Source organism: Paenibacillus sp. FSL H7-0331 (assembly GCF_001956045.1).
Window position 1 is genome coordinate 1 of the sequence record NZ_MRTH01000013.1, and the last position, 115,343, is coordinate 115,343.

The 115,343-nt window shown below is 46.2% G+C and carries 110 protein-coding genes, 2 pseudogenes and 1 riboswitch; of the genes and pseudogenes, 87 read left to right on the top strand and 25 right to left on the bottom strand.

The features are described 5' to 3' along the window. Positions 1 to 59: 59 nt before the first annotated feature. The 3 genes from BK127_RS19740 to BK127_RS19750 form a co-directional block, all read right to left on the bottom strand. On the bottom strand, positions 60 to 404 hold the full coding sequence (locus BK127_RS19740) for a hypothetical protein (RefSeq protein ID WP_076233238.1): 345 nt from the start codon (positions 402 to 404) through the stop codon (positions 60 to 62). A gap of 30 nt (positions 405 to 434) precedes the next feature. Beyond that, positions 435 to 653: a hypothetical protein gene (locus BK127_RS19745; RefSeq protein ID WP_179097541.1), complete on the bottom strand. Its 219-nt coding sequence runs from the start codon at positions 651 to 653 to the stop codon at positions 435 to 437. Positions 654 to 935: 282 nt separating this feature from the next. After that, the gene (locus tag BK127_RS19750) at positions 936 to 1,151 is read right to left on the bottom strand and encodes a hypothetical protein (RefSeq protein ID WP_076233240.1); all 216 of its coding nucleotides are present in this window, start codon (positions 1,149 to 1,151) and stop codon (positions 936 to 938) included. Positions 1,152 to 1,188: 37 nt separating this feature from the next. Here BK127_RS19750 and BK127_RS19760 point away from each other — a divergent pair. Beyond that, positions 1,189 to 2,330 (top strand): IS3 family transposase gene (locus BK127_RS19760; RefSeq protein WP_256711379.1). Its coding sequence is split into 2 segments (ribosomal slippage): positions 1,189 to 1,453 and positions 1,453 to 2,330, totalling 1,143 coding nucleotides; the frame shifts between segments, so codons are not numbered across the junction. A 131-nt stretch (positions 2,331 to 2,461) separates the two neighbouring features. Beyond that, positions 2,462 to 3,220: an N-acetylmuramoyl-L-alanine amidase gene (locus tag BK127_RS19765; RefSeq protein WP_179097542.1), complete on the top strand. Its 759-nt coding sequence runs from the start codon at positions 2,462 to 2,464 to the stop codon at positions 3,218 to 3,220. Positions 3,221 to 3,251: 31 nt separating this feature from the next. Here BK127_RS19765 and BK127_RS46080 read toward each other — a convergent pair. Both BK127_RS46080 and BK127_RS44850 read right to left on the bottom strand, forming a co-directional pair. After that, positions 3,252 to 3,404 (bottom strand): annotated as a pseudogene (locus BK127_RS46080) (transposase); the annotation flags it as partial. A 296-nt stretch (positions 3,405 to 3,700) separates the two neighbouring features. Next, complete coding sequence (locus tag BK127_RS44850; RefSeq protein ID WP_256711380.1) at positions 3,701 to 4,108, bottom strand: AAA family ATPase; 408 nt, start codon at positions 4,106 to 4,108, stop codon at positions 3,701 to 3,703. 101 nt (positions 4,109 to 4,209) lie between these two features. On the opposite strand from BK127_RS44850, the gene BK127_RS43785 reads away from it, so the two are divergent. From BK127_RS43785 to BK127_RS19895, 27 genes are all read left to right on the top strand, one after another. Next, positions 4,210 to 4,347: a hypothetical protein gene (locus tag BK127_RS43785; protein ID WP_179097539.1), complete on the top strand. Its 138-nt coding sequence runs from the start codon at positions 4,210 to 4,212 to the stop codon at positions 4,345 to 4,347. Between the two features lie 348 nt (positions 4,348 to 4,695). After that, positions 4,696 to 5,181: a phage neck terminator protein gene (locus tag BK127_RS19775; protein ID WP_076233243.1), complete on the top strand. Its 486-nt coding sequence runs from the start codon at positions 4,696 to 4,698 to the stop codon at positions 5,179 to 5,181. 12 nt (positions 5,182 to 5,193) lie between these two features. Further along, positions 5,194 to 6,213 (top strand): DUF3383 family protein, encoded by a 1,020-nt coding sequence (locus BK127_RS19780; protein WP_076233244.1) that lies wholly within the window; start codon positions 5,194 to 5,196, stop codon positions 6,211 to 6,213. A 30-nt stretch (positions 6,214 to 6,243) separates the two neighbouring features. Further along, positions 6,244 to 6,639, top strand: coding sequence for a phage structural protein (locus BK127_RS19785; protein ID WP_076233245.1), 396 nt, complete (start codon positions 6,244 to 6,246; stop codon positions 6,637 to 6,639). 49 nt (positions 6,640 to 6,688) lie between these two features. After that, positions 6,689 to 6,982, top strand: coding sequence for a hypothetical protein (locus BK127_RS19790; RefSeq protein ID WP_076233246.1), 294 nt, complete (start codon positions 6,689 to 6,691; stop codon positions 6,980 to 6,982). A gap of 31 nt (positions 6,983 to 7,013) precedes the next feature. Beyond that, positions 7,014 to 7,163 (top strand): hypothetical protein, encoded by a 150-nt coding sequence (locus BK127_RS19795; RefSeq protein WP_179097540.1) that lies wholly within the window; start codon positions 7,014 to 7,016, stop codon positions 7,161 to 7,163. Positions 7,164 to 7,208: 45 nt separating this feature from the next. Further along, a complete protein-coding gene (locus tag BK127_RS19800; RefSeq protein ID WP_076233248.1) occupies positions 7,209 to 9,593 on the top strand; it encodes a phage tail tape measure protein in 2,385 nt (794 codons plus the stop codon). After that, complete coding sequence (locus BK127_RS19805; RefSeq protein ID WP_076233249.1) at positions 9,581 to 10,024, top strand: phage baseplate protein; 444 nt, start codon at positions 9,581 to 9,583, stop codon at positions 10,022 to 10,024. The genes BK127_RS19800 and BK127_RS19805 overlap by 13 nt, the downstream gene beginning before the upstream one ends. Before the next feature lie 18 nt (positions 10,025 to 10,042). Continuing rightward, positions 10,043 to 10,369 (top strand): phage baseplate plug family protein, encoded by a 327-nt coding sequence (locus BK127_RS19810; RefSeq protein WP_083689421.1) that lies wholly within the window; start codon positions 10,043 to 10,045, stop codon positions 10,367 to 10,369. Further along, positions 10,362 to 11,156: a phage protein gene (locus BK127_RS19815; protein WP_076233250.1), complete on the top strand. Its 795-nt coding sequence runs from the start codon at positions 10,362 to 10,364 to the stop codon at positions 11,154 to 11,156. Before BK127_RS19810 ends, BK127_RS19815 begins: the two co-directional genes overlap by 8 nt. Continuing rightward, positions 11,153 to 11,602, top strand: a complete 450-nt coding sequence (locus BK127_RS43010) for a Gp138 family membrane-puncturing spike protein (protein WP_144026507.1) — start codon at positions 11,153 to 11,155, stop codon at positions 11,600 to 11,602. The genes BK127_RS19815 and BK127_RS43010 overlap by 4 nt, the downstream gene beginning before the upstream one ends. Then, positions 11,584 to 11,943, top strand: coding sequence for a contractile injection system sheath initiator (locus tag BK127_RS19820; RefSeq protein ID WP_076233251.1), 360 nt, complete (start codon positions 11,584 to 11,586; stop codon positions 11,941 to 11,943). Before BK127_RS43010 ends, BK127_RS19820 begins: the two co-directional genes overlap by 19 nt. Beyond that, positions 11,933 to 13,108 (top strand): baseplate J/gp47 family protein, encoded by a 1,176-nt coding sequence (locus BK127_RS19825; protein ID WP_076233252.1) that lies wholly within the window; start codon positions 11,933 to 11,935, stop codon positions 13,106 to 13,108. Before BK127_RS19820 ends, BK127_RS19825 begins: the two co-directional genes overlap by 11 nt. Continuing rightward, a complete protein-coding gene (locus BK127_RS19830) occupies positions 13,101 to 13,742 on the top strand; it encodes a hypothetical protein (protein WP_076233253.1) in 642 nt (213 codons plus the stop codon). Before BK127_RS19825 ends, BK127_RS19830 begins: the two co-directional genes overlap by 8 nt. A gap of 18 nt (positions 13,743 to 13,760) precedes the next feature. Continuing rightward, positions 13,761 to 16,796, top strand: coding sequence for a hypothetical protein (locus BK127_RS19835; RefSeq protein ID WP_076233254.1), 3,036 nt, complete (start codon positions 13,761 to 13,763; stop codon positions 16,794 to 16,796). Positions 16,797 to 16,808: 12 nt separating this feature from the next. After that, on the top strand, positions 16,809 to 17,423 hold the full coding sequence (locus BK127_RS19840) for a DUF4376 domain-containing protein (protein ID WP_076233255.1): 615 nt from the start codon (positions 16,809 to 16,811) through the stop codon (positions 17,421 to 17,423). A gap of 87 nt (positions 17,424 to 17,510) precedes the next feature. Then, the gene (locus BK127_RS19845; protein ID WP_076233256.1) at positions 17,511 to 17,786 is read left to right on the top strand and encodes a hemolysin XhlA family protein; all 276 of its coding nucleotides are present in this window, start codon (positions 17,511 to 17,513) and stop codon (positions 17,784 to 17,786) included. A gap of 40 nt (positions 17,787 to 17,826) precedes the next feature. Continuing rightward, positions 17,827 to 18,150 (top strand): hypothetical protein, encoded by a 324-nt coding sequence (locus BK127_RS19850; protein WP_076233257.1) that lies wholly within the window; start codon positions 17,827 to 17,829, stop codon positions 18,148 to 18,150. Next, on the top strand, positions 18,147 to 18,761 hold the full coding sequence (locus tag BK127_RS19855) for a glycoside hydrolase family 73 protein (protein WP_076233258.1): 615 nt from the start codon (positions 18,147 to 18,149) through the stop codon (positions 18,759 to 18,761). The genes BK127_RS19850 and BK127_RS19855 overlap by 4 nt, the downstream gene beginning before the upstream one ends. Before the next feature lie 208 nt (positions 18,762 to 18,969). After that, positions 18,970 to 19,878, top strand: coding sequence for a dihydrodipicolinate synthase family protein (locus tag BK127_RS19860; protein ID WP_218639017.1), 909 nt, complete (start codon positions 18,970 to 18,972; stop codon positions 19,876 to 19,878). A 177-nt stretch (positions 19,879 to 20,055) separates the two neighbouring features. Next, on the top strand, positions 20,056 to 22,377 hold the full coding sequence (locus BK127_RS19865; protein WP_076233259.1) for a helix-turn-helix domain-containing protein: 2,322 nt from the start codon (positions 20,056 to 20,058) through the stop codon (positions 22,375 to 22,377). Between the two features lie 212 nt (positions 22,378 to 22,589). Next, complete coding sequence (locus tag BK127_RS19870; RefSeq protein ID WP_076233260.1) at positions 22,590 to 24,221, top strand: extracellular solute-binding protein; 1,632 nt, start codon at positions 22,590 to 22,592, stop codon at positions 24,219 to 24,221. 88 nt (positions 24,222 to 24,309) lie between these two features. Next, positions 24,310 to 25,266 carry an ABC transporter permease gene (locus tag BK127_RS19875; RefSeq protein WP_076233261.1) on the top strand — a complete coding sequence of 319 codons (957 nt, stop codon included), beginning with the start codon at positions 24,310 to 24,312 and terminating at the stop codon, positions 25,264 to 25,266. 44 nt (positions 25,267 to 25,310) lie between these two features. Next, positions 25,311 to 26,183, top strand: a complete 873-nt coding sequence (locus tag BK127_RS19880) for a carbohydrate ABC transporter permease (RefSeq protein WP_076233262.1) — start codon at positions 25,311 to 25,313, stop codon at positions 26,181 to 26,183. A 262-nt stretch (positions 26,184 to 26,445) separates the two neighbouring features. After that, the gene (locus BK127_RS19885; protein WP_076233263.1) at positions 26,446 to 26,880 is read left to right on the top strand and encodes an NfeD family protein; all 435 of its coding nucleotides are present in this window, start codon (positions 26,446 to 26,448) and stop codon (positions 26,878 to 26,880) included. Beyond that, a complete protein-coding gene (locus tag BK127_RS19890; RefSeq protein ID WP_076233264.1) occupies positions 26,881 to 27,807 on the top strand; it encodes an SPFH domain-containing protein in 927 nt (308 codons plus the stop codon). 202 nt (positions 27,808 to 28,009) lie between these two features. Next, the gene (locus BK127_RS19895; protein ID WP_076233265.1) at positions 28,010 to 29,056 is read left to right on the top strand and encodes a hypothetical protein; all 1,047 of its coding nucleotides are present in this window, start codon (positions 28,010 to 28,012) and stop codon (positions 29,054 to 29,056) included. A gap of 10 nt (positions 29,057 to 29,066) precedes the next feature. On the opposite strand, the gene BK127_RS19900 is transcribed toward BK127_RS19895, so the two are convergent. From BK127_RS19900 to BK127_RS19915, 4 genes are read right to left on the bottom strand one after another with little or no spacing between them, the layout of a single operon-like run. Beyond that, a complete protein-coding gene (locus tag BK127_RS19900) occupies positions 29,067 to 29,570 on the bottom strand; it encodes a GNAT family N-acetyltransferase (protein WP_076233266.1) in 504 nt (167 codons plus the stop codon). A 60-nt stretch (positions 29,571 to 29,630) separates the two neighbouring features. Further along, positions 29,631 to 30,113, bottom strand: coding sequence for a GAF domain-containing protein (locus BK127_RS19905; RefSeq protein ID WP_076233267.1), 483 nt, complete (start codon positions 30,111 to 30,113; stop codon positions 29,631 to 29,633). A gap of 39 nt (positions 30,114 to 30,152) precedes the next feature. Continuing rightward, positions 30,153 to 30,659 carry a hypothetical protein gene (locus BK127_RS19910; RefSeq protein WP_076233268.1) on the bottom strand — a complete coding sequence of 169 codons (507 nt, stop codon included), beginning with the start codon at positions 30,657 to 30,659 and terminating at the stop codon, positions 30,153 to 30,155. Positions 30,660 to 30,709: 50 nt separating this feature from the next. Beyond that, complete coding sequence (locus BK127_RS19915; RefSeq protein ID WP_076233269.1) at positions 30,710 to 32,485, bottom strand: hypothetical protein; 1,776 nt, start codon at positions 32,483 to 32,485, stop codon at positions 30,710 to 30,712. Between the two features lie 167 nt (positions 32,486 to 32,652). Here BK127_RS19915 and BK127_RS19920 point away from each other — a divergent pair, with 167 nt between their 5' ends. Beyond that, positions 32,653 to 33,054 carry a hypothetical protein gene (locus tag BK127_RS19920; protein ID WP_076233270.1) on the top strand — a complete coding sequence of 134 codons (402 nt, stop codon included), beginning with the start codon at positions 32,653 to 32,655 and terminating at the stop codon, positions 33,052 to 33,054. Between the two features lie 34 nt (positions 33,055 to 33,088). Here BK127_RS19920 and yhfH read toward each other — a convergent pair whose 3' ends face one another. Further along, a complete protein-coding gene (gene yhfH / locus BK127_RS19925; protein WP_076233271.1) occupies positions 33,089 to 33,283 on the bottom strand; it encodes a protein YhfH in 195 nt (64 codons plus the stop codon). Between the two features lie 187 nt (positions 33,284 to 33,470). Between yhfH and BK127_RS19930 the strand changes: the two genes are divergently transcribed. The 4 genes and pseudogenes from BK127_RS19930 (at position 33,471) to BK127_RS19940 (ending at position 35,928) form a co-directional block, all read left to right on the top strand. Further along, on the top strand, positions 33,471 to 33,653 hold the full coding sequence (locus BK127_RS19930; protein WP_076233272.1) for a hypothetical protein: 183 nt from the start codon (positions 33,471 to 33,473) through the stop codon (positions 33,651 to 33,653). A 116-nt stretch (positions 33,654 to 33,769) separates the two neighbouring features. Then, positions 33,770 to 33,838, top strand: a pseudogene (locus BK127_RS45695) (zinc-ribbon domain-containing protein); the annotation flags it as partial. 3 nt (positions 33,839 to 33,841) lie between these two features. Beyond that, the gene (locus tag BK127_RS19935; RefSeq protein WP_144026508.1) at positions 33,842 to 34,978 is read left to right on the top strand and encodes a DUF5780 domain-containing protein; all 1,137 of its coding nucleotides are present in this window, start codon (positions 33,842 to 33,844) and stop codon (positions 34,976 to 34,978) included. A 176-nt stretch (positions 34,979 to 35,154) separates the two neighbouring features. Further along, entirely contained in the window at positions 35,155 to 35,928 is a 774-nt protein-coding gene (locus tag BK127_RS19940) for an NUDIX domain-containing protein (protein WP_076233274.1), read from the top strand. Positions 35,929 to 36,043: 115 nt separating this feature from the next. Here the strand turns inward: BK127_RS19940 and BK127_RS19945 are convergent, their stop codons facing one another. Both BK127_RS19945 and BK127_RS19950 read right to left on the bottom strand, forming a co-directional pair. Further along, complete coding sequence (locus BK127_RS19945) at positions 36,044 to 37,243, bottom strand: MFS transporter (RefSeq protein WP_076233275.1); 1,200 nt, start codon at positions 37,241 to 37,243, stop codon at positions 36,044 to 36,046. Between the two features lie 259 nt (positions 37,244 to 37,502). Continuing rightward, the gene (locus BK127_RS19950; RefSeq protein WP_076233276.1) at positions 37,503 to 38,444 is read right to left on the bottom strand and encodes an AraC family transcriptional regulator; all 942 of its coding nucleotides are present in this window, start codon (positions 38,442 to 38,444) and stop codon (positions 37,503 to 37,505) included. 309 nt (positions 38,445 to 38,753) lie between these two features. Between BK127_RS19950 and BK127_RS19955 the strand changes: the two genes are divergently transcribed. From BK127_RS19955 to BK127_RS19995, 9 genes are all read left to right on the top strand, one after another. Further along, entirely contained in the window at positions 38,754 to 42,317 is a 3,564-nt protein-coding gene (locus BK127_RS19955) for an S-layer homology domain-containing protein (protein ID WP_076233277.1), read from the top strand. 229 nt (positions 42,318 to 42,546) lie between these two features. Further along, a complete protein-coding gene (locus BK127_RS19960) occupies positions 42,547 to 43,557 on the top strand; it encodes a TRM11 family SAM-dependent methyltransferase (protein WP_076233278.1) in 1,011 nt (336 codons plus the stop codon). Positions 43,558 to 43,598: 41 nt separating this feature from the next. Further along, on the top strand, positions 43,599 to 44,732 hold the full coding sequence (gene solA / locus BK127_RS19965) for an N-methyl-L-tryptophan oxidase (protein ID WP_076233279.1): 1,134 nt from the start codon (positions 43,599 to 43,601) through the stop codon (positions 44,730 to 44,732). A 150-nt stretch (positions 44,733 to 44,882) separates the two neighbouring features. Beyond that, positions 44,883 to 45,413, top strand: coding sequence for an OsmC family protein (locus BK127_RS19970; protein ID WP_076233280.1), 531 nt, complete (start codon positions 44,883 to 44,885; stop codon positions 45,411 to 45,413). A gap of 118 nt (positions 45,414 to 45,531) precedes the next feature. Next, the gene (locus BK127_RS19975) at positions 45,532 to 45,858 is read left to right on the top strand and encodes a DUF1806 family protein (protein WP_076233281.1); all 327 of its coding nucleotides are present in this window, start codon (positions 45,532 to 45,534) and stop codon (positions 45,856 to 45,858) included. Continuing rightward, positions 45,859 to 46,593, top strand: a complete 735-nt coding sequence (locus BK127_RS19980) for a PIG-L family deacetylase (RefSeq protein WP_076233282.1) — start codon at positions 45,859 to 45,861, stop codon at positions 46,591 to 46,593. Continuing rightward, entirely contained in the window at positions 46,590 to 47,978 is a 1,389-nt protein-coding gene (locus tag BK127_RS19985; protein WP_076233283.1) for a sugar ABC transporter substrate-binding protein, read from the top strand. Before BK127_RS19980 ends, BK127_RS19985 begins: the two co-directional genes overlap by 4 nt. Before the next feature lie 41 nt (positions 47,979 to 48,019). After that, positions 48,020 to 48,967 carry a carbohydrate ABC transporter permease gene (locus tag BK127_RS19990; RefSeq protein ID WP_076233284.1) on the top strand — a complete coding sequence of 316 codons (948 nt, stop codon included), beginning with the start codon at positions 48,020 to 48,022 and terminating at the stop codon, positions 48,965 to 48,967. 27 nt (positions 48,968 to 48,994) lie between these two features. After that, positions 48,995 to 49,819, top strand: coding sequence for a carbohydrate ABC transporter permease (locus tag BK127_RS19995; protein WP_076233285.1), 825 nt, complete (start codon positions 48,995 to 48,997; stop codon positions 49,817 to 49,819). Between the two features lie 196 nt (positions 49,820 to 50,015). Here BK127_RS19995 and BK127_RS20000 read toward each other — a convergent pair whose 3' ends face one another. After that, positions 50,016 to 50,351 (bottom strand): carboxymuconolactone decarboxylase family protein, encoded by a 336-nt coding sequence (locus tag BK127_RS20000; RefSeq protein ID WP_076233286.1) that lies wholly within the window; start codon positions 50,349 to 50,351, stop codon positions 50,016 to 50,018. A 141-nt stretch (positions 50,352 to 50,492) separates the two neighbouring features. Here BK127_RS20000 and BK127_RS43015 point away from each other — a divergent pair, with 141 nt between their 5' ends. Then, positions 50,493 to 50,819, top strand: a complete 327-nt coding sequence (locus tag BK127_RS43015) for a hypothetical protein (RefSeq protein ID WP_144026509.1) — start codon at positions 50,493 to 50,495, stop codon at positions 50,817 to 50,819. Positions 50,820 to 51,213: 394 nt separating this feature from the next. On the opposite strand, the gene BK127_RS20005 is transcribed toward BK127_RS43015, so the two are convergent. Continuing rightward, positions 51,214 to 51,555, bottom strand: coding sequence for a MerR family transcriptional regulator (locus tag BK127_RS20005; RefSeq protein ID WP_076233287.1), 342 nt, complete (start codon positions 51,553 to 51,555; stop codon positions 51,214 to 51,216). Positions 51,556 to 51,876: 321 nt separating this feature from the next. Here BK127_RS20005 and BK127_RS20010 point away from each other — a divergent pair, with 321 nt between their 5' ends. From BK127_RS20010 to BK127_RS20025, 4 genes are all read left to right on the top strand, one after another. Further along, on the top strand, positions 51,877 to 56,598 hold the full coding sequence (locus BK127_RS20010) for a DUF2252 family protein (protein ID WP_076233288.1): 4,722 nt from the start codon (positions 51,877 to 51,879) through the stop codon (positions 56,596 to 56,598). A gap of 265 nt (positions 56,599 to 56,863) precedes the next feature. Further along, entirely contained in the window at positions 56,864 to 57,448 is a 585-nt protein-coding gene (locus BK127_RS20015) for a tryptophan-rich sensory protein (protein ID WP_256711381.1), read from the top strand. Positions 57,449 to 57,552: 104 nt separating this feature from the next. Continuing rightward, a complete protein-coding gene (locus BK127_RS20020) occupies positions 57,553 to 58,335 on the top strand; it encodes a hypothetical protein (protein WP_076233289.1) in 783 nt (260 codons plus the stop codon). 182 nt (positions 58,336 to 58,517) lie between these two features. After that, positions 58,518 to 60,476, top strand: a complete 1,959-nt coding sequence (locus BK127_RS20025; protein ID WP_076233290.1) for a dihydroorotate dehydrogenase — start codon at positions 58,518 to 58,520, stop codon at positions 60,474 to 60,476. 147 nt (positions 60,477 to 60,623) lie between these two features. Here BK127_RS20025 and BK127_RS20030 read toward each other — a convergent pair whose 3' ends face one another. Then, positions 60,624 to 61,940 carry an FtsW/RodA/SpoVE family cell cycle protein gene (locus tag BK127_RS20030; protein ID WP_076233291.1) on the bottom strand — a complete coding sequence of 439 codons (1,317 nt, stop codon included), beginning with the start codon at positions 61,938 to 61,940 and terminating at the stop codon, positions 60,624 to 60,626. Continuing rightward, positions 61,937 to 62,266: a PadR family transcriptional regulator gene (locus BK127_RS20035; RefSeq protein ID WP_076233292.1), complete on the bottom strand. Its 330-nt coding sequence runs from the start codon at positions 62,264 to 62,266 to the stop codon at positions 61,937 to 61,939. The genes BK127_RS20030 and BK127_RS20035 overlap by 4 nt, the downstream gene beginning before the upstream one ends. Before the next feature lie 599 nt (positions 62,267 to 62,865). Between BK127_RS20035 and BK127_RS20040 the strand changes: the two genes are divergently transcribed. Together BK127_RS20040 and BK127_RS20045 are read left to right on the top strand one after the other, a co-directional pair. Then, positions 62,866 to 63,177 carry a DUF2325 domain-containing protein gene (locus BK127_RS20040; RefSeq protein ID WP_076233293.1) on the top strand — a complete coding sequence of 104 codons (312 nt, stop codon included), beginning with the start codon at positions 62,866 to 62,868 and terminating at the stop codon, positions 63,175 to 63,177. Positions 63,178 to 63,414: 237 nt separating this feature from the next. Further along, positions 63,415 to 64,077, top strand: coding sequence for a class I SAM-dependent methyltransferase (locus BK127_RS20045; RefSeq protein ID WP_076233421.1), 663 nt, complete (start codon positions 63,415 to 63,417; stop codon positions 64,075 to 64,077). An 86-nt stretch (positions 64,078 to 64,163) separates the two neighbouring features. On the opposite strand, the gene BK127_RS20050 is transcribed toward BK127_RS20045, so the two are convergent. The 3 genes from BK127_RS20050 to BK127_RS20060 all read right to left on the bottom strand — a co-directional run bounded on the left by BK127_RS20050 (position 64,164) and on the right by BK127_RS20060 (position 67,999). Next, entirely contained in the window at positions 64,164 to 65,456 is a 1,293-nt protein-coding gene (locus tag BK127_RS20050) for a homocysteine synthase (protein WP_076233294.1), read from the bottom strand. Between the two features lie 168 nt (positions 65,457 to 65,624). Then, entirely contained in the window at positions 65,625 to 66,257 is a 633-nt protein-coding gene (locus BK127_RS20055; RefSeq protein ID WP_076233295.1) for a DUF2306 domain-containing protein, read from the bottom strand. Between the two features lie 170 nt (positions 66,258 to 66,427). After that, positions 66,428 to 67,999, bottom strand: coding sequence for a glycoside hydrolase family 26 protein (locus tag BK127_RS20060; protein ID WP_076233296.1), 1,572 nt, complete (start codon positions 67,997 to 67,999; stop codon positions 66,428 to 66,430). Between the two features lie 573 nt (positions 68,000 to 68,572). Here BK127_RS20060 and BK127_RS20070 point away from each other — a divergent pair. Continuing rightward, positions 68,573 to 68,992 (top strand): hypothetical protein, encoded by a 420-nt coding sequence (locus tag BK127_RS20070; RefSeq protein WP_076233298.1) that lies wholly within the window; start codon positions 68,573 to 68,575, stop codon positions 68,990 to 68,992. Between the two features lie 156 nt (positions 68,993 to 69,148). Continuing rightward, complete coding sequence (locus tag BK127_RS43790; protein WP_076233299.1) at positions 69,149 to 69,340, top strand: hypothetical protein; 192 nt, start codon at positions 69,149 to 69,151, stop codon at positions 69,338 to 69,340. 165 nt (positions 69,341 to 69,505) lie between these two features. Here the strand turns inward: BK127_RS43790 and BK127_RS20080 are convergent, their stop codons facing one another. Beyond that, complete coding sequence (locus tag BK127_RS20080) at positions 69,506 to 69,874, bottom strand: helix-turn-helix domain-containing protein (RefSeq protein ID WP_076233300.1); 369 nt, start codon at positions 69,872 to 69,874, stop codon at positions 69,506 to 69,508. Between the two features lie 190 nt (positions 69,875 to 70,064). Between BK127_RS20080 and BK127_RS20085 the strand changes: the two genes are divergently transcribed. The 24 genes from BK127_RS20085 to BK127_RS20200 all read left to right on the top strand — a co-directional run bounded on the left by BK127_RS20085 (position 70,065) and on the right by BK127_RS20200 (position 94,467). Beyond that, positions 70,065 to 71,288: a glycosyltransferase family 4 protein gene (locus BK127_RS20085; RefSeq protein ID WP_076233301.1), complete on the top strand. Its 1,224-nt coding sequence runs from the start codon at positions 70,065 to 70,067 to the stop codon at positions 71,286 to 71,288. 20 nt (positions 71,289 to 71,308) lie between these two features. Beyond that, the gene (locus BK127_RS42465) at positions 71,309 to 71,611 is read left to right on the top strand and encodes a helix-turn-helix domain-containing protein (protein ID WP_083689426.1); all 303 of its coding nucleotides are present in this window, start codon (positions 71,309 to 71,311) and stop codon (positions 71,609 to 71,611) included. Position 71,612: 1 nt separating this feature from the next. Next, positions 71,613 to 72,473: a hypothetical protein gene (locus BK127_RS20095; protein WP_179097543.1), complete on the top strand. Its 861-nt coding sequence runs from the start codon at positions 71,613 to 71,615 to the stop codon at positions 72,471 to 72,473. Then, positions 72,470 to 72,736, top strand: a complete 267-nt coding sequence (locus BK127_RS20100; RefSeq protein ID WP_076233302.1) for a PqqD family protein — start codon at positions 72,470 to 72,472, stop codon at positions 72,734 to 72,736. The genes BK127_RS20095 and BK127_RS20100 overlap by 4 nt, the downstream gene beginning before the upstream one ends. Positions 72,737 to 72,824: 88 nt before the next feature. Further along, positions 72,825 to 73,571 carry a YveK family protein gene (locus BK127_RS20105; RefSeq protein WP_179097544.1) on the top strand — a complete coding sequence of 249 codons (747 nt, stop codon included), beginning with the start codon at positions 72,825 to 72,827 and terminating at the stop codon, positions 73,569 to 73,571. Beyond that, positions 73,555 to 74,238 (top strand): CpsD/CapB family tyrosine-protein kinase, encoded by a 684-nt coding sequence (locus BK127_RS20110; protein ID WP_076233304.1) that lies wholly within the window; start codon positions 73,555 to 73,557, stop codon positions 74,236 to 74,238. The genes BK127_RS20105 and BK127_RS20110 overlap by 17 nt, the downstream gene beginning before the upstream one ends. Continuing rightward, positions 74,235 to 76,061, top strand: coding sequence for a polysaccharide biosynthesis protein (locus BK127_RS20115; protein WP_076233305.1), 1,827 nt, complete (start codon positions 74,235 to 74,237; stop codon positions 76,059 to 76,061). Before BK127_RS20110 ends, BK127_RS20115 begins: the two co-directional genes overlap by 4 nt. 27 nt (positions 76,062 to 76,088) lie before the next feature. Then, entirely contained in the window at positions 76,089 to 77,114 is a 1,026-nt protein-coding gene (locus BK127_RS20120) for a Gfo/Idh/MocA family protein (RefSeq protein WP_076233306.1), read from the top strand. 131 nt (positions 77,115 to 77,245) lie between these two features. Further along, positions 77,246 to 78,403, top strand: a complete 1,158-nt coding sequence (locus BK127_RS20125) for a DegT/DnrJ/EryC1/StrS family aminotransferase (RefSeq protein ID WP_076233307.1) — start codon at positions 77,246 to 77,248, stop codon at positions 78,401 to 78,403. 5 nt (positions 78,404 to 78,408) lie between these two features. Further along, complete coding sequence (locus tag BK127_RS20130) at positions 78,409 to 79,764, top strand: nucleotide sugar dehydrogenase (RefSeq protein WP_372237365.1); 1,356 nt, start codon at positions 78,409 to 78,411, stop codon at positions 79,762 to 79,764. Positions 79,765 to 79,766: 2 nt separating this feature from the next. Continuing rightward, positions 79,767 to 81,098 (top strand): flippase, encoded by a 1,332-nt coding sequence (locus BK127_RS20135; protein WP_076233308.1) that lies wholly within the window; start codon positions 79,767 to 79,769, stop codon positions 81,096 to 81,098. Further along, a complete protein-coding gene (locus tag BK127_RS20140) occupies positions 81,095 to 82,300 on the top strand; it encodes a glycosyltransferase (RefSeq protein ID WP_076233309.1) in 1,206 nt (401 codons plus the stop codon). The genes BK127_RS20135 and BK127_RS20140 overlap by 4 nt, the downstream gene beginning before the upstream one ends. A 46-nt stretch (positions 82,301 to 82,346) precedes the next feature. After that, a complete protein-coding gene (locus tag BK127_RS20145) occupies positions 82,347 to 83,543 on the top strand; it encodes a DegT/DnrJ/EryC1/StrS family aminotransferase (protein WP_076233310.1) in 1,197 nt (398 codons plus the stop codon). Between the two features lie 28 nt (positions 83,544 to 83,571). Further along, complete coding sequence (locus BK127_RS20150) at positions 83,572 to 84,177, top strand: sugar transferase (protein WP_076233311.1); 606 nt, start codon at positions 83,572 to 83,574, stop codon at positions 84,175 to 84,177. A 19-nt stretch (positions 84,178 to 84,196) separates the two neighbouring features. Next, entirely contained in the window at positions 84,197 to 84,925 is a 729-nt protein-coding gene (locus tag BK127_RS20155) for an acyltransferase (RefSeq protein WP_076233312.1), read from the top strand. 81 nt (positions 84,926 to 85,006) lie between these two features. Beyond that, positions 85,007 to 85,633: a sugar transferase gene (locus tag BK127_RS20160; RefSeq protein ID WP_144026511.1), complete on the top strand. Its 627-nt coding sequence runs from the start codon at positions 85,007 to 85,009 to the stop codon at positions 85,631 to 85,633. Further along, entirely contained in the window at positions 85,617 to 86,393 is a 777-nt protein-coding gene (locus BK127_RS20165) for a methionyl-tRNA formyltransferase (protein ID WP_076233313.1), read from the top strand. Before BK127_RS20160 ends, BK127_RS20165 begins: the two co-directional genes overlap by 17 nt. Before the next feature lie 20 nt (positions 86,394 to 86,413). Beyond that, positions 86,414 to 87,523: a lipid II:glycine glycyltransferase FemX gene (locus tag BK127_RS20170; protein WP_076233314.1), complete on the top strand. Its 1,110-nt coding sequence runs from the start codon at positions 86,414 to 86,416 to the stop codon at positions 87,521 to 87,523. An 18-nt stretch (positions 87,524 to 87,541) separates the two neighbouring features. Then, positions 87,542 to 88,711 (top strand): DegT/DnrJ/EryC1/StrS family aminotransferase, encoded by a 1,170-nt coding sequence (locus BK127_RS20175; RefSeq protein WP_076233315.1) that lies wholly within the window; start codon positions 87,542 to 87,544, stop codon positions 88,709 to 88,711. 71 nt (positions 88,712 to 88,782) lie between these two features. Continuing rightward, positions 88,783 to 89,289 carry a VanZ family protein gene (locus BK127_RS20180; RefSeq protein ID WP_144026512.1) on the top strand — a complete coding sequence of 169 codons (507 nt, stop codon included), beginning with the start codon at positions 88,783 to 88,785 and terminating at the stop codon, positions 89,287 to 89,289. Beyond that, the gene (locus tag BK127_RS20185; protein ID WP_076233317.1) at positions 89,286 to 90,398 is read left to right on the top strand and encodes an acyltransferase family protein; all 1,113 of its coding nucleotides are present in this window, start codon (positions 89,286 to 89,288) and stop codon (positions 90,396 to 90,398) included. Before BK127_RS20180 ends, BK127_RS20185 begins: the two co-directional genes overlap by 4 nt. Before the next feature lie 133 nt (positions 90,399 to 90,531). Next, on the top strand, positions 90,532 to 91,581 hold the full coding sequence (locus tag BK127_RS20190) for a glycosyltransferase (protein ID WP_076233318.1): 1,050 nt from the start codon (positions 90,532 to 90,534) through the stop codon (positions 91,579 to 91,581). 25 nt (positions 91,582 to 91,606) lie between these two features. Further along, a complete protein-coding gene (locus BK127_RS20195) occupies positions 91,607 to 92,407 on the top strand; it encodes a polysaccharide deacetylase family protein (protein WP_076233319.1) in 801 nt (266 codons plus the stop codon). A 215-nt stretch (positions 92,408 to 92,622) separates the two neighbouring features. Continuing rightward, positions 92,623 to 94,467 carry a right-handed parallel beta-helix repeat-containing protein gene (locus BK127_RS20200; RefSeq protein WP_076233320.1) on the top strand — a complete coding sequence of 615 codons (1,845 nt, stop codon included), beginning with the start codon at positions 92,623 to 92,625 and terminating at the stop codon, positions 94,465 to 94,467. Between the two features lie 110 nt (positions 94,468 to 94,577). Here the strand turns inward: BK127_RS20200 and BK127_RS20205 are convergent, their stop codons facing one another. The 5 genes from BK127_RS20205 to BK127_RS20225 all read right to left on the bottom strand — a co-directional run bounded on the left by BK127_RS20205 (position 94,578) and on the right by BK127_RS20225 (position 101,989). Continuing rightward, positions 94,578 to 95,156 (bottom strand): GNAT family N-acetyltransferase, encoded by a 579-nt coding sequence (locus BK127_RS20205; protein ID WP_076233321.1) that lies wholly within the window; start codon positions 95,154 to 95,156, stop codon positions 94,578 to 94,580. Positions 95,157 to 95,228: 72 nt separating this feature from the next. Continuing rightward, on the bottom strand, positions 95,229 to 96,263 hold the full coding sequence (locus BK127_RS20210; RefSeq protein ID WP_076233322.1) for a glycoside hydrolase family protein: 1,035 nt from the start codon (positions 96,261 to 96,263) through the stop codon (positions 95,229 to 95,231). 55 nt (positions 96,264 to 96,318) lie between these two features. Then, positions 96,319 to 99,483 carry a heparinase II/III domain-containing protein gene (locus tag BK127_RS20215; RefSeq protein ID WP_076233323.1) on the bottom strand — a complete coding sequence of 1,055 codons (3,165 nt, stop codon included), beginning with the start codon at positions 99,481 to 99,483 and terminating at the stop codon, positions 96,319 to 96,321. Between the two features lie 38 nt (positions 99,484 to 99,521). Further along, positions 99,522 to 100,691 (bottom strand): glycosyltransferase family 4 protein, encoded by a 1,170-nt coding sequence (locus tag BK127_RS20220; RefSeq protein ID WP_076233324.1) that lies wholly within the window; start codon positions 100,689 to 100,691, stop codon positions 99,522 to 99,524. Further along, positions 100,688 to 101,989: an O-antigen ligase family protein gene (locus BK127_RS20225; protein ID WP_076233325.1), complete on the bottom strand. Its 1,302-nt coding sequence runs from the start codon at positions 101,987 to 101,989 to the stop codon at positions 100,688 to 100,690. Before BK127_RS20225 ends, BK127_RS20220 begins: the two co-directional genes overlap by 4 nt. Before the next feature lie 250 nt (positions 101,990 to 102,239). Further along, a riboswitch (cobalamin riboswitch) is annotated at positions 102,240 to 102,454 on the top strand. Between the two features lie 174 nt (positions 102,455 to 102,628). On the opposite strand from BK127_RS20225, the gene cobJ reads away from it, so the two are divergent. The 11 genes from cobJ (at position 102,629) to BK127_RS20280 (ending at position 115,247) form a co-directional block, all read left to right on the top strand. Beyond that, positions 102,629 to 104,548: a precorrin-3B C(17)-methyltransferase gene (gene cobJ, locus BK127_RS20230; protein WP_076233326.1), complete on the top strand. Its 1,920-nt coding sequence runs from the start codon at positions 102,629 to 102,631 to the stop codon at positions 104,546 to 104,548. Between the two features lie 355 nt (positions 104,549 to 104,903). After that, the gene (locus BK127_RS20235) at positions 104,904 to 106,001 is read left to right on the top strand and encodes a sirohydrochlorin chelatase (protein WP_076233327.1); all 1,098 of its coding nucleotides are present in this window, start codon (positions 104,904 to 104,906) and stop codon (positions 105,999 to 106,001) included. Between the two features lie 17 nt (positions 106,002 to 106,018). Next, complete coding sequence (gene cobK, locus BK127_RS20240) at positions 106,019 to 106,792, top strand: precorrin-6A reductase (protein ID WP_076233328.1); 774 nt, start codon at positions 106,019 to 106,021, stop codon at positions 106,790 to 106,792. Positions 106,793 to 106,797: 5 nt separating this feature from the next. Next, complete coding sequence (locus tag BK127_RS20245; protein ID WP_076233329.1) at positions 106,798 to 107,448, top strand: precorrin-8X methylmutase; 651 nt, start codon at positions 106,798 to 106,800, stop codon at positions 107,446 to 107,448. Between the two features lie 14 nt (positions 107,449 to 107,462). Further along, positions 107,463 to 108,587 (top strand): cobalt-precorrin-5B (C(1))-methyltransferase, encoded by a 1,125-nt coding sequence (locus BK127_RS20250; RefSeq protein WP_076233425.1) that lies wholly within the window; start codon positions 107,463 to 107,465, stop codon positions 108,585 to 108,587. A 559-nt stretch (positions 108,588 to 109,146) separates the two neighbouring features. Then, entirely contained in the window at positions 109,147 to 110,445 is a 1,299-nt protein-coding gene (locus tag BK127_RS20255) for a bifunctional cobalt-precorrin-7 (C(5))-methyltransferase/cobalt-precorrin-6B (C(15))-methyltransferase (protein ID WP_076233330.1), read from the top strand. Further along, positions 110,438 to 111,148 (top strand): precorrin-2 C(20)-methyltransferase, encoded by a 711-nt coding sequence (gene cobI, locus BK127_RS20260; RefSeq protein WP_076233331.1) that lies wholly within the window; start codon positions 110,438 to 110,440, stop codon positions 111,146 to 111,148. Before BK127_RS20255 ends, cobI begins: the two co-directional genes overlap by 8 nt. Continuing rightward, positions 111,148 to 111,930: a precorrin-4 C(11)-methyltransferase gene (gene cobM / locus BK127_RS20265; protein ID WP_076233332.1), complete on the top strand. Its 783-nt coding sequence runs from the start codon at positions 111,148 to 111,150 to the stop codon at positions 111,928 to 111,930. The genes cobI and cobM overlap by 1 nt, the downstream gene beginning before the upstream one ends. Continuing rightward, positions 111,927 to 113,177, top strand: coding sequence for a cobalt-precorrin 5A hydrolase (locus tag BK127_RS20270; protein ID WP_076233333.1), 1,251 nt, complete (start codon positions 111,927 to 111,929; stop codon positions 113,175 to 113,177). The genes cobM and BK127_RS20270 overlap by 4 nt, the downstream gene beginning before the upstream one ends. Beyond that, positions 113,167 to 114,654, top strand: coding sequence for a cobyrinic acid a,c-diamide synthase CobB (locus tag BK127_RS20275; RefSeq protein WP_076233334.1), 1,488 nt, complete (start codon positions 113,167 to 113,169; stop codon positions 114,652 to 114,654). The genes BK127_RS20270 and BK127_RS20275 overlap by 11 nt, the downstream gene beginning before the upstream one ends. A 32-nt stretch (positions 114,655 to 114,686) precedes the next feature. Further along, positions 114,687 to 115,247 carry a nitroreductase family protein gene (locus BK127_RS20280; RefSeq protein WP_076233335.1) on the top strand — a complete coding sequence of 187 codons (561 nt, stop codon included), beginning with the start codon at positions 114,687 to 114,689 and terminating at the stop codon, positions 115,245 to 115,247. Positions 115,248 to 115,343 lie beyond the last annotated feature (96 nt).

Genomic DNA, 115,343 nt, shown 5'->3' on the forward strand with positions numbered 1-115,343 from the left:
CCGACAATTATAGATCGCCTATGCCTTCGCTTAGAAAGCGACCAAATTACTGAACAATTTTAGTTCAACTTATATAGTTCAATATAGGTGCCAACACTTGCTTTTATTTCTTTAATACCAAGTTCATTACTGATATAAGCACGATGATTTCCTCCATCATCAACAGCGTATCTCCCATCAGGAATCTTTAATAAGCTCAGGTCGGCAGGACAAATATCTTGCCATCCATTTTCCATAACACTCAAATGAAGACGTTTAAGTTTTCTTGGGCTAAGTTCTCGGGAAAGAGCGACTATTTCAGTTGGATAAACAACTTGAACACCTAAATCAACATATATGTACCTGGAGCTGTCTTGAAGTTTTTCTAGCACATCATCTAAATCAATCCATACCTTATCTGACATTGTTTCAACATCTCCTTATAAATATCCGTTTTACTCTATTTCATTTAGTTTTATCTCATCCCATAACAATACAGGCTTTTCAAATGCCGATGCCACCTTTTCATGTGCTCTGCGAATATCTTCAACACTATCCTGATTATAAGGGTTCTTATCCTTAATAAAACTATTAGGTTCGCCATTTTCATAATACACTTCACATACCTCGTAGACATCTTCATTAGCCATTTCATTGCCGACTTTGTATTTCACAAGTCGATAGTTCCAATGACTAAACATTATCTACTTTCCTTTCGCATTAAAATCTCAGTTTCATCTAATCTTTTCTTGGTAGCTTAATCAATTCATCATAAGTTTTAGGCTTAGGACATTCTTCTAATGGTCTTCCTTTCATTTTATCTACTTTATAACCTAACTCACATCGGTAATAAGGCAAACCCATTAAATTCGATGCTCGACAGCCTGTGCAAGTTCGTTTCAACGCATCCCACATCTCCTAATAAAACCTCAATTTCATTTATAACGCACAATGAGTTATACAGGAGTTCTTAGCATCAGAAATTCCTTATTAACTCCTTGTTTTCCGTAATTTACAAAGCCGAACTGCTGATAATATTCTACCAGTTGCTTAGTTTCAGAATAAAGAGAAAGAGGAAGTTCTATTTCTCTGGACAAAGTGATAAATTCATCTATAATTTTGGAGCCATGTCCTTTTTCAATAGAATGACCCTGCCCCGAATAGATAGACACATAGAAAACCTCTATAATAAAAGTGGAGGGATATACTATGGGGCAACGGAAGAAGTTTGATAAGGCATTTAAGGAACAGGTTGTATTGCGAATACTAGCCGGCGAAACGACATTTGCGGATGCGGCCAAGGAACTGAATGTTCATTACACCACAGTCCGAGACTGGGTGAAATTTTATAAACAAGACGGAGACAGTGCGTTTCCAGGCAGTGGTCACCTTAAGGCTGAAGATGATGAGGTACGTAAGCTTCGAAAGCAGTTAGCGGATCTCAAGGAAGAGAATGATATTCTAAAAAAGGCGGCAGCCTACTTCGCGAAAAATCAGAAATAATGAGGTTCAAATTTATCTTTGAACACCGCTTCGAGTTTCGGATTGCGAAGATGTGCCAGGCACTTAGCGTCTCAAGAAGCGGCTATTATGCTCATATCAAGCGACCGGAAAGCAAACGTAGCAAAGCGAACCAAGAGCTGCTTGATACGATAAAAGACATCCACACAAACAGTCGCAGAATCTATGGATCACCACAGATTACTAAGAATTTACCGTCAGAGCAGAAAGCCAGTCGCGGCCGTGTTGCGCGGTTAATGCGAGCTAACGGGATCCGATCAAAAGTGGTAAAGAAATACAAAGCAACAACAAATTCAAACCACAATCTGCCTGTTGCAGATAACATCGTGAACCAGGACTTTACAACGAGCAAACCCAATGAAAAGTGGTTGAGTGATATTACCTACATAGCAACTGCTGAAGGATGGCTTTATCTCGCTGGCGTGTTGGATTTACATGGCCGAAAACTCGTAGGTTGGGCGATGGATAGTCGTATGAAGACAGAGCTTGTCTGTGCTGCTCTGAAGCAGGCAATTGGCCGCACAGGTGCATCCAAAGGACTTATTGTACATTCTGATCGCGGCGTTCAATACGCCAGTAAAGGATACCAGAAACTCCTTGAGAAGAACGGGTTTATCTGCAGCATGAGTCGCAAAGGAAACTGTTATGATAATTCTCCAATGGAATCCTTTTGGGGAAAGTTGAAAATGGAATGGCTCAATGATTACACATTCAAGACGCGAGCTGAGGCTAAGAAAGCTGTGTTTGAATATATCGAGCTCTTTTACAACCGTCGGAGAACGCATTCCTCCAACGATTATGTCCCGCCATTCCTGGTCGGAGAAAGTTAGGCTAATTGGGTTCACTGAGGCTTTCTACGTGTCTACTTTTTCAGGGCAAGGTCAAGCTTTAATGGCGAGTGGTGCTTATAGTCAGATTAAAAAGCCTACAGAAGATGAAAGTAAAAAATGAATAATAGGAAGTGAAAAATAAAATGTATGAAATTATTTGGTCGGGAAATAAATACACAAACTCCTCTGGTAGAGATGGGTTTGTACCCTTTGTTATAGTCAACCACATTTCGGCTAGCACAATGAGCAGTATGGACTCATGGTTTACATCTTCAGGTAATGCAGTATCAAGTGCCCATTTTGGAGTTTCAAGAAAGGGTGAACTACACCAATACGTAGAAATCGAACGTTTTGCATGGGCAAATGGCACAAGTTTGAGTTATATGTCTAAATATCCTGCTCAAGTATGGATTGATCAGAAATATACGAATGCAAACTATTGGACAGTTTCAATTGAACATGAAGGAACTGATGGTGATTTATCTGAGGAGCAGTTTCAAGCTTCGGTGTGGCTACATCAGTATATTAGAGATTACATAGTGGATAAGTGGGGCCAAGAGTGTTATTTTCCATTAGATGATTATCATGTAATTGGTCATTTTCAGCTTCACAGTTGGAAAGAATTTTGCCCTGGTATCATGTTTCCATGGGCTAGATTATATGAAACATTTCAAAAGGAAACACAATTTGAGGAGGAAGATGAAATGAATAAAATTTTAGATTATGATCAATGGGCATGGGACGAATTGGATAAATATTTGGGTGATGCTTATAACGACCAAACCATAACAGATTGGAAATGGGTGCAAGCTGCTCGTGATAAGACACTAGTCTATAAAGATTTACTGTTGTTGAAAGTGCTCATAGACGAGAGAAGAAGAGATAAATAAGGCTCAACATCAAACTCTGTGGTTGACAAAGTTAAACACAAAGATTCTCCCTGTTGCATTCCAGTAAAATACGTTGTTTGTAGCACTGAGCGTTTCGGGTAAAATAGTGCCGACGTTATAAGGCTTTGATTTTATTGTTTTGTCCTTCAACAGCAGCGTTAGTCAAACGTAATTGATGGTAATTGTTACAGACAACGTAAATTGACCAGAGAAAGAAGGTGCAGTTTGTCAATATCCAAACGACAAGCGATGCCCCTGTCTTCGAGGATACGGATTTCTAGCCACTCCCCACAATAGATCGGATACGGACGCCCCTCCAGATGAACCATTCAGCCGTTTGCAACTCGGTTATAGGCCATCGGCAGCCAGGGCTCTGTGATGCCAGTTCCCCCTCGATGACGCGTTTCACCATATGATCATCTATAATTCGCTTCAGGTTGACCGCACCGTAGATGAGGCAGCTTGTACATATCTTGTTGATTAACCTGGCCGTTCACTGGAAAAGGTGTAGATCGCGTCCACCGCGCTGTCCGAGAAGACCGCCTGTTCACTTGCTGCGTAGCCAAGGTGTCTGTCGATATATTCCCCGGTCTGGGCGCGATCATAATGAAGCAGCCGGCACTGCACATCAATCCTTTGGCGAATGGCCGTATACGCCTGCATCCGGAGGCGATCCCACAACTCGCTTTGCCCGACCAGCATCAGCGCCATCGGGCTTTCCGAATCCATCCGAACATTTAGCAGAAACCGCATTTCCTCCAGCATCTCCCGATCCAGTAAAGGTGCCTCGTCCACAATTACGCAAGGTTTCAGATGGTGCAACTCACGCATCAGCTCAATCTCACGATGCAACTGCCCTGGCGTCACCGCGATAAAACTTCGCTTCACATGCCAGTTGCTCCAGCAAGCACTTGTAGAAGTGGCACGGCGTCAGCTTGGAATCTAAAGTGCTACAAGATGTCAAGACAGGATTTTTAATAATATAAGTTGTGAAAAAATGCACAATCTTTTGTCTGTGGCGGGATAAAGCACAGCTACTGGATGAATGTTATGAGCATCATCATGGGATGAGCTATTCCTTGAGTGAGATCGCAGAATTGCTGGGCGTGAAGAAAGGAACTGTGTAGGGCTATGTGCAGACAGCGAATAAAAAGGTCGTGCAGGCGAAGCAATGCGGAAGTACAGGCGATCAGCATGCTTGATGTCATGTAAAAGCAATCATCATCGGCTTGCACGAGAGTTTTAGTAAGCTGCCCCTTACGATTGCCACCTAATAATGAGAACAAAATACGAACAAGTGTTCTTATTTTGAATCGAAAGCATGATCATGCAGGATGCAGCAAGAGCCGAATCAGGAAAGGAGCAACCCAAGTTGACGAGTAAGAAAAAAAGTTGCCGACAGCAGTCGCGTTCACCCGCGTTCAACAACAGATGGCTCACAAGTCGGCTTTATCAAGTGGAAGGCAGGTGTGTCCATGATTGATCTGGAGCTGATTCAAACGGTAATTGCCGATGGCTTGAGTGCTCATCTTGGTATACCGGTTGTGCAGGTGGATGAAGTAAGGCAATCACAATATCCGTATATCACGTACAGCTATTCCGGACCCATCAAATATCCGGGTAGTACACCCGCCATGACGCTTGTTGCAGCTGGCACTGAAGAAGTGATGGAGCGGTACACGGAGCAGCCTACTTGTCGCATCAGCTTGAATTCCTGCTCGAACCAACAGCTGGAGAGCTGGACGAATGCGATTCGGATGCACGACTGGTTCCGTATCGTCGGTCACGATGTTTTAAAGCAGGGGGCCGATCTGGTCGTCGTGAACGCTGGAAAGCTTAAAAACCGCGATACGGTTATTGAAGGGGTATGGGAGCGTAGGAGTCAATTGTATGTGACCTTCCGCACCGCAAGTGTAGTGGATATGAATCAAGGAACCATTCAAACAGTAAATTGGAAATAGGGAGGAATTAACATGGTCAACTCAAAAAAAGACGTAACGGTTGTCATCGATATTCAAAAGCCCGTAGGGCGTTTAGGATTTGGTAAGGTACTTATTCTCGGAGCAAAAGCAGGTGGTTCCGAATATAAAGAATACACCGATTTGGTGGGTGTCAAAGCGGATTTTATCGAAACCACAGAGGAATATAAAGCGGCACAGGCGATTTTTGCCCAAGGTGATCAAGCACCTTCCGTGATTGCTATTACTTGCCGCAATTCGACAACAGGCGAGTCTGAGGAAACACTGGTTCAACGCTTGCAGGCTGTTCTGGATAAAGATTGGTATTTCCTGATCAGCACCTCTGCTGCCAAGGTGGATGTGCTGGCTGTTGCCGATGAGATTGAAGCCGATGGAACCCATCAGTTCTTCACTCGCTCGTCAAGCTTGACGGATTTGGCGGCAATCAAGGCCAAAAATTATACACGTACGACCGTTCTCTATCATACGACGATCACCAATTATCCGGAAGCGGCATGGGTTGGAGCGGCTGGCTCCGCACCTGTAGGCAGCATCACCTGGAAATTCAAGAAGTTGAACGGTATTCAGCCGTTGGAGCTGTCCAGCAGTGAGTTGTTGGCGATTCATAATCTGGGTGCGAACGCTTATATTTCCAAAGCCGGTGATGCGGTAACGACAGAAGGCCGGGTGGTCGATGCCGAATATATCGATATTATCCACGCCAGAGACTATGTAAAGTTTTCGATCGAATATGGAGTTCAAAAGCTGTTGAACAGCACACCAAAGGTTCCTTACACCACAGCGGGTATTGCCCAAATCGAGGGTGTAGTCAAAACCGTGCTTCAGCGTGCGCACAATCAGGGCATTATTGCCAGTGACGAGGATGGTTTGGGCCTGTATGGAACGACATTCAAATCCCGCGATGAAGTAGACCCTGCCGACCGTGCGGCTCGCAGCTACAATGATGGCTCTTTTTACTTCGAGCTTGCCGGTGCTGTTCATGATGCTACGATCCATGGAGTTATCCAATTTTAAGAAGCAATATCATTATGAGGAGGAATAAAAATGGCTACAACAACTTATGATCCGAAGTACGTATCAATTACCGTAGACGGTGTGTTTATGACTGGACTTGGCGAAAGCATGGTGGAAATCTCCAAGGATGAAAATAATTACGATACCAAGGTCGGTGCAATGGGTGATGCGGTGCGCACCAAGATTAATAACAGCTTGGGCACAATCAAAATCACGCTGCAGCAAACAAGTCCGCAGACTACATTTCTTGACAGCTTGGCCAATACCGGTAAATTGGTTCCAATCAGCATCATTTCGTACAACGAGCCGAAGCAAACGACCACGGTAACGCAGGCTTTTCTAAAAAAGCAGGCTGACCGCAAGTACGGCAAGGATGCCGAGGACCGTGAATACGAATTCCAGGCCATGGATCTTAATTTAGCTTAAGATTAGCCATTCGCATATCAATAACAATACGAGTAGGAGTGATGGATACATGAGCAACTTTAAACAAAAAAACTATACATCCCGCAGCGGTAAAGCCTATACATTCCAATTCCCGGGCGTGCGTGCAGCGGCACAAATCAGCGACCGTGTAAAAAATAAGTTCGGAGTTCCGCAGGAAGAGAAGCTTGCTGAGGAAATGATGAAGAATGTCATCGTTGAGCCGAAAATCTCTTGGGATTATTTTGGCAGCGATAAAAAGGAATTCAACGATGTGATTGCGGCCTCCTTCCGTTTCCTTGAAGGCGAAGACGAGGAAGCCTCGGATGACCATAACCAGGAGTGAAGCGCGTCAGCGGGCGGAACGCAACTGGGGCATGTGGCGCCTGCTGCTGAGTGATATGAATATCACTTATAGCGAGCTGAACCAGATGGACCAGGACGATCTGGCCGAAGCCAATGCGGCGCTCGATATGTACATCGAGATGATGGAGAAAAATATGGAGAAGTCGAAGAAGCGTTCCTGATGGACGCTTCTTTGTTCTTTTGAAGGGAAGGGTGGTGAGGGGAATATGGCGAATGTTGTTTCTATTGCAAATTCAAGTGGCGTAATTAGTCAAATTAATCAAATAGATAATCTTACACATATTAACTCACAGCTTAATCAATTTATCCAGATTACGAATGAAGTTAAGGAAAGCGTAGACAAGGCGGAGTCTGGCTTTTCAAAGTTCAAAAAATCAATGACTAGTCTTGGTGAAATTGCAGCTTCTGGAATATATTCAGCATTTAAAGAAATTGGCATTTCAAGCTGGAATGCAGCTATTGAATCGGAAAAATCTCTTAATATTATGAAAATAGGTACAGGTGCTACAGGAGATGAGTTAAAGAACTTAATGACAAGTTATCAAAAAATCGGAGCTCAAGTTCCAGATAAGATGAATACCGTAGCAACAGTAATGGCAGATATTCATAGAAGGACGAGTGCAACCGGAGATACTTTGGAGAATATGACAGAGAAAATCTTAAATCTTGGTTCTCTAACTGGGGTAAGCACCAGTACAATATCCGCGTCACTTACAAGTGCCATGCAGAGTTGGAATATAGGTGCCGATCAAGGTGGGGATATGTTCGATAAATTATATTATTTGTCCCAAAAGTCGGGTTTAGGTATCAATACGCTTGCAGATAAGATGGTTAAATTTGGTGGCCCGATGCGTCAGCTCGGTTATGACTTCGATACCAGTGCTGGATTGATAGGACAATGGTCAAGTAAAGGTTTGGACGCAGACATGGTTTTAGGATCCTTCTCTTCAGCTCTTAATAAAATGTCTTCCCAAAAAATACCGGATCCCGGAAATGCTTTGAAGTTAACGATAGAACAAATTAAAAAGGCTGAGACGAGTGCTGAAGCATCTAGTCTGGCGATGGCGGCTTTTGGCGAATCAAGTGGCCCAGCGATGGCAATGGCTATACGTGAAGGTCGATTGGAATTAGGAACCATTCTTCAGGATATGCAAAATTCTGAGAATATTATTAACAAGCTATCCGATAATACGGCAACCTTGAGTGATAAATTTGAAGTTTTAAAGAAAAAAATAACCAAATCGCTTGAACCATTAGGTGAAAAATTGATGGAGTGGGCTAATAAAGCCTTTCCACTTATTGAACAAGCAATGAACAATTTACCGATCAGTTTGGACAAAATGATGCCATCTATTAATCATTTCATCGATACTTTGGGCACTAAGATGACAGATGCCATAAATGGTGTTTTTAATGCAATAACTTTTTTGAAAAATCACTTTGAAATACTAGGTCCTGCAGTTGGTGTAGTGGCTGTGATATTTGGTACAGCTTTGTCTGTAGCACTTTGGAGTGTCGCTGCTGCTGGTTGGGCTGCTATTTCCCCTTTATTGCCATTTATCGCAGCTGTTGTGTTCATTGGAGCTGAAATAGCTCTATTAGGTTACATGTGGAAAACAAACATGTTTGGTATTCGAGATGTAGCAATGGTTGTGTTCAACTATGTAATGGGGGTATTTGCCGGTATTAGTGTTTATATTAATTCAATAATGCCTTATATTCTACAAATTGTAGCATTTGTTTGGCCCATTATTAGTGCAATATTTATTTCGGAACTAACAGTTATATGGGAAATAGTTAAAATCATTTTTTCGAATATATGGAATATGATTTCTTGGGCTTTTACGAATATATTCAATATATTTAGTATTGTGGTCAGTTATGGCTCAGGTATCTTTAAGACCCTATTGCAAATTGTTACTGGTGACTTCGCAGGAGCGTGGGAGACACTGAAAACCACTGTGCAAGGATTATTAGTCGGTATAAAAACTTTTTTTATTGATTTCTTTACTGGAATGTCCGAAATCGGTTATAACCTCATGCTTGGAATAAAGGATGGAATTTTGAACGCTGGACCCGCAGTTTTGGGTGCACTGACTACGATTGGAAGCAGTATGATATCTGTGTTTAAAAATCTTCTTGGTATCAAATCCCCTTCAAAAGTAATGATGGAGGTTGGCTTTTGGACAGCTGAAGGATTGGCAAACGGAATTGAAGATGGTGAGAGTAGTGTAATGAGCTCATCAGAAAAAGTGGCAAAAGCAGTTACGACTCCTTACGATACTGGGATGCTCAATGAGAATACCGGTTTTTTATCAACATTGTCATCTAATTCTGATTTAGGTTCTGTTTCACCATCTAACAAGGCTCCTGCCATGCCAGCAGCGTCCTTTTATAATAGCTCTGCTGTTGGTCCAACCAACATTGCAAGCACAGAAATCAATCCCATCATCAATATCACACTTAACGGCGATGGCAGCGGAACCAATGCCCAAGACATTGCCGAGCGGGTCAAGCTGGCGATTCAGGAAGTATTCGAAAGCGCTGCACGCAGGCAAGGAATTGCGGGGGTTCAATCATGGCAACTATAAATGGTATTCATATATTGGTCGAAACGGAAGATCCTTCTTATGAAATTGAGGTCACGGAGCAGCCGGTTGAAAGTGGACTTGACCTGATGGATCATGTGCGATCAAAAGCAAAAACGATGAACATCAGCGGAATCATTGTCAGTGAGAATCCTCAAGAAGCGGGTCAAATCCGGCAAAATATTTTGAATCTGATGGAAACCGGTACTCTTGTCGTATACGAGGGGCGCAATAGATTTTATGGAATTCTGACCAGCTTTCGCAGTACACACACTCACCAGATAGCCGATGGTATGTCCTTTTCCGCTAGTCTTAAGGAAGTGCGCATAGCCAGAACAGCTGAAATCGGCAGCCAATCTTTTCCTGTCAGCACGGAAACGGCTCCGGTTACTGTATCAGGGGTACAACAACCGGTTGAAACGACGAATGAGTAGCGTTAGGAGGTTATACTATTGGCATTAATCATTAATATCGATAAACAAAAAATACCATACCGTTTTGAGATTTCACTTGCCGGTACGCTTTATGAGATGGAATTTCATTACAACCCCGGTTTCGATTTTTTTACTGTCGATCTTTATAAAAATAAAGAGCCTTTGGTTTATGGCGAAAAGCTGCTGTACGGATTGCCTTTATTTCACGATATAGAGGATGCCAGATTCCCGAAGGTAGGGCTAATTCCGCTTGATGCATCGGGGCAATCTGTGGAAGTCAACGCTCATACGTTGGGAACTACTGTATTTCTGCGTGTGGTCGAGTGGGAGGCTGCATATGGTTAATTTCGGTCGTGTTGTCGAAATACGGGTGGGGTCTAAGGTCTTGTCCAGCGAGGAATTTACGATAGAATTTACCGTCCCATTCGATAATGATCTGCTGCCCAATGAAAGTGAGATTAAAATCTACAATCTTACAGATACAACCATAAATCTTTTCAAGCTACAAGAAGAGCTTATCATTAACGCCGGTTATATAGGAAATACAGGAACCATTCTGAAAGGTAACATTTCCAAATGTTCAACGCAGTACAGCGGTGTAGATAAAATTACCACGATCCATGTACTGGATGCTGAGAAAATGTCTGATCGTAAGGTAAACGATCTTGCTTTTGCTGAAAAAACAAAGGCAAGCACGATTCTCAAACAAATGACAAAAGAACTCGGTATTAAAGTTGCCCAGATGTATTTAAATGAAGATATGAATTACGAGGATGGTTACACAGCCACCGGGGAAATTACCGATATTATCAAAAAAATAGCCGCAGACTGCGGAACAAGTGCTTATATCAACAAGGGTGAGTTATATATTCGTAACTTGCGTCTCGGAAATGATACCGTCGTTTATTTGTCGGCAGACAGCGGTATGATCGGTCAGCCTGAAGAATTTGACGATGGTGAGGACAAGCTCAAAGGCATGAGAATCAAATCCCAGTTGCAGCATCTCATCACAACCGCTTCTGTCGTTGAGCTGACTGCCAAGCGTTCTATTAAAAAGCTGCATATCCGCAAGGGCTCGCACAAATGCAGCAGTTCGGATTTTGTAACGGAGATGGAGGGGATTTATCCATGAGTGTCGTAGATGCGGGAAGTGCTGCGAATGCTTTTATTTCCGGAATGTTGGACAAGGCCTTAAATGATCTGTATGTAAGTTTTCCTTGTAAAGTGATCTCCTTTGATCGGGTCAACTGCAAGGCGGTTGTGCAGCCTTTGGTTCGTGCAGGTGATATGCAGCCAGCGGTAATCCAAAATGTACCTATGCTTGGTCAGAAAAGTACAGTGAGGGAGCATGAGCTGACGATCATTGATAATGGAGTTGAACGGACGGTAACTGTGAAGGAGCACGATTTGATCGGTATACCGAATGTGATGGCGGGTGACATCGTTCTGGTCGTTTGTGCCGATGTGGAAATCAAAAATACGCTGTCAGGTCAGATTGCTTCGCCGGACAGCAAGCGCAGGCATAGTAAAAATGATGCTGTTATTGTGGGGGTGCTGCCATGGAGTCTTTTAAACTAATCAATGGAGACCTGGTTATGGAGCTGGGGGAGCTTGTGGTTGTTAATGGACAGGAAGAGATTGCCCAGTGTGTAAAAAATGTGCTTGGTACGAACAAAGCCGAATGGTTTTTGAATCCGAATATGGGGATCAAGTTCAAAGCCTTTCTGGAGAAAAACTTAAATGAAGAGGAAATGCGCGAGCAAATCCGGCAGGGCTTATTTCAGGAGCCTCGTATTAAGACGGTCGATAAAATCGCTTTTGATTATGATACCAAAAACCGGACGATAGATGTGCGGTTTAGCGCAACAGCTGTTGATGGTCAAAAAGTAGAGGGCGAGGTGATTCAGGATGTTGGATAGTCAGGGCTTTAAACGAAAACGGTATGCCGATCTGATCGTCGAAATGGAAGCAAAAGCACGGGAAGCCTATGGGGAAACCGTCAATACCTCGGAGAGATCACCTTTGGGCATTTTGCTGCGCATCTTTGCCTGGTTTCTGAGTAAGCCTTGGGAGAAGGCGGAGGATGTGTATTTTTCCGCATATATTAATACGGCACAGGGTGTCCAGCAGGATCGTCTTGGACCTCATGTCGGGATCACAAGAATTGCCGAGCAGTATGCTTCGGGCACCGTGAATTTTGTCGGGACAGCAGGGTATACGATTCCCGCCGGATTTTCCGTCCGTACTCAAACCGGGATATATTTCACAACAGTAAACAGTGTGACTCTCGATGGGACAGGCTTGGGAACTGGAGCTATTCGTGCTTCCGTCGCTGGAGCTCGCGGTAATGTGGCAGCGGGAACGATTATTGAAATTGTGAATCCAAATCCGAATGTGACCTCAGTAACGAATGCTGTAGCTGCTGCTGGCGGCAGGGAAAAAGAGACCGATCCCGAATTCCGCGAACGGTTCACACTTTCTGTATCTGGAGGCGGGGCAGGTACACTGGATTCGATTAGAGGTGCATTGCTGCGTGTTCCCGGTGTTCGTGCTGCGACGATCATTGAAAACACTTCGCTGCTCATAGATGCGGAAGGGCGACCAGGTAAAAGCTTTGAGGCTTATGTGCTGGGAGGCGATGCGGATGCGATTGCACAAAGTATTTTGGATACGAAGGCTGTTGGCATTGAGTCCTACGGTGGCGTGTCACGGACTGTGACCGATTTGTCTGGAGCCCCTCATACGATCAAATTCAGCTATGCCGTGGAGGTTGCCATTCATGTACGTGCGAACATCAGGACCAATGCGCAATTTCCTGCAGATGGAAAAGCACAAATACGTTCGGCTGTCATTCGGTACATTGGCGGAGAGGACAGCGATGGATCGTTATACAGCGGCTTGGCTATGGGAAATGACGTCATTTATACGAAGCTGATTAGCGCGATCTACAAAGTTGAGGGTGTTGAGGACGTGAGTCTGCAAATGGCAGCAGCTGGTGGCTATACATCGGACAATATTGCGATTTCCAGCAATCAGGTAGCTCAGGTGATTCACAGTGATATTGAGGTGGTCAGTCATGCTTAGTGTCCGCGATATGCTGAGTCTATTAACGGATAATTACAACAAAAGCCCGCAGAGCAACATCGGCAAGCTGCTGTCGATCATAAATGATCAGCTGAATGACTTATTGCAAACCTTGGATACGATGGAACAATGGCGGGATATTGATCTGGCTGAGGGCACAACGCTGGATGGTATAGGCCAAAATGTTGCACAACCGCGAGGAGCGGCATCGGATCAGGTATACCGGATCTTGATCAAAACCAAAATCGCCCGGAATTTATCGCGGGGAGACATCAATACGGTAATCCGCGTCATAGCTTTGGCTGTCAAAGCTGAATATTCGGAGATTGAAATTCAGGAGAAATATACCGAGTCCTTGGAGCCTGAGCCTGCTGCGATCTCACTGCTGCGACTTCCATTAAGTCGGATTAGTGATTCGGAAATCGATTTGAGGCAATTTGCACGTATTATTCAGAGAACTGTTGCTGCTGGTGTAAGAGTGGATGCGGTTGAGCTGCAGGGGACCTTTTCATTAGCCAGTGGTGAAGAGCTTGAGTTGGATACCGCTGTCGGTTTTGCCGATATCGATCAGACTACAGGGGGTACGTTAGGCGCAGTATTTACCCCTTCTGTAGAAACGGAATTACCTATATAAACAAGGAGCGTGGATAGCATGGCTTTTAATAAAGAACTACCTGAATGGAAAGCAGCCGGTATCGAGCCGCCTCTGACAAAACGCAACGAAGGCTGGAAACCCGGTGAGAAGCCGCCTGCTGATTGGCTGAACTGGACGCAGAACAGGACATATGAGGCTTTAAAGGAGCTGCAGGAGAAGGCTGCTGAGATCACCTCCATACAATCGCTGTCTGTGAAATCTGATGTTCGTGTTGGAACTACGGAGAATATCACTTTGTCTGGAACCCAAACGATTAATGGTGTTGCCGTTATTGCCGAAGATCGCATTTTGGTCAAAAATCAAAGTACAGGCAGCCAAAATGGTATCTATGTCGTAAAAGCTGGAGCTTGGGCACGCGCAGCAGATACCGATACGTCAGCAAAGCTTGCCAATGGTATTGAGGTATTTGTTCGTGAGGGTACGGTGGGCCGACAAACTCTATGGAGAATGACCAATACCGGTACAGTAATATTGGGTTCTACAGCGTTAACCTTTCAGCAGACAGAGGCATCTCTGGTTTCCCCTGCTTTTATGGGCGTGCCTACTGCACCTACGGCTACGGTAGCTTCTAATAATACACAAATAGCTACGACTGCTTACGTGGATTCTGTTGTTTCCACAAGTCCCACAGCCACACCGCTAAACCTTGGTTATGGCCACCAGATAGTGACTGTGCCTCGTAATACACCTTATAACCTGCTGAATATCACGGGTCGTACGTTGATTAACTTGTTGGGTAGGAATGGGGGGTGTGAGGATACAAGTGGATTTACCACTTTCCAAGCGACTATGGCAAAAGTTGCACCACTGACTAACGGGGTGGGTGCAATAGAAGTTACTTCTACAACAGCAAGTTTTGCGAGTGTAAGCTCGACCGCTACCTATGCCTTCAAACAAGGTAAATATTATGTCAGCATAGCAGCTATAAAAGGCACATCTGGAATCATGGGTGGGATAGATTTTCCCGGTGTAGCGACTTACGAGGTTCCTATGAATGGGCAGATCCAACTTATAGGCAGACGGATTAATCATACTATAAGTGATACAAACGTTACCTTTGCAGTATTTGCCAGAGCCACAGCGGTAGGGCTGAAAATAGCGGGCGATGATGTACGTCTATACGAGATTACCCAAGCGGAATATAATGCTCTTCCTCCTGCCACCTTTTCATTAGATTCAAGCAATAAATGGATTGCGGACAAATATGCTTATGTCGATGATATGAAAACGATCAGGAATCCGTATTTGATTAAGAGTGGGGAAAACTTGCTGCCGCCTATAGCTGAGGTTAACCAAACTTCCCTGGGAGCATTGGTTCCGATTGCTGTCAATGCGCCTTATTCGGTTTCTTTGACAACTACAGCGACGAACCAATTTCTTGCGAATGGGCGAGTCAATTTATTACCGAACACACAGTACACTTTATCTCTGGAATCTCCTTTGGGTGCTGGATTCAAAGGCTTTATCAATCAAACTAAAGTTGATGGTACTGCGTCGGCAGGCGGTCAGTTAATCCTAGAGTTGTCAACAAGCAAAACAGCCACATTCGTAACAAGTAGCGACATTTCGTATGCACTCGTTTTTTACGGAAATTCCACGGGCACTGGCACTTTTACCGTGACTAATCCGATGCTCAACCTTGGAACAACAGCCCTGCCTTTCAAGCCCAATGCTGACGATTATCTATTCTTCCCTAACGTGCAGCTTGCTTCTAACATGGATAACACGATTTACGATACGCTGTATAAGCGTGACGGAAAGTATTGGAAGCTATCAAGATTCAAGACGATGGACTTGGATGGGAGTTTGCCGTGGTCGAACCCTAATAATGCTACTGGATATAAAAGAGTGGCCGCAAACATAGGTACTAGTGTTATTGCTAGTTCACAAAAAGTAACTAAATACGATGGGAAAGTTCTTGGTGCTATCGGTGCAATTGATGGAGCAGTACTGAATGCAGATGGTAACTTGTATTTGGACGTTGCCATGACGGATAGTGGATGGGGCGATTCTTACAATCCGACAAATGTAGAGGTACAGGCGTATTTTTATGGGTGGAAAATGTCGTCAACTAACACATCGTCACCAGCCCCATACATGGGATCAGGGAACAAGTATTGGTATTCGATCGGATCGGTTCCTTTAGATTCACAATGGTATACTTCTGCAAACGTTACACCAATAACGCAAATTTTGAAACCCTACAAACTCCAATACCAACTAGCTAACCCGACAGTAGAGGAAATTGCTGTAGAAGGCGATATCACGCTGCACGAAGGACTGAATCAAGTTGATGTTGGCAATGGGATGATTGTTAGAGAGCGATTGAATCCGCAAAGTGACGGAGCCAGCCCACCGAATTACACGTTTGCTAATATGCAAGTAACTGGCAATGTTCCAGCGGCTTTACTGAAATACCGCAATAATGGAATACTTGCGATTTATAAAAATGGTTTGTTGGACAAGGAATGGCACATTGATACAGCCGTACCGCAGGGTAAAAACCGTGCTTGGATCGAGGCAACTAATTATGATCAATCTGCTGCCTACACAGTCACATATATCGCAGAGCAATACAGCCTTACAAGCAACGTCCAATCCATTCAAGGAGAATACCCAAGCAACCTAAAAACGGTAGTCGATACGCTGGCAACGAATCAAGCGGATGTGGTTACGAGGGTGGGAGTGCTGGAGAATACGCAGGCACAGAAGGCGCAGTCACAGTGGATTGAGCCTACATTATTGAATGGTTGGGTAAATTTCGATAGGACACAATGGGAAGCTGTGTCCTATCGTCTTACAGATACAAACGTATTAGAATTTAAAGGTGGATTAGGTTCGGGTTCTAATACTGCTATATTCGTTTTGCCACCCAAATATCGACCAACTAAAGAAAGAACGATTATTGTTAGTTCACATAATGGCATATCAGATATGATGGGACGAATCGATATCTATTCTAATGGTGAAGTTAAATATATAGCAGGTGGATATACATTTGCATCGTTAGAAAGTATTCGCATACCACTTTAAAGGAGGCCTACCATGAAAGAAGCAATCATAATCAACCTTGAAGGATATATGACGGACGTAATATTAGTGGACGACAACGAAACAGGTGTATTTCCTTTATACAAGTTACCTGAATCTAACGTAGAAGGTGAGGCTGATAAGCCTTCAGAATCTGTCGCACCTATAGTAGTAGGATACAGAGTCTCGATTAGGCCTCCAGAAGGACTCTACAAACCTCAATTTAATCTCGACACAGAGACATGGGGAGAAGGACGTGCAGCTTCAGATATATTGGAGGACATTCGTCAATCTAAAATATCTGTATTAAATAATGCCTGCAATGCCGCTATATTGTCCGGGTTTACTTCAAATGCACTTAGGGACGAACACACCTACGATTTTGACTACGAAGCACAGACCAATTTGGGTGGAATGCTGAATGCTATCATGGCTGAAATCGTTACAGAGGAAATCTACTGGAAAGCATCAGGGCTGCCCGTCCCGCATACGATAAATCAATTTAAACAAGTATATGCCGATGGACTAACGCACAAAAACAGTCTAATAACCAAGTACTGGACATTAAAGTCACAAGTATTGTCTGCCAACAGCGTTGAGGACATAGAATCGGTGTTTTGGTCTAAGTAATCTTTTTGAATATATTCATACAACAGCCCTGCACCCAAGCGGGGCTATTTTTTTCACAAGAAAGTTGGTGGAGGAGGAGGAGAATAAATGGAAGAAGCTCAAAAGATTCAGGATCAGCTAACCAACGTGAGAATTGATTTGCGGGAGCTTTCTACGAAAATGGATACCCTCAAGGATATGTCCAAAAAGCTGGAAGAAGTCGAGACGATTGCCAAGAAAGCGATGGAGTCAACGAAGTCGGCGCATCGGCGGCTGGATAAGATCGATAAGCTGACCAGCTGGCTGGCGACTACCGTTATTGGAGCGATCATCCTGGCTATTATCGGTTTTATTATTAAGGGAGGCCTCAATACGACCCCGTGATAGCTGTATATCATAGAGTCGGGAGGAAAGGAGTGACAGGATGGAAAATCAATTTTTTACATGGGAGGCTTTGTCTGCTATGGGCGGGGCTTCTTTGTTGACTTTTTTTATTGTGCAGTATACGAAAAACCAGGTGGATCGCTGGCTGAGGATGCCTACCGATATTTACGCAGTGATGGTTGCTTACGCAATATTGCTCGCTTCACAGCTCGCTATTGGCGCGAACGGCAGCGATTGGCGGCTGTATATCCTTAATTTTGCTAACTCTTTTCTGGTGGCAGCGGCGGCTGGGCATTTGCAAAATAAATCCATTCACCCACCAGAGCTTAGCGAATCCAAAGAGAAGGGGGAGCGCAGCGTATGAACCCACAGGATTTTATTGACAAGCTCGCACCTTGGGCTGTTGAGGAAATGAAGCGTACGGGGATTTTGGCCAGCATTACGATAGCCCAAGGTGCACTGGAAAGTGGTTGGGGCGCAGCGGCACCCGGTAACAATCTGTTTGGCATTAAAGGTTCCGGGCAGCTGCAGGAAACACAGGAGTTCATTAACGGTCATTGGCTGAATGTGACGGATGGTTTCCGTGTATATGACGATTGGATCGGTAGTGTATGGGATCATTCGCAGTTTTTAATCGAAAATGGACGTTATGCGAGATCCGGTTTTTTTGACCGATGTGCTGATAAAGATTACGAGGGTGCTGCCCAAGCACTGCAAACGGCTGGTTACGCAACAGATCCCAGCTATGCAGCAAAGCTGATTGCGATTATTAACAAATGGGGTCTGAATAACTGGGATCTCTCATGTGATACAGAAAGCGAGGTTGAACCCTATATGCTAGTTCCGAATGATGCCAATAAAATCATCGCTTTTTTGAAAGCAGCCTATGAGGCTGTGGATGATCCTGGGTCCCGGCAGGAATGCCACCGTTTGGCCAACGAGCTTCGCAAGGCGTCAGGACAGCCCGAGGAATAGGCCCATTCAGAGTAGGGTTACACAGGAAAAGGTGCGAACAAGCAGGTGCACTGTATAACGAACCAAGCATACAGAGGGCTAATCTCATTGATTGGGATAGGGCCCTTTTTTGTTGTGAAGAGGGTATGTTGCCCGTATACTAATAGTAAGGTTTCATAGCGATGGAGTTCATTCATAGTCCCATAGTCTGAACGAAAAGAGGAGCAGGATGAATAAACAATTGTTGAACATGAATGGAATTGTTACTGTACTCAACACGCCATTTACCGAGGAGGACACCATCGATGTTCAGTCACTTCGCACCAATGTAAATGTGGCCTTGGATTCCGGTGTTGCCGGGTTTCTTATCCCTGCTATGGCAAGTGAGGTAGGCAAGCTAAGCGACCTCGAAAGAAAACTGCTGGTTGAAACGGTAGTGGGAGAAGTGAAAGGAAAAGTACCCGTCATTGGAGGTGCTTCGGCACAGACGAGTGAGCAGCGAATTGGTTATGCCAGGCAATTAATTCAACTGGGCTGTGAGGGCGTGCTGGTAAGCATCCCTTATGACAACGATCTACAGTATGAACAGAGTGTCAGGGAAATTGCCGATTTACAACCGAATTTTTTGATGCTCCAGGATTGGGACTTTCAAGGCTATGGTCTGCCTGTACCTTTAATAACTAAACTGTTTAAAGAAATTGACGTTTTTCGAAGCTTGAAAATAGAAGTCGTTCCAGCCGGAGTTAAATATTCGCAGGTGATCGAGGCGACAGGTGGGCAATTGCATGTAGCAGGGGGCTGGGCTGTCAGCCAGCTTATCGAAGGTCTAGATCGTGGTGTACACGCTTTCATGCCTACAGGTATGCACGAAATCTACGTGAAGATCTATTCCTTATACCATCAGGGCGAGAGGGATGCGGCCAAGAACTTATTTAATCGGCTGCTGCCGGTATTATCCTTTGCTAATCAGCACCTGGATATTTCGATTCATTTTTTTAAGCATCTGCTATTTGAACAACATATATATAAGACAAGGCGGGTTCGCCAGCCGATATTGCCATTTGATGCTTACCATGAAGCCATATCCCAAGAACTGACCGATTATGTGATCAAGCTTACAGAGGATTTAACTAATTAACCATCGGTTTATAATATGGTATCCCGGCAATCGCATACATAGCGTAACAGATCCGTGAACCTATCGGAGAATCTTCCCTAGGTTCTCTTTAATTTCTTTTTATTGTAATTAGAGCTGGAGACAGCCTATAATGAGTGTATGAAATCGATTACATTAGAGAGAAAAGGGGGGATGTCTATGTACCGAGTCAAGCTGCCCAATACCCAAAATAAGCTTTTTCTAAAGATTCTGCTATATTTCCTTTCCCTATTAATTCCAATCGTAATTATCGGATTGATCGTATTTTTTAATGTGGATCAACTGATTAAAAAGGAAGTTTCAGAGAAGCTTGTTGTCAATCTGAAGTCATCTTCCAAAACGATCGATGTTTATTTAGGCATGGCCCAATCGACCAACAATAATTTACTTATCAGTGATGTCGTGAGTCAAACGATCAAACCGTATTCGGTTCTTACCGATCAGGAAAAAGCGAGCTTACCTTTTATTGTGCGAGCGATAGCGGCGAACCAGAATATGGTGAGTTCATTCATAGATAACATATTTTTGTATATAGACGATGAAAAAGTGTATACAAGTGAAGGCGCGATCAATTTCGAGACATTTTTTGATAAATCGTATCATCTGGACGCTTACAATAAAGAGTACTGGAGACAAAGAATTCAGCAGAGCGGTTTTTTTGAGCTGCTGCCGCCAAGTATGGTTTCCCGTTATGCGGAAAGCTCGAATAAGATGGTCATTCCAAGCGTCACTACGCAATATCTCAATGGTAAGCTGGCTGCTATGGTCACGATGATATCGGTACAGTCGATTATGACAACCTTGAATAACAACTCATTATTCCCCTCGACGGCCTATGTCATTATAGACAAAAATAATCATACACTATTAAACGGTGGCGCGTGGAATGAGAGCACGATTCAGCAGATCAGGAACCTCTTTGAGCAGGGACCCGTCCAGACGGTATATGCCAAGGTCGACCAAACCCAGTCCATGATTGTGCGGATCTCATCAGACACGTACGGATGGGACTACTATTCTATCACGCCAACACATTCCTTTAACAATGAATCGTCCAGCATTCTTAGCCTGATTTGGTGGATCTGTATCAGCCTGGTCGTGATCGGGATCTTATTTTCATTCCGCTTTAGCGTCAACATTTATAATCCAATCAAAAATATAAGAGATATTTTGCTGCAAAGTGAAAAAGGTAGCCAAATCGGCAGCGGACGAGATGAATTTCAGGTGATCGGAAGTCGTATTCACCAGTTGGTGCAGCAAAATTATGATACAAATCAGAAGCTGAGCATGTATTCGAACGAGCTGCTGGACCAATTTTTCTCCAGTTTGATTAAGGGTAACCCTTGGACGCAAAAAAAACCGATGAAGCAAATGATCGAGGAGATCGGGTTTCAGAGCGGGACCTACTTATGCTGCTGCTTCCTCTTTCAATACAAGGAGCGATTTTATCACGATATCGTAGAAGCAGACCGGCTCATGATTATCGAGAAAATGAAAAAGGTTCTACAGGGTATCATGCAGCAGTATGTGAATAGCTACTTGATGGAGCACGATCAGAATTTGTACGTCTGTGTCGTTAACCTCAAGCACGATAATGAACGTACTTCGCTCAACCGGGCATTGGAAACGATCAAGCAAACCTTTGAATACGATATGATCTACTGCGAGCTCATTATTGGTCTCGGTAAGCCATACAGTAAGGTTAATGATGTTAAAAAATCGTATAGTGATGCCGTTACGGCTATGCAGAGTTCAAGAAATTCGGAAATGTCGATTATGGATGCCACCGATTTGGCGATTGAGCAAAACTACTATTATTCATTTTTGGATGAAAATAAAGTGGTGAACGCTCTGAAATCAGGCGATCTGGAACTGCTTATTACCGAAGTGGAGGGGCTCATCCGCATCAATCAGGAACGTGGTGTCTCCTACACCTATCTGGGTGCTTTGTTGACTGAGTTATTCAATACAGGCAATCGTTATTTAACGGAAAGACAGGTGAGCACATATTCGCTACTGACTGAGGAGGATTATACGGCGCTGACCGACAAAAATATGTCCCCCTACGAGCTGGCAGATCGAACACGGCGATTGTTCATATTTTATGAGCAAATTATTACCGAAACGGTCGTGAAGCCGGAGCGCAAAGCGGTAACCGTCATCTCGCTGATCACGAGCCATATCGAAAACAATTACGCCAAAGATTTATATCTGGAAAGTATTGCTGATGAAATAGGTCTCTCGTCCAAATATATTTCCCGCATTTTCAAAGAAATCACAGGTACAAGTATTACGGATTATATCAGCTTGATTCGGATGTCCAAAGCGAAAGAAATGTTACTGAATACAGATCTGAAAATCGGCGATATCGCCCAGCAGATTGGAATCGAGAGCCGCACCACCTTTTTGCGCATTTTCAAAAAACACGAAGGCATATCCCCCATGGATTACCGGAATGCCCATTATCGCAAGGATGCCTGAACAGAGGCCACGCTCCAGGCTTAAAGCGACTTTTTAGTTCATAGGGGAAAAATGAATCATCGAACCTGAGGAGGAATAACGGCTTACGTTATTCCCTTTTGGTTATATTCAAAGGTAGTCTGCAGCCCTTATGCTGAAAGTGTCAACAAGCGAGTACAGGATGTTCAGGCCTACGAAGTTATTTTTTGCGAAAAAACTAAGGAGGAAGACACATGCAAAAGGGAAAAAAGGGATATGTAGGGGCGGGCTGTGCGGTTGCTTTATTAGGAGGTCTGCTAGCAGGCTGCGGGGAAACTGCGAAGCCGGCCGAGGTAGCCAAACCAGCGGAAACGGCAAAGCCAGCCGAAGCGGCCAAACCGGCGGATAGCGGCCAGAATGCCAAGCCTCTCGTTTTATCATGGATGAGATATGAGCATCCGTCTCAGGCATTGGTATCCGATTCACAAGCCGTTCAGGAAATTTTGAAAAAGAAAAATGTGAAGCTGGAATTACAGAGTACACCTCAAAGCAACTATGATGATAAAAAGAAAACCTTGATCGCCACGAACAGTATTCCGGACGTTATTATGGTGAAGCAGGATGATCTGTCCAACTTTGCAGATTCAGGTATTTTTCTGGATTTGACGCCTTATCTGGAGAAGATGCCGAATTTCAAAAAAATTCTTCAAGAGCACCCGGAAATTAACAAAAACAAATTTGACGGCAAGCTGTTTGGTTTTCCATTGGTGCAAAAGTGGGCGGTTCAGGCAGGTCAGGTACCTATGATCCGTGTTGATTTATTGACCAAGCTTAATTTGAAGGCGCCTACAACCTACGAGGAGCTTTATACGGTATTAAAGAAATTTAAAGAAGCCTATCCCGACACGTTCCCTTTCACAAGCCGCGCCGCGAATGGTCTGACAGGAACAGAAAATCTGCTCAATCCGATTTCCTTTGGGTTTGGCAGCGGTTACACGAATATTAATGGCACGAAGGTATACTACGATCCGAAGCTGAAGCAATACAAATTTGGCCCGGCGATGCCTGAGTTTAAAGATGCTGTAACGTTCCTTCATAAGCTGTATAAGGAAAAGCTGCTGGACCCTGACTACGCAACAGCCACATCACAAATTTGGCAGGAGAAGCTAAGCTCAGGCAAGTCCTTGTTCTTCCAGGACAATAATGGATTTGCAACGAATTTCAACCTCGCTCTGCAAAAGAAGGAGCCTGAAGCCAAGTTTGATCTGCTACCTACGATGGAGAGCGATAAGGGAGTTAAACGAAATGCCGTGTACCAATTAGACCATCTGGGTGAATCCTATGCAATCAGTGCCAAAATCAAAAACCCGGATCAAGTGATCCAATTTATCGATTGGATGTACAGCGATGAAGGCATGAAGCTGACGAGCTGGGGCGTAGAGAACACCGACTACACCTTCGCGAATAACACGTACAAAATTTCCGATGCTACCCTGAATAAGTTTAAAGATAAGCCGGATCCTTACCGTGCTATGGCATCTGCGCTTGGTCTAGGTTATTTGGGCTTGGGTCTGTATGCGGATGACAATCCGAGTATTGCGTCACAGCCTAAGGAATTCCTCGAATGGGGAGATAAGAATCTGAAGGCTTTAACCGATGGCCTTGCCTTCAGACAGTCGTTCGATCCTCCGTTTAACAAAGATGAGCGCGAGAAATTAAAACAATTGAGAACACAATTGGATGCCTTTATGACCCAAAATATGGATAAATATATTATGACCGATGGGGCTTTGAACGATTGGGATAACTTTATCAAGCAGTGTAAGGATAAAGGGGCCAGCGATATCGAAAAAATTTATAATGATGCTCTAGCCAGAGTGAAATAAGGAGCAGATCTAGAGGGAGCCAAGTCTCAGGTTACGGGCCTTGGTTCCTTCTACTTTCTAAATAAAGGAGTGGATTGTTATATCAACTGTGATCGATCACCAGAAGCTGCCGCCCCAGCACGTCGTTGTCCGCAAAAATAGATGGACAGGGACCCTCAAGAAGCTGAATAAAAGCAAGTTTCTCTATACGATGTTTGCGCTCCCGTTCGTCTATTTTCTGATTTTTCATTATGCGCCGATGGTTGGCAATTTGATGGCCTTCCAGGAATACTCGATTATGAAGGGTTTCTTCGCGAGTCCGTGGGCGGGCACGAAGTATTTTCAGCAGTTTTTGACAGATCCTTATTTTTGGAAGGTTGTACGCAACACGTTAATGATCAATGTCTACTCGTTGATTTTTTATTTCCCGGCACCCATCATATTCGCGATCTTGATGAACGAGCTCCGAGTTCAGCTATTTAAAAGAGTGATTCAAACTGTCACGTATGTGCCGCATTTTTTATCTACGGTAGTCGTAGCGGGCATGCTGGTTAACTTCTTGTCAACAACCGGATTGATCAATCAGATTACTCACATGTTCGGTATGGAGGCCAAGACCTTCATGTCGCTGCCGGAATGGTTCCGGACGATTTTTATCAGCTCGGAAATATGGCAGGGCATGGGCTGGAATTCGATTATTTATTTGGCTGCTCTTGCTTCCATTGATTCGCAGCTCTATGAAGCGGCAACGATTGATGGTGCTAATCGGTGGCATAAAATTCGGCATATCACGCTTCCGGGCATCTCTACTGTGGCCACGATTTTATTCTTGCTAACGATCGGTCACATGTTATCCGTAGGCTTTGAGAAAATTATTTTGTTATATAGCGGTCCTACTTATGAAACAGCCGACGTGATCCAATCCTTCGTTTACCGAAGAGGACTCATAGACGCAGACTTTAGCTTTGCAGCGGCTGTAGGGATTTTTCAATCGGTTCTATCGTTGGTACTTATTGTATCGGCTAACAGCATTTCAAAAAGAGTGAATGGAACCCGTTTATTTTAAACCATTTGAGCCCGTTCGGGTATTTAGATCAGGAGGTGCAGCCGATGAGCTTGAAGAAGTTTAGCCTTTTTGATGTAGTGAATGTGATGATCATGCTAATGGTCATTGTTGTCACGGTGTATCCCCTTTATTATATGGGAATTGTATCCATAAGCTCGGGTTTGTCAGTGCAAAGAGGGGACGTCTTCCTGTATCCGATTGAGGTTACGTTGAAGGCTTACAGTGTCGTCTTGGACGATCCTTCGATACTACGCGCATATGGCAACACCTTGTTATACACGTGCCTGGGTGTGTGCGTGAATTTGATCATGACGACACTTTGTGCCTATCCCTTGTCGAGAAACCATTTGTATGGCAAAGCGCTGCTGTCCTTCTTTGTCGTGTTCACGATGTTTTTTGATGGTGGATTAATTCCGAGATATATGGTTGTCCATTCGCTTGGGATGGTCAATTCGATCTGGGCTATCTTGATTCCTACGGCGATCAATGTGTTTAACATGATACTGATGAGAACCTTTTTTGCAGAAATTCCTGATGCGCTTCATGAATCGGCTACTGTAGATGGGGCCAGTGAATGGCGAATCTTGCTGCAGGTTGTGCTGCCGCTGTCGATGCCGGTGATGGCTACGATGTTCATTTTTTATGCGGTGGCGCACTGGAACAGCTTTTTCCCCGCTTTAATTTACTTGAATGAGAAGCAGCTGTACCCGCTGCAAATTATAGTGCGGAACATCGTTATTCAAGGTGATATGTCCTCGCAAACGACAGAGATGGGAGCAGGAGAAAACAGCTCCGTTATGGCCCAGAATGTGAAGTATGCGGTCGTGTTCATTGCGATTTTGCCGATTCTGGTTGTGTACCCCTTTGTGCAAAAATATTTTATTCAAGGGGCTATGCTGGGAGCAGTTAAAGGATAAACTCAATAGACAATGCAGCTAACGCGTGCCGATACGCAATCGACGCGTTATTTGCGTTTAGCTTGAAATAGGACCCCATGACTTGTGTTGATGACCTATTCCTGGATTCTGGTAGCGAATATTCATGCAACTTGTCGCAATCTGTTGGTAAATTTGCACTATTTCTCCATAGAAAAGAGGAAAGAAGTTACTTGCTAGCGAATAAACTAGTGTAAGGCACTAATGAACGATAATTAGGAAGGCAAGAGGGGTGGTGTATAAAATGGAATTATGGTCGATCTGGCTCATCATTGGCGGGATACTGCTGGTTGTGGAGATGCTGACATTCACATTTTACTTACTTTGGCTTGGACTAGGCGCGGTTGTGGCTGCTGCTGTGGCTTGGATAGCTCCTGATGCATTTGTGCTGCAAATATTGGCAGGTTGTCTGACAGCTCTAGTTCTCACCTTTTTTACGAAACCGCTCACACGCCGCTTTCGTACATCCAGAGGATTTAAGGACGTTATTGACGAGATGATTGGCAAGCAGGGGATTGTGCTGGAGACTATCGAACCAGGCAAGCATGGGATTGTGAAGGTAGGCAATGAAACCTGGAGTGCTTCTTCAAATGAACAGCTGTTAAAGGATGAAATTGTCATTGTTGTCGAGCGGGGTAATACAATAATAGAAGTACAAAAATGGGGAGGTATTTCATAAATGGCTGCTACTGTTGCTATTATTATTTTGATTCTTGTCATTGTTTTTGTTGCATTAACGGTTAAAATCGTACCGCAGCAGCGTGTTGCCGTTGTGGAGAGACTTGGGAAATATAACCGACTGTTGACGCCAGGACTGAATATTTTGATCCCGATTGTCGATCAGGTACGTGTACATCACGATTTACGTGTGCAGCAGGCGAATGTTCCACCGCAAACGGTGATCACGAAGGATAATGTTCAGGTGAAGATCGATACGATCATCTTTTATCAGGTGGTCGGTCCTGAGCAGGCTACGTATGGAATTTCGGATTATGTGTATGGGGTTCGTAATATTAGTACAGCGACCATGAGACAAATTATTGGTAAGCTGGAGCTGGATGAAACCTTATCCGGACGTGAGAAAATATCCAGCGAAATTCGGATCGCACTTGATGAAGCAACGGAAAAATGGGGCGTGCGTATCGAGCGTGTCGAAGTTATCGATATTCAACCGCCGCTCGATATTCAAGAGTCGATGGACAAACAGATGAAGGCAGAACGTAGTAAACGTGCGATTGTTCTGGAAGCGGAGGCTGCCAAGCAGGATATGATTCTACGGGCAGAAGGCGACAAGCAGGGGAAAATCCTCAAGGCTGAAGGGGATAAGGAAGCTAGAATTCGTCAAGCCGAGGGATTACGCCAAGCTCAGGAGCTCGAGGCATTAGGACAGGCAAAGGCGATCCAGGCGATTGCCGAAGCGGAGAAAAATCGGATTGAGCTGCTGCGTTCAGCAGGACTTGACGAGAACGTGCTAGCGTACCGTTCTTTAGAGACGTTGAGCGAGATTTCCAAGGGACCTGCCAACAAAATATTCATTCCTACCAAAGCTATTGAAACGCTTGGAAGTATCGGGGCGATTGGGGAAATTTTTAGAGCCAAAGAGTAACTGGATTCACAGCACAAGATGAAGCATAATTAGGTAGAATCAAGCAAAAAAAGGGCTGTATCTTAACGAGATGCGGCTCTTTTTTGTTGAAATCTTTGTATCATAAACTATCAGGTTGAATCGTATTCAAAATTTCGCTGGAGGTAGTTTATATGGCAAATCCTAAGGATTTAAAGCTTGGTGCAAGTGAGGTGTGTTGTCTATGAGAGTCGGGTCTGCAAGAGCTGCTGCGACTGATTGGGTCCTGCAGCACGCCAGTCGGGAGGATGGGTTTCAAGGTGCGTATTTCAGTGGTTCGACGATCGGATTGTCAGATGACTCAGAGCTGCCGGCGGCCTCCGACATAGACGTTGTGATCGTCACCGCACAGGATGAGCCTCCTCTTAAGCTGGGGAAGTTCATCTACCGCGGCACGCTATTAGAGGCTACTTATTTGTCCTGGAAGCAATTCGCCTCGGTCGAGGAGGTTCTGACGTCCTATCACCTGGCAGGCAGCTTTCGTGTGGATACGATCATTGCCGACCCTACCGGACATTTGCGTAGCTTGCAATCAGAGGTATCTCGCCATTTTGCTGATCGGGTATGGGTGCGCCGTCGATGTGATAACGTTCGGCAAAGGATCGAGAATGGGCTGCGGACCATCGACATCACGGCCCCACTGCATGATCTGGTGACGTCCTGGTTATTTCCGACAGGCGTGACCACGCACGTCCTGCTGGTGGCTGCCCTTCGTAATCCCACTGTGCGGCTGCGCTATCTTGCCGCGCGCAAAGTGCTTATGGATTATGGCCATGATGGCCTATACTTGGAGCTGCTGAATTTGCTCGGCTGCGCTCACCTGACACCTGAACGTGTTGAGCATCATCTCACTGAGCTAGAACAAACCTTCGACGCCGCTGCGGCCGTGGCCCAAACACCGTTCTTCTTCAGCACCGACATCACCACCACGACGCGATCAGTCGCAATTGACGGAAGCCGTGAGCTGATACAGGCCGGTAATCATCGTGAAGCGGTCTTCTGGATCGTCGCAACCTTTGCCCGCTGCCACAAGATTCTGGCCGCAGACGCCCCGCCGGAACTGTTGGATGCACACCGTCCAGCCTTTAATGCGATCATCAACGACCTCGGCATCACTTCTACGGATACGCTCCTCCGCCGTGCCGAGGATGTGATCGAGTTCTTGCCCCGACTCTGGGACACCACAGAGGCAATTCTGTTAGCGAACCCGGACATCGCGGCGGAACAATAGTGACCTAACATTAATCAAGTCTTTTTCCCAAAATGACCAAATCTCTTTCGATGCCATCCAAATTAGCAATCCGCGGCATATACCCCCATTGTTCAAACTGGAATTTGCGGAGAAGCGCCAGACTCGCCTCGTTATGTGCGAATACAAAACCGACTAAAGTATGTAGGTGGAGTCTGGGAGCCTCCTCGATGGCTTTTGCGATTAACAGGCCTCCGAGCCCCTTCGACCTGTAAGACTCCGCGATGTAGACACTGATCTCTGCTGTTGCGTTATAGGCAGGTCTGCCGTAAAACGACTGATAGCTCAACCACGCGACTATTTGATCCTCATGCTTCACCACCCATAAAGGTCTGAAATCGGGAGAATGCTCCTCAAACCATGGAAGTCTGCTTTCCACAGTCACTGGCTCCAAATCTGCGGTTACCTGTCGACCGGCTATGGTTGAGTTATAAATTTCAATAATGGTATCCAAATCCTCAAGCATTGCGTCCACGATCTGGTATTCATTGTGCATGTGTAGGCCTCCATTTGTCCAAACAGATAATGATCATTCGGCGGATTCTTGCCGTTCAACTCAGGAATCAGCTGTCAGGCGCTGACAAAACTGCTCCAGGTAATACTGGTCCGTTTCCGTGAATCGGGCTTCTACAGGACTGTCGATGTCGAGCACACCTATAAGGTTGTTTTGGCGGAACAAGGGGATGACGAGCTCTGACCTTGAAGCAGCATCACACGCAATATGGCCCGGAAACAGATGGACATCATCCACACGCTGCGTGTGTTTGTGTGCAACAGCGGTTCCGCATACTCCCTTACCGTAGGCAATGCGGGTGCAGGCAGGCAAGCCCTGAAACGGTCCGAGAACAAGTGTGTTAGCGTCATTCAGCAAATAGAAGCCGACCCAGTTAATGGTTTCCAGAAATTGCCCGAGAAGAGCGGAGGCGTTAGCGAGATTGGCGATAAGGTCCGGCTCGTCTTCAATTAAAGCATCCAATTGGCGCAGCAGCAGGGTATACCGTTCCTCCGGACTCCCTTCGTAATGCTTGGGTTGAAACATGAAATCGACCTCCTAAAAGATTTGCTAATTATTGTTATGTTATGAACTGCCGTACTTCTTTTTCCAATTTGCCATCCATTCCTTAAAAGTCATACCGGTGACTTCCTCCAGAGTTTTGCCGTCTATCGAGTAAGGCGCACCCGCCCGCATCATGGCTCCATTATCATCAGGGAATGAAGTGCCGCCAATCACCTTACCTTCGCAGAGTATGATCGAAACTTTTGTGTTCGAGTGGTATATCTTTTCCAATGGATGGTTGGCGACTGTGAACCCGTATACGGTTATAGCTTTTCCAAAATACGGATCGGGCTCGACCTTTTGTACCCCCCATGCTTGTTGATAGGGCGTCGACTCCATAGGCCCGAATATTTTACTTTTTTCTAACGTATAAGTATCGATTTGACCGTTACTTTTCATAATGGTATAACCTTGTGCCTTGACGTAGGCTGCGGCTGTTTGTTCATCAACGGTGATCTCTTTGTTGCATCCGATCACTATTAGCGTCAAGAGCCCAACGAGCAGTACGAGCATAGAAAGTCTCCACATTCTCTCATCTCACCCCAGGTTCACGATTTCTGACTCTGCACAGGTTGTGATTATTTCTCGCCGTCCTCATCCTTGCGCCCATCCTGGTCTGTATCACCGCTGCGGCTAATGGACTTCTTGAGCTCCGGCCCTTCCAGATTTGTGGCGGCTTGCTTGGATGGAGCAGCTTCGTTGAAGGCATACAAGGTTTGAATCGATTGCAAATCCTTATTCGAAACCGTCGTGGCGATGATTTCACGTTCACCGAGATACCGCCGGATTTTGCCTACAAGGTGGTCCAGTAAATCGTCCGCTTTATGCATACTGGTCACAAAACGAGGTCCTGCCAGATTGCCCGAACCGGAGCTTGCCTGTGTGCTTGTGACCAATCGGGTGACCAACAGCCAGGGACTGAAGGAGGTGCGGACGACTGTGTTCTCGCTTCGCGTCGAATCAGTGATCGCCATGCCTACGGACAGCTTGGATTCGGTATAGGTGCCTTCACCCTGGAAATGAATCAGGTAGCTTGTAAAATGCATTTCCGCCCAGTAGAGGTGGGTAAGAGTCTGAGCCGCGCTGCCGAATATCCACAGTAAAAGCGGAAAATAGATCCCGTCAAACAAGCGGCTCCAGACCAGACCATCGATATACTGACGATTGAGAAAGAATAACAATACGGCAGACAGCACAACCAGTACATGTCCAGCTATCGCTATGTAGAGCCGCAGCTGTTGAAACAAGGGTGGATAAGCAATCTCCTCATAAACAGGCTGAGTTTCCTGAATGGTGTCGCCGACGAAGCTGCCTTTATCCATACTGCCTTCCATATTCAGGTTCGGGCTGAGCTCACGGTAAACCCGATTCGGAAATTCCTTATACCGCAGATTGGCAAGCTCCATATCTAACGATCTGAAAAAATCCTTGGGGTGTACATTTTCCTGCCAATGCTCGCGGAACTCCGATATTTCGGTCATTGGCTCATACAGCTCGGAGCGGAATTTGGCCAAGACGATGCTCGCTGCTGCAAGGAGCGGTATGATCAGATAAAGCGCAATCAGATGCAGAACTGGATGAAAAGGCGCATCCGGAAATTCAATACCTTGTCGAATGGCCAGCTCTCCTGCGGCGGGAACGAGAATACTAAGGACAATCACCCATACGATACTGCCCTTACTTCCTAATAAACGAAAGCTGTTCGTATGCTTGGCGGAGAGCTTGTTGAACAGCCACAGCAGTAATAAACCAACGGACAGCCCAATTCCCAGCCAGCTGCTGAAGGATGATTGGGACAATTGGGTCAGACCCAGTGAACCCGACAGCAGCGCCAGCCAGTAAAAGAGTAAGGCGATCAAGGAATAACCCGTATTTTGAATAAGGACATGCATGAAATTGCGCATGGAGTAGGGCAAAAAGATCATTTTCGGAAATATACTGTAGATCATTCGATCCAGCAGTGTGGAAGGCTCTCGAAACGTAATATTTTTCCTTCCGGTTAGCATTTGATCCAGCTCTTCAGGCTGGTAAACCAGATTAGCTTCAAAGACATGTTTTTCACTTCGTGCCACATTGCGGCTAATGCTGGACGGAATACCCCGGCCGACATAGAAGCGAAAAATCTGCATCAAACCCTTGGTTACATAAGCGACGCCGCCAGCAAGCAAAATCAGGCAAATAACCAGATTCAGCCATCCTGCAGCCTGACCGGTTTCTACCATTTGATTGCGCAAAGCAAAAAGCGACAGTACGCCTAACAGGAGGATTATCGTACCGCTTGCGAGATAAAGAAGGCCTTCCCGTTTAAACGGATTTTTAATTTGCGGATCGTTAGAGCCATACTGAAATGTCATAGGTTTTCCTCGCTTTTCCACATTGTACCTGATTAGGAATCACTCACAATATACCGTTTATACCCTTGCGTTGTCTACCCGAATCAGCATTTTTGCTCATGGTAAGCACAACCACTTAACGCTGTATTCACGGCATGGTACAATAGTCTAAAGGACAGGTGAGACCGATGAGCGACAAAAAAGCGAAGATGAAAATATCAGAGCTAAAAAGCAAGCTGAATCAGCTGTCAAAGCAGGAAATGATGAAGCTTTTGGTGGAAAGCTATAAGAGAAGTGAAGAGGTTCAGGAGTATTTGGGCTCCAAGCTGAAGGAAGGTCCGGTCATTCTGACGATTTTCCCTAATGAGGATCATAAAGAAAGCACAAGCGTCGTACAACTGAACGTGTGGAAAGAATGGATGGAAATTCCAGCTAATATCCGTGAGGCCATCGTCGAAAATGTCTGGTGCGGAAAGTGCGCCAAAGCTGTTCTCATTCGTGATTATACAATATATAGTGAACGATCCGGTCTGGTTCTTAAAGGGGCCTGCGCGGAATGCGGGGGACAGGTTGCGCGGGTTGTGGATTAACAAAAAAACGCCCTGGGATCTGGGCGTTTGAGCTTTACTCGATGTATGGATTGCTGCGGATGGGTAAAGCTCCTGAGGTTGACAAGGGACTGAGTGGATAAAAGGTCAGGCCCTGGCATTTGGTACAGGTATTGCTGTAGCAATCGGCCATTTCTTCCATCTTCTCGCTGCACGTATCACAACATTTGGCGGGTAACGATTCATAAAACTCGGTTGTACGCATTAACATGCGATTCACTCCCTTTGTTCATGATACTTCTACTATAACACGAATGAAAGATTAAATGTAAGCGCTTCAAAAACTATTTTCCAATTTGTCGAATAAGCGTAACGAATGATATACTATCGCTGATGAATACACGCTGAAGTTGTCGAAAGCCCCCTATATTCCTACAGCTGTGTTAGAGGAGAGCCTGATGAAACTGATCATTTTTATCATCCTGATGCTGATGTACCCGTTATTTTTGCGGTTGATTCATATTTCTGATTTGCGAGTCATTCCTCTGGTTGCCCCTTACGCATTGGGCGTGTTATCGCTCGTTGTTATGATTTCGGGAATCATTGAATTTATCGCTAAAAAAATACGGGACAAGCAGTAGGCACAGGCTGCATTATTACTATTGCACTATAAAAGTTAAGAGCGACCAAAACTATAGACCTATATTTGGCGAATATGGTATTATTATGTCAAAGTGTATAGTTAAGGGGGATTCGTTTGAATAACTGTAGTCAGTGTGGAAACGAAGTGCTCGAAGATAGTTTGTTTTGCAATAAATGTGGATCAAGAATGGGTACGAATAAAGAAGTAATTGTCGTCCCAAAGAATACTAAAAAATGGTACATGTATGCGGGTATCGGCTTACTTGTTGTCATTATTGCAGGAACTACGTTCATTTTAGTGAATAATCCAGTTTCAAAATTCAAAAGGGCAGTGGAAGACAATAAGTATATAGAAGCAAGCATTGTATTTAATCAAAAGATAAAAGGCAATCTTGAAGATGAAAAGAAAATTGAAGGTTTCATTAAGGATGAATTGAATAAAACGACTCAAAATTTCAAAAGCAATAGTGTCGACTACCAGAAAGCAACTACATCTATAGAAACCATTAAGAAGTTAGACTTGCTTAAACCTGAAGTGGAGACAACTACAAGTATTATTAATAAACTGAACGATTCAAGAACTTCATTTAAAAAAGGGCAAGAGTTTATAGGGAGTAAAAATTTAAAAGAGGGTATTAGTGAGTTTAAAAAGGTGATTACTGATGATGAAAATTATGGGAAAGCACAAGAGCTAATTTCTCAATATACTACCGAATATAAAACCGTAGCATTAAAAGATGCAGAACAATTATCAAGCAGCACCAATTATGATAAGGCGCTCAGTGTTTTAAATGATGCACTTGCAATTTTACCCAATGATTCGGATATTTCTGCAAAAAAGGCTAGCTATGGAAAACTGAACGATGAAAAGAAAGCAATTGAGCGAAAAAAGAAGATGGAAGAAACAAAAGCTAGTCAAGAGGTTGTTGCTGAAAAAGGCAGTATTGTTGTCCAAGATTCAAGATTTAAATCATTATATCCAGACATGATTCAGATCATTATACGAAATAATACGGAGAAAACCGTAAAAAATTTGATTGTATCCAGTTTAGCTTTTGACTCCAATGGTTTACCTATTAAGATTAAAACACAATTTAGTTTTTCAGATGCATCCTTCGAATTTGTGGGCAGTGCTCCTAATGTTAATATTATACCCAAAGCAACTTTTGGTGAGAAAAGCGGATGGAATCTGGATGAATCTCATGGTATAAAAACCGTGCTTACTTGCGTAAAAGAGGTTGAATATTATGACGGTTCCAAGTGGACTAATCCTTATTACGAATACTGGTTAGCAGAATACAAAGAAAAACCATTACATGATTGAAAATTCGAAACCATCTTGGGAACAACGCTTTGGATCATCTACATTTGTAGGTAATCCAGGGCTTTTTTTCGATGCAAGGAACGACTGGGTGCTTTTTGGTACAATAGAAATAGATTGACAAATTATTTATAAATGTCATAATGAATATATCGAATTGAATATAAGGGGAGAGCGTTATGACAGAAGAGAACGCTTCAAGCTATACAGCTGGAAAATATCGCACGCCGGACGGTGCGCCTGCAGATATTGTTATTTTCACAATAACGGCTGAGCATACCAATCGTACAACCAAGTCGCTGCCCAAGCGGGAGTTGAAGGTGCTGCTGATCAAGCGCAAGCTTTGGCCCTTCGAGGGGATGTGGGCGCTGCCTGGGGGCTTCTCGAATGACAAGGAATCGATGTATGAGACGGGAAGACGGGAGCTGGAAGAAGAGACGGGTGTCAGGGATGTCCATATGGAATATTTTAACGTGTATAGCAAGCCGGGGCGCGATCCGCGGGGGTGGATTATTTCACATGCTTTTTTTGCTCTCGTGCACGAGGATTTTCTGGCTCAGCGCAAAGCGGCTGATGATGCGGCAGATGTAGGGCTGTTTGCTGTCAATGAGCTGGGGCGACCTGGACTTGAACTTGCTTTTGACCATCAGCAGATTATTCAGGACGCCGTGGAACAGATTCGCAGCAAAATGCTGCTCACCTCGATTGCCAAAGAGTTTCTTCCCGACGAGTTCACGCTCAGCGAGCTGTATCAGGTGATTCAGACGGTAGTGCCTGATTTTGAGGAAGCCAATTTTATTCGTAAAATGAAATCGACCCAGAGCCGCAGCGGCGTATTGGAGCCTGTGCTGGATACTAAGGGAGAACCTAAGAAGTCCAATGAGTTTTCACAGCGAGCCGCACAGCTGTATCGATTCACAGGAAGCATGCCAAGGCTTTCCTTATACAGCTAGTTCATGGATGTGATCTGTTTCCGTGTCCAACCAAAGCCCTCCGAATTCCGTATGCTGCAAACAGCCTCTACTTCTCATCGAAGCAGAGGCTGTTTGTATCAGGGTATGAAAAGAATTACGCCGTAACGTGCTTGCGTTCTGCGATATAGCAAGCAATTCCCAAAATCAGAGCCAGCCCTACGAGCACGGCACCAACCCAAGGGAGGGATGTTATAGCCAGATGAGTAATGACCCATCCCCCAATGAAAGCACCGGCTGCATTTCCCAGATTACCAGCTGAATGACTGGAGGTAGAGGCAAGCGCTGGCGCCGCCTGTGCAAGGCTCATAACCCGTACTTGCAGCCCTGGAAACACAGCGAAGGAAGCAGCTCCCCACAGAAAGATGGTCAATACAGCAGCTGTTGGACTATAGATGGTAAAGGTGAAGAGGGTAAGGAGGACACATATCGTAAAGTAGAGTCCTAAGACGGATGGCATCAGTTTCCAATCTGCAAGTTTTCCTCCGACGATGTTGCCAAGGGTCACTCCACAGCCGAATAGGATTAATATCCAAGTTACACTATGCTCGGCAAAACCGGTGACTTGCGTAAGCAGTGGCGTAATATAAGTAAATACGCTGAATAAGCCGGCGTTGCCCAGTGCTCCGATCAGCAGGTATAGAAGCAGCTTAGGCCTGATAAGTGATCTAATTTGCAGGAAGACACTAGCTGGTTTGTCTTGCCGGATTTGTGGTATGAAGATAAGGATACCAATCAAGGCTATGACTCCCATGATAGCAATTGCACCAAATGAAGATCGCCACCCCATGTGTTGACCGATAAATGTCCCCAGCGGAACACCGATAATATTTGCAATGGTTAGACCAGCCATCATAATGGATACGGCCCCGGCACGTTTGTCAGGACGTACAAGATTGGAGGCGATAACAGCCCCAACACCAAAGAATGTCCCATGCGTCAATGCGGTTATTATACGGGCTCCCATCATAACCGCATAGCTAGGCGCGAAAACAGAGATTCCGTTGCCGAGAATAAATAAAACCATAAGCAGGCATAATAGTTTCTTTTGCGGGATTCGGTGGGTGAGTACGGTCAGTATAGGGGCACCGATTGCTACCCCAAGGGCATACATGGTAATGAGTTGTCCTGCAGATGAGATGCTGACATGCAAATCCTCTGCAACATTAGGCAGAAGACCCATGATGACAAATTCAGTCATTCCAATGGCAAAGGCACCAACGGTAAGAGAAAGTATAGAGATGGGGAACGTTCCTTTGGTCGCTTGTTCCTTGGTAACTCGTTGAGATAATTCCATGATGTCAATATCAACCTTTCTGCGGTGAATAATAAAGCTCCAATCGTAATCCTGCAGTACCTTTCAAAAGACCTGTTTCATATTATTAAATTTTTTGAGAGTATAAGCAAGATATTTCTTATAAAGAAAAAGTAAACAGTGCGACTTTAGAAATAGTTGCACCGGGAATACGAGAATAAGCGGTAGGAACATGATGGCATTCCCGACGGATTAACCTAATGCGTATAGATACGATTATCACAGAGTTATACGCTGATGCTTATGGGAGAGAATCTCCGTTTGCAAGTGGCTGCGGCACATTTGCGGAAGTAGCAGCCTGTTGCCTCCGATAGTTCTGAGGGCTCGCCCCGTATTGCTTTTTAAAGGCTCTGCTGAAGTAGCATAAATCAGCAAAGCCAGCTTGTTCAGCTATTTCGGCTATGCGGAGACTTGGCAGCTTCATTAATTCTTTGGCCTTCTCCAAGCGAATATGGTTCATGCGATTGACGATCGTTTGTCCAGTAAGCTTCTTGTACTGACGAGACAGGTGACCGTAGCTCATGTGCAGGGAAGCAGCCAGCTCGCCTACGTTCAGACGATTGCTTTGAAAATCTTCTAAATAGACCTCCACTTTCCGCACCAAGGGGTCCCTGACCGTTTTGAATGAGGACACCTGCCCCTTCATGGACTGCTGCAGCAGGCAGAGATATTCAAGAATATGAATGAGCAGAAGCTGAAGCGCCAGCTCGGACTGACCCGTCAGAGCTTCGTGAAAGAATTGCTCCAGCATGCCATGCAGACTACCATTATCCCGATAAGAGCCGGATTTCCATGTATGCAATTGTTGCAGGCGTTTACAAAAAGACTCCCCTTGCACATCCTCTATCTCCGTACTTGTACAACGAATACGCCACCTAAAGCATATCCCCTCATGTGGATTCCCCCGAGTGTAGGAATGAGAATGAATCGTTCCGGGAGGGATAAGGAAGAATTCGCCTTCCCCAACTTTGACAAACTCGTCGCCAAACCACGTCACCATCTGTCCGGATAATATGTAGTTGAACTCAAACCATGTATGAGCGTGGGGAGGACACTTGCTGGCTGTACCGATTTGCTCGAAAATGATATCAACCCATTCGATGATAGCATCGTTAATTCTTATTTCCTGACAGATCTGATTAAAGACTGGAGGTAAGAGACTTTTTAGTTCTTCCACATCCATTTATCATGACCTCACTTTCAGATTATGTTGTAATCATATCATAATTAGACAAATATTCGTGTTAATTAGAAATGTACAAGGAAGCTTAATAGCCTCACAATTAAGACGAAACCATTACATTCGTTAATAAGGAGGTTGCAAGAATGAAGAAGCTTCATTTGATCAGCAATGACCATCTGGACCCGGTATGTCAATGTCACGGGACGCAAGGTAAAGGGGGATAATACGTATGGGCTAGGCGAGAGCTTGTTTTGGTTGGCAATTATGTAAGCGTTTTAATTCCTTGAGATACGAATGGGAGGATGGAAAATGAAGGTTTTCTCAAGATTCGTGAGTGTCTGTATGGTTTTCACTTTATTATTTAGTGTCATCATCGCAATGCCGCCGCAAGTATCTGCACAAATTACAGAAATTCCTGATGTCGATCAAGTATCTGCTTCATGGCCAGTAGTCTTTGAGGATGCTTTTACCTCACCAACAACCAAATGGGATGCTCCCTCTGGCAGCTATATGAATTATGAGTATTTGAGTGGACGATTTGTAGCCAAAGATACTAATGCCAGTTCAAAAGCAAGGATCAAAGGCAGGAATTGGTCGCAGTTTCTTTTAACCTTTAATCTCGTGATTCCGGATATCTCCACAGCAGGCGCTTTCATGAGGGTTGACCTAGGTGATAGCCAAAGCAGCAATTATGACTCATTATTAGTGAAATCCAATAAAATATCATTTTACAAATCAGGCATTGTCGGGGAGACGAAGCTTGCCGATTACACGATGGAACCGGGAGTCAGTTACGATTTTAAAATACTGGTTGATGGCAGCTCGGTCATCGTACAAATGAAGAAGAACGATCAAACCGTCTATCAAACGATAGGGATGTATACCAACCTGTTTGCAGCTGAGAAAAGGACGGTAACCTTCGGACACAATTTATTAAAGCCAAGTTTGGATAACGTAAAGGTCTATTCACCCGAGGCTGAATTCCCGCAAATTCCCGATGTAGACCAACTAACAGCTTCATGGCCTGCTGTTTTTGAGGACACTTTTGCCACAGCCACAGCCAAGTGGGATGCGGCACCAGGGAATTATATGAACTATCAATATGTGGATGGAAGGTTTGTAGCCAAGGACGCAAATTCCGTATCCAAGGCACGGATCAAGGGCAAGTCATGGTCGAAATTTCTCTTAACCTTTAATCTTGTGATTCCCGATGTTTCCACGGCAGGCTCTTTCATGAGAGTGGACATTGGCGATAGTCAAAGCAGCAATTATGATTCGTTATTAGTGAAATCCAATAAAATCTCGTTTTTCAAATCAGGCATCGTTGGCGAGACGAAGCTTGCTGATTACATCATAGAGTCGGGGGTTAGTTACGATTTTCGATTATTGGTAGATGGCAATTCGGTCATCGTGCAAATCAAGAAAAAAGACGAAACTGCCTATCAAACCATGGGCAAATATACCGGCTTATTCACAGCCACCAAAAGAACGGTAACCTTCGGGCATAATTTATTGAAGCCGAGCTTGGACGATGTGCGGGTATTTGCTTCAGCGGCAGATAACCCTTATACAGGGCCGATTTTGAACAGCTTGCAGTTCTATAAAACAACAATGAACCTTCGTGTGGGTGACACCGAAAATTTGAGAGTGATCTACGAACCCAAAAATGTTGAATTGGAAGACGACAGCGTCATATGGAGCAGCAGCAACGAACAAATCGTGAAGCTAACTGGAAGCGTTTCAAAAGCAAGGGCAGTTACAGCTGTATCGCCAGGGAGCGCAGTGATCCAAGCGGTAACCGCCAATAACAGCATTATCGTAACTTGTCAGGTCACGGTCACTCCGGCCGCAGCGTTGTCGCATAGTACAGCCTCATTTGCTGTGTATGGGGAAAAGCAAGCAATTCCATCTGCTCTGTATGGCATGAATGATCCCAAACTGAATGATCTGGGTCGATCTGATCAATGGTACAGTGCAAGAAACATTACCTTGATGAAGGATCTGGGGATAGATCTCTTACGAGTGCCTGACGGTACAGCGGCCAATTATTATTTGTATAAGGACGGCTCGCTAGTCAATGCCAACGATCCACGCTATGCGAATGTGACAACAGGATTCGAGTACACCTCCGTCAACGGTAAAAATAATGGCAAAAATGGCATTTATCTAAATGATATATTTAAAAGCCCTAATGAGCTCAATTTGCCAAGCACTTTTGTGCTCAATGTTGCCTATCAGTCTGTGGAGGATATCATTGATGAGGTGCAGCAAATCCGTAGTCTGTCCCAGCAGCCGATTCGAATCGAAATGGGCAATGAATTTTATCTGAATCATTATGGCAATGCTTTCCCGTCGGTGACCAATTACGTGTATAAAGCTCGACAAGTGTACACGGCGATTAAGCAAATCGATCCGACGATTAAAGTAGGCATTGTTATCTTGGATAAATGGCAAGAGACGATCATCGTTGGCAACCCTGACGCGCATAAGCCCAACGACCCACTTGATTTGGTCGACACCGCTCATAATCGATATGTCAGATGGGAAGAATGGAACAGGACCATTGCCGCAAACCCGGATTGTTATGATGCTGTAATCCCTCATGAATACACAGGCATCCATAACCTTGATAATTTGACTCAGGAGAAATTCATGGACTTTCTTGCTGTGAATAATGAAAATAGATACCAATTAATTAAAGCACAGTCTGAGCAATTCCCGAATAAGGAGATTTGGATTACGGAATATGGCGGCATTAGCGGACTCATTTTTGGTGGTGAAACGAATTTGACCGAAAAAGGAAGAATTCATTTAGGGAAAACGCCCGCTTTTGCCATGCATTATATGGAAAGATTTTTGAATTTTATTAAAACCGGCAAGGTCCAGATTTCGGCCTATCATTGTCTGATTGACAATCAATTTTTTGGCGTCGTACAGGATCGATTTAATGCTAATAACAAGGCTGGAATGGTCGTTCTTCCCCCTTACTACACCTTCAGAGAAATCGGAAAATTACTGAAAGAAAACGAATATTATTATGATATGAATATGACGACCGGCGATTACAGAATGATGAACAATGTCATGCCAGCTGATTATATTTATGGTAAAGACCTGAAAGTGAATGACGTAGGTGCTTGGGGTCTAGGCGATGAAAATGGAGTCAAAACCGTCGTGTTCAGTAATCGAACCAACAAAGAAATAGAGGTGTCGCTCCCTGGTGAGCAAATGATGCCTATCTGGTCATATGGCGGTGATCCGGTGCCTGATTTTCTTGTTAACGACTTTACAATATGGAGACAGGAGCCCAAAAGCAATCCATACCCTACGATCCCAGTCGATCCGTTCTCGACAACAACAACATTGAAGCCTTATACGATGACCGTGGTGAAACTCCATGGAAAAACCTATGATGATGTCAAAGCCAATTATTGGGCACAATCGGTTATCAACACGGTTGCTTCCAAGGGAATTGTTGCTGGTGGGACCACGAGCCATTATTTACCGGATGCGATTGTTACCAAAGCCGATTTTACCGTCATGCTTGCGAAAGCTCTTCAAATACCTAACGATTACTCCGATACACCGACTGTCTTTACGGATATGAGCGCAGCTGGCTACGTGGACTATCCGGCCATTGTGGCCGCAGCAGGGAAAGGTATTGTAGAACGAGATCAAGCAGGGAATTTCAACCCGAACCAGACGTTAACGAAGCAGCAGTTGGTGGCAATGACGCAAAAGGCGGCTGCTATTCTTGGCAAGAATGCGGATATCCTGACGACTTATTCAAGCTTCAGCGATCCGAGTTCCAATTCTGATGATGCTACACGTGCGGAAGCTGCCAAAATTGTATATGTCCTGTTAGGACTTTAAAGGCTTACAGGATAAGAAAGAGGGGGTTGCCATATAAGATCAATAGATCTTTAAGGACAGCCCTCTTCGTAATTTGTACTGAAGCAGGTTAAACCTCGCTTGAACTAGCAAATTCATTTATAGTAGTATTATTGGTAAATTGGAGTTGCGGGATGTAGGTAAACTTGTGAATTTGACCAAATAACCGGCTGATGGCTGCGGCCTAGGGCGTAAGAATGGAACGTGCACCATGAAAGAATACCAGTATAATCCTGATAAAGTAACAAACAGTATGGCACCAAGCTATGTGTATATGTACAATTGCCACGAAGAAGAAGCGCAGCTCTGTCAGTTGGAGCTGCGTTCTTTGTTCGGCATGGAGTCGGAGGGAGTAGGCGAATATAGCCTAAATCACCAAGGGCCTAACCTGGGCACCCATTGTGTGGTCAGCTCTATTGGTATGGATCCAAGCCGGAGTCCATTTATTAAGCAGCGGCTCGCAGTGAGTTTCGAGGGAGATACGGTTCAAGCTATTGCATCCGCCGTGAATGCTATAGAGCTGCAGGGTGCAACCTTCAAAGTGGTTTTTGCAGCTCTCGACAAGTCTATACCTTATAACGAGCAGAGGCAGATAGAGCGTGAAGTGGGAGCGGGAATTCGTGGAAAGGCCGAGATGCGTAGTCCCGACAGGTTATTTGGAATTACTTGTTTGGATGGACGTTGGCTGTTCGGTGAGTGCATGACCAATGAAGCCATTTGGCTTAAGCATAATACCAAGCCGCAGCAATACTCAACGGCGCTCAGTACACGGATGGCGCGCGCGGTTGCCAATATCGCAGTACCCTTTCCTGAGGGGATCACGGCTATTGATCCGTGCTGCGGCATCGGGACTGTCCTGATCGAGGCGCTATCTATGGGTATTCATATGATTGGAACGGATATCAATCCGCTTGCTGTGCGGGGAGCGCGGATGAATCTAGCCCATTTTGGATTTCCGGATGTCGTCGCTCTCCAGGATATGCGTACGTTAACTGGGAGCTATGATGCGGCCGTACTGGATCTGCCTTATAATCTATGCTCGGTCCTGTCACCATCAGATCAGCTGTCTATGCTCGAAAGTCTACGAGGACTTACGGCTAAAGCCGTTATCGTCACAACAGAAACGATCGATGCGCTTGTTATTCAAGCCGGATTTACGATCTCCGACCGCTCTGTAGTAAAAAAGGGCAGCTTTTCCAGACAGGTTCTGGTCTGTTATTAGTTGTGAATGCTGTTTGTATACTCAGATAGGGAGGGAACAGGATGACCGTATTTGATGTTATCATTATCGGAGCAGGTACAATGGGAGCAAGTGCAGGGTATTATATGTCCCGATCAGGAGCTTCCGTTCTGCTGTTGGATGCTTTTGATCCTCCTCATAAGGAGGGCAGCCATCATGGGGAAACCCGGCTCTTTCGTCACGCCTACAGCGGTGAGGATGCGTATATTCATTGGGCTCTGCATGCTGAACGAGAATGGGAGGCGCTTGAGCAAGCAGCGGGCCGGCAGTTGTTCCATCGTACGGGGGTGTTGAATCTGGACCCGGAGAGCTCACCTTTGACTCAGGGAAAGGAGTTCAAGGCTCGGAAATTTGAGCTGCCCGTTGAAGTGCTGACACCGGAGGAAATGGAATACCGTTGGCCTGGACTTACCGTCCCGAGGGGATTTAGGGGTCTGTATGAGCAGCGGGGAGGGGTATTGAGCTGTGAGGCGATCATAGAATCATTCAAGCAATTGTCTATTCAAAATGGTGCCAAGCTGCTGGTGAACAGCCCCGTCGAACGGATAGCTTATAAGCCTATGCACGTAGAGGTGTCAACCCGAACCGATCGTTATGTAGGACGGCAGCTTTTGCTGACGGCTGGCACTCGCTCTGGCACCATACTCCCTGACTTGAAGCTTCCTGTAGAAGCAGTGAGGAAACCGATAGCCTGGTTTGAACCGAAGGCGGAACAAGCTGTATTCGATAGTCGCTTTTTTCCCGGCTTTAATATTAACACGGAATTTGGGGAGTTTTATGGATTTCCCAGCTTTTCCGGTTCAGGCTTGAAAATCGGCAGGCACGATGGCGGCGAGATCGTGGATGGGAGACAACCGACTGCACCATTTGGAAGCAGACCTGCGGATGCGCTTGAATTCCGTCAGCTGCTGCAGCAATTTATGCCCAAGGCAGAAGGAAAGCTGCTTAAAGGCAGTGTATGTCTGTATGAAAGGACACCGGATGAGCATTTCATTATCGATCAACATCCAGAATATTCCCATGTGTATATCGCCACAGGCTTTTCCGGGCATGGCTTCAAATTTGCCAGTAGTATTGGGCAGACCGTCAGTGAATGGATGCTGAACAACGTGTATAATGAGCACCTTAAGCCATTTTCACTTTCCAGATTTTATTGATTTATGTATAAAATTCTTTTTAAATCATTTTATACTACGAATTGTTAATTGTTTAAATTTATTGTAACTTATTGACTGGAAATGAAATTGATGCTAATCTTAATCCGTATTATACATAGTGATTTAGTAAGGATTCGGGAGGAATGGTGAATGAGCACGTTAAACGAATACTTGGTGCAGAAAAGGCAGGCGGCCCTGGACCGGAAAGATAAGGCTCTGCAGCTCGAAGACATCCCAGCGCAAACTTACTATGCCAAGGCAAGGGCACTGGGCAGAAGTGGAGTCAGGGAAATTCGTATTCGTGATTTTCAAGTCATCAGCGATAGTCCAGAGGATTACGCCGGCTATAATCTCGGTCCGAACTCAGCGGAGCTGCAGCTCGGCGTACTCGGAAGCTGCCTGACACATATTACCTTAATTCAAGCAGCGCTGCTCCAGGTTTCACTGGATGCCCTGGAGGTGGAAGTATCCGGACAATTGCATTCCTTCGCGGGACAGCCGGGTTATGAGGATATTCCAGTCTATCCTTACAATATCGCCTATAAGCTCCATATCACCTCCTCCGAATCTCCAGAAAAGATAGCCGATCTGCACGAGCAGGTTGAACGTGTATGCCCGATTTTTAACTTGCTGAGAAATCCGCAATCGATTAAAGGCGAGGTTGTCCTTCATTCATCATAATCGTATATCTTAGTCATTCACCATTTTGACCGGTCAACCGGAATCACGTACTCTTTTTTGTACGTTGTTTCCGGTTTTTTTGTGTAATCACGTAGGTAGAAAGAAGGAATTGACGAAGATGGAACCTGTGAACTTCGAGCAACTGCAAGACGTATTGAAGAGCTTTGAAGGAAAAGAAGTATACCTGCATACCGAGGTTAATCCGGGGGCCCTGCTGCGCAATATTCGTGTTGAGATTGAGCAAGCACATTTATCCGGCGAGGGATCGTATCGATTGGCGCTGAGGCTTCGCTATAATGGATGGGTTCGTACGGAATCGATTACCCATTATAGTCTGGATGCAAGAGGTCGGGTGTTCGCTGCAAGCTATGATGAGCAGAATAGAATTGTTACGCTGATCCAGATTGGACTTTTTCCGTTTGATTTTGATGAGGAGGCAAGCTGAATGTCTGTGAACAAAATTTTGGTCGTCGTGGCCCATCCTGACGATGAAAGCTTCATATGCGGAGGAACGCTGGCTAAATATGCAAAGCAGGGCAGCGAGGTAACGGTTATTTGCGCTACGAAGGGAGAGCTGGGCCGGCGTCTGGGTAAACGTCCATTTACGGTATCCCGCGAGTCGATGCGGCGGGTGCGCGAGGGAGAAATGAGGGAGGCGTGCAGAGCATTGGGGGTACAACGTCTGGAGTTCCTCGACATCTTGGACAAAACGGTCGAATTTGAGGAATACGAGGGCTTAAAGCAGCGAATTATCGATTTTATCGAGGATATTCAGCCAGATGTCGTACTAACCTTTCATGAGAAGCTGGGCGGGCATCCTGATCATTGCGCAATAGGCAAGGCGACTAAAGGTGCTTATCTGGAAGCGGTAACCCGACCTGATCAGGCACGATATTTGTACTTCATTACTTACGGGGATGAAATCAAGGGCTTTGACCTATCGCCTGATGTGGTGTCTGCGGTTAATATTCGCTGCAGCCTGCAGGAAAAGCTATCCACTTATCGCGCCCATCGTTCACAGAGCGATGTTCACAAATGGGCTTGGCAGTCTGATGAACAAGCCATCCTAGGCGTGAGTCCGATTGAATATTTTATCCGTTTTACCCGTGAAGGTGCAGCCGATGTGTTGGGAGATGCTCCGGTCACCACTCTATATAATGAAGGGACGAATCTATCATGAAATTAATCAGCAACTGGACTCTACAAGCACATATACAAGTCAATTTAAAAGCTATCGCCGTCATATCTGCAACGGCTATCGCCCTTGCAGGCTGCTCAAGTGCCGTACCGACAGCTTCAACAGCAACACCATCTACCTCAGCTCCTGCTGCAGCCAATTCGACCAAGGATGGGCAGAGTGACAAGAAGGAGCCGGTTACCATTGAATACTGGCAGTATGCTTTTGCGGCAAAGGTCGATCTGGTCAACGATCTGATTAAGGAGTTCCAGGCCAAAAACCCGCATATTACCGTCAAGCATACGAACTTCCCTTACGATCAATATAATGAGAAGGTCGCCACTTTGGTGCCTGCAGGCAAAGGCCCGGACATCATTAACCTGTACTATGGATGGATTCCCAAATATGTTTCCTCCGGTTACCTCCAGCCGCTTCCGTCTAACGGTTTTTCTGAAGCTGATCTGAAGAAGGACTTTTTCCCTGTAGTTGAAGCTGGTAAAATCGATGGGAAATACTGGGCCGTCCCGACAGCCGTACGTACGCTTGCCTTGTACTACAATAAGGAATTGTTTGAGAAAGCGAAGCTCGATCCTAACAAACCACCTGCCAATTGGGAGGAGCTGATCGATTATGCGAAGAAATTGACGGAGAAGGACGCCAAAGGCCAATTTATTACCGAGGGCATTACCTGGCAGCCAAACAGTCAGATTCACCACTGGTATAGGGATGCCTTGATCTATCAGGCAGGAGGTCAGGATACAACACCGGATTATAAAAAATATTTGTGGAATGCATCACCTGCCGGGCTAGAGGCCTTCAAGTTTGTTATGGATATCCCCTTGGTACACAAAGTCGGCACCCGCGATTTCTATGAGACGGACATCAATGCGTTTAAAACCGGTCACGCCGGGATTACGATAGACGGCTCGAACGTGCTTGGAGGCATTAAGAAGGATGCTCCTAACTTGAAATTCGGGACGGCTCCGCTGCCTTCCTATAAGAATAAAGCAACGCAATCCTCTTACTGGGCTAATGGCATTACGAAGGGTGTAGAGGGCAAGAAGCTGGAAGCTGCAACCGAGTTCCTGAAATTCCTAACCAGTAAAGAGGTACAGGAGAAATGGGTTGATAAGGTAGGCGAGTTGCCAGCCAAGAAGGAGGTTGCGCTGCAGGATAAGTATGCGAAGGACCCGCTGCTTGGAGCGTTTATTCAACAGCTTCCTGATGCACACGCGCATTTCTTTGTCGATGAGACGGCGGAGAAGGATAACTTCGTTGAAGCGACAGACCGTGTTTTGCTGAAAAATGAAAACATTCAAACGGTATTCGACGATCTGGTGAAAAAGAATCAGAAGCTGTATGACGATTATTGGAGCAAAAAGAAATAAATCATAGAGCTCAAGCAGATTGAACCGGAAGGAGTGAAGATATGCAGGAGATTCAGAGCAATGCGGTACTGCCAGCGGGTAGTGCCAGACTTGAAAAACGGAATTTATCCTATAAACGCAAACAGCAGCTGTTTATTTATGGCAGCCTGTTTATACCGCTTCTTTTCTTCGCAGCTGTTCGAATTATCCCGATATTTTATTCGTTCAATGTCAGCTTTCGTGAGTGGAATATCCTCTCCGATGGTGTCAGGCCGTTCGTTGGGCTGGACAATTATATCGAGCTGTTTCAGGATGAGGTGTTCCATAAAGCTTTGAAAAATACATTGATTTATGTAGGTGTCGGAGTCCCAGGACAGCTCATTGTGGGATTGGCAGTGGCCTTGCTGCTGCAGCAAATAACTGTGCTGCGTGGCTGGTTTCGTACGATTTATTTCATTCCTTATATGACCAGCATTATTGCCGTCAGTTGGGTGTTCCGTTGGGTGCTTATTCCTAACGGGGCCGCCAATGGTCTGCTTACGCAGCTTGGGTTTGCCAAACAGCTGTTTTTGAACTCGCCGGACCAAGCGATTTATTTAATAACAGGCGTGATGATCTGGCAAATCCTCGGGTTTCAAATGCTTATTTTTGTTACAGGCTTGCAAGGAATTCCCCAGCTTTATTATGAAGCAGCGGATATTGATGGTGCGGGGCGCTGGCAGAAGTTTTGGCGGATCACGTTACCCCTGCTCAACCCGACGATTGTGTTTTCATTGGTTATTGCCACGATTACCTATTTACAAACCTTTACCCAGGTGAAAAATATGAGCTCAGCCGGGTCGGGCGGGCCATTAAACTCGACCAAATCATTGGTGCTGTATATTTATGATCTTGGATTCAAGCACCACAAGATGGGGCTGGCAGCTGCGGCAACGGTCATTTTATTCATCGTTATCATGGGACTGTCCTTATTACAGCTTAAATTCGTAAGCAAAAAGGTTGAATATTAAGACGGACGATTCGGATGGGGGATTGGATTGAAACGAAACCATATCATCATAACCGGTTTAAGCTACCTGCTGCTTACGGCAGGCGCATTCATAGTGCTGTTCCCGTTATTATGGATGCTGTCTACAGCGTTGAAGCAGCCAGCAGAAATTTATTCGCTCAGCCTGATTCCGGCAGTTCCTACCTTCCAGCACATCCTGGATGTTTTTAACAAGACGCTGTTTGGAAGCTGGCTCTTGAACAGCCTCATCGTTGCGGTTATTAGCACAGCATCGGTTGCGTTCTTTGATACGTTAGCTGGATATGTGTTTGCACAATTTACGTTCAGAGCGAAGCAGTTCATTTTCATCGTCATCTTGAGTACGTTGATGGTGCCTACGGAAATGCTGATCATTCCCTGGTTTTTGTTGTCCGATATGGTCGGTTGGGTGGACACCTACATGGGAATATTGTTTCCGGGGTTGATCACCGCATTCGGGATCTTTTTAATGAAGCAGTTCATGGAATCGATTCCTCGTGATCTGCTGGACGCTGCGAGAATTGATGGGATGGGCGAGTGGGGAATTTGGTTGAAAATAGCGATACCGCAGGTGGGAGGAGCTATAACTACGTTATGCCTGCTTAACTTTCTGTCGAGCTGGAATTCCTACATTTGGCCGTTGATTGTCAGTGTGACGCCCGAGAAGCTAACGATTCCTGTCGGTCTGGCTTATTTCTCCAATGAGAATGGTGACCGGAGCAATTGGGTGCTGTCGATGGCAGGCTCAAGTATTTCGGTGCTTCCATTAATTATCCTGTTTCTTATTTTCCAAAAGCAGATTATACGCGGGATTACTTTAACAGGTCTCAGATAGAAAAAGCCCTGTCCATCCAATTACACATGACTTGACAGTGTGTGCTGGATAGGCAGGGCTTTTTGTAAAACATAGTAATCTATATGTTTCACTCTATAGGGTAGTGTTTCCAGGGAATGATACGTTTCTCCAGCCAATCCAGCAGCATTGTTGTCATAGCTCCTAATACAGCGATCGTAACACGGCTCTATGGTTATTAATTGTCAGTCGTTGCCGTTTGCGCCAGTAGATCGTCCAAAGTTAGGGACACTTCTTTAAGTAAAGGCAGGACCGGTACAAGTCCTCCCGCTGGAATACTCGTAAGCAGCGCTGCCAAAATTTCCTCCTTGGAAGCACCTGCTTTAATAGCCAAAGGCAGATGTGACTTCACTGCGGGAGCATAACCGAGAGCTGCCAGATTGGAAATGTAAATCAATTGTTGGGTTTTGGGATCAAGCGCGGACTCGGCAACAACGGATCGATGCAGCCCACGGAATTGATCGGCTACCTGCGGAAACTGCTCGGCAAAAAATTCGAAATCAGGGTTTTTCATTGGTTAACTCTCCTCTCAGATATAAGACCATGTATGGTTTATTCCATTAAATTGTAATAATGTAACATTATAGGTCAATATATTACAATAAAAATATTATATTTTCCTGATATGTAAATAATAGTACAGGGAGCGATGATATTGAGTCAGACGATCATACAACAACAGGAGTTTGTTCTGAACGCGGGGCTGCTGCCTTCTGGGGAATCATTATGTATTCGGGGAGAGGTTCGATATAAGCATCGGCACGATTCTAACTCAGTGCTTCCTTTACTTCCGATACTCATCATCAGCCACGGCTTTAAAGGTTTTAAAGACTGGGGATTTTTCCCTTATGTGGCTTCCTACCATTCGGAACGGCCTACAAGGCTGATGAGCTTGGTGCTATCGGCAAACGAATACGTTTGGCAGGAGGAGATTTATTGTTTCTTAGCCCTGCTGGTGCCGGGAAAGCTGCAGATTGGTTGAAGCAAAAGGGACCCAGGCCTAACTTTGTAGGTGTTCATGATAAGCAGGGTGAACAATCACAGCTCCGGGTACTGGGGTCGGAATGGCTTATTGCTGATGCATTATGAAGTACATCAAAATACATTAAAGAAATGGAGAGATCGGTTATGTCGTTGCCATCCGTAATTCAGCCTTTATATGAACAGGAAATTCATGAGTAGGTCGTTAACTGGCGAAGATTTTTGCACCAGCATCCTGAGCTTTCGTTCAAAGAGCATGGAACAGCTCATGGTCCGATGCTGGCCTCACCGGATAACTTTTCGATTACGGTTCAGGGCAAGGGCGGGCAATGGACGTGATTATTTAACGTAAAAAAGCCGCCTGCAATAGCAACAGGCGGCTGAGTATGCTCGGTTTACGATGGTTCAAGTGTCTGCAATGCGATTTTTTGAAAAACATCATCAATATTTTTGATACGATCCTCGACCTTCTTGGCGGCAGTATCCAACGTATAGCCGTCCTCCAATAGCTCTTGAACCAATACGATTTTCTTAATATTTACGTAATCATATCGCCGGGTCGATCCGTCTGCCTCTTGAACCGACTTGATAATGCCTTTCTCTTCCCAATATCGAATTTTGCGAGTCGGTACGCCGGTAATTTCGGCAACCTCGCCAATGCCTACAATTAATTTACTTAACAATTCCATATCGTAAATGACGTATTTTTGTTCATTGGAGCTTTCTTCAGAACTCATTGTAAGTCCTCCTGTGTCATTCTTCCCTTCATTATAATATAAATCAAAGTAAATGTCACAAGGTTACAATGTCTGTTAACTATTGCTTAAGGATGCCATTTCATACCAAGAAATTCTTAATGCAGCTGTGTTGAATCTATGTCAGAAAAGCTCAGCTTAACCAAACTAATCCTATTCTGTTATGAAGATGCCGCGATCTTAACAATATCTTTATATAGCCCGAATCTTCTATTGAAACTCCATTGCTATGATGGATAAGCTATGGGGATTTTGTATTCATTAGCGATATCATAGGATAGTTCAATAGGAGGCTCGACGTGAATGGTTGAGAAGAAAACATCGCGGAAGGTGATGGGGCTGCTCACAGCTCTGCTGATCATGAATCCCATTGTCGGTGATTTTGTAAGCGTCGACAAGGCTTATGCAGCGGAGGCGGGGTATGTAGTGATCAGCGATATTTACAGCTACGGGGGGAATTCGGCATCGGACAAACCATCGGTTTTCAAAAACGATTATGTAGAATTATATAACCCTACCGATCAGGACGTGAACTTCGGAGCAGACACGTGGTCGCTGCAATACGCAGGTAAAAATAAGACCAACTGGAAAAAAGTCGATTTAGGTATGACTATTCCGGCGCACGGTTATTATTTGGTTAAGCTCGGACAGGAAGCGGCTAACTTTGGTGCGGATTTGCCTACACCTGATGCTGTGGATACAACCATAAACATGGATAAAGACAATGGAAAGGTCGCTCTGGTCAAGAATCAATCAACGATTGCTGTTAATGATCCGCGTTCGACCTTGGACAGCTCGGTTTTAGTCGATCTCGTATTTGATTATGGAAGTTTGTCCTACAAAAAAAGCTACAAAAGAAAAGCTTACAACCCGTTAAATACTTTGGCTGGCTTGAAACCGTCTACCAACCCAGGATTGGGAAATGGCTGGGACACGGATGCGGACACGGTTGAGGCTGACTTTGAAATTGTAGATCCGGTGAACAAGGATATACCGCCCCGCAACAGCAGCAGCCCCAAGGAGCCCATGATCAAAGGCACAACGAACACTGGAGCTAACATGGTGATGATGGACAGCTTGACCACGATCAGTGCGGCCAACGCTACATTCAAAATCAACGTAACGACAGGCACAGTGAAAGCAGGTCCGCTGACCCCGGTTAACGATTACATCATTAACAATTTGCCGGCCGGACTTACGAGCAGCGCGGTTGGGGATACTGCGGCGAAAACTATCACTTTCACAATAGCAGGAACGGCTAATGCCAATGTCTCAACTGATCAAGCATTATCGGTCATCCTGAAGCCTACTGCTGTGACTGCAGGTGCTTACAGCAGCTCTACCAGCATTGACGGCGTTACACTTTCTCATTATACCCCGAAAATAAAAGGAACTGTAAGCACGAGTGATGCGGATGCGGCTATGCGAACAGCGACCGAGGTGGATCCGAACAACAATACGTTTACGATCGCTTTACAGGTGGGGAATGTGAAAAATGGGGACTTGAGCGTAACGGATTATACATATGCACCAACGCTTCCTTCAGGTCTGAGTCTAAAAGCCAAAGGCGACAGCACCGCGAATACGGTGACCTTTACGGTGTATAATTCGGCGACGAGCCCTGTTACCGAAAGCGTGAATTTGAGTGTAGTTATCAAAGCCTCAGCAGTTACCAGCGGAGCTACAGCGGATTCAGATACCATTAACGGGATAACGCTGCTTCGACCGTCCGCCGTACTAAGCAAGGACGAGGCAAGAAAGCAATTTTTGCTGCAGGAAATCAAGAAGCGCAATGCTTTCATCCATGATATGGCCACGAAAGAATACAAATATGCGTCAATGTCCAAATCAGCCTTCAGCTTTTACCGCGCGACCAGCGGATTATTTTACAAGGATTTAGGCGGTGTTATTCCAGTTCCTGCGGATTGGAACCAGCTCAGCAACATCAACACCTGGATATCCGGTGATTTTCATATTCAAAATGTCGGCTATTTTGATAACAATGAAGGAAATGCCATATTTGACCTGAACGATATGGACGAGTCCTACATAGCTCCTTTTTACTGGGATCTGATTCGTTCAACAGCCAGCATTTATTTGGCTCGTTTTGATGATAAATCTTATATAACCACTACGCTGGATGACAGCATGACCAGACAAATTGCCAAAAACTATCTGGATGCCTATATCCAAACACTCAATGGCGTGAACGGCAAAAGTGCCGAGCTTACCTCTGACAAGCTGAGCGGTTTTACAAAGAAGTTAATGGAGGATTTCGTAAAAACGACAGTAAAATCGCAGCTGGATAAAGCAGCGCCATTGACCTCGTCAACTCCAGCTACGCGTAATTTTGATTACAGCAAGACAGACAAATATATTCAGGCCAAGGGCGCTGACTTGAACGATATTACAGACAATTGGTCTTCCTATGTCAACACCGTTCAATCCTTTGCAGCAGGGCAGTCGAGCGATTATTTCAAGATCAAGGACGTTGCCTTGCGTATTAACCAAGGGTTAGGAAGCCTCGGTGTGAAACGTTATAACGTTCTCATCGAAGGACCGACAGCCAGCAACGATGATGATATTATTTTGGATGTCAAGGAACAGGGCAAGCCGGGTTTCATAGATAGTCCGCTGTTCCAATCTTCAACATATGATGCGTTCAATGGTAAGGATGCGGAGCGATCCAAATTGGCTTATCAAGGAATGCTGACCAAGCCTGATTATCATTTGGGCACACTTCAAGGTGCTGACCATAACTATCTGATTCGAAAAATTTCGCCTTATAAAGGTGACTACACGGATTCCAAATTTACGAGTCAGGCAGATTTTGAAAATTATTTATCTTATGCCGCTCAGGCGCTTGCGAATGCACATGCCCGCTCGGATAATGATTATCCAGCTGGCCACGTGCCTTACAGCTTCGAAGAGAGTGTCGTGAACAATGTTTATGCTGGAGGGAAGTGGGACAGCTTCAGGACCAATCTCGTTAATTTGGGTGAGGATTACTATAGGCAGGTCGTCTCGGATTATAATCTGGTTAAGGCCGATTTGGCAGCCGGAGCTTTAGTGGATATAGCCGATCTTGGCAATTTATCAGTAAGTAACGGCACATTAACGCCTGCTTTTGCGGTAAATACTATGAATTACACCGTATCTGTACCCGTCGGGACATTGGCAGTTGACGTAAATGCTGCTTTATTGGATTCCAAAGCTTCTATGACGGTCAACGGCGATTTATATGCCAGCAATACTGACAAGCGAATCGATTTGACCAACAATACGACTTCCATAGCTGTCAAAGTCACGGCAAGAGATATGACAACGACCAAAACCTATAACATTACCGTAAATCGAGGGACAGCACCCGTTGAACCTGTGCTCAGCAGTAATGCCAACCTGAACGGGCTGATTGTTAATGATATCGTGCTTACTCCGGAATTTGCGGCAGGAACAACGAGCTATACGGGTTATGCAGGGAAAATACGGCAGGCTGTAATTACAGCAGCAGCTGCAAATGCGAAAGCAGCCATTCTTATTAACGGCATTGCCGCTACAAGTGGTACTCCAAGTACTGTTGCTTTAAATGTAGGTGCGAATGAAATTAAGGTTCAAGTAACCGCGCAGGATGGGACGATTCAGGTGTACACAGTGACACTGACCCGAATTAATGATAATAACAATTCAAACAGCAGCAGCGGTACGGGTGGAACGGGAACAGGAACGGGTAGCGGAGCTGGATCGACCGGATCGGAAACGCCAAGTGGCAGCGCTGGGCCAATTGTCTCTGGAGAGGTTCATCTTGGTGAAGGTGCTGTCAAAGAAAGCAAAGAAACAACAGCTGATGGTAAAATCGCTACCCGACTGACGGTAGATTCGCTCAAGCTGACTCAGGCTCTGGAGTCACTGAAAAAAGAGGAAGCAGGCAAACCTCAAGTTGTGATTGAATTCAAAGGTAATGACCCGATCGCAATGGTGGAGCTTCCGGTTGCGGTACTTATGGAGGCCCTTAAATCGGTACCGAATGCAGTGATCACAGTGAAGTCTGAGCTTGCCAGCTATAGCCTTCCAATCCAAACGATTGATTTTACAGCGGCGGCGCTTCAGCTTGGCGTAGACGCCAAGGATATCAAAGTCACGATAATTACTGAAAAAGTAACAGGTGCAGCCTTAACACAAATCGTGAATACGGCGACAAGAGATGGGATGACGGTAGTAGGAGCACCAATGGACTTTAAGGTCATTTTGGAGGCTAACGGTAAGCAGTTGGATGCCTCATTATCCAATCATTACGTGGCAAGAACGATTTCAACCGGACAAACTATAGATGCCGCTCATACAACGGCGGTTCGGGTGGAAGCGGACGGGAGCTTAAGCTTCATCCCTTCGAGATTTATCGATAATCAGGCGATTATTTTAAGCCCAAGCAATAGTGTGTATGCTATTGTACAAACAAATAACAAGTTTACTGACATTGACGGACATTGGGCCAAAGCGGATATTCAGCTGCTGGGCTCGAAGCTGATCGTTGACGGTGTCTCGGCGCAAAGCTTTGCTCCCGATACGAACATCACGAGAGCACAATTTGCCGCACTACTGATTCGTTCCCTGGGATTAAGCGAAAATCGTGAAGCGAATCGCTTCACGGATGTACCAAGTTATAATTGGTCAGCAGGTGCTGTTGGTGCAGCCTCCAAGGCTGGATTGATAGACGGCTTCGAGGATGGCAGCTTCCGTCCTGCCGACCCGGTCACACGCCAGCAAATGGTTGTTATGATCGCACGTGCGATGAAGGCATCAGGTCAGACAGCTTTGACCGAGGTGAAGACAGACACGGCTCTGGCGTCATTCAAGGACCAGGCATCCATTCAAGCTTGGGCACAGCCTGCCGCGGCTCAGGCCGTAGCCGCAGGTATCATCCAGGGGATGACTGCCGACGCTTTCGTACCTGATAGCCAGGCAACAAGAGCTCAAGCGACTACGATGCTGAAACGCTTGCTGCAAAAGCTGCAATTTATCGATTAACGCAACCTATCATTATCCATTACAGGCAAACCCGCTTTATGCTGCTTTCCTTGCATGCATGAAGCGGGTTTTTCTGTCTCTATCATAAACAGGTCGATTAGAGAACAGCTGGATTGGTTATTAAAAGGTATAGCAAAATCTCAGTATGACTGCGGCTGGATGGACATATACTGCTAGCAGAGGCTGTACGACAAGCTGGAGCCTGTGATATTGCTGATTAAGCAGGATTCAAGGTAGGGTACAAATCATCGTAAGCGGGGTTATTATGACAAATACGGCCCTGAGATGGCTTAACGTCATAGCTTTAGCTGCTGTGCTGTATGTGAACTGGCTTGCGAATGCGCTTCCAATTAACGGTTTGACAACGGGTCAGGTTTCCGCGATGTTTCCAGTCCAGATCACACCAGCGCCATATGCATTTATGATCTGGGGTTTAATCTACGCTTTTCTTGTGGGTTATGTGATTGTTCAATTGCTGCCAGCTAAACGTGAGCACGAGGAGATTAAACGAATAGGACCATGGTTTATCATCAGCTGCCTGTTCAACATCACCTGGATTCTCATATGGCAGTATCTGTTTACGACGGCTTCGATATTTGCAATGCTTGGGCTGTTAATTTCATTGATTGCCATCTACACGATGACAAGACCTAATGGCTGGTCCTCTGATAACATAATACGATGGTTCGTCCAGATTCCCTTCAGTATTTATCTGGGTTGGATTTCCGTTGCGACGATCGTGAATGCTGCAGCGGTATTGTACAATCTGAAATGGAACGGGCTGGGGTTGTCAATACAAATGACAGTGTCATCATGTATAGCTCATGGGGGGCGGCGGCACTATTGTTGATATTGACTCTTTGGCTGATAGCAGGCAAGGATGGATTTATCCGTCATCACGAGCGTGCTCACATATAGGTAGGACAACTTCAGCAGAAGAGGGAGGTAACAGGCATGACCACATTTATACTTCGCTGGCTTCATATATTAGCACTATTCGCTGTGCTCTTGTATAACTGGCTTGCGGATGCGCGTCCGTTAAATGGATTAAATACGAGTGATCTTACAGCGATGTTTCCCAGTGCAATGAACCCGGCACCATATGCGCTTGCTCTTTGGGGAGTGGTTTATGTATTTCTGGCAGGGTTCGTAATCGTGCAGCTGCTGCCGGGCATGTACAAGCATGAAGAAATTAGACGCATTGGACCGTGGTTTGTCATCAGCTGTTTGTTCAATATCGCTTCACTTGTGCTACGGCACTACTTGTATATCGTGCTATCGTTAATGGTGATGATGACTCTGCTATTATCTTTAATGGTGATCTATACGCGGACAAGACCGAACGGGTGGTCATCCGATCCTCGCATTCTTTGGCTGGTACAGGTACCTTTCAGTGTCTATCTGAGCTGGGTGTTCGTCATGACAATGGTACGAATCTCAGCAGTTTTGCAAGAGTTCAACCGCGGCGGTTTAGATTTCTCAGGTACGGCATGGACGGTGCTCATGCTGTTCATCATAGTAGCGGTGGCGGCTATCACAGGAATGAATTTCCGTGATTCTGCCTTTATATGGACTGCTGCATGGGGCCTAATAGCGATTGGTATTGCAAATTCGTACAACGATACGATTTTTTATACCGCCTGGAGTGCAGCCGGTGTACTGCTTGTGTTGACAGTTATGCTGCTGTTCGGCCAGGGCAAGCTCGAACACCGTAAACCATTTACAAAAGCTTTATAAATATCAGCAGAAAACCCTTGATATTATACCAATACCCTTCCAGATCGCTGCCAAAGTGAGATGGGAGGGTATTTGCTTATGTATGTTCCTTGTAACCTCAGGTCAGGTCGGTGTCCGAATAAAGGATTTTGACCGAGCAGCATTGAATGTATAAGGACTATGAGAGTCGGGGGGTGAAGTCTATGCCGGATTGGTCCTATCAAACGATATTTCGCCCTTTGTTGTTTCAGCTTCCGTCACGGCTTGCCCGAGATTTCACTCTGCGGGCGATGGGCATGTTGAGCAGGGTGCCGGGAGGCAGCTTCATCATCCGTACGATGGGTCATATGGAGGCTTCCCCCATACTGGCAACCAAGCTGGCAGGAATACCGCTTAAGTATCCGGTTGGATTGTCAGGAGGATTGGACCCTGAGGGAATTGCACATCAAGCGCTGGCGCAATTCGGGTTTGGTTTTATTGAAATTGGCCCTGTTACCATTGAAGCACATATAAATAACAAATGTCCTATACAGCGCGACTCGACGAACGAAGCCATTATATACACGGATGCAAGCAGCAGTGAAGGATTGGCCAAGCTCATGAAGAGGCTGGACCGAAACCAGGGACATGCTTTGCCGCTCATGCTTCGTATAAAAAGCACACCAGGCCGTACGCCTGTCGAGGCTTGGAGTGAGCTGCTGACGATGATGGAGGCACTCTCCTATTATGCGGCCGGATTTTATATCGAAACGCTTGATGAGAACGAGGCGGTCGAAGCTACGATTGCCCATTTGCAGGCCATACAGCTGGCGGCACGCGAGCTGTCTATTGTAAAACCGATGTTTCTGTATGTGCCAGTAGACTATCCGCCCGAATCCCTCAAGCTGCTGATGGCTGAATTATCACCCGGTTGGAGCGGCGTGGTAGTTGGCGATATGCTGAGAACAGGGGAGGGCGACTTGACGGGAAGTGTCCTCAAGCCGCTCAGTATCGATATAGTCCGCAGCATTCGCGAGCATCGCCTATCCGCTTCACTCAGCATTATTGCTTCCGGAGGTATTCATCAACCATTAGACGCCTTGGAGCTTATGGAGGCAGGAGCTGATTACGTCCAGCTGCACAGCGGGCTTGTTTTCTCTGGCCCAGGGCTGCCCAAGCGCATTAACGAAGCGATCGTTTATGAAAAGCTTCAGAGCGTGGAGCCGCCACCAGCACCTTCCTTTTGGATGAACTGGGGCTGGATGTGTTTATTAGGCATCGGAATGATCATTGGTGGAGCGCTCGCTTGGATCATCGCGGCAACGTCGGTAGTGCTGCCTTATGATATCTCGTTTCTCGGCATGCTGCCGTCGGTGCTGAATGAGGCGAATCCGCTTGTGCTGCAATTCATGTCACATGATCGAGTCACCCTCGCAGGGACGATGATCTCGATTGGTGTGATTTATTATCAGCTTGCCCGTTATGGCTTGCGTAATGGTCTGCATTGGACGAGAACCGCACTGCTAACGTCCGCCGCTGTAGGCTTCAGCAGTTTTTTTCTTTACTTGGGCTATGGCTATTTCGATCCACTTCATGCGGCAGCGGCGCTTATCCTGTTCCCGATGTTTATGCTGTCCATGCGTCGTCATCGGGAGCTGCCCTCCTGGGAAAGACCGAACTTGACTAACGATCGGACATGGAGGCTCGCGCAATGGGGACAGCTGATGATGGTAACGCTAGGATTTTCATTAGCGGTTGGCGGCATTGTCATCTCGACGGTAGGCATTACAGAGGTGTTCGTGCCTCAGGATCTGGAGTACCTTTGTGCAACGCCTGCTATGCTTAATGAAATCAATGAGAGGCTGCTGCCCTTGATCGCGCATGATCGTGCCGGCTTCGGAGGTGCTTTATTTTCAGATGCCATTGGGATTTTGACGATTGCCCTGTGGGGTATTAATCAGGGACAGCGCTGGCTGTGGTGGACGTTTCTGCTCGGTGGTTTGCCTGGATTCGTCGCAGGACTTAGTGTGCACTTGACGATAGGCTACACTGATTTTGTGCATTTACTGCCTGCTTATTTTGCCTTGATGCTTTATGTGTTTGGACTCGTCTTTCTATATCCTTACTTAATGCAGGGGCAAAAGGACCCAAGGCATGATCCGACAATTTCAGGAATAGCATAGCAGTTACTAGGTAGGATAACTGAAGCTTTACAACGCACTCTTGGGATCTGAGAGCATCGGAAAAAACGCCAACAAGCCGGTCTTCCTGTTAAGGAAAATCGGCTTGTTGGCGTCTAGTGTGGCATCAAGTCTGGACAGGCATTTGATTTAAGGTGAGAGCGGATTGGTGGAGTTAGAACGAGCAGGAATCCTGTTCTTTTGCCGATAAATGCTTAAAATGATACCAATCGACGCCAACTGAATCAAAGTGAGCATCCCGCCGTTGCTTATAAATGGAATGCTGACTCCAGCAAATGGCAGTACTCCGAAGGACATCAGCATGCTCCAAATAAATTCAATCGTGAACATGGCAAGGAACCCTTTTACAGCCAGGCTTCCGTACAGATCCGTTACTTTACCTGCTATGCCTGCCAATCTGATCAAGAATATGAGCGCCAGGACACCGAGGCCGATTCCAGCTACCCATCCCAGACTGTATATTAAATAAGTAAATAGCATCTCGCTCTCTATGGTTGGCAATGGGCGAATAACAGCGGCAAAGCCATGCCCCCACCAGCCTGCGGAATGAATCGATTGTAGGGATTGTATGATCACATAACCAGAGCCTTTGGGATCGCTATAGGGATCCATATAGGCAAAGAAACGTTCGATACGTTGAGCATTAGTTCCAACCGACAGAAAAAATACTATAATCAGTACTGGGACTATGTAACAAAGCAGTTTGCCTATATGCCTTTGCAGGGATAAGTACATAATACTAAAGCCTGCCAAGTAGATCATCAAGGAAATTAAGGAATTACCGAACCCATACAACACACTTGGTATGAGTACATAAACAGCTATTTTTAAGGAAAAGGCCTGTTCTTTCCAGCTGGAAGCCATCATACCGGATAAACTGAGGATGAGCAGAAAAGGGGAAATCGCCAAAAAATTAGTCCTTATAAAACCAAGTGTAAAATAAGGTGCCCCATTTACCTGCTGTCCGAATAGCAATCCCCAGCCCATGGCCAGCAAAATGATGATATATAGAGCCTTCGAGTAGGGAAGCAGCTTCCGATAATCCCAAAAGCACAAGCCCAGCATGCATATGATGCCAATTATCGAATAGGTAATTTTATTCATGAAAAAGCTGTAATCTCTATAAGAAACCAATTCAACAGCATACATCGCCAGCATCCCGATGCCTATAAAGATCGCGATGAGACCAAGCAGACTCCAATCAATCCGTGCTTTGTGCGCTTTGTTCAGTTGGTCACCGACCAGCAGAGGATCGCCCATTTGGCGGATTGCTAGTTCAATCGCCTGTTCCCGCTCAAGACCTGCCGATATCTGCTCCTCAACCAGCTCTTGGATGTGGCTTTGGAGCTCCAGCTTGATCTCAGGGTGCAATTCCCTCGCACTGACCTGCTTGCACACCTTGTGCAAATACTGCCTCACGGTTTCATCATATCCGATTTGTTTCATGCTTGACCCTCCCCAATCACACGGTCAACGGCTGTGCGGAACATATTCCACTCTTGCTGCTTCGTTTGCAGCTGTTTTCTTCCATTGTCCGTTATGCGATAATATTTTCTTTTGCGGCCTTCCTGTTCGCTCCAGTATGATTCGACGATTTTCTCGGCTTCCAAGGCGTGTAAAATGGGATATAGGGTTCCTTCCTTGAAGGTGAAAAGACCGCTGGAACGGCTCTCGATTTCTTTGGTCATTTCATAGCCGTACATTTCCTTGCGCCCAAGAAGGGTCAGGATTAGCATCGCTGTGCTGCCTTTCATTAGCTCTTTGTTAACCATGGTGCACCTCCTCGTAAATTAAAGTCTTGATAAGCTGCGCTTAGGGTTCAGCAAAGCTTGCTTTATAAGCATTGAATACCAATGCATCGAATATCTATGTATAGTATAACAGCTGTCTATAAAGCTTTCAAGAGCGTGCTCGGCAGGGCGACAGAGGCACAATCCAGCTATCTAGAAAGTCTTATAAGAAAAGCTTCTGATCGAAGCCTATTCGGTGAAGATACATTCGTGTTATAAATGTAGCTTTTCTTGCGAGATAAGAATCGTTCAGCTTTGCTGAAAACATATAAATTCTTATCTCTTAAAAAAACAATAGTTGACAATGAGAATGAGAACCATTATCATTTAATTGTAGACAAGATGAGAACCATTATCAGCTTTAGCTTAAGATCAATCCCAAAAGGAGGATATTCCCTAATGCTGTTACTGCTGTGTATATTGTTGCCTGTACTGTTTGTAACATTAACGCTGGTTGTATGCTATTGGTGGAGTATGCGGGATTACCATACATATGAGTCATTGGGATTGAAAAGGAAATTCGCGCGGCGAACGACGAATTCACACAAATAAACTACAGAATCGTATAGGAGGATAAAGGAATGCCATCGTTATTGGTTGTAGGTGCGGATCATTTAGGAAATATGCCGGAGCAGCTCGCAAATATCGGTTTTGATGACGTTATGCATTTGTCAGGACGTAAATCTCAATCGGTACGTAAAGGAATACCGGAAAAAATAGATGCAGTACTGGTGTTGACTGATTACATTAATCATAATTTAACGAAGGTCATCAAGCAGCAGGCCAAAGACCAGGAATTACCGATTTATTATGCAAAAAGATCCTGGTGCTCCGTGCAAAAGGCACTTTGTTCCTGCGAGCATGTATGTAAATTCATGGAAAGTCAACAATAGATAACGACAAGCAGCATAACGTAAAGCCCCGATGCATGAATCGGGGCTTTTTTGCTATTTTAATAGGGGTTTTGCTATTAATCATCTTTTAATTATGATAATATGTAATTACGTAAATGCGTAAAATAATGATATTATTTTCTGATTGAGAAATTATAAACTAAAGGAGTGATTGGATTGCAGCAGCATGTAAATGCCAATAAAGAACTGATTGTGAGCACTGATGATGTCTTGCATATGCTGGATTCTTTTTTGCGTGAAGCTGCTCCTTGGTGGGATGCATTTTATGCTGATCGCACTAGAGATATCCCGTTTTTTGTGGATGCACCGGATGAGAATTTGAGAAGTTATTGTGAAACAGGAATGATCCGTCCTTCCCGCGTTCTGGAGCTTGGATGTGGTCCTGGCAGAAATGCGATCTATTTGGCACAACAGGGCTGCCATATGGATGCTGTTGATCTTTCACGTGAGGCCATTGATTGGGCTATAGAGAGAGCTCATGCTGCTGCAGTACATATCAATTTTCAATGTGCAAACCTTTTTGACGCCAATATCGAACCGCAGCATTATGATTTCATCTATGACTCCGGATGTTTTCATCATATTGCACCGCATCGAAGAATGGACTTTGTCGAGCTTATCAGAAATGCACTGAAGACTGGGAGTTACTTTGGATTAACCTGCTTTGCTCATGGTGAAGGGTACGGGGCTGAGATTTCGGACTGGGAGGTGTATCGCCAAAAAAGCCTGAAGGGCGGGTTGGCCTACACCGAAAAGAAACTCCGGCAAATATTTGCCGATTTTGAGGTAGTTGAATTTCGCAGGATGAACAAGATCATGCAGCCAGCGGCATCGTTTGGCGAATCCTTTTTGTGGACGGTGCTATTCAGGCTCAAATAGTTTGATAATGCTGCATCACGAAAAAAAAACTGCCAGCGACCCATTTACGGTCAATGACAGCTTCTTATTTACAAGCTTTTATGAGATTAGCCCTGGCTCGCTTCGATCGCTTGCTTCAAGTCGTACAGAATATCATCAATAGATTCCGTACCGATGGACAAACGAATCATGCCCGGAGACACACCTGCCGCGATTTGCTCCTGTTCTTTCAACTGAGCGTGGGTTGTGCTTGCCGGATGGATAATGAGCGACTTGGAATCGCCCACGTTGGCCAGATGCGAGAACAGCTTCACGTTATTGATAACGCCGCGTCCTGCTTCGGTTCCGCCCTTGATGCCGAAGGTCATGATTGCGCCTTGGCCTTTTGGCAAATACTTTTGCCCAAGCTCATAGGATGGGTGGCTTGGCAAGCCTGTATAGCTGACCCATTCGACAGCTTCGTGGCCTTCAAGGAATTGAGCTACCTTTAATGCATTCGAGCTGTGGCGTTCCATCCGCAAATGGAGCGTTTCCAAACCTTGCAAGAGCAAGAATGAGTTAAAAGGTGAAATGGAGGCGCCCATATCGCGAAGCAGCTGAACTCTCGCTTTAATAATATAAGCAATCGGTCCTACTGCATCCGTATACACAACACCATTATAGCTTGGATCCGGCTCAGTCAAGCCAGGGAATCTACCGCTTGCTTTCCAATCAAATTTACCGCCATCGACGATGATACCGCCAATCGATGTACCATGTCCACCAATAAATTTGGTCGCTGAATGCACAACGATATCAGCGCCATGCTCAATCGGACGGCACAAGTAAGGACTCGGGAAGGTGTTGTCGATGATCAACGGGATACCGTTTTCATGAGCAATCGCAGCAACGGCAGCGATGTCGAGAACATCCCCTTTAGGATTACCGATCGTTTCAGCGAAAACCGCTTTGGTTTTGTCGGTGATAGCACCGCGGAAGTTTTCCGGATTGGAAGGATCCACGAATTTAACGGTAATGCCAAGCTTGGCTAGTGTAATCGCAAACAAATTATAAGTTCCGCCGTACAGGCTGGCTGCAGAAACGATTTCGTCGCCTGACCCCGCAATATTCAGAATCGAATATGTAATGGCTGCTTGTCCGGAGGCCGTGGCCAGTGCCGCAGGAGCTCCTTCTAGGGCAGCAACTCTTTTCTCAAAAACATCCGTAGTCGGGTTCATAATGCGTGTATAAATGTTGCCGAACTCTTTGAGAGCGAATAAATCCGCTGCATGATCCGTATCACGAAAACCATATGAAGTAGTTTGATACAGAGGGACTGCGCGGGACATCGTAGTTGGATCGATTTCCTGTCCTGCATGTACAGCTAATGTTTCAAGACCCAGCTTGCGTTCCTCAGACATTGAATAAATTCCTCCTCGTGAATATAAAATAACATGATTCCATTGAACCTATTCATTTTCTCATATTTTCCAGCAAAACGAAAGAGGAGGTCCAGATGCAGTAAAGCAATTGAACCTTCGCCGCTAACGGGGCAGTGCACCACCAAATGATATGACTGTTTACTCAGACTATCGGCCATTACGCATGGTGCGGAAACGGATCCAAGCTTCAATAAAGAGAAGGTTCGGAATCCAGCATAGCCAGGCTACAACCTGATAAGCTTGAACAAAGCTGCCCTGATAAACGATAAGCAGCACAGGCAGCCAAAGCCTCAGTGTGACGGCTGCGAAAGTAAGCGCGTAGCTGCGCAGCATCCATGTCTTGTGAGCTTGTGAATTATTGCCCATAATTTTGAAAACGCTGATCCACGTGGCGCCAACCCATGCTATATCCAGCAGCAGGAAGCCGAGCCCGGAAATCCACCCGCCTGTTGCATAAAGGGACAAATAAAGATTGACGAGCCCGCTGATGGTAACGGACCCCACATAGACGTAGCCAAGCCATCGATGGCGACCAAGCCGTTTGGTGCCCCTCGGTTTCAAGTACAGTTGGAACGGACCGATCACCAGTGCCAGTACTGCCGTCGCGATATGTGTATACAGAACATAGATCCATGGCTCCAAGTGAAAATTCACGTCTCTCAGCTTGATTGAAATGAGTCCAGCTTTGTGGGGACCGAATACCCCGTATTGAATCACTGCGTAAGCGCTTATCGCTAATGCTAATACAATTACGAGCGTTCTTATCGTACTCTTACCCATCGATATTCCCTCCTCGATATCTTTCCTACTAGGACGTTGGGTTTGCATCGTACCCTTCAAAACCATTTAAGTTCTTCATAGACAAAGCACAGACCAACTTTCCATTAACGGACTGTTGGTCTGTGCTTGGCAATGATCGGGTGTTCGATGCATAGATGGAATGACGGATGTCACTTGGGAAGTGTAATCTGCTGCTTGGCGATTTCGTCCATGCCGCGTGTATAGGCTGTGATGGTCAGCGGCTGCGCAGGGTCAAGCTGATCAAAGTCCAATTCGACCTCCCATGGCACTTCGTGGGAAATACCAAGCTGCTTGACGCCTTGTGAGTAGCCTACGGCAAAGGGCTGATCGCTATGCGGCATGGACACATAAGTGAACAGCTTATGCTTGCCCTGAACAGGACTTCCAATTATTTGCGAAAGCGGCTTATACACGATATTTTCCTTGGTTTGAGCCTGATCTTTCACCTGACTCAAATAAAAGTCACTCTGGATTAATCGTTGGTAGAGACGATCAGCAAAGGCGTTTTCCCCAAGATCGTATACGGCTTCCATTTTGCTGCGGACAGCTCGCTCTTTACTGAAGTTAAAGTAGGTGATCGCCTTTACCCGTGGATACAGCCGCGGCAGATACGCGTACAAGTCACCAAGCTGATCTTCTGCCCAGCGCTCGTAGCTTTCATTCTTGATCAGGTTATAGTGGGATACGCCACTTTCCGAAATCATAATCGGCTTATTCGGGTAGGCTTCACTGAGAGGACGGAACGATTGCAAAAATCCGCTTTTGTCGTCGCTCGCACTTTGTGGGCCATCAATCGCATAGAGCGAGTAACCAATCCAATCCACATAATCATCACCAGGATAATAGGCATCAATGTTATCCATCGGCATAAAGTTGGGCGACCAGACCATGACGACATTCGGTGCTTCTTCCTTCATGATGTTATGAATAAGCCGGAACTTCTCGATATATTTGGCCGGATCCCCATGCCAAGGTACCCACGCTCCATTCATTTCCGAGGCATAACGCAGAAACACCGGAATTCCCGATGCCTTGGCTTCCTTCGCAAACGTACGCACATATTCGTCATCCAGCACATCGTCCAAGCCATAACGCGGCTCCCAACCGATCTGCAGCGAGCCGCCCATCGCTTTCACATTATCGGCCTGCTGAACAGGGAAATAGGAATTCGTCTGCGTTTGAACCTTGCGCCAACCGACATAGGTTAAATACATCGCATGGGTCCGTCCGTATACAGGCTCAATCTGCTTCCAGTTGAAAGCGACCCTCTTATCGGCTCCAAGCATGCCAAGATAAACCCCCGTCACCGGTTCGAACTTGGCATGCTTGGGATTCGGCGCACCAGGCATGCTTACATAGGCGTCAAGTGTAATTGGACTGTCTGCCGGAATTACAGCGGAAGCAGACTGGATCAGCAGCTTGTCGGGCTCCTTGTCAGCGTATTGTCGGCTTAACTCTTCCATCGTAGCTGCTTGTGACAGCTCATTGCTACTTCTATAGAAAGCTGCTTTGCGGCTTGTGTAATCGGAGGCGAGCCGCCATTCCTGTTTTTCCACGGCATTGTCAATTTGCATGCTCCACCAGGCAAGGGTCGGATTCGGTGCCTCAGTCTGAGCGGTCGGTGTCGTTAACGCGAGGGATGTGCGCTGCCAGCGCTGCTGTCCCCAATACAGTGTGATTCCTACGCAAACACATGCGGCTATCAACACAAATTTTCTCATATGCAGCATCCCCCGGCCATTCATTTTCGCTTATCGTGTACGACTCATTATACCTTAAAAAAGTACAGGATGGTTCGTTGATAGCAGCTGAATTTCAGAACGTTGTCCATGAAATTGTACAGCGCTTGTGGGACATCAAGCCTTACAGCTTCGATTCAAATTTCAGGCAAGGGTGACCGGAGGACCTTTTGACGAGCGTGGAGGGCATCTCGGATGTCTTGAATCCGAAGGCTCTGCAGCCTTTGGGAAAGGCGGGATCCCACGTTACATAATAATGAACGCATTTGATGCAATTGATGGGTTTGAGTGAAGTTGATTCCGATATTCTCGTATCTTTTTTCATTGATGAAATACCTTTCTGTGTAAAAGTAGACTGAACCTGTATCAGTGTGATCTCCGTTTGTTTTTATTTCCTATCATACGACAAAACCTCCTATTGCAGTGATAACTATTTTTAGTTACGATATGTATCATACAATATGATACAAAATGTAACAAATTCATAATCTGTATGTGATGATAATAAAATACATCGTTACTTCCAAAAAAGGTAATGAAAAGGAGCGCAGCAGAGTGATTACCAATACGAAATGGGATCCGACCCGTCAGCTAATAACACAAGTGGCCTACAAGGGTCTGATGAAGATGGTACAAATTAACGGGCGCTGCATGGATTCCAATTGGGCACATATCACCGTGCGCTTCATGAATCTGCGCGGGTTGCGGCTGCAAACCTCTCTTCAGCTGCCTTGCAGCTATCATGTGCTGTGGGAATTTCAGATTGGAGAAGAGACTGAGCTAACAGTCCAGAGAGGGATCGTCGTGAATCAGAACCAATTGGGGTCGCGAGGAGGCATTGTAGAATATGAATACGAAGTACGTTTTGTCATGAATGAGAGGCACCCACTGCTCATGTATAGGAATGAAAGTTATCGGGAGTCGGGTCTCTGTAACCCTCTGGTGGAGGGGATAATGATAGATTTACTAGCGTGAATTCATAAAGCTTTATTAATATTATTCATTTCGACAAAAATAATAGGTATTTTTTTAAAAGCACACCATCAAGTGACACTTTTTTTTGAAAGTATCTATTATAATAACAACATTCCTTGCTATATAATTCCTGATATGGAGAGTGGAGATTTAATGATGAGTACTAAAGTTAGCCTTGATATACGACTAGTATTAGCTGAACTTAAGCTTTCGATGAAGCAGTTCGAGGAAGCCAATGTACTGAAGACTGAACGATGCTCTCTTAAGGAAATGCCCTTCATGGACAGTTTTGAGCTCCTATCGGAATCATATGACAGGGAAATGCATGTAGATCGATACAGTCAATAGAAAAAATAAAGCCCTTAGGGCAAAAGAGAAAGTCTTGTCGAGCACCCTCAGAAAAAACCAGGCGATCGTTTCCCTGTTAAGAACAGAGAAGCGTTCGCCGCTTCATATTAATGCTTATACACAGACTCTTTTTTTGAAAATTATAGATTACGGTGCTTGTCTTCGTTAAGATGACGAGCGCTGCGCACGAATGAAATGAATGAAACGTGTAGCTTCCTCGGCAGTTAGTTCTCTTCCATCGATAGTTAAGGTGAATTTATCGAGAACCGCTTGATCGGATAGCTCCAGCTGGCTTACGAATTCTTGAGCCGTCGTGCTGGGTTCTTGTCCGGGGTCATCGTTGCGTCCCATTAAATAGTCTATGGACACACTGAAGAAATCAGCAATTTTTTGAATCGTATCATAATCGGGTTCTCTTCGACTATTCTCGTAATGGGATAAAGCGGAGCGGGTAATTCCTACTTTATGGGCTAACTCTTCCTGGGTTAAGTGTCTTTCGTCTCGAAGACTGGCGATACGATGTCCATATTTCATTTGATGACACTCCTCCTCAAACTCACACCTTTACCAAAGCTGGAAACCCAAATGTGAATGATATCACTAATTGTACTATAAAAGTTGTTTGCGGAAAATGGTTGACTTGATACAATATGTATAGTACTCTTTACCTAATGATACATATTGTATCTAAAACTATTTTGTTCATAATGGGGATGTTTTATTCATGATCCGCAAAAAAATTTTGATCGTGGCTCCGTTTACTGTATTGCCTGGAGAGAAGGGTTTTAACCGATTTCGCTATATTGCTGAAGAGCTTGCGATGCTTGGCCATGAAGTCGAGCTTGTGACGAGCAATTACTCTCACGCTGAGAAAAGCTTTCGTCAACCGGACGCAGAGCAATGGTCAGAAGCTGCACTGCCTTACCAGCTCACGCTAATCGAAGAGAGCGGGTACAAGCGCAACGTCAGTTTCGCGCGTATTCGCAGCCATCGAAGGTTTGAGCGGAATTTGAAGCTGTACCTTGAGCTTAAGGAAAATAAAGTGGATGTGGTGTACGCCGCTTACCCCTTAATGGGGGCAGCCCAACTGGCAGGTAGCTTTGCTAAACGGTTGGGAGTACCGTTTATACTGGATATTCAGGATATTTGGCCGGAATCGATCAATAGTGTATTAAAACTTCCAGACCGGTGGCTAAAACTGCTGCTGGCTCCTATGACTGCTTATGCCAATCAGGTATATAAGCTCGCTGATTATATCGTCGGTGTATCGGATACTTATGTTGCGCGTGGTAAGGCAGCGAACCGGAAAGCCAAGGCTTACCATTGTTTGTTCATCGGTGCGGATCAAGCCTATTTTGATGTATGTGCCAGCAGGAAGGTGGAAGTAAACAAGCCGATGGGAGAGTTTTGGATTACGTACATCGGTACGCTAAGCCATAGCTATGATATTGAAACGGTTATTAAGGCCGTTGCGCTGCTGGAGCGAACCGGATATAGGGATATGGTATTCAATATCTTTGGTTCCGGTCCGCACGAATCGAGATACAGAGAGCTGGCAAAGCAACTGCAAGCGCCAGTGCGCTTCATGGGTCATCAATCCTATGAGGATATGATTCCTTATCTGGTCCGCTCTGATGTTGCGGCCAATGCGATTAGTAGGGGAGCGCGGGCAAGCGTTACGAATAAGATAGGTGATTTTCTGTTTGCGGGGCTGCCGATGATTAACAGCTGTGAGAACAAGGAAGTAATGAAAATGGTTACGGACTGCCATATCGGTTTTAATTACAGACCAGGTGACTATACGGAGTGTGCTCATTACATCGCCCTGTTGTTCCATCAGAAGCAATTTAGCCGTCAGCTTGGAGTCAATTCAAGGAATCTTGCAGAAAGTAGATTTGACCGACGCAAAACGTATCCTGAACTGTATAAATTAATATTAAACACATAAGATCAGAGGGGTCTGGAAGAATGAAATATGGTCAGCGAATATGCTTGCTTCGCGAAGAAAAACAACTGACACAGGGGGAACTGGCAGAACGAATCGGTATATCCCGTGCTGCACTATCACATTATGAGAATAATCGCAGAGAGCCGGATTTTGAAACCTTGAAGCATATCGCAGATTTTTTTTATGTGAATGTCGATTATTTATTGGGAGGTGTGGGACAGATACATAAAGAAGAGGCTGTCCACCAGACTAAGCCTGCAAAGCTGCTGGGCTATCACATTGTTCATTTCAAACATTGGGTATACCCAAATCGTTTGTTGTAGATTGAGCAAGGTGCATGAGTACAATATGTATCATAATGAGCAGGCACATTATGATAGAAAGGGCTTCTTTATGCACAGTATCCATTCGATTATAGGAGAGCATTCGATCCGGTTTACAACTTGGTCGGAACAGGTAGTCAGTTGGATCACCGGAACCTTCTACATTGTTCAGGATGGTACGGCTGCTGAAGAAAAAAGCACAGATCTGCTGGTTCATATTGATGAGCAGAGTGGTGCACCATTCGAGAGCTTTGATGTTCGTGTGCTGTCGGATGATAACTATATCTGTTATAAGCGTTCGGATTATACGGTTCGCGTCAATCGGAGCCACACGAAAGCATCGATTTACGTATACGATGATTTTGCATTAAAGCACGCTTTATTGAATTTATACAGCTCGTTTGTCATTTACCATGGATGGGGATTGCTTCTCCACGCATCCTGTCTGGAGGAAGGAGACCGGGCCTACGTATTTGCCGGGCAGTCCGGGGCTGGGAAATCGACGGTGATCAAATTATCCTCACCACGATTGGTGCTTTCCGATGAGGTAGCGATTATCCGGGTGCAAAAGCAGGACATTACCGTGTTTAATTCTCCATTTCGCAGTGAGATCAAGTCAACGGAAAGAACAAAACAACGTCTGGGGGGGATCTTCATATTAAAGCCGTCACATCAGGTTCAGCGAATCCCTTTTAGAAAGCCGGACGGGATTTTCCATTTGTTAAATCACTTGTTTTATTGGACTACAGATATAAAGGAATCGAACAAAGTATTGATGATGTGCAAAATGCTTGCCGATCGAGTCCCCATTGCCCAGTTGAATTTTCAGGAAAACGATACCTTCTGGGAGTATATTGTATGAACACGCTATATAAACGGAGTTCATTGACGCAGGCTGTGGAGTGTGAGGGTGAATGGGTGATTATTCATGTCAGTCACGATACGATTACAAAGCTTAACGATACGGCCGGTTCCTTGTGGGCCATGCTGAATAAGAGTATGACCGTTAACCAGTTAGTGGCGTTAGCTAGCAGTCACAATATGCCTTTGACGGAGGTAGCTGCTGCAGATATTGAGATGCTGCTGGAGCAATTGGTCCACATTGGATTAGTCGAGAAATGGTAATTTCATTGATACAAAATGTATTGTTTTCTTATGGTGATTATGATACAATATGTATCATAAGAATAAACTTTGAGACTGGAGGATGTATATGGAATTCGATTTGAAGTTCTTATTAAAGATTCTGAAAAAAAAGCTAGGACTCATCCTATTGGTAGTCGTCATTGCTGGCGGGTTCAGTTTTTATTGGAGCAAGTATCAGATGAAGCCAGTATATGAAGCTTCGACCAAACTGATCGTGAACAAGGCACAGGAAAATGCAGCAATGCTCGATTATAATACAGTCAATTTGAATATCAAGCTGATTGATGTGTACAAGGAAATTATTAAATCACCGGCAGTGATGGACATCGTTGCCCGCCAAAATTCGACCCTGGGCTACACGTCCGAGCAGCTCATCAAGAAGGTGCAGATCAGCGGAATCCCGCAAACGCCGATCATGGTCATGACATTTGAAGATCAGTCGCACGAGAAAGCTGTTACCTTGATCAACTCCATAGCCAATGTTTTCCAAGGTCAGATTCCGTTGATAATGAAGGTGGATAATGTAGTCATTCTGAATGAGGCTAAATCCACGGATCACCCGGAAGCGATAAGTCCACAGGTATACTTTAATGTAGCGCTGGCTATGACGATAGCGATAATTTTTATGATCAGTATGGTCGTTCTGCTTGAATATTTGAACGATACTGTTCAATCAGAAGAGGATATCTGGTCGGAATTAGGTATTCCTACATTGACGGCCATCGCCAAGGTCAGAAAAAAAGATATCAAAGCAAGCCGTGCCCTATACACCAATACCAAGGTAGGAGGATCCAGCCATGTATCCGTCCTCTAGACAATACCCGCTGCTAATTCAATCCCAATCCAAATCATCCGTCTCTGAAGCGTTCAAAACGTTGCGTACGAATATCCAATTTTCGGTTAAAGACGTTGAACCCAAGGTCGTACTTGTCACTTCGGCAGAAAAGGGTGAAGGCAAATCGACCACTACTGCCAATCTGGCAGCCGCGTACGCGCTTGATAACAAGCGGGTGATTATGATCGATGCCGATTTACGCAAACCGACCCTGCACCACTTTTTTAGCAAGACGAACCGGGTTGGGCTGTCCAATCTGTTGGTACAGCAATGCAATTTGGAGGAAGCGATTTGGGAAACAGGAATTCCCGGACTGATGCTAATCGGAGCAGGTACGATTGCTACCCACCCTACGGAAATGCTCGGATCAGACCGGATGAAGGCGCTCATCCATAAGCTGGCACAATCCTTTGATATCATTTTGATTGATTCACCGCCTGTCATGATGTTCTCCGATGCCCAGATTTTGGCTTCACAATGTGATGGTGTGCTGATGGTCGTTAATTGTGGAAGGGTAAAGAAGAGGATTGCCAGAAAGGCAAAGGAGCAGCTAGATTTCGTCGGCGCACGGATTTTGGGTGCGATCATGAACAATGTTAAAAAGCATGATGAAGACTTTCAATACTATTATGGAGCCAATTCATGAGCTACTCAAAGAAATTATCCCTGTTCATTCTGCTTGATTTGATTATTGTATGGTTTAGCATTTATTCCAGTTACTACTTTCGATTCGATGAAAGCATCCCGAGCTTTTATGTTCATCAATGTGTAACCTTCTGCATCGTTTCGACCGTGGTGTTCACTGCGAGCATGTTTTATTTCAAGCTGTATAACCGGATCTGGCAGTATGCCAGTGTCGGGGAAATGATCTCTATTGCAAAAGCTGCAGCATGGAGTTGTGTGATTTCTTATCTTCTCACCTGCTTCCTGACTTATCGGGTTGTGCCGCTTCATGTGTTCCTGCGTACCTTTGAAACGACGCTGCTGCTGCTTGGAGGGCTTCGGTTCGGATGGCGTATTTATACGGACAGCTACCGTAAGAAAATACCGACTCAGTCCAAGGCGTTAATTATCGGTGCAGGCGGTTGCGGATCTTCGGTGGCCAAGAGGCTGAAGGCGAATAAGGATTCCAAGGTGTATCCGGTCGCGTTCATAGATGACAACACGCTTAAGCACCGGCAGGAGGTATGCGGACTTCCGGTTCTCGGCAATCGGGATAGCATTGTAGAGATAGTCGAGAAGCAAGGAATAGATGAGATCATCATCGCGATGCCCTCCGCATCAAAACGCGAAATTAGCAAAATCATTGAGATTTGCAAAACAACCAGCGCCAGTCTGAAAATTATCCCTCGCATCGACGATCTGCTAACTGGCAAGCTTTCCTATAACGAAATTCGTAATGTGGAGGTGGAGGATTTATTGGGCCGCGATCCAGTGAATCTGGATCTGGGTGGGATTGCTGGTTATGTGAAAAACAAAACGGTTCTCATCACAGGTGCGGGCGGTTCCATCGGTTCAGAGTTGTGCAGGCAAATTGCCAGATTCGAGCCGGCCGTACTGCTGCTGCTGGGTCATGGTGAGAACAGTATTTATTCTATTGAAATGGAGCTTAGCCGTCGGTTTCCGACACTCAGGATGGAAAGTATTATTGCCGATGTACAGGATGAGAACCGGATTGACGAAGTATTTGGGATGTATCGTCCAGAGGTGGTATTTCACGCCGCAGCCCATAAGCACGTACCTTTAATGGAACGTAACCCTTCGGAGGCTATCAAAAATAATGTGTTCGGAACGAAACATGTGGCGGACAGCGCTGACAAGTATGGGACCGAAAGATTCGTTCTTATATCCTCCGATAAAGCTGTCAATCCTACCAGTGTGATGGGGGCCACGAAACGGATTGCCGAGATGTACATCCAGAGCCTGAACAACAGCAGCCTGACCAAGTTCGTTGCGGTTCGCTTCGGAAATGTGCTCGGAAGCAGGGGCAGCGTAATTCCTCGCTTCAAGGAGCAGATAGCGATGGGTGGACCGGTTACGGTTACGGATCCAAAGATGATCCGTTATTTTATGACAATACCGGAAGCTTCCCAGCTCGTTATTCAAGCAGGGATGTTCGCCGAAGGTGGGGAGATATTCATTCTCGATATGGGCAAACCGGTGAACATTGTCGATCTGGCCAAAGACCTGATCCGGTTGTCCGGGTTCGAATCCAACGTAGATATCGATATCGTATTTACGGGCATAAGGCCTGGGGAGAAGCTGTATGAGGAGCTGCTGATGGATGAGGAAGGCTTAATAAATACGAATCACAAACGGATATTTATTGGCAAGCCGGTCAATTTGAGTCGTGCCTCTCTGGAGCTCGCGATCAAGCAGCTGGAAAAATTAATCAATGAGGATCAAATGGTCATTCGGGACAGTCTCAAGCATCTTGTACCTACTTTTAAGAATGAGTATGTGTCATAAAAATAACCTAAAGGAGCGCAAACAGACATGATCCATTTTGCCATAGTAGGCTGCGGTCATATTGCCCAGAAGCATGCGGAATCGATCCAATTCATTCAGGATGCGCATTTACACGCGGTTTGTGATACAAATCGTATCACACTTGATGATTTTATTGTAAAGACCGGAGCCATCGGCTACACCGATTATAGTGAAATGCTAGATGATCCGAAGATCAACGTAGTCAATATTTGCACACCGAGTGGTTTGCATGAAAGATTGGCGGTGCAGGCTGCGAACGCAGGTAAGCACATTATTGTGGAGAAGCCGGTAGCCTTAACGCTTGCGGCTGTGGACCGAATTGAGGAAGCATGCCTCAGAAATGGAGTCAAATGCGCTGTTGTACATCCTAACCGGTTTCGCCCTGCTATTGTAGAGTTGAAGAAAATGATCGATCAAGGTCGGTTTGGAACCATCAGCCATGTCAATGCAACCGTCCGCTGGAATCGGAATCAAGCCTACTATGATCAAGCCGATTGGCGAGGAACGAAGGCTATGGACGGCGGCGTACTGATGAATCAAGCCATACATAATCTGGATTTGCTGCTGTGGCTGATGGGTCCAGTCAAACGGGTGCATGCCATAACTTCAACCCGATTACGTGCTATTGAAGCAGAGGATGTTGCAGCCGCTATATTGGAATTTGAAAATGGAGCTGTGGGTGTGATCGAAGCGGCATCCACGATCTATCCGAAAAATTACGAGGAATCGATCAGTATTTTCGGCGAAACCGGTACCGCTGTGATAGGGGGGCCAACGGCAAGCTGGATAAAGCACTGGGTTTTCGAGCATTCGTTACCGAGCGAGAACGAGCAGCTGATTCAAATCATTGAAGCGGATCCGTACGGTATTCCTGGCCACCAGCGAATCATCAGGGATATGGTAAGAGCCATCCGTGATGATCGAGAACCACTTGTCACCCTGAGAGACGGTCGCAATGCGTTGAAGCTGGTTCTCGATATTTACGCAGCCGCCGAACGCAGTGCATTGGAGCACGAAGAGGTAAGTCAGTAAATAGACAGTAGACAACGAAACAGGTTTACCCAGAATAAACAGCTTTCGAAAATGATATATAGAAGTGCGGTAAATATAGAACGGAGTGGATCCTTTTTTTACCGTACTTTAATTCCAGGGGAGAGATCATGATGAGCATAACCATGCATCGTTTAAACTATTTTACTAAAAGGGAAGTGCCGCTACTGGATACGGTGGCACAGTATAACTACTTGAAGGAAGAGCTTCAAGCCGCAATGAATCAGGTTCTGGAAAGCGGAAGCTACATAATGGGGCCAGCCGTGAAACAGTTTGAGGAAGCGGTGGCCAAATATTGCGGCATCAAGCATGCAATCGGGGTAGCCAATGGCACAGACGCTCTGCTGCTGACACTGGATGCGCTGGGGATCGGACCTGGAGATGAAGTTATTACATCACCGTTTACTTTTTTTGCGAGTGCGGAGGTGATTTCACAGCTGGGTGCTGTGCCGGTGTTCATCGATATAGAGGCGGATAGCTACAACATCGATACGACGAAGCTTGAAGCGGCCATTACTCCAAAGACGAAGGCGATTATACCCGTACATATCTTTGGACAGCCGGTTGAGATGGATGCGGTTATGGAGCTCGCCCATAAATATGGATTGCACGTGATTGAGGATGCGTGCCAGGCGATGGGTTCGGCTTACAAGCATCGACCGGTCGGTTCCATTGGAACGGCAGGCTGCTTTTCCTTCTTCCCTACCAAAAATCTTGGTGGCTACGGTGATGGGGGCATGGTCATTACCAATGATGACGAGCTGGCTGCCAAGCTTAGAATTTTGCGTGTACACGGCAGTAATCCCAAATATTACCACTCGATGATCGGCTACAACAGTCGTCTGGATTCCCTGCAGGCTGCCATGCTGAGGGTAAAGCTGCCGCATCTGGATGACTGGAACCGTAAGCGTAGGCAGAAAGCTCTAGTGTATACGGCCCAGCTGCGGGTTACACCACTGAAGCTGCCAGTGGAATCCCAGGGGATGTATGTTATCTATCATTTATACATTATTCAAACCCCGCACAGGGATGCACTGTTACGACATTTGGCTGACCATGGCGTGGGTTCGGGCAGTTATTATCCGGTTCCACTACACCGCCAACAGGTGTATCAGCCCCTGGGCTATGGGCTTGGCAGTTTGCCAGTAGCAGAACAGGCTGCGCTCGGTACGATGGCTCTGCCGCTCTATCCCGAAATGACCGATGAGGACCAAGCCTATGTGATAGCGGTCGTCCATGACTTTTTTGAAAAAAGGGGTGAGCTTCAATGAGTGCAATGACAGCAGCAACTATAACGGGTAAGGAAAGCGCAACCTCTCTGATGGCCGAACAACTGATGGTTAAATTTCATGCCAAACGAGCCGTGATTGGTGTCGTCGGGCTTGGTTATGTCGGACTTCCGCTCGCGGTAGAGAAAGCCAAGGCCGGCTTCGAGGTGATCGGCTTTGATGTACAGGAAAGCAAGGTAGATATGGTCAATGAAGGCATCAATTATATTGGCGATATTGTTGACGAGGATTTGCGCGCGATGGTAGAGGAGGGGCGATTAAAGGCTACCTCCGATTACTCCTTCATGAGTCATGTCGATGCTGTAGCGATTTGTGTGCCGACACCGCTTGATGTGTATCAGCAGCCGGATACAAGTTATGTCGAGCGTTCGACTATTGAAATCGGCAAATATCTGCGTCCCGGGATGCTAGTCATTCTGGAGAGCACGACCTACCCGGGAACAACTGAGCAGTTGGTCAAACCTACTCTGGAAAAGGTATCCGGACTGCAATGCGGACGTGACTTCTTCCTGGCCTACTCGCCGGAACGCGTCGATCCCGGTAACAAAAGCTACAATACCAAAAATACACCGAAGGTTGTCGGTGGTGTCACGGATAACTGCACACGGGTCGCATCTACCATGTATCGGGCCGTATTGGACGGAGAGGTGCATGAGGTAAGCAGTCCTGCTGTAGCCGAGATGGAGAAAATTTTTGAGAATACATTTCGTAATATTAATATTGCGCTGGCCAATGAGATGGCAATTCTGTGCAACCGGATGGGAATTAATGTCTGGGAGGTGATCGATGCGGCCAAGACCAAGCCTTATGGCTTTATGGCCTTTTATCCGGGCCCAGGGCTGGGTGGGCACTGCATCCCAATCGATCCGTTTTATCTCACCTGGAAGGCAAGGGAATACAATTACCATACGCGCCTGATTGAACTTGCCGGTGAGATTAATAACAGCATGCCGGAGTTTGTTGTTGAGCGGATCAGCCATATTCTCAATGAAGATAAAAAGTCTTTGAAAGACTCGAAGGTCTTTTTGCTGGGGCTGTCCTATAAAAAAGATATTGACGATTACCGAGAATCCCCTGTGGTCAAGATCATCGAGGAGCTAGAGAAAAGAGGCGCCAATATCATGTACAGCGATCCTTATATCAGCAGATGCGAGCATCAAGGACGCGTATATAACACTCTTCCGGTGACAGCAGCGAATTTGAAGAAAGCTGATATTACGGTCATTACGACAGATCATTCCAGCTTCAATTATGATCTGATTCGCAGAAGTGCTCCGGTGCTGTTTGATACGAGGAACGCAATGAAGGGAAAAGAGGTACTTGGCAAGTACTACCTGCTGTGAGTATGAGCGAGAACAAGGTGTTTTTCCGTAACAGCCTGTTGACAGTTGCCAGACAGCTATCCGGAATTGCTATTGGTTTGGGTACGGCTATGGTGACGGCCAGATATTTAGGAACAACCGGCCAGGGTATTTACTCACTCGCGATCTTACTGCCTACGATGCTGATGTTGTTTCTGAACCTCGGTATTGAGGTCTCCACTGTGTATTACATTGGCCGCAAGGAAGAGACGCTCGGCACGATCTATAAGACTAACGTGATCTCAGCCCTGGTACTAAGTCTGGTTTCTTTTCTGATCGGAACGCTATTGATCGTGTTTGCCTCCGATGCTTTGTTCGGTTCGGACACACCGCGAGGTATATTGTTTCTTTGCCTATCTATACTTCCGGTATTGTTCCTGAATATATTTTTGCAAAGCATCTATCATGGAAGGCAAGATTTCAAACGGCTGACGGGTGTTCTTTTCTTCAGTCAATTGCTGACCCTGTTGTTAATGTGTTTACTGATCGTAGTGTTCCAACTGGGCCTTCTCGGAGCGCTTATCAGTACCGTCACCGGACATGTAACCACGTTATCTGTTAATTGGTATCTACTCCGAAACAATTATGGGTTGAACTGGAAAAGCAGTCGATTTTCTCTGGAATATGTCAAAAAAAGCGTATTGTATGGGATTAAAAATCATCTTAGCAATGTCGCAACCTTTTTGAATTATCGTGCCGACTTAATCATGATCGCGCTATTTGTTAATTCAGCAGCTGTAGGCATTTATGCGATTTCAGTCAGCGTGGCGGAGCAGCTGTGGTTTTTATCACGAGCGGTGTCGATGGTACTCTTTCCCAAAATATCGTCCCTTACAAGCGAAGCCGAACGCAATCGTTTGACTTCTGTAGTGGGCCGCAGTGTGTTGGCTCTATCGATTGTTGGCGGTATTTTCTTTTACTTCCTGTCGGGCTGGTTTATTACGCTGATGTTTGGAGCGGATTATGCAGTAGGTGCTTTATCGCTGCAATTGCTCCTTCCTGGTATTATTGTCGGCTCGCTGGAGCGGATTATTGCCAATGATATATCCGGTCGGGGAAAGCCTGGGATTGTGATGTACGTATCTTTCGTCACAGTTTCCTGCAATCTGTTATTGAATCTGCTGCTGGTGCCGAGATTTGGCATGATCGGCGCCTCGATCGCGACCTCGACAACCTATACGCTAAGCTCGCTGATATATGTCATTATTTTCAAACGTCTGACAGGTGTGGCCTACAAGGAATTTATCATTCTCCAGCAGGATGATTTGAAGTTGTTAGCTGGATATTTCAGAAGAAAAGTGAGGGCGGTTGGATGAAACGAACAGACCCGCTTCGGGTGCTTTGGCTAACGCCCGCTTACCCAACAGAAGGAGATCCGATAGGGGGGATCTTCCACCAGACCGAAGTGAGGGCGTTAGAGCGCATGGGTGCAAAGGTCGAGGTAATAGCTCCGGTACCATGGGTACCTCCTATGATGGATACATTTCGTGCCAAGTGGAACCAATACAAGCAAACGCCGGAACAATATCAGGATGGTGGAGTGACGATTCACCGTCCGCGCTATCTGGCCATACCCCGTGCCAATCATCTGGCTATGCCTGATCATCTGGTCATTCGCAATAAAATATTACGGATGGGGATAATGAAGCCGGATTTAATTCACGCTCACTTTTCCTTTCCACTCGGCCTTAGCGCGGTTCATTTGAGCCGTCAATGGGGGGTACCCAGCATACTAACGCTTCATGGTAGTGATGTGAATGTGTACCCTAATATTAACAAAATGACCTTTCGGCGTTTTTGCTCCGCTGTAAGGGGTTCGACATCCGTGCTGGCGGTCAGCCAAGCTTTGGCTGACCGGACGAAGGTAATAAGTGGAGTGCACCCGATGGTGAAACCGGTGGGCATTAATCTGAAGGCGTATAGCTCGCTTCCAACCAAACGGGAAGCAAGGCTGCAACTAGGCTTGCCGCAGGATTCATTTCTAGTGCTCTATATCGGCAATTTAATTCCAAGCAAAGGCATTCACGAGCTGCTTAAAGCACTGAAAGGACTTGTCAATGATGGTGACGACGCGATCATGGGCGTGTTCATAGGTGGAGGATTGCTGCAGGATGAGGTAAAGGCGGCTCCGCATACGATAGCTGTTGGTGTTCAGCCGAATAACCAGATTCCTTTATATTTGGCAGCGGCCGATCTGTTGGTGCTCCCATCTTACCGCGAAGGCCTGCCAACCGTGTTAGTTGAAGCAGGAGCTGCAGGAACACCGGTTATCGCAACAAATGTGGGTGGGATACCCGAACTGTTGAACGCTGGCAGGGGGTTGATGATCAGTGCCAAATCGGTTGGAGAGTTAAAGCAGGCGATTCGGAATGTGAGATTGAAGAAGCATGATGTTGTAGAACAAGCACAGCGCTTGCGAAAGTACGTATATGAACATTATGATGCGGACTCTAATGCGGCGAGGCTCATACAGCTGTATGAAGGCTTGGTGGCTGATGTTCCGCAAGCGATGGAATAAAGCGCTGCAGCAACCATTAAATACAAAGGTGGATGGTACATAAACTATGAATAATCTAACAAGCACCCAGGGTGCGGCAACCGTCGGTATCCAATTGCGAATTCCATATGCCCTGCCATTAATAGATGAGAGAGAGATTCAGGAAGTCATTCATTCCCTTAAATCCAATTGGCTCAGTCGCGGTCCCAAAACCCTTGAATTTGAAGAGAGCTTTGCCGCTTCTGTAGGCAGTCCGTTGGCAATTGGTCTGAACTCCTGCACAGCCGGTCTTCATCTGGCACTGCTTGCTTATGGCGTGGGCCCTGGCGATGAGGTAATTACAACGCCTTATACGTTCGTAGCAACGGTAAATACGATCATTCACTGTGGAGCGACCCCAGTGTTCGTCGATATTGATCCGGTTACGATGAATCTGAATCCGGATCTGCTCGAACAGGCCGTAACGAGTCGTACCAAGGTTGTGATTCCAGTCCATTTTGCCGGTTTACCTTGTGAGATGGACCAGATCCTGCAAATTGCCGAGCGGTACCAATTAAAGATCATAGAAGATGCCGCCCATGCTGTGCATACCAAATATAAGGAACGGATGATCGGGAGCATCGGCGACGTGACGTGCTTCAGCTTTTACGCAACCAAAAATCTGACGACTGGGGAAGGCGGCATGGTGACGACCCGTGATGAGGAAATTGCCGATCGGATCCGAATGCTCAGTTTGCATGGAATGGATAAGAACGCCTGGAATCGCTACACGGAAAAAGGCTCCTGGTATTATGAGGTGCAGCAGCCTGGCTTTAAATACAATATGACCGATATACAGGCCGCCCTCGGATTAGTGCAGTTGAGCAAGCTATCTTACATGCAGGATCTGCGCGAGCTGTACGCAGCGATGTATACATCGGCATTTAGCTCGAATGAGGCTTTGATCCTTCCGGCAGATTTGCCAGGGCATCGTCATGCCTGGCACTTATATGTGATTCGCCTACAGGAGGATATGCTGAGCATTTCACGCAGCGAGATGATCGAGCTGCTGAAGGAGGCTGGTATTGGTACGAGTGTCCATTTTATCCCGGTACCGCAGCACCCTTATTACCGTAGGCTCGGATTTTCCGTTGACGATTACCCGGAAACCAAGAAGGCCTATGAAGCGGCAATTTCACTTCCACTTTATCCAGGCATGACGATTGAGGAAGTGAATTATGTCAGCTACCATGTGAACCGTATAGTGGATGCTCACAAAAGGTGACAGGTCCTGATGAAAGGAAAGGCGAGTCATGAAGACAACTTATACAATTACAAAGCGCACATTTGATATCTTGTTCTCCTTGTTCGGACTGCTCCTGCTTTTGCCCGTATTCTTCATCTTAATCAGTTGGATCAAGCTGGATTCCAAGGGTCCGACCCTGTTCAAGCAGCAGCGCGTTGGTAAAGACCAGAGGCTTTTTACGATTCTCAAATTCCGTACAATGGTTGTGGACGCCGAGCTGATGGGCAAGCAGATTACCGTTGGTCAGGACCCGCGGATAACAAGAAGCGGAAGACTGCTGCGCAAGTACAAGCTGGATGAGCTGCCGCAGCTGATTAACGTCTTAATGGGGCATATGAGCTTTGTCGGTCCACGGCCCGAGGTTCCGTATTACGTCAACTACTACAGCGAGAAGCAAATGGCGGTGCTTTCCATACGTCCAGGCATTACCGACTGGGCATCCATCAAATACAGCGATGAAAATTCGCTGTTGAGCTCGGCGGAGCAGCCTGAGAAGCTGTATATCGAGAAAATTATGCCAGATAAGCTGGATATGAACCTGCAATATTTGCAAAGTGCCTCTTTGACGAAGGATGTACAGATTATTGTTCGAACGCTGCACAAAATTTTATGAGACAAGGAGCTGATTTCGTGTGTTCAATGTGAACGAGCAAGCATTTGTCAAGCTGGGCTGCAATGTTCAGATACAGGAAGGTGTTGTCTTTGGTGATAAGGTATCAATCGGGAATAATGTAATTATTTATGAAGGCACGATTATTGGAAGCGAAGTTATGATCCAGGATAATGTGGTAATAGGTAAACAGCCATTTAAGGCCAAAAATTCAGTTTTACTGGATCGCCCCGAACAAGCGCCTGCTGAAATCGGCAGCGGATGCACCATTGGCACCTCATCGATTATTTATGCAGGAGCCAAGCTCGGTCAGGATGTGTTTGTCGCTGACTTGGCAACGATTCGTGAACGTGTACTCGTGGGCGATAAAACGATTGTTGGACGGGGCGCGTCCATTGAGAACGACTGTACCGTAGGCAGCAGGTGCAAGCTTGAAACGAACTGCTACATCACGGCGTATTCGAACCTTGGCAATGATGTATTCGTAGCGCCGGGTGTGATTACAAGCAATGATAATTTTATGGGTAGGACCCGAGAGCGTTTTTCCAAAATGAAGGGGATTACGATGAAGGATGGTGCCAGAGTTGGGGCCAATGCGACTACGCTTCCAGGTATAACTATTGAAGCTGACGGCGTGGTAGCAGCCGGAAGTATCGTGACCAAGGATGTGGCAGCTGAGGAGCTTGTACTCGGTGTTCCGGCCAAATATGTACGCAAGGTGCCTAAAGCGGAACTGCTAAAATATCAGTAAGCAAGTAAGCACTCGATATAACGGGTTTCTATTTAGTAATGACGTATTCGACCTATTCCGTTATGACATGGAGAGATTCTAATGATAAAAAGATGCTTGGACCTTCCGACCGCTCTTGTGCTGACCCTGCTGCTGCTGCCGGTGATGATCGTCACAGCGATAGCTGTCCGATTCAAGCTGGGTTCGCCAATCCTGTTTAGGCAGCTGCGTCCTGGTAAGGAAATGAAGCCATTTACGCTGCTCAAATTCAGGACGATGACAGATGGGGTCGACCCAAGTGGCAAGCTGCTCCCTGACGAACAAAGGCTAACTCCCTTTGGTCTTAAGCTGCGCAGGCTCAGTCTGGATGAGCTGCCTCAATTGTTTAATGTGATTCGTGGCGATATGAGCTTGATTGGACCGAGACCGCTGCTGATCCGTTACCTGCCTTATTTTACGGAGGAAGAGAAGAAACGGTTTTCGATTCGTCCAGGAATTACGGGTCTTGCGCAAATTAACGGTCGCAATAACATCGGTTGGGGTGGGAGGTTCGCATTGGATATCAAATATGTAGAAGAGCAGACACTGGTAATGGATGCAATAATTGTATGGCAAACGATAGTAAAGGTCATCGGACGCAAGGATGTAGCGGAAGCACCGAGTCTGACCCTGCCGGATTTGGATGACGAACGTAGACTATGGGGGCGAAAGGATGCAAGCAAAAGTTAGATGGAAGCTGGTGTTATTCGGAAGTATGGGTGTAGCCGTCGATTGCCTGAAATGGCTGCTATCAGAGGACAAATTCGAGGTCATCGGTGTAGTATGCACACGAAAGCCAAGATCGGCATGGCGTATAGCTGTTGATGATCAGGATATGCAGGAAGCAGCTGTCCGTTGGGGAGTCCCCTTGCTCACAATGGACGACGTACTTGAATTGGAGGCGGATATAGGTTTAAGCGTGCGTTTTCATGAGATATTGCGGCCCAAGCATCTGAAGCGGTTTCTGTTGGGTGTTGTTAATTTACATGGAGCACCTCTGCCGGATATGCGTGGGTCGATGTGTGACGCAGCCGCAATTATTGAGGGACGAAGCGAATTCGGCACAAGTCTTCATTGGATGGATAAGGGAATTGATACGGGACCGATTCTGGCAGTACGGCGTTTTCCGATTAAAGCTGCTGACACGGTATACGAATTGTTTCAGCAAAGTAATCAGCTGGGATTGGAGCTAATCAAAGAAACACTGGTTCATATTTCCATGGGCAAGCTGAGGGGAACCTCTCAGCAGGAATATATGAATCAAACAGGTATCCAGGCAGCTACCTATTATGCGGAGCAGGTGCTTACTTATAAGTTGTTATCTGCGAAGCTGTCGTCAGAAGAAGTCAAGAGGCGGATACGAGCGTTCCAGTTTCCAGGTCATGTTCCGGCTCGTTTCATGTCAGATCAGGAAACAGCGGCCCTGCATTTCAAGCAAGCAGATAGTTAATAAGGAGAGGAATAGTGGTAATGAACATTCAGCTGTTAGGCGCCGGGCAGGCGGATCAATGGGATGCTTATCTACGTCAGGTACCGCGCAGCGATATTTACTTTACTGCCGGATACGCCAGAATTTATGAGGAAAATGGAGATGGAGAAGCACAGCTATTTATTTATGAACGTGATGGACAGTTCGTCTGTTATCCCTATTTGCTGCGCAATATTAGCGATCTGCCTGTAGTTGCCCGCTTGAAGCTTGGTCATGAGGTGTACGATATTTCTACGCCTTACGGTTATGGAGGACCGTTGACCAATGTGGTCGAACCTGCGGACAAGGCGGTTATATTTCGCGAGTTTGAAAGTGTGTTCCATGCCTACTGTGAGGAGAAGCACATCATTACGGAATTCGTTCGGTTTCACCCGATATTGAACAATGCCTTGGATTATGAGGCTGTTGACCCCTGTTTTGTACGTAATACGATTTATATTAACCTGGATCAAAGCGAGGAGGATATGCAGCGGCAGTATTCCAGAGATAATCGAAATCGGATTCGACGGGCGTTAAAGGAGGGCCTTACCGTTGCTCAGGCCGACACCGGAGATTTGGAACAGCTACTGGCGCTCTATTACTCTACGATGGATAAGAAGCAGGCCCAGTCCTATTACTATTTCAGTGAACAGTTTTTTGCTAACACGGTACAAATACTAGGAGATCAGATAGGGCTCGTGGAGGTCAAATATGGTGACAAGGTCATTGCTTCCGCGATGTTTATGTATAACGGCGAATTTGCGCACTATCATCTGATGGGCTCCGATAGACAGTATTTGACGGTGGCACCGATTAATTTGCTGATTCATTATGCGGCTACGCAGGCTCGTGAACGTGGGTATCGTTACATGCATCTGGGGGGCGGCTATACAGGCAACGATAACTTGTTTCGTTTCAAGCGGAGCTTTAACGAGAAGACGATGGCTAACTTTTATATTGGCAAGCGTATACACTGCGAATCCTTGTATCAAGCCATCATAGAACCTATTGCAATCTCAATGGTTGAACAAAATTATTTTCCTTTGTACCGACATCCGGAGCTTCAGGAAGCACCAATATCATCCATATTGATTGGGTCCGCTCATTCTTAGCAAAGAAAGGTGAAATAAATGAACGATGCACAAAAAATTTATTTATCGCCACCCCACATGGGGGAGCAGGAACAGCTTCTAGTTATGGATGCCTTTGCATCTAATTGGATTGCTCCAATCGGTCCTCATGTGGATAGCTTTGAAAGAGAGCTGGCCGACTATGTTGGCGCGCGAGGGGCTGTAGCCTTGTGTTCCGGCACCTCTGCTATCCATCTGGGGCTGCGACTTTTGGAAGTAGGAAAGGGCGATATCGTTTTTTGCTCGAGCTTAACCTTCATTGCCAGCGCGAATCCGATTGTGTATCAAGGGGCTGAACCCGTATTTATCGATTCCGAGCCTGATTCATGGAATATGTCCCCAAGCGCACTTCACCAAGCTTTTATCGATGCAAGCTGCCTGGGTAGGATGCCTAAAGCTGTCATTGTGGTCCACCTATATGGGCAAAATGCCGATATGGATGCCATTAAGCCGATTTGTGATCACTATGGAGTACCCATTGTGGAAGATGCCGCCGAATCTTTGGGTGCCAGCTACAAAGGTGCCATGAGTGGAACGATTGGGAAGCTTGGGATCTATTCATTCAGTGGTAATAAAATTATTACAACCTCTAGCGGCGGTATGCTTGTATCGGATGATGAGGTGCTGCTCAAGAAGGCAAGATTTTTGGCCACACAAGCCAGAGAGCCCGCCCGACACTACCAGCATAATGAGCTCGGCTACAATTACCGGATGAGCAATTTGCTAGCGGCTGTGGGTCGAGGGCAGCTTGGTGTACTGAATGACCGGATTGAATCTCGTCGTGCGATTTTTGAGAGGTATCGAGAAGGATTAAGCGCATTTCCAGGAGTTTCCTTTATGCCTGAAATGTCATATGGAAGGTCGAACCGCTGGTTGACGGTGATGCTGTTGGATTCACGATTGACCGAGACGACACCGAACCAGCTTATTGATGCGTTGTCCGAACAAAATATCGAGTCAAGACCGTTATGGAAGCCTCTGCACCTTCAGCCGTTATATGAGGGGGTACGCTATTACCCGCATAGTCCTGAGGAAAGTGTTTCGGAGCGGTTGTTTCACTCAGGTATTTGTCTGCCATCAGGATCAAACTTATCGGTGGAAGACATGAATCGAGTTATCCGTTGTATGAGCGGTTGCATGGAGAAGGAAGTCGTCAAAAATTTCCGTTAAAGTATAGCTGACAGTCGACTGCTCAGTACCAAGAAGGTAGCAGGAAGGTGAAGCCAGAGGATGGTTATTTTATGTTACACAATCTGAACAATCGAACACATTCCCGTTCCGTGGTGTGGTATTTGCTGCCGCTTCTTCTGTGGATTGTCATTATTATACTGCTGTCCTTTCAGCCCTACTCACAGCAAAGCGTTCAACCATGGCTGAAATCACATTTCACACCGCAGCAGCTAGCTGATCGGCTCCCTGATGTAACGATTCATTATCTGGGCTCAGAGGTTGCAGCGAAGAAAAGACCTTATACCTTCGTCGAGTTTTTTGTCAGAAAAGGGGCGCATCTGTTTGTTTACTCTGTGCTGGCTGTTCTTTCCTACCTGTTTGTGACTCCATTCTTTCGCCGTGTCGCATGGAAAATGATTGCTGCTTTATTCGCCGTGATGCTGGTTGGCGGGCTGGATGAGTGGAACCAGTCGTTTACAATCGCCAGAACCGGAGCTGTGCAGGATATTGGCATCGATTTACTTGGGGCTGGTATGGTCCTGCTGCTTGTTATCCTGTTTGAGAGGAGAAGAAGATGAAAACTAAAGTGATTGATGAGCTGTTTTTGCTTAGGGCTATCGCCTGTCTTAGTATCGTGCTGCTGCACTCCATCCATCGGATTTATGGTGATGAGACCATGATCATCCGAATGATTACGCTTCTGATGACGTTTGGCACGCCGACCTTCGTATTTATTTCCGAATTTATTTTATCCCATTCGTACCCGCATTCCATCCCGCGCCATTTTTGGGGAAAGCGGATTTCTTACATTTTAGTCCCTTATGTGCTATTTGGTATTTTTTATGCCGGGATGAAGGCGGTTGAGGCCAGTATGACTACGGGTGCGCCGCTCGTGCAAACCTTTATGGAGCTATCCCTGCTTCATGTACTGATAGGCGACTATCATGGGTATTTTATTCTGATTATTTTTCAATTTTATTTGCTTCATCGTTGGTTTCAAGTTTACATTCAGCGATATTCAGCAAAGCTTGTGCTGGGTGTTTCTTTAGTCATCAATTTGGCCTACTTGGGCTTTTTTAACTTTACCGACCCGATGAATATTCCTTATTCCTCTTATATTTGGAGTAAATTATATTGGGTTCCTTGTCTGGGATGGCTGTTCTACTTTACACTAGCTTATTATTGCGGACGTCATTATGAGGTATTCAAGGACCATATTCGCCGCAATGGCCAGTGGATTATGGCTTTTCTGTTGGTGACAGCGGTCATTCCTTTATATTTAATGCAGCAGGGAATTTTAAAGGATATTTCTTCAAAAAGAGTGGATATGCTTTTTTTTACGGTCGCTATGAGCCTTTTTCTGTTTTATATCGCGATCCGGTTAAAAGAGGTTCCGCGTTGGATACTGACCATCAGTCGGTATTCGTTCGGGATTTATTTGTTTCATCCGTTGTTTTTGGCCGTCATGGTGCTCATCACGCGTAGAATCCCACTGTTGAACGAAAATATAATTGGAGTCATTGTTATGCTAGTGGGAAGCACATTGGCTTCGATCGTGACGCTGCATGTTTTAAACAAATGGAGCTGGGGACCTTATTTTGCTGGGAAGGTGGGAATGGGGAAGCGTGAGCTTGAATCTAAACCAATCCCCACTAAAGAGAGCTCTGCTAAAGAGCTGCCCGTATAAGAATCTTAACCACTTGCGAAACGATATATAAATGTGAATGATTGGAATTTTATACTTGACACGATACGATATGTATCATAAAATTAATGATAAAGATACAAATCGTTTCGTGTGAAGGTAGGGGGTCCTTATTGTGAAAACGGAAATATCAGATTCGTTGGAAGTGAGCGTTATTATCCCGACGTACAATGAAGAACCGTATATAGCCGGAGTTGTGCAAAGCCTGATTGATCAACAATTTTTCGGACATATCGAAATTATCATCATCGATGGAGACTCCAGCGACCAGACGGTTGCCATCGTGAACAAGATGCGTGAGCTGCTGCCACTGAACCGCAGCATCGTCATTTTGAGCAACCCGAAGCGGCACATTCCGATATCCCTTAACATGGGGTGCCAGCAAGCCAAATCGAAACTATTGATCCGTTTGGACGGTCACACGTTTGCCCCTGTCAATTATGTGATGGAAGTGATCAAGATGTTGGGAGCGGATGGATCGAAGCGAATTATTTGTGGAGGCAGAATACAGATCGAACCGGGTACCCGGGCACTTGCCGCACAAGCCATAACATTGGGAGTCAGTCATCCGGTCGGTATAGGTAATGCGATGTACCGGACAATGGATGGCTTCGATGAAAATTGTCTTGAAGTAGATACAGTTCCTTTTGCCAGCTTTAGCAAGCAGCTCTGGATGGAATTGGGAGGCTTTGATGAATTTCTTTTGTACGACGAAGATTCCGACTTCAATTTCCGGGCCCGTCAGAAAGGCTGCAAAGTCATTCTGAATCCGCGTATTGTATTTACCTATTTTTCCAGACCGACGTTCTCTTTGTTAGGGCAGCAATATTATCGTTACGGTTTTTGGGTTTCCAAATTTCTTGTCAAGCATAAGAGACTTCCCACAATTAGAAAACTGGCTCCCATTACGTTTCTTGCTGCGCTGCTCGTTTTGGGCTTTATCCATATAGGTTTATGGCAAGTGATGTTGCTGATTTATACAGTCGTTATTGCCGTTGTTTCGTTTCGTGAAGCAGTTATCAAACGGAAAGATTGGAGGCTCTGGCTACCACTGTTCCTTGTGTTTCCAACCTTGCATTTATCCTATGGTATTGGCAACCTGATCGGGATTGCTACCAGTATCAGCCTGCCTTTTCAAGGAAAGCCATTCATAAGCTACAAGTAAGATGTCTGAATCAAAGGAGATCCTTATGATATCACTGATGTATCACGATGTAGTTGCTGTTGGTAAAGAAGATTCAAGCGGTTTTTTGGGTAGAGACGCAGGGGCGTATAAGCTGAACAAGGAGCACTTCAAGCTTCATCTTCATGAGATAGCTGGGCAGGATAAGGTGAGGGTGTCGACGGTTATTGAGGTACTGGAGAAGCAGGTAGAGACAGGGGGCCCTGTCATGCTAACCTTTGATGATGGGGGGGTAAGTGCGCATACGATCATTGCGGATTTACTGGAAGCTCAAGGATGGAGGGGGCATTTTTTCATTACAACCGGGCAGATTGGCACCGAGGGTTTTCTCTCCAAGGATCAAATTCGTTCGTTGGCAGCAAGAGGCCATATTATCGGAGCTCATTCCTGTACGCATCCAACGCGGTTTTCCGAATGCAGCTGGGAGCAGCAGGTACACGAATGGAAGGTCAGCGTGCAAACCTTGTCGGATATACTTGGTAAGAAGGTGACGACGGCGTCCATCCCAGGAGGCTCTTATTCAGTCAAGCTTGCCAAAGCGGCAGCTCTGGGAGGGGTTCGGTATTTGTTCACATCGGAACCAAAAACTGATATTTCCATGGTAGACGGATGTTACATACTAGGACGCTACAGCATGAAGAAAGAGACGAAGCCAAAAACCGCTGCTGCGATAGCAGCTGGAGATCTAACACTGAGAATGAGGCAATCCATCTATTGGAATTTGAAGAAGGTAGTTAAGATTGTAGCCTGGAATGCCTATATGGCAATCAGAAAGAAGAGCTATGAAACCAAGGCGGCGCGCTTCTAGTGGAGTTGATAACTACATGCGCGTCATTTGAAACGAATAGAATAGATTAAAAGACAAGATGGCCTAATGCCTTTCTTGTCTTTTTTAGTTACTCATAATGGCATGTGCATGTATCAAAGCGCAGCTTCTATTCATATAACATTGTATAGAAGGCAAATTCATAGAGTGGATTGCAATTCAGAAATACCAAATCTAATTTAGGCTGGTGATGACAGATGAGTAACAGCGTAACGATCAATAATATTAAGGACTATGGAGCAGTTGGGAATGGTTCGACTGACGATACAGCAGCTTTTACCAAAGCTGTGGCTTCGTTACCCAGTGGCGGTATTCTTTATCTACCGATAGGTACCTATTTAGTTACCAATCTAGTACTAGTTAAAAACAACCTTACCATACGGGCTGAAAAGGGTGCCAAGATTACGAGTTCCATCGTTCCGTCAGCAAGCGATGTAGCCATTATGAAAATAACGGGCAATAATCTGGTGATCAGTGATTTGGAGATTGCTTATACAGGGATTGCCACAGCGAAGCTCGGCGGGAAGGCTCGTAACGGACTACAGGTGCATGGCAACAACATCTATATTGAAAATGTTGAGGTACACAACACCACATGGGCCGGCATCGCAACAGGCGGTGTAGATACCAGTAATGTCACCATTCTGAACTGCAACTGCCACCACAACGGCATGGCTGGCATTAGCACGGGTAATACGGCCGATCCCAAGACAAGCGGTTATCCGACGGAGATTAACGTACTTGGCGGGTCGTACAATAGCAATGGGAACCCTTCCTTCAATACGTTTGATGGATATGGAATGACCCTTGATGTCATAACTGCCAAGGTCATTGGAGTTACAGCCAATTACAACTTTGGGCGTGGGATCGACTCGCATTATTGCCTAAAGAGTCTGCAGATTTCCAACAATTATTGTGAAGGCAACGGATTGGTCACTGATGGCAGCAAGGATACGATCGGTATTCAGGTGACGCGCACAGGCAGAAATGTGGTCATCAGCAACAACGTAGTCAAGGATATGAAATATTTGGAGTGCGTGGGTATCCTAGTTGGAGGAGATGCCAGTTATCCGACAAATGGCATAGGTAACGTCGTCATTACGGGTAATTCCATCGAGAACATCAAAAACGCTGGTATCTTTGTCAGAGGATATAAAACAGACCGGGTTGTCATTACGGATAATATTCTTCGCGATACCCTGGGTCTATTTGTTCAGCCGAATACTCCTGCCGATGCGAATGCACATATTAAAAACCTGTTGATATCCAATAATATTAACACCAATACGGGCGGCGATGCTTATTTGCAAATTGGGGGCCAAAAGAATGGAGACTTTATAACAGTCACAGGAAACATAAGTGATTCCCTGAGTCTAGCTTTCTATACGAAACATAAAGGTTCTTTCCAGATCAAGGATAACAAGCTCTTACAACCTATTACCCTTAATTGTCCGGCAAGTACCGGCAATGTGGATGGGAACCTGTTCGAATTACTGAACTATACCGGTTCAACCGGGATGATCCTGAATGAAGATTACTATAAGGGTTCCTTCAGAGGAAACACAATACTGAATTCGCCCGGCTCGGGAATAGAAATATGCAATGGTACCTATGATGTCGCCAACAACACGATTATCAACCCAAGTCGATCAGGTTCAGGCCGTGGTAACGGTATTTTAGTAATTGACGGTACTCCCAAGATAACTAACAATTATATCTCATGTACGGATGGAAAGATGGCAGTCGGTGTCCGTATAGATGTTTACAACAGAGGCTTGCTCATTAATGGTAATACGATTGAGCATAGCACGGATAATACGTTAGGTTATCGGAATACTGCCGGTAAAATTTATGCGGAGTATCTGGTCGATCCTACGATGAAGCAATTCCAAATGGGCTATACCGCAGCGCCTACAGATAAGCTCGGCTGGAAGGTAGGAGACCTGGTTTATCATAAGAGTCCGACCACGAACGTGGGCTGGATGTGTGTTTCTTCTGCATCGGGTTCAGGGACATGGGCCAATATGACAGGAAAGGCATAATAGTAGGAAAAGGTATTAAAAAGAACCCTTCAACTTCCACTTTTATTGTGGGTTAGAGGGTTCCTTATTTTGAGTAGAAGATATTTCATCAAAACTTCGACATTTACAGCTTAAAAGTGCAGCGTCTTCGTCATAAATATCGAACTTTCCTTTTCTACTTCTATTACAAAACCTTTTCGATAATAAAATTGTATGGCTCGGTTATTGGTCTTTTTTACGGATAAACTGTAGGCGTCAGATTCCAACCCAACTTGCTTTTCAAATTCATTGATAAGTTCTGAGGCAACACCAGTTCCTTTTGCATTTTCGGATACTGATATCGAAAGCAGGCTGATTAAATTGGCATCAGTTTCAGAAACCGAGGCAGGGTCTGGTTTGATTAAACGTAGTCTTCTGAATGCTTGCAGATAAATATAGGGTCTGAATATGGTTTCAATAATATAATGCAGCTTATTGTCGTGGATAAATTTCTCCTTTGACTTATTCAGATTTACATATCGTCCACCCATAACAAAGCCATTGATCACTTCATCAGATACGCTTACAAGAAATATGCAGGAGTCCAGGTAGCTTTCGTAAAATTTTTGGATCATCTTGACCGAGTACCTTCCCAGAAAGTGATCATTAAATTGCTGCTTATGAATTCGTGCAATCTCATTCATGTCAGAGTGATTTGCTTGTCTAATCATACGAAGTCACCTCCTATTAGTTAGATTGGAATGGATTCTAACGATTGCAGCGAAGGATGCTAATATTTGCTCTTAACCGGTCTGCTGCTGCTCAGGCTTAAGTTCAAACGGAAGCAACTGCTGCTGCTCTTTACGTACAGGTAAGAAAAGCGTGTACCATTTCCCCCATACGTCCATGGCGGAGTACCACAGATGATAAAGGTTATGATCCATACGGATCATACTAGCTTTATAGTGAAGGCTGTTTTCAAGCGGATGTAAAGGTTGGATAAAAGGCACGGCAGTTGTAGACCAATCATCTCCGTTGAGGCTGAACGCGTAATGAAGGCGGGAGTGGACACCGCCGATTCCCTTACAAGTGGTAAGCAGCATATCCCAGCTGTTGTCCGGATTCAGGGTTACATCGAGATGCCAAGGCCAGACTCCATCGGGTAGCCCTGTCAATTGAACATCTTTCGGCTCAGACCAATTCTCCTTGAGCATAGGGTCACCCTTGCAGACTATTTTCTGGATCGATTTAAAATTACCCGCGGTGTAAGTCACGAAATACATCACAAACTGACTTCCATCATGAAGGACGCAGGCGGAGACCTGGATACTCTTATTGTTGTAAGTAATCTCTACGGGTGGTCCCCAATCGATCCCATTCAATGAATGCATAATGAACCACCGCTCCTCAAACGGAGTAACGCTCCGAAGATATTCACGATAAATCATATACATCTGTTTATCATGAACGAATAAATGAGGGTCGGACAAATAATCCGCCGTTGTACCAGGAGATGGGACTACTGGATTGGAAAGGCCAGTAGGAACCGTCCAATGAATACCATTGTCGGATACAACAACTGAAGGATTTTCCAGCTGATCATTGCCGTCGGGATATGGGGTAAATGCCATCCAATAGCGGTGCCCCTCCCAGGCTTGAGGGAAATAAAGCACGCTTGGATGGACGCATTGTCCGGATTGGTCGTAAGTAGGTACAACGACTGGAATGGGCTGATGAACTCTTCCCTTATAAAGCATATGCTGGTATTTCCAAGATACATAATGTCCGAGGCGGACCAGCTTTCTTTTCCACTTTCCAAGCTCTGCTCTTGGATTCATGAAGGGTTTCATCCTTTCGATTCCGAGTAGGGTATACCCCTACTCGGGAGTTCTACTAATATTTGCGCTCAGTGGAGAGTGGAATGGTGAAGGTATCACCATCTGCAACCAGATAATCGTAACCCTTTGAATAGTCGCGGGGGTCCTTCCAGCCATGAACAATTGGGGTATCGCCCAATTCTATTCTTACTTTTCCATCGGGTAAGTTACTAGATCCTTTGATTTCAAAAACAGTGTTAGGGCTGTCGACCGCTAGCCCGGCATGATTGATACGAATGGAGCGTCCTGTTAAGGACCCGAACTGCATGTCGCCCAGCTTCTTCAGATCAACCTCCAGCCAATTGTTATCGGTAAGCCCACCACTCCAATTTGTAACCTTACCTTCAATACTTGGGGCAACTCCACTGATGGCAGGTGCTTCCGGAAGGCCGATGAAGGATCCTTCCTGTACATAAGCATAAACAGGCACAAGTGCTTTTTCGGAGTAATAGCCAAACGATCCCTGAAATTGTATTCGGTTGTCGACGATATATGATTTGTTACGATCAAGAGCGCTAATAATGTAGTCTGTACGCCCGCTTTTCAGAGTCACCTTGACAGCTCTTGCTTCCATATTGGGCACAAGGTTTCCCTGATAAAAAACAGAAGCTTCTTCTATCGACTCTATATACCGTTCCTTGCGGTAAGGTTCAATTACGGACGTGAATGTACTACTCAATTCAGTACCGGAACGGTGGGCGATCACATATCTCAATGATTCTGGATTGCCCGGCTTGTTTTGAGGAGGCTTGCCGTCGGCTAATGCGATATGATCTAATTTCCCGAGCATTGTCAGCCGCAAATGAATATCAGCAGGTCCAGGAAGAGCTTTCCACGTATCCGTTAGCTTCCAATCCATACTGGAGATCAGAGATGGATTGTTGGCTATCTTCACGTTCGTCAAATAATTGAAGCCGCTGGACGATTTAGTCGTATAAGCTTCGTTGGCATATGGGATCTTACTTCCTGCGTAGGTGCCCTCGGGCTGGTTTGTCAATTTTAGACCTTGGGTGGTTAGTACTCCATCTCCGGTATGGAAGCTGAAATCATGATTGCTTCCTCCTTGCACGCGAAAGAAGTCGACGGCATAGGAGTTGTTATCATCTACCCGAATGAGAGACGTGGTTCGCCGATACAGCTCTGTTTGGGAATAGACATGTGGGGCTTCTACATCGATGAGCTGCACTTGCCCTGTATTATCAAAATGCAGGGGGTTGCCAGTCCATGATTCAGACTGGATGCTTTTATCGACGGTGACAGTATTGTGACTGATCGTATTACGCTCCCAATACATGGAAAGCCAATTATTATCTGCATAAGAGACATAACCCAAATCGGGCATTAGATCGAGTCCAAAAGCGTGCATACCCAAATTTAAAGAATCCTTATGGGCATGAGAAGTTGAATTACGGCCATAATACATCCACAAATCTCGTTGATTATCCGTCTTTTTCATATCCTCTGCTGTCCTGGTTGTACCGTCTCTCAGAATAGCTAATCCGTATCCTGATAGGTTCACACTGTTCAGTTGCAAGGTGCCTTGAGTTTTAATAACGTTCTGAATGTTTTTAATAGTTGTATCTGGGTCAAGCATAAAGATGTCGTTAATCAAGCCTGTGATCGAATTTTTGTTGGCAAATACAGCTGCTTGGGCGAGTATGGGATCGCCATACACCTCGAAACCTTTAACAAGGGCTTTTTTATTCAACCAGATTTCCGGTTTTCCTGTAGATCCTGAATCTCCAATGGAAGGAGAGTATTTACCCGAAAGTACAAAGGGAACAAATGCGGAGAACATTTTATGAAACTTCACATTTTGGTAAATATCCATTTCCGGATAACGGTCATAGCCATTCAGAATGTCAGCAACTTGTCGGAGATTATCCAGCCAGTAGCTGTTATACTCTGGACTCGCCTCGTTGCCCAGTCCATCTCTATCCACGTCGTACATCAACACGTAATTGATGTTGCCACCCGTTACTCGAACTCCTTTGCTATCCTCCATAAGCCCACCGGTGCGGAAAATAAAATCAATCCATTCCCGAGTCACTGAAGGATCATCGAGTACAACTGCAGCCATCGCCAACGTGCTCTGATGAAAGCCGACATTACCGTAAATTTGTGCTTTTTTCACGGCAGGATAAATTTGTCTTAGAATTTGATCCTCAATGTGCTTGCGTATACTCCCTGCATTCAGTGGCTCTTCATCGGGATAATAGATCTTCCTGCGTTCTTCTAAAAATCGGACCCAATCGGAATCATTATCCTGCATGGCGGGGAAGAAGGCATCGTAGCAGCTAATAATATCGCGCAGTAAAGCAGCCTCCCATACCGAACCAAGGATTTTTCCTTGCCCTGTCAGTCCGTGCGAGTTTCGGAATCCATCGTCCCACTTATAAGCCGAAACATCCATGGACGGGTATACATCAGCAATACGGTGTAGCAAGATAATTCCGGCACTCGCATATTTGGGGTCGCCTGTATACAAATAGGCATCACGTAGGCTGAGTAGAGCTTTGTTAACAAAATCCCTCCAGATCGCCCAGTGGTTATAATAGGCAATGAAGGTGAACTTATTGCCGCTTGCATCAATCCAGCCTGAGCCGTCATCGACACCCCAGGTTTTCCCTTTATCGGGATACAGCTGATTGACAAGCAGATTCCGATCCGCAAGATTGGAATCAAAAATGCCATTGGCATTCAAACCGCTTTTATAATAGGCACCGTAATCATTAGTAGGAAATTTGTATCCGCTCGATGGATCGGTAAGCTTCCATGGCTCCTTACCCACGTTAAATTCATACGGGTAGGCACCATATTGATTGAGCTCCTGTCCAGTTATAGGGCTGCCTTCATATTGATTGACCGTGTAACTGCGCGGAATCGTCTGTGGTGTTATGGACTCCCAGAGTAAGGATGAGCCACGACGAAGATAACGATCCGCTTCAGCAACGGCATCATTGCGTATCGTTTTGGCCCAATCGTACTTGGCTATATTATTCCTGGCGGCTTGAACTTTCTTCGGAGTGTAATAGGTGCTTCTTGTTTTCACGGGATCTGTGCTCTGGAGTGCACTCGAGGTTGTATCCTCAAAAGGTATAAACAGCGCTATAGCCGACACGATAAATGAAAGACCAAACGTCCAAACTATAGATTTTTTCTTAAACCCATTGAATCGCATTCTCTCACTCCTCTTACTGCTCGTTATCCATGCTTGAATTAACCACTGTCTGCAGTCAACTGTTTACGATTTCTTTTATTTCGATTATCAAATTTCGGTTTCATCAGCTGTTCGTACAGCTCATTCAACTTGTGGCCCTCTGGCTCCCAATTATAATGCGTAACAGCGGCCTGACGTCCATTCTCTCCCATCCGCTGCGCTTCCTCCGGATGCTCCAGCACATATCGTATCGCATTTGCCATCAAATGGGGCTTCATGGGGGGGATACATAGACCGCACTGGTTGCCTTCGATAATTTGTTTCCACAAAGGAAAGTCGGAGGCAAGCACCGGTATACCTGCGGACATATACTCGAACAGCTTGTTTGGCTGCGACATAATAAAATTGGGCTCCGGATGCAGTACGACTAACCCCAGTTTACTTTGTGACATGATCTCACGAAATTGCTCTCGGTCGACCCTTCCTCGATAATCGACGAATTTCCAACCACTCAGCTGGCGAACCTGGTCAAGCAGTTCAGGAGGTGAAAAATTACCGCCAAGGAGTAGGTTAACTGGCATAATCCGATTTAACTGCTCAAGGCATTCGATTGTATCTTTAATGCCTCTGACCTCGGAGATGCTACCGATATAAGCAATATTATTATGTTCCTTGATCTTGGAGCCCTCGTGACTTATCAGTTCATCCAATAGAGGGAAGTTTTGAATTTCATAAGTATGTGGATTGTAGGTCCGAAACCGCTCGGCAATAAAAGGAGTCGCCGGGATGATGGCATCCATACGTTTGGACACAAACCGTTCTATAGCCTCGACACTTAGAGAAACTGGCTTTTTAAGCCAATCGGGAATCCAACCCTTGGAAAAAATATCTCTCGGAACATCTTCGTGAACGTCATAAATCACTCGTTTTCCAAGTATTTTAAGCAGCAGTCCAATAGGCATAAGCTCGGGATCATGATAATGATAAATATCCGCATCCTGTCTCAAACATTCCCGAAACACCCTTATCGTTGTAAACAGCATGCGAGTGAGACGTCTTGAAGAACCTTTGCCAACACCGATGACCTGAATGCCATTGATAAGCTCATTTTTATCATGTGCGGCGATCAGTCTGACATCGTGACCGTAATTTTGCAGCGTGCTGCACTCTTTAAAGGTTATACGTGTATCATAGACATGGTGGACAGATGTGAAGTGGACAATTTTCATACTTGAACCGGCTCCTTTTGTTTAAGTGCACGAGATCGACGAGTGGGAATTTTCAATATGCCAGCTCCAAGAGATAACCCAATGACAAACCAGAAATATTTCATAATCGTCGTTTCTAGAAAAAACGATTCAACCATATAGGCAATCAGCAAGCCTTTGAGCAGCAGGTTCAAATTGCTTTCGGATGAAGCCCTGAACGTACGCCACAGGGAGGCTAGCATGAGGGCCAGACCAATAATTCCCGTCTGAATCGCAGCTCCCAAATAAATGTTGTGGGCTCCGTATGGTGGATATTCTTGATACTTGTGATAAGTACCTGACCCCGTGCCGATAATCAGATGGTCCGCGAATACGCCAATAGCGTGTTCCCAAATCATCGTTCTGCCGGACCCTCCGCTGTCTACTGCCTGCTCAGAACGGGCTGTAATAATATGTTCAAGCTCAGGGATGGAAGTAACCCCAAACAACACAATTCCGCTGACCAGAATGACGGCGACTGCCTTTTTCCAGTTAAAATTAGCGAGCAGCATAAACAGTAGAGCGGCAGCTAATCCCATCCAGGCGCTGCGCGTACCAGAGAGAATGACGGCTGTGATTTGAATCAGGGCAATCGGAATTAACCCAACCCTGAGTAAAATTGATTTGCTGTGCAATACACAGTGGATAAGGTACAGCAGGCCGGGAATAATCATGGCGGCAAAATGGGCAACGCTTTGTTCCTCGAAGGCGCCGGTACGTGTACCCTCTGTCAGATCAGCGCCTTGCATGAAATTCATGATGCTATATAATGAAGTAATTGTTGTGGCAATACTGTAAAAGGCTAATAGAATGGGGATCCGTTTCGGGTTTTGATGTAGAAGATTGACCATCAACACCAACATAAAGAACAATTGCACATAAGTTGCAACGCTGAACCATACTGCGGCAAAGAAAGCATCAGGCGTCCAGAGGATGCTGGCTATGTTCCATACCAACCATACCCACCAAACGGCGGGTATGAGATTAAACTTGATTTGGCGGAAATGGGTAATCAGATATACAGCTGCAAAAAGAAGGCCGAACCCCTTGGTCAGAGTATTAAAAATCCCCCCCACCCTAAGAATATCCTCGAAAGGAATTGCCACCGAGTAAGCCACAAGAGGAATAAAAGGATATCGAAGAGAGAGGAACAACCCGTAAGTTAATGCTATCGCAATCAATATAATGAGCAAGGAATCCGTCATAATACCAGCTGCCAGAATCCCAATACAAAGCAACGATAACATCACGTACAGCAGTCCTGTTCGCTGTAATACCAATATTGCCACGCCCTATCATAATTAGTATAAAAGTGGAATTTGCTTAATATCCTACTTAATAAGTATTCAAAAATTTTCATACTCACATCTTTGACACGTTTTGTAACAAGTATCTATAAATGAATAATACGATACGTTTTGTATCAAGTCAATAGCCAGCTTTTATTTATTTGTTGAAATTCAGCCACTATCCATTAATGATATCATTAGACAAAGCTTCCTTACGGGTGATATGATGAAACTAGACAATTGTATACGTGATAGAATAGGTGCGAGTGCTGAGAAATCTCATTCGCTTAAAAGGGAAGCCGGTTAAAATCCGGCACGGACCCGCCACTGTAGAGAACGCTAATCGAGATTGGCAAATGCCTGAAAGATGGATCCACTGAAGCAGCATTAGTGCTTTGGGAAGGAATCGGGCACGATGTTCTGAGTCAGGAAACCTGCCTGTTTAAACAACACTGTTAACCTACGTGGATTTAGGCAAGTGTTAGAGACTGGCTTACTTACAGAGGCAGAGGGCAGAGAGCCTGTTGTCGATACCCTGTATGTATGTGATGCAACAGCATTTCTAACACATTGGAAGTGCTTTTTTTGTTGTCATTTTATGGATGTGGATAGGGAAAGGATGTGCAGCTTGTGGCAGGGAAATTGCTGATTGTCGGTTTTGGACCCGGCAGCTTTGAACATATAACGAAACGGGCTCGTGAAGCGCTCCAGGAGAGCGATGTAATCATCGGTTACAACACCTACGTAGACTTAATCAGCGGTTTGCTGAGCGATCAGCAAATTGTAAGAACGGGTATGACTGAGGAAGTGAGCCGTGCTCAAGAGGCGGTGCGGCAGGCGGAAGCAGGGAAAAAGGTTGCGGTCATTTCGAGCGGTGACGCTGGTGTATACGGAATGGCGGGTCTGGTGTACGAAGTACTGATGGAAAAGGGTTGGCACCCGGAGGGCGGCGTGGAGGTTGAGATTATTCCCGGTATTTCGGCGATTAACTCATCGGCATCACTGCTGGGCGCTCCGATTATGCATGATTCCTGCACGATTAGTCTTAGCGACCATTTGACGCCTTGGGAACTGATTGAGCGGCGGGTTGAAGCGGCTGGACAGGCGGACTTCGTAATCGCCTTGTACAATCCGCGAAGCGGCAGACGTACTCGGCAAATTGTGGAGACACAGCGGATTCTGCTGAAGTATCGTTCACCGGAAACACCAGTCGGTATTGTGAAAAGCGCGTATCGGGATCGTCAGCATATCGTACTGACGAATCTGCGGGATATGCTGGATCACGATATTGGCATGTTGACTACGGTCATTATCGGCAATTCGTCAACAATGGTCTATGACGGATTGATGATTACGCCTCGTGGCTACCAACGCAAGTACACGCTCGGTGCCGACGTGCAGCCACTGCGGCCGCATCAGAGGCTGCGGCAGGAAGCAGAGCCTTGGGCGCTGGAGCAGCTGCCAGAGGAAGTAAATGATGAGTACGATGATGAGGAATGGGAATCCGAAGAAGAAGGAGACTCCCTGATTGAGGATATAGACGATGAGGAATGGGATGACGATGAGGATGAGCGCATCCCGAACGTTGGGTCGACGTCAGCGGCAATCCGCCAGCCAGGTACCCTGTTAGCGAGCTCCGCATCGCCAGGCCCGGGAACAACAGGCATACCGAAGCTGACAGGTGTGTCCACTGCTGTTGAGCCGAGTGCTGTAGCAGTAGCAGAACGCCACGTCAGTGCAGATCCACTGCTGCTGGCCATGGAGGCTCTGCAGCTTGTGGATCGAAGGAATGAAGCGGGAGTAATCAACACATTGGCGGCTCCATCAGTGGTGACTGCATCAACAGATGAACCAGCACGATCTGCAGCACCTGCTGCGGTCACCGCAGGTTTGTTCAGGCAGCAGTCGATCTTTGAGCTGGCCGTCAGCCCAGGCGTGGCCAACAAGCAGTTCACCGCGAAGCAGATGCTGACTTTGGCAGCCGTTGTCGGCGACAAGGGATCGATGGAATATACACCACATCATCAACTGATCTTGCGTGTGCCTACAGACAATCCGGCAGAGATTACGGATAAGCTTAGGATGGAAGGGTTTTTGCTGGCTCCGATTGGCGATGTCGCACAGGTAAAGGCTTGCGATTTTTGCAATGGAGAGAAGGGTGAGTCTATTCCTTATGCAGAGGAACTGCAGGCGAAGCTCGGTGGGCTGGGCGTTCCCAAAGAAATGCGAATCGGCTTCAATGGCTGCGGAATGGCCTGCTATGGTGCGGTCAACGAGGACATCGGCATCGTCTACCGCAGGGAGAAGTTCGACTTGTTCCTGGGCGGTAAAACCGTAGGTCGTAATGTTCACCCGGCTCAGCCGGTTGCTGAAGGGATCAAGCCGGAGGATTTGGTCTCCACGATTGAAAATATTATGCATCGATACGTAACCGAAGGTCACCCGAATGAAAGATTCCATAAGTTTTTTAAAAGAGTCAAGGAGCTTGAAGGCTACCGTCATCAAGATTTGCCTGTCTTTACTATAGAAAATGCAATATGCGGAGATTAAGACTAATACGAATAAGATGCTTGTAACGATGTAAAACATCGTAAGGAGAAGCTATTTCATCCGATTTATTCGTTTTGTTCAGTTGTAACGATGTTTTATTGCATACCCGCTACTCATTGAATGAAAGATGCTGCTGTTATGATGTTTGATATCGGTTCAGATGCTTATTTTGAGAGAGATGCTTCTGTAATAAGAAGTTTTGCTAATATCCGCCTTTGTACGATGCTGTTAAGGCATTCAAAAATAGTTTTTCTAAGTGATATGAAGTTTACGTTTATGAAGTCAGTTTTGATTAGGAAAACATAGTTGAGCTTACGATGCAGTTTTCCTTCGGAAAACTATGAGGAGGTAACACATGAACGCTGTATTATTTGTAGGGCATGGTAGTAAAGATGCCGAGGGTAATGAAGAAATCAGACAATTTGTTGGCGCGATTGCGAAGGAGCTTCAAGGGCCGCTCGTTGAAACGTGCTTTTTGGAGTTCGAGAAGCCGAACATTCGTCAGGGAATTGATCAATGTGTGGCCAAGGGTGCAACGCAGATCGCTGTGGTGCCCATTACTTTATTTTCTGCAGGACATGCCAAGATTCATATTCCTGCAGCTATCGACGAGGCCAAGCTGCGTCACCCGTCAATTCGTTTCAATTATGGCAGACCGATAGGTGTCCATGAGCAGGTATTGGACATTCTTACATCACGTCTGGGAGGAGCCGGAATAACGGAAGCTACCTTGCAGGAGCAAGGACAGGAACTGGAAGAAACGGCCATATTGGTCGTGGGAAGAGGCAGCAGTGATGCAGACGCTAACAGCGATCTGTTCAAAATATCCCGGTTATTTTGGGAAAAGCTGAAAGTAAAATGGGTAGAAACAGCGTTCATTGGTGTAACGGCTCCTCTGCTGGAAGAGGGGATGGAGCGATGTTTGAAGCTCGGCGCCCGCAAGGTCATCATACTTCCCTACTTTTTATTCACGGGCGTTCTGATCAAACGGATGGAGAGCATGCTGGAAACTTTTGAAGAACGCTACCCCGAGCATCAATTTTCACTGGCTGATTACTTTGGATTTCATCCGAAGCTGCGGCAAATTTTGATTGAACGTGCAACGGAAGCTTTGCAGGGCGAAGCCAAAATGAACTGTGATATGTGTCAGTACCGGATCGCCGCGATGGAGCATATCGATCACCACCACCACGATCATGACGATCATCATCATGGACACGATCACCACGATCACCACGATCATGACCATGATCATCACAATCATGACCACGACCACGATGATCATCATGGGCACGACCATGATCATACTCACGAACATAAACATGCAGATGGGCATGATCACCATGATCACGACCACGACCGTGACGATCATCACCACCACGATCATTCGCATGATGAAGAGCATGATCACGATAGACAGCCTGTCAACAACAAGACTGTTGCATCATCCTAATAGAAGGAGGCGTAACGATGATATTAGTTATGGCCGGAACCAGCGACGCAAGGGAACTTGCTGTTTCCATTCAACAGACGGGTTATGACCTGCTTACCACTGTTGTAACAGACAGCGCTGCGCAATCGATGGAGAATGCCGGTCTGCCTGTGATGGTAGGTCGGTTAACCGCCGAGCAGTTAGCTGCATTAGTCAAGGAGCGCGGTATTCGTACGATTGTAGATGCCACGCATCCTTTTGCCGAGGAAGCCTCGAAGAACGCAATCACCGCTGCGCGTGAAGCGGACGTGCCCTATATTCGCTATGAACGGCATCGGCTTACTTTTGATGGCAATCCGCTCATTACCTATGCTGACGATTACGAGCAGGCAGCCGAGATGGCCGCGGCCAAGCAGGGTGTCATTATGCTGACAACGGGCAGCAAGACACTGCATATTTTTGCCAAACGATTGTTGAACGAGCCGAACACGACCTTGGTAGCGCGTATGCTTCCCCGTCGAGATAATATGGAGAAGTGCGAAGAGCTTGGACTGCTGCAAAAGAACATTGTCGCGATGCAAGGCCCTTTTTCCAAAGCTTTAAATACGGCCTTGTATGAGCATTATAAAGTCACGCTGATGATCACCAAGGAGAGTGGTAAGGTCGGAGCTGTCGATGAGAAGCTGGAATCGGCGCTGGAGCTTGGTATTGAAACGATCATGATTGGACGGCCAGAGGTTGAGTATGGGGTACATTTCAGTGATTTTGAAGATGTAATCAAGAAGCTGAACGAACTATTGAAGGGGGAATAAGCAGGATGGATTTTAAAACGGAGTTTAAACCATTGACGGTACAGCCGCAGGAAATTGAGGAACGCAGTTTTGAAATGATCACGGAGGAACTTGGGGAGCATCCTTTTACAGAGGAGCAGTATCCTGTCGTGCAGCGTGTCATTCATGCCTCCGCAGATTTTGAGCTGGGTCGCAGTCTTGTTTTCCATAGAGACGCCATTACAGCGGGCATTAAGGCTATTCGCGAAGGTAGACCTGTTGTTGCTGATGTACAAATGGTACAGGTTGGCATTAGTAAGCCGAGAATTGCCAAATTTGGCGGTGACGTGCGTGTGTATATTTCTGATCCTGATGTGATGGAGGAAGCAAAGCGCTTGAATACGACACGCGCGATCATTTCGATCCGAAAGGCAATTCTTGAAGCTGAGGGCGCCATCTATGCAATTGGTAATGCACCTACGGCACTGCTGGAGCTTATTCGTCTTGTCAAAGAGGGTGCTGCTAAGCCGGGTCTTATCGTAGGTGTTCCGGTCGGCTTCGTATCGGCTGCGGAATCCAAGGAAGAATTGGCGAAGCTGGATATTCCTTTTATTACGAATATTGGGCGTAAAGGCGGCAGCCCGGTAGCGGTGGCAACGGTTAATGCGATCTCGCTGATGGCTGAACGGCTGGGCTAGGTCACACTATGGCGATGGACAAGTCCGGGAGCAAGGAAGCACAAGATGCCAAGCCACTGCGCCATGGTTATACGACGGGCTCTAACGCGGCGGCGGCGACCAAGGCCGCTTTAACGGCGCTAATCACGCAGGACGAGCAGACGGAAGCTACGATTCATTTGCCAATCGGTCAAGATGTGACATTCACGATAGTACGCTGCGAATTTACGTTAGAGCGGGCGGAAACCGAGGTGATCAAGGATGGTGGGGATGACCCGGATGCGACTCATGGCGCGCGGATTATTGCTGAGGTTACATGGCGGGACGAGAGTGGTATTGAGCTTGATGGCGGTATTGGCGTCGGACGCGTTACGAAGCCGGGCTTACCCGTTGAGGTTGGAGAGGCGGCCATCAACCCGGTTCCCCGCAAAATGATTCGTCAGGCAGCAAACGATGTGCTGAAACAGTTTGAGGTGGACCGCGGAGTACGAGTCGTTATATCAGTCCCGGAAGGCGAGGAAATCGCCAAAAAGACTTTGAACGGCAGGCTTGGCATCCTCGGTGGTATCTCTATCCTCGGTACGCGGGGGACGGTGGTACCTTTTTCTACAGCCGCCTATAAAGCAAGTGTGGCTCAGGCTATTCGGGTCGCTGTCAAATGCGGCTGTGAGCACATCGTGCTATCCACAGGTGGACGGACGGAGAAGTATGGCATTGATATGTATCCCGAGCTGTCTGAGGAAGCTTTTGTGGAAATGGGTGATTTTGTCGGATTTGCCCTACTGCATTGCAAGCGACAAGGCATCAAGCGCGTAACGATGGTTGGAATGATGGGTAAATTTTCCAAAATCGCGCAGGGTGTGATGATGGTGCACAGCAAGAGCGCGCCGATAGATTTCGGTTTTCTCGCCAAGGTTGCTCTGGAGGCCGGAGCCACGGAGGAGCAGGCTGAATTGATACGGGGTGCGAACACAGCGGCTTTGGTTGGAGATTGGATGCAGGAATGGGGATACCCTGGTTTTTTTGAGCTATTGAGCAGCTATTGCTGTGACATGGGCTTGAAAGAAGTGGGGGGCGGTATGGAGCTGGATACCGTAATTATTTCGATGAAGGCCGTACTGCTGGGTAGTGCGCGGAGAATAGGTGCGGAGGATAGGTGAAAATTGCGCTGCGCGGGGAACAGGTGAAAAGTTCCGCTGCGCGACCGAAGTATTCTTCCGATCACTGTTGTTCCCGAATTTTTGTGATTGTATAAGACATGTAATGGTCAAAATTCGGGAACAAAGGTGAACGCTGATGCTTCTCCAGAACACCACGGTCACTCCGCTCGTTATTCACCGGGCTTTTTTAAAAATAGAAAGAATATGCGTTTTCCTTAAGATTATGGTTACGTAATGTTTAAAAGACTATGTTAACGACATTAGCGGTCAAAGCGATCTTGGCGTTCCTCTGGAACGCTCTAAAGTACGATGAATGAATAGCGGAGTGGGCGGAATCGTTCTGGAGAAGCGAAGCGCTCGCCTTTGTCTCTGGATTTCTACCGCTCAATGTCTTATACCATCAAGAAATCTGGAGACAACAGCGATCGGAGGAATGATCCGCACGCGAAGCGGGACCTACTCATCAGTACTTTAAAGAAGTCAGTGTTGCTGAAGCAACGCTTTAAGACTATGCTTACGAAGTTAGCGTTCCATTGGAACGCTTTAAGGAGACTAAACAATGAGCGGACAACAACCGCATGTACAAATAACGAAGCCCAAAGTCATCGGCATTGGCGATAACGGAAGGGATAGCCTGCTGCCCCTGTATGCAGATTGGATCGACAGCAGTGAGCTGCTGGTCGGCGGTGAGCGTCAGCTGCAATTTTTCCCTGATCATCAGGGAGAGCAGTTGATCATTAAAGGTGGTTTGAGCGAGTTGGCGGCCCGTTTAAAGACTGAGTCGGAGCAAGGACGCAGTGTCGTGGTACTGGCCTCGGGCGATCCGTTTTTTTACGGGATTGGCGGGTATTTGAGCTCCAAGCTGGCGGTTGAGGTGTATCCGAATCTGAGCTCGATCCAGCTTGCTTTTGCACGAATGGGGGAGAGCTGGCAGGATGCCGAGGTTGTGAGTGTTCACGGTCGGAGCATAAAGGGCTTAGCTCAACGCATTGATGGCAAGAAAAAGGTAGCGCTGCTCACGGATGAAACGAACAGCCCGCAGGAGATTGCCCGCTATTTACTCGCTTTCGGTATGACGGAATATCGTGTGTTTGTCGCGGAGAATCTGGACGGACCGAGCGAACGTACTGACTGGTATGAGCTGCAGGAATTGGCTGAGCAGGCAACGGAAGCTTTTTCGCCACTCAATGTCGTTATTTTACGTCAAAGGCCAGGTGTTTCCAGCGCAGATTTGCCTCAGTGGCCGTTTGGTATTGACGATGAGCTGTTTGCTCAGCGCAAGCCGGATAAGGGTCTGATCACCAAGAAGGAAATCCGTGTTCTGAGTCTTGCCCAGATGGGACTTCGGTCTGACAGCATTGTCTGGGATATTGGAACGTGTACCGGCTCGGTAGCGATTGAAGCAGCACGCATTGCCAGACAAGGTGCGGTGTATGCAATTGAAAAGAATGAAGCGGATCTCGCCAACTGTTTGGAAAATATGACGCGTTTCCGCGCTGATATAACAGTAATTCAGGGGCGCGCACCACAAGGTTTGGAGACTTTTGCCGATCCTGATGCCGTGTTCATAGGAGGCAGCGGCGGTGAAATGAAAGAGCTGCTGCATGTGTGCTGCACGCGACTTCGGCCTGGTGGTAGAATCGTTCTTAATGCAGTGACGATTGAAAATTTATATGAGGCTAACCGAACATTTGCCGAGGAAGGTTTTGCTACGAATATTACTTTGGCACAAATTTCGCGGAGCAAGCCGATTTTGGATATGACCCGATTTGAGGGACTTAACCCTGTTTATATTATAACCGCCCGGCATCAAGAGCCGGAGAGTGCAGCAGTAAAGGAGACGAAGGCAGTTGAGTAACTTAGGTATTTTGTATGGCTTGGGTGTTGGGCCCGGTGACCCGGAGCTTATTACGGTAAAGGCTTTCCGGCTTCTGAAGGAATCCCCGGTTATCGCATATCCGCGCAAAAAACGGGGAGCCAAGAGCTACGCCCTAGCGATTACAGAGCTTTATGTCAACACGGAAGAGAAAATTATGGTTCCGCTGATCTTTCCAATGACGAGAGACCGCGATGCTTTGGAGCTGCAATGGAATAAAACCGTGGATGCGGTATGGCAGCATTTAGAGCAGGGCAAGGATGTTGCTTTTGTCACTGAGGGCGATCCAATGATTTACAGTACATTTATTCATTTGATGAGGTTAATGGCTGAGCGACACCCTGAGGTGAAGATCGTATCCATTCCGGGCATCTCCTCTGTGAATGCATCAGCCTCACGACTGGGGCTGCCGATGGCGGATGGTGATGAGAAAATCGCGATTGTTCCGGCTACGGATGACTACGATAAAATGCGGTATGCAATCGAATCGCATGATTGTATCGTATTTATCAAGGTGGCCAAGGTGATTGATCTGATGCTGCGTGTGCTGGGTGATCTTGGTTTGGTCGATAAGGCATCCGTGCTGACCAAAGTAACCTCCTCCGAAGAAATGATCTGGAGAGATATTCGCGTGCTGGAAGGCCGTGAGCTGGAATACTTAACATTAATGGTGGTGAGAAAATAATGGATAAAATCTATATTATTGGAGCCGGTCCCGGCGATCCGGACTTGATTACGGTTAAAGGCTTACGTTTGCTGCAGGAGGCCGATGTTGTTCTTTATACAGATTCATTGGTTAATGAGGACCTGATTGCCAAGGCCAAGCCGGAAGCGGAGATTTTGAAAAGCGCGGGTATGGACCTTAAGGAAATGGTCGATATCATGGTGGATCGCGTACGTCAGGGTAAAATGGTTGCCCGTGTACATACTGGTGACCCGGCCGTGTTTGGTGCGATTATGGAGCAGATTGCTCTGCTCAAAAAGGCAGGAGTCGGGTATGAGGTTATTCCCGGGGTCAGCTCTGTATTTGCCTCAGCTGCGGCGATTGGTGCCGAGCTGACGATCCCTGAGCTGACGCAGACCCTGATTCTAACCCGTGCTGAAGGCCGGACGCCTGTACCTGAGCTGGAAAAGCTTAAGGACCTGGCGGCCCATCACTGCACGCTTGCCTTATTCCTTAGTGCCACACTGGTCAAAAAAGTCGTTGGTGATCTGCTGGAAGCAGGCTGGAGCGAGGATACGCCGGTTGCTGTTGTGCAGCGTGCCACTTGGCCAGATCAGCTCATCGTGCGTACGACAATCGCCAATCTGGATCAGGACATGCGTGCGAATGGGATTCGTTCCCATGCAATGATTTTGGCAGGGTGGGCGCTGGACCCGGATATTCATAGCAATGAAGAGTATCGCTCCAAGCTGTATGACAAGGAATTCACGCATCGTTTCCGCAGAGGAGTGAAGCCCTCATGATCAGCTTAGTCGAGGGTCAATTTCCACAAATTGAGCAAAATGGCGATTACGCGATTGTAGCTATTACGAAGCACGGTGTCGAGCTTGCCCGCAAGCTGCAGCAATCATTTTCTCATTCAGATTTGTATTATATGTCCAAGTTTGCGCGCGGCGACGAAGCAGAGCTCGGTATTCAGCTGTTCGAAGGCAGTGTAAGAATGCTGTTCCCTGCTTTATTTCCAGCCTATAAAGGCATCATCACGATCATTTCCCTGGGTGCTGTGGTTCGAATGATAGCCCCCTTGCTGGTTGATAAGAAATCCGATCCCGGCATTGTCGTCATCGATGATAAAGGGGAGCACGTAATCAGCATGCTATCCGGCCATTTGGGCGGCGCGAATGAGCTAACCCGCGAGGTAGCTGCGGCCATCGGTGCCAGAGCTGTAATTACAACTGCTTCCGATGTGCAAAAAACGATAGCCGTTGACTTGTTCGGCCGCCGCTTCGGCTGGGTATGGGAATCCGCGACGAAGCTGACTCCGGTCAGCGCCTCAGTCGTTAACGAAGAGCAGGTTGCCGTCGTGCAGGAGTCCGGTGAGCCGGGCTGGTGGCTGCATGATTCTCCCCTGCCTGCGACCATACGAGAGTATGCGTCTGTCGAGTCTGCACTTGCCGCACAGCCGCAGGCAGCGCTTGTTGTCACGCACCGTGTACTGTCTGCGACTGAAGAAACGATACTAACCAATGGTGTGTTGTATCGTCCGAAGGTGCTTGCACTTGGCATCGGCTGCAACCGCGGCACAGCAGCGGAGGAAATTGAGGCGGTGATCACCGAAACCTTGGCTGAATTGCAGTTCTCGATCAAGAGCGTCAAGGCCATCTGCACGATTGATCTGAAGAAGGATGAGGAAGGCCTGCTTGCTGTCACTCACAAGTACAGCTGGCCGCTCGTGACCTACACCCCTGAGCAATTAAACGAAGTGCATATCGAGGCGCCATCCGATACCGTACATCGGTTTACTGGCGCATATGGCGTCAGCGAGCCTGCAGCGAAGCTGTACTCAGGAGCATCCGAGCTTGCTCTGACCAAGAAGAAGTCCGGCAACGTGACGATTTCCGTCGGTCTCATCGATTTTGAGAAGCTGGCTGAGAAGTCTGCACAGGAGGCTGCTGAGGTTAACGCATCAGATGCTTCAAAAGAGGCGTCCACAGCAGCATCATCGGCAGTGAACAACAATCAAGCCGAGGTACAAACTGATGGCCGATAGAAAAATCGTAATTGCCGGAACCGGAAGCGGTGTCGGCAAAACTACACTAACCATTGGTTTGATGGCAGCTCTTCGTAATCTCGGTCATCAAGTCCAAGGCTTTAAATGTGGACCTGATTATATCGATCCTACGTTTCATACCGCTGTAACCGGACGCAGCTCACGTAATCTCGACAGCTATATGCTGTCTCATGATACTGTTAAGGAAATTTATACAAGAGCCAGCCATGACGCCGATATTTCGATCATTGAAGGGGTTATGGGGTTCTACGATGGCAAAAACCCGAAAAACAACGTAGGAAGCACCGCCGAAATCAGCATGCTGCTGGATGCGCCTGTTCTGCTGGTCGTGAATTGCCAGAGCATGGCGCGCAGTGCTGCTGCTATCGTCAAAGGCTTTCAGTGTATGGAGCCGCGGGCACGAATTGTCGGTGTGATCGCCAACAGAGTAGGCAGCGCCAATCATCACCGGATTGTGAGTGAGGCGATTGAACAGGAATGCGGCATTCCGGTGCTTGGGTATTTGCTGCGCGACGATCAACTCTCGATGCCGGAGCGCCATCTGGGTCTCGTTCCTTCTATAGAGAGAGGAGAGCTGCAGCCGTTTTTTGACAGCTTGTCCACTTTAATCTCAAGTACCGTCGATGTTCAGCGCATTTGGGAGCTGGCGGAATCTCCGGAAGTTGAGCTCTCAGAGGACAGCCTGCGAATATTTATACCAGCAGATAGCTTACCGCAGTCGCAGGTTACGATTGCTGTTGCCAAAGATGCGGCCTTTAACTTTTATTATCAGGAAAATATCGAGCTGCTGGAAGCAAATGGAGCCAAGTGCATCTATTTCTCTCCTCTTGCTGGTGAGCCGCTTCCCGCGGGTGTGCATGGTCTGTATCTTGGAGGCGGTTTTCCAGAGGAGTTTGCCGACAAGCTGGCCGCGGATGAAGCCGAGCACGTACGTCAGTCGATTCGCGAAGCGATTTCCGGTGGGCTGCCTACGCTGGCAGAATGCGGAGGATTCATGTATTTGACAGATTCGATAGCGAATACGAATGGTCAAACCTATCCGATGCTGGGACTGATTCCTGGTACCGTCCGCATGCAAAAGAAGCTCGCTGCTCTTGGTTATCGGGAAATTACCGGCACTGAAGGCAACTTCCTGCTGGGAGCTGCGGATAAGGCCAAAGGCCATGTGTTTCATTATTCTACGTTTCAACCTGGAGTGGCGGCAGATAAACAGACTGACGCACAGTCTCATGACAGCCAATCGGGGAGCATAAAGGCGTCAAATCCCCAACCAGAGATGGCGTTGCGTCATGCGTATGTAACGAAGGGACTGCGTGGGACCAAGCCGGAAGGCTACCTGAACGAGCAGGGAAATTTGATCGCCGGATATACACACATTCATTTTGCATCGGAGCCAGCTTTAGCACAGCGGTGGGTAGAACAATGCAAGCAGTATAAGCAACTTAAAGAACATTAAAGCACAATCCAACGAGAGGGGAATCATGAATCATGTCTGTTATGGAACTGCTGCGCAAGCGGCGTGCAACTCGAAATGTTCAACCCATTGAAGTCGAAGATGAAAAAATCGATGCCCTGCTCGAAGCAGCGGCATTAGCGCCTAACGACAGACTGCGCGAGCCTTGGCACTTTTATGTGATCCGCGGTGAAGCCAAACAGCGTTATGAGGCGCTGGCACTTTCCTATTTGGAGGAGCGTTTCCCGACCAAACCGAAGCTTGTTGAGGAGTCATTGAAGGTACTTACCGCAACCCCGCTCGTCATTGTAGTTACGTCCGATGTGATCCCGAACGATCCTGCATCGTCCAAGGATAATGAATATGCCACAGCTTGTGCAATTCATTCCATGTGGCTTGCCGCAGGGGAGCTGGGACTTGGTTTGGTATGGCGGACTCGTGGGATAGGTCTGGTCCATGACGAACGGATGCATGAGTTTATCGGTTCACCTGAAAATAAAAAGGTTATCGGTACTGTGTTTATTGGATATCCGATTGATGAGCCTGCAGCAACTGCAAGAACACCTCATCGGGATAAGACGACATTTGTACAATAAGCTTTGTCTAAGTTGGGGCATAACTAAACGTCTGTACGACAAAACGATTCTCATGAATATGTATGCTTAAAAGCGGTGATACCAGGCTAGAGGTGG

Bases quoted from the DNA above. Each gene is read 5' to 3' on its own strand.
- BK127_RS19890 (WP_076233264.1), top strand. From the start codon at position 26,881: ATGGCTGCTACTGTTGCTATTATTATTTTGATTCTTGTCATTGTTTTT.
- BK127_RS19980 (WP_076233282.1), top strand. From the start codon at position 45,859: ATGTCTGTGAACAAAATTTTGGTCGTCGTGGCCCATCCTGACGATGAA.
- BK127_RS19955 (WP_076233277.1), top strand. From the start codon at position 38,754: ATGAAGGTTTTCTCAAGATTCGTGAGTGTCTGTATGGTTTTCACTTTA.
- BK127_RS20040 (WP_076233293.1), top strand. From the start codon at position 62,866: ATGCCATCGTTATTGGTTGTAGGTGCGGATCATTTAGGAAATATGCCG.
- BK127_RS20120 (WP_076233306.1), top strand. From the start codon at position 76,089: ATGATCCATTTTGCCATAGTAGGCTGCGGTCATATTGCCCAGAAGCAT.
- BK127_RS19970 (WP_076233280.1), top strand. From the start codon at position 44,883: ATGAGCACGTTAAACGAATACTTGGTGCAGAAAAGGCAGGCGGCCCTG.
- BK127_RS19990 (WP_076233284.1), top strand. From the start codon at position 48,020: ATGCAGGAGATTCAGAGCAATGCGGTACTGCCAGCGGGTAGTGCCAGA.
- BK127_RS19975 (WP_076233281.1), top strand. From the start codon at position 45,532: ATGGAACCTGTGAACTTCGAGCAACTGCAAGACGTATTGAAGAGCTTT.
- BK127_RS19910 (WP_076233268.1), bottom strand. From the start codon at position 30,659: ATGTGGAGACTTTCTATGCTCGTACTGCTCGTTGGGCTCTTGACGCTA.
- BK127_RS19775 (WP_076233243.1), top strand. From the start codon at position 4,696: ATGATTGATCTGGAGCTGATTCAAACGGTAATTGCCGATGGCTTGAGT.
- BK127_RS19865 (WP_076233259.1), top strand. From the start codon at position 20,056: ATGTACCGAGTCAAGCTGCCCAATACCCAAAATAAGCTTTTTCTAAAG.
- BK127_RS19915 (WP_076233269.1), bottom strand. From the start codon at position 32,485: ATGACATTTCAGTATGGCTCTAACGATCCGCAAATTAAAAATCCGTTT.
- BK127_RS20135 (WP_076233308.1), top strand. From the start codon at position 79,767: ATGAGCGAGAACAAGGTGTTTTTCCGTAACAGCCTGTTGACAGTTGCC.
- BK127_RS19885 (WP_076233263.1), top strand. From the start codon at position 26,446: ATGGAATTATGGTCGATCTGGCTCATCATTGGCGGGATACTGCTGGTT.
- BK127_RS19815 (WP_076233250.1), top strand. From the start codon at position 10,362: ATGGTTAATTTCGGTCGTGTTGTCGAAATACGGGTGGGGTCTAAGGTC.
- BK127_RS19985 (WP_076233283.1), top strand. From the start codon at position 46,590: ATGAAATTAATCAGCAACTGGACTCTACAAGCACATATACAAGTCAAT.
- BK127_RS20050 (WP_076233294.1), bottom strand. From the start codon at position 65,456: ATGTCTGAGGAACGCAAGCTGGGTCTTGAAACATTAGCTGTACATGCA.
- BK127_RS19820 (WP_076233251.1), top strand. From the start codon at position 11,584: ATGGAGTCTTTTAAACTAATCAATGGAGACCTGGTTATGGAGCTGGGG.
- BK127_RS19790 (WP_076233246.1), top strand. From the start codon at position 6,689: ATGAGCAACTTTAAACAAAAAAACTATACATCCCGCAGCGGTAAAGCC.
- BK127_RS19860 (WP_218639017.1), top strand. From the start codon at position 18,970: ATGAATAAACAATTGTTGAACATGAATGGAATTGTTACTGTACTCAAC.
- BK127_RS19825 (WP_076233252.1), top strand. From the start codon at position 11,933: ATGTTGGATAGTCAGGGCTTTAAACGAAAACGGTATGCCGATCTGATC.
- BK127_RS19920 (WP_076233270.1), top strand. From the start codon at position 32,653: ATGAGCGACAAAAAAGCGAAGATGAAAATATCAGAGCTAAAAAGCAAG.
- BK127_RS20060 (WP_076233296.1), bottom strand. From the start codon at position 67,999: ATGAGAAAATTTGTGTTGATAGCCGCATGTGTTTGCGTAGGAATCACA.
- BK127_RS20010 (WP_076233288.1), top strand. From the start codon at position 51,877: ATGGTTGAGAAGAAAACATCGCGGAAGGTGATGGGGCTGCTCACAGCT.
- BK127_RS19795 (WP_179097540.1), top strand. From the start codon at position 7,014: ATGTGGCGCCTGCTGCTGAGTGATATGAATATCACTTATAGCGAGCTG.
- BK127_RS19740 (WP_076233238.1), bottom strand. From the start codon at position 404: ATGTCAGATAAGGTATGGATTGATTTAGATGATGTGCTAGAAAAACTT.
- BK127_RS20200 (WP_076233320.1), top strand. From the start codon at position 92,623: ATGAGTAACAGCGTAACGATCAATAATATTAAGGACTATGGAGCAGTT.
- BK127_RS20125 (WP_076233307.1), top strand. From the start codon at position 77,246: ATGAGCATAACCATGCATCGTTTAAACTATTTTACTAAAAGGGAAGTG.
- BK127_RS43790 (WP_076233299.1), top strand. From the start codon at position 69,149: ATGAGTACTAAAGTTAGCCTTGATATACGACTAGTATTAGCTGAACTT.
- BK127_RS20210 (WP_076233322.1), bottom strand. From the start codon at position 96,263: ATGAATCCAAGAGCAGAGCTTGGAAAGTGGAAAAGAAAGCTGGTCCGC.
- BK127_RS20235 (WP_076233327.1), top strand. From the start codon at position 104,904: ATGAACGCTGTATTATTTGTAGGGCATGGTAGTAAAGATGCCGAGGGT.
- BK127_RS19895 (WP_076233265.1), top strand. From the start codon at position 28,010: ATGAGAGTCGGGTCTGCAAGAGCTGCTGCGACTGATTGGGTCCTGCAG.
- BK127_RS20105 (WP_179097544.1), top strand. From the start codon at position 72,825: ATGGAATTCGATTTGAAGTTCTTATTAAAGATTCTGAAAAAAAAGCTA.
- BK127_RS19880 (WP_076233262.1), top strand. From the start codon at position 25,311: ATGAGCTTGAAGAAGTTTAGCCTTTTTGATGTAGTGAATGTGATGATC.
- BK127_RS43010 (WP_144026507.1), top strand. From the start codon at position 11,153: ATGAGTGTCGTAGATGCGGGAAGTGCTGCGAATGCTTTTATTTCCGGA.
- BK127_RS20150 (WP_076233311.1), top strand. From the start codon at position 83,572: ATGAAGACAACTTATACAATTACAAAGCGCACATTTGATATCTTGTTC.
- BK127_RS20005 (WP_076233287.1), bottom strand. From the start codon at position 51,555: ATGAGTTCTGAAGAAAGCTCCAATGAACAAAAATACGTCATTTACGAT.
- BK127_RS20110 (WP_076233304.1), top strand. From the start codon at position 73,555: ATGTATCCGTCCTCTAGACAATACCCGCTGCTAATTCAATCCCAATCC.
- BK127_RS20215 (WP_076233323.1), bottom strand. From the start codon at position 99,483: ATGCGATTCAATGGGTTTAAGAAAAAATCTATAGTTTGGACGTTTGGT.
- BK127_RS19940 (WP_076233274.1), top strand. From the start codon at position 35,155: ATGACAGAAGAGAACGCTTCAAGCTATACAGCTGGAAAATATCGCACG.
- BK127_RS19830 (WP_076233253.1), top strand. From the start codon at position 13,101: ATGCTTAGTGTCCGCGATATGCTGAGTCTATTAACGGATAATTACAAC.
- BK127_RS42465 (WP_083689426.1), top strand. From the start codon at position 71,309: ATGAAATATGGTCAGCGAATATGCTTGCTTCGCGAAGAAAAACAACTG.
- BK127_RS20270 (WP_076233333.1), top strand. From the start codon at position 111,927: ATGATCAGCTTAGTCGAGGGTCAATTTCCACAAATTGAGCAAAATGGC.
- BK127_RS19855 (WP_076233258.1), top strand. From the start codon at position 18,147: ATGAACCCACAGGATTTTATTGACAAGCTCGCACCTTGGGCTGTTGAG.
- BK127_RS19905 (WP_076233267.1), bottom strand. From the start codon at position 30,113: ATGTTTCAACCCAAGCATTACGAAGGGAGTCCGGAGGAACGGTATACC.
- BK127_RS20205 (WP_076233321.1), bottom strand. From the start codon at position 95,156: ATGATTAGACAAGCAAATCACTCTGACATGAATGAGATTGCACGAATT.
- cobK (WP_076233328.1), top strand. From the start codon at position 106,019: ATGATATTAGTTATGGCCGGAACCAGCGACGCAAGGGAACTTGCTGTT.
- BK127_RS20000 (WP_076233286.1), bottom strand. From the start codon at position 50,351: ATGAAAAACCCTGATTTCGAATTTTTTGCCGAGCAGTTTCCGCAGGTA.
- BK127_RS19900 (WP_076233266.1), bottom strand. From the start codon at position 29,570: ATGCACAATGAATACCAGATCGTGGACGCAATGCTTGAGGATTTGGAT.
- BK127_RS19805 (WP_076233249.1), top strand. From the start codon at position 9,581: ATGGCAACTATAAATGGTATTCATATATTGGTCGAAACGGAAGATCCT.
- BK127_RS19785 (WP_076233245.1), top strand. From the start codon at position 6,244: ATGGCTACAACAACTTATGATCCGAAGTACGTATCAATTACCGTAGAC.
- BK127_RS20145 (WP_076233310.1), top strand. From the start codon at position 82,347: ATGAATAATCTAACAAGCACCCAGGGTGCGGCAACCGTCGGTATCCAA.
- BK127_RS19930 (WP_076233272.1), top strand. From the start codon at position 33,471: ATGAAACTGATCATTTTTATCATCCTGATGCTGATGTACCCGTTATTT.
- BK127_RS19935 (WP_144026508.1), top strand. From the start codon at position 33,842: ATGGGTACGAATAAAGAAGTAATTGTCGTCCCAAAGAATACTAAAAAA.
- BK127_RS20165 (WP_076233313.1), top strand. From the start codon at position 85,617: ATGCAAGCAAAAGTTAGATGGAAGCTGGTGTTATTCGGAAGTATGGGT.
- BK127_RS20045 (WP_076233421.1), top strand. From the start codon at position 63,415: ATGCTGGATTCTTTTTTGCGTGAAGCTGCTCCTTGGTGGGATGCATTT.
- cobM (WP_076233332.1), top strand. From the start codon at position 111,148: ATGGATAAAATCTATATTATTGGAGCCGGTCCCGGCGATCCGGACTTG.
- BK127_RS20140 (WP_076233309.1), top strand. From the start codon at position 81,095: ATGAAACGAACAGACCCGCTTCGGGTGCTTTGGCTAACGCCCGCTTAC.
- BK127_RS20035 (WP_076233292.1), bottom strand. From the start codon at position 62,266: ATGGTTAACAAAGAGCTAATGAAAGGCAGCACAGCGATGCTAATCCTG.
- BK127_RS19845 (WP_076233256.1), top strand. From the start codon at position 17,511: ATGGAAGAAGCTCAAAAGATTCAGGATCAGCTAACCAACGTGAGAATT.
- BK127_RS20085 (WP_076233301.1), top strand. From the start codon at position 70,065: ATGATCCGCAAAAAAATTTTGATCGTGGCTCCGTTTACTGTATTGCCT.
- BK127_RS20100 (WP_076233302.1), top strand. From the start codon at position 72,470: ATGAACACGCTATATAAACGGAGTTCATTGACGCAGGCTGTGGAGTGT.
- BK127_RS20130 (WP_372237365.1), top strand. From the start codon at position 78,409: ATGACAGCAGCAACTATAACGGGTAAGGAAAGCGCAACCTCTCTGATG.
- BK127_RS19780 (WP_076233244.1), top strand. From the start codon at position 5,194: ATGGTCAACTCAAAAAAAGACGTAACGGTTGTCATCGATATTCAAAAG.
- BK127_RS20180 (WP_144026512.1), top strand. From the start codon at position 88,783: ATGTTACACAATCTGAACAATCGAACACATTCCCGTTCCGTGGTGTGG.
- BK127_RS20020 (WP_076233289.1), top strand. From the start codon at position 57,553: ATGACCACATTTATACTTCGCTGGCTTCATATATTAGCACTATTCGCT.
- yhfH (WP_076233271.1), bottom strand. From the start codon at position 33,283: ATGTTAATGCGTACAACCGAGTTTTATGAATCGTTACCCGCCAAATGT.
- BK127_RS20030 (WP_076233291.1), bottom strand. From the start codon at position 61,940: ATGAAACAAATCGGATATGATGAAACCGTGAGGCAGTATTTGCACAAG.
- BK127_RS19950 (WP_076233276.1), bottom strand. From the start codon at position 38,444: ATGGATGTGGAAGAACTAAAAAGTCTCTTACCTCCAGTCTTTAATCAG.
- BK127_RS20195 (WP_076233319.1), top strand. From the start codon at position 91,607: ATGATATCACTGATGTATCACGATGTAGTTGCTGTTGGTAAAGAAGAT.
- BK127_RS20160 (WP_144026511.1), top strand. From the start codon at position 85,007: ATGATAAAAAGATGCTTGGACCTTCCGACCGCTCTTGTGCTGACCCTG.
- BK127_RS19945 (WP_076233275.1), bottom strand. From the start codon at position 37,243: ATGGAATTATCTCAACGAGTTACCAAGGAACAAGCGACCAAAGGAACG.
- BK127_RS20080 (WP_076233300.1), bottom strand. From the start codon at position 69,874: ATGAAATATGGACATCGTATCGCCAGTCTTCGAGACGAAAGACACTTA.
- BK127_RS20170 (WP_076233314.1), top strand. From the start codon at position 86,414: ATGAACATTCAGCTGTTAGGCGCCGGGCAGGCGGATCAATGGGATGCT.
- BK127_RS19840 (WP_076233255.1), top strand. From the start codon at position 16,809: ATGAAAGAAGCAATCATAATCAACCTTGAAGGATATATGACGGACGTA.
- BK127_RS20275 (WP_076233334.1), top strand. From the start codon at position 113,167: ATGGCCGATAGAAAAATCGTAATTGCCGGAACCGGAAGCGGTGTCGGC.
- BK127_RS19835 (WP_076233254.1), top strand. From the start codon at position 13,761: ATGGCTTTTAATAAAGAACTACCTGAATGGAAAGCAGCCGGTATCGAG.
- BK127_RS20280 (WP_076233335.1), top strand. From the start codon at position 114,687: ATGTCTGTTATGGAACTGCTGCGCAAGCGGCGTGCAACTCGAAATGTT.
- BK127_RS19800 (WP_076233248.1), top strand. From the start codon at position 7,209: ATGGCGAATGTTGTTTCTATTGCAAATTCAAGTGGCGTAATTAGTCAA.
- BK127_RS20185 (WP_076233317.1), top strand. From the start codon at position 89,286: ATGAAAACTAAAGTGATTGATGAGCTGTTTTTGCTTAGGGCTATCGCC.
- BK127_RS19870 (WP_076233260.1), top strand. From the start codon at position 22,590: ATGCAAAAGGGAAAAAAGGGATATGTAGGGGCGGGCTGTGCGGTTGCT.
- BK127_RS19960 (WP_076233278.1), top strand. From the start codon at position 42,547: ATGAAAGAATACCAGTATAATCCTGATAAAGTAACAAACAGTATGGCA.
- BK127_RS20015 (WP_256711381.1), top strand. From the start codon at position 56,864: ATGACAAATACGGCCCTGAGATGGCTTAACGTCATAGCTTTAGCTGCT.
- BK127_RS20025 (WP_076233290.1), top strand. From the start codon at position 58,518: ATGCCGGATTGGTCCTATCAAACGATATTTCGCCCTTTGTTGTTTCAG.
- solA (WP_076233279.1), top strand. From the start codon at position 43,599: ATGACCGTATTTGATGTTATCATTATCGGAGCAGGTACAATGGGAGCA.
- BK127_RS20250 (WP_076233425.1), top strand. From the start codon at position 107,463: ATGGACAAGTCCGGGAGCAAGGAAGCACAAGATGCCAAGCCACTGCGC.
- BK127_RS20220 (WP_076233324.1), bottom strand. From the start codon at position 100,691: ATGAAAATTGTCCACTTCACATCTGTCCACCATGTCTATGATACACGT.
- BK127_RS20255 (WP_076233330.1), top strand. From the start codon at position 109,147: ATGAGCGGACAACAACCGCATGTACAAATAACGAAGCCCAAAGTCATC.
- BK127_RS20055 (WP_076233295.1), bottom strand. From the start codon at position 66,257: ATGGGTAAGAGTACGATAAGAACGCTCGTAATTGTATTAGCATTAGCG.
- BK127_RS20175 (WP_076233315.1), top strand. From the start codon at position 87,542: ATGAACGATGCACAAAAAATTTATTTATCGCCACCCCACATGGGGGAG.
- BK127_RS20245 (WP_076233329.1), top strand. From the start codon at position 106,798: ATGGATTTTAAAACGGAGTTTAAACCATTGACGGTACAGCCGCAGGAA.
- BK127_RS20115 (WP_076233305.1), top strand. From the start codon at position 74,235: ATGAGCTACTCAAAGAAATTATCCCTGTTCATTCTGCTTGATTTGATT.
- BK127_RS19850 (WP_076233257.1), top strand. From the start codon at position 17,827: ATGGAAAATCAATTTTTTACATGGGAGGCTTTGTCTGCTATGGGCGGG.